General features: G+C 70.4%; 95 protein-coding genes and 1 riboswitch. Of the genes, 45 read left to right on the forward strand and 50 right to left on the reverse strand.

The features are described from left to right. Positions 1 to 128: 128 nt before the first annotated feature. Positions 129 to 800: a DUF3043 domain-containing protein gene (locus ACWDMM_RS26895; protein ID WP_195077815.1), complete on the reverse strand. Its 672-nt coding sequence runs from the start codon at positions 798 to 800 to the stop codon at positions 129 to 131. A gap of 197 nt (positions 801 to 997) precedes the next feature. Here ACWDMM_RS26895 and ACWDMM_RS26900 point away from each other — a divergent pair, with 197 nt between their 5' ends. Continuing rightward, positions 998 to 1,348 carry a HesB/IscA family protein gene (locus ACWDMM_RS26900; protein WP_039797033.1) on the forward strand — a complete coding sequence of 117 codons (351 nt, stop codon included), beginning with the start codon at positions 998 to 1,000 and terminating at the stop codon, positions 1,346 to 1,348. Positions 1,349 to 1,598: 250 nt separating this feature from the next. Further along, entirely contained in the window at positions 1,599 to 2,567 is a 969-nt protein-coding gene (locus ACWDMM_RS26905; RefSeq protein WP_195077816.1) for a carbohydrate kinase family protein, read from the forward strand. Positions 2,568 to 2,619: 52 nt separating this feature from the next. Here ACWDMM_RS26905 and asnB read toward each other — a convergent pair whose 3' ends face one another. Then, entirely contained in the window at positions 2,620 to 4,563 is a 1,944-nt protein-coding gene (gene asnB / locus ACWDMM_RS26910; RefSeq protein WP_195077817.1) for an asparagine synthase (glutamine-hydrolyzing), read from the reverse strand. A gap of 364 nt (positions 4,564 to 4,927) precedes the next feature. On the opposite strand from asnB, the gene ctaC reads away from it, so the two are divergent. The 3 genes from ctaC to ACWDMM_RS26925 all read left to right on the forward strand — a co-directional run bounded on the left by ctaC (position 4,928) and on the right by ACWDMM_RS26925 (position 7,268). Then, complete coding sequence (gene ctaC / locus ACWDMM_RS26915) at positions 4,928 to 6,061, forward strand: aa3-type cytochrome oxidase subunit II (protein WP_323124699.1); 1,134 nt, start codon at positions 4,928 to 4,930, stop codon at positions 6,059 to 6,061. 13 nt (positions 6,062 to 6,074) lie between these two features. Further along, on the forward strand, positions 6,075 to 6,491 hold the full coding sequence (locus ACWDMM_RS26920; RefSeq protein ID WP_067800673.1) for a cytochrome c oxidase subunit 4: 417 nt from the start codon (positions 6,075 to 6,077) through the stop codon (positions 6,489 to 6,491). A gap of 120 nt (positions 6,492 to 6,611) precedes the next feature. After that, positions 6,612 to 7,268 (forward strand): TetR/AcrR family transcriptional regulator, encoded by a 657-nt coding sequence (locus ACWDMM_RS26925; RefSeq protein ID WP_357113002.1) that lies wholly within the window; start codon positions 6,612 to 6,614, stop codon positions 7,266 to 7,268. Here the strand turns inward: ACWDMM_RS26925 and ACWDMM_RS26930 are convergent. From ACWDMM_RS26930 to ACWDMM_RS27000, 15 genes are all read right to left on the reverse strand, one after another. Beyond that, a complete protein-coding gene (locus ACWDMM_RS26930; protein WP_357112999.1) occupies positions 7,265 to 8,362 on the reverse strand; it encodes a CSLREA domain-containing protein in 1,098 nt (365 codons plus the stop codon). The two genes, ACWDMM_RS26925 and ACWDMM_RS26930, sit on opposite strands and share 4 nt — an antisense overlap. Before the next feature lie 91 nt (positions 8,363 to 8,453). Further along, complete coding sequence (locus tag ACWDMM_RS26935; RefSeq protein ID WP_449940107.1) at positions 8,454 to 8,756, reverse strand: YciI family protein; 303 nt, start codon at positions 8,754 to 8,756, stop codon at positions 8,454 to 8,456. Positions 8,757 to 8,778: 22 nt separating this feature from the next. Continuing rightward, complete coding sequence (locus tag ACWDMM_RS26940; protein ID WP_195077821.1) at positions 8,779 to 10,056, reverse strand: FAD-binding oxidoreductase; 1,278 nt, start codon at positions 10,054 to 10,056, stop codon at positions 8,779 to 8,781. Positions 10,057 to 10,108: 52 nt separating this feature from the next. Continuing rightward, complete coding sequence (locus ACWDMM_RS26945) at positions 10,109 to 11,674, reverse strand: alkaline phosphatase D family protein (protein WP_357112995.1); 1,566 nt, start codon at positions 11,672 to 11,674, stop codon at positions 10,109 to 10,111. 70 nt (positions 11,675 to 11,744) lie between these two features. Next, positions 11,745 to 12,509, reverse strand: coding sequence for a sporulation protein (locus ACWDMM_RS26950; RefSeq protein ID WP_357112992.1), 765 nt, complete (start codon positions 12,507 to 12,509; stop codon positions 11,745 to 11,747). Positions 12,510 to 12,823: 314 nt separating this feature from the next. Next, complete coding sequence (locus tag ACWDMM_RS26955; protein ID WP_195077824.1) at positions 12,824 to 13,555, reverse strand: lysophospholipid acyltransferase family protein; 732 nt, start codon at positions 13,553 to 13,555, stop codon at positions 12,824 to 12,826. 178 nt (positions 13,556 to 13,733) lie between these two features. Further along, positions 13,734 to 14,744 carry an ROK family protein gene (locus ACWDMM_RS26960; RefSeq protein WP_195077825.1) on the reverse strand — a complete coding sequence of 337 codons (1,011 nt, stop codon included), beginning with the start codon at positions 14,742 to 14,744 and terminating at the stop codon, positions 13,734 to 13,736. Continuing rightward, complete coding sequence (locus tag ACWDMM_RS26965) at positions 14,741 to 15,157, reverse strand: hypothetical protein (protein ID WP_323124693.1); 417 nt, start codon at positions 15,155 to 15,157, stop codon at positions 14,741 to 14,743. The genes ACWDMM_RS26960 and ACWDMM_RS26965 overlap by 4 nt, the downstream gene beginning before the upstream one ends. Beyond that, positions 15,147 to 16,448 carry an ArsA family ATPase gene (locus tag ACWDMM_RS26970; RefSeq protein ID WP_449940168.1) on the reverse strand — a complete coding sequence of 434 codons (1,302 nt, stop codon included), beginning with the start codon at positions 16,446 to 16,448 and terminating at the stop codon, positions 15,147 to 15,149. The genes ACWDMM_RS26965 and ACWDMM_RS26970 overlap by 11 nt, the downstream gene beginning before the upstream one ends. Further along, entirely contained in the window at positions 16,445 to 16,879 is a 435-nt protein-coding gene (locus ACWDMM_RS26975) for an SRPBCC family protein (RefSeq protein ID WP_195077826.1), read from the reverse strand. The genes ACWDMM_RS26970 and ACWDMM_RS26975 overlap by 4 nt, the downstream gene beginning before the upstream one ends. A gap of 37 nt (positions 16,880 to 16,916) precedes the next feature. Next, on the reverse strand, positions 16,917 to 17,300 hold the full coding sequence (locus ACWDMM_RS26980; protein WP_449940112.1) for a polyketide cyclase / dehydrase and lipid transport: 384 nt from the start codon (positions 17,298 to 17,300) through the stop codon (positions 16,917 to 16,919). Between the two features lie 29 nt (positions 17,301 to 17,329). After that, entirely contained in the window at positions 17,330 to 18,457 is a 1,128-nt protein-coding gene (locus ACWDMM_RS26985) for a glycosyltransferase family 4 protein (RefSeq protein WP_357112984.1), read from the reverse strand. 1,117 nt (positions 18,458 to 19,574) lie between these two features. Next, positions 19,575 to 20,567 carry a hypothetical protein gene (locus tag ACWDMM_RS26990; RefSeq protein WP_449940114.1) on the reverse strand — a complete coding sequence of 331 codons (993 nt, stop codon included), beginning with the start codon at positions 20,565 to 20,567 and terminating at the stop codon, positions 19,575 to 19,577. A gap of 150 nt (positions 20,568 to 20,717) precedes the next feature. After that, positions 20,718 to 21,782 (reverse strand): NlpC/P60 family protein, encoded by a 1,065-nt coding sequence (locus tag ACWDMM_RS26995; RefSeq protein ID WP_357113195.1) that lies wholly within the window; start codon positions 21,780 to 21,782, stop codon positions 20,718 to 20,720. A 190-nt stretch (positions 21,783 to 21,972) separates the two neighbouring features. Further along, the gene (locus ACWDMM_RS27000) at positions 21,973 to 22,542 is read right to left on the reverse strand and encodes a C40 family peptidase (RefSeq protein WP_195077831.1); all 570 of its coding nucleotides are present in this window, start codon (positions 22,540 to 22,542) and stop codon (positions 21,973 to 21,975) included. A 595-nt stretch (positions 22,543 to 23,137) separates the two neighbouring features. On the opposite strand from ACWDMM_RS27000, the gene ACWDMM_RS27005 reads away from it, so the two are divergent. Then, on the forward strand, positions 23,138 to 24,955 hold the full coding sequence (locus tag ACWDMM_RS27005) for a DEDD exonuclease domain-containing protein (protein WP_357112515.1): 1,818 nt from the start codon (positions 23,138 to 23,140) through the stop codon (positions 24,953 to 24,955). 5 nt (positions 24,956 to 24,960) lie between these two features. Continuing rightward, positions 24,961 to 25,236, forward strand: a complete 276-nt coding sequence (locus tag ACWDMM_RS27010) for an Lrp/AsnC family transcriptional regulator (RefSeq protein WP_067800602.1) — start codon at positions 24,961 to 24,963, stop codon at positions 25,234 to 25,236. Between the two features lie 29 nt (positions 25,237 to 25,265). Here ACWDMM_RS27010 and trpD read toward each other — a convergent pair whose 3' ends face one another. Together trpD and ACWDMM_RS27020 are read right to left on the reverse strand one after the other, a co-directional pair. Continuing rightward, positions 25,266 to 26,327, reverse strand: a complete 1,062-nt coding sequence (gene trpD / locus ACWDMM_RS27015) for an anthranilate phosphoribosyltransferase (protein ID WP_195077833.1) — start codon at positions 26,325 to 26,327, stop codon at positions 25,266 to 25,268. Between the two features lie 89 nt (positions 26,328 to 26,416). Next, entirely contained in the window at positions 26,417 to 26,851 is a 435-nt protein-coding gene (locus ACWDMM_RS27020; protein ID WP_195077834.1) for a hypothetical protein, read from the reverse strand. 186 nt (positions 26,852 to 27,037) lie between these two features. Between ACWDMM_RS27020 and ctaE the strand changes: the two genes are divergently transcribed. The 4 genes from ctaE (at position 27,038) to qcrB (ending at position 31,416) form a co-directional block, all read left to right on the forward strand. Then, positions 27,038 to 27,649 (forward strand): aa3-type cytochrome oxidase subunit III, encoded by a 612-nt coding sequence (ctaE, locus tag ACWDMM_RS27025; protein WP_195077835.1) that lies wholly within the window; start codon positions 27,038 to 27,040, stop codon positions 27,647 to 27,649. Positions 27,650 to 27,734: 85 nt separating this feature from the next. Beyond that, entirely contained in the window at positions 27,735 to 28,598 is an 864-nt protein-coding gene (gene qcrC, locus ACWDMM_RS27030) for a cytochrome bc1 complex diheme cytochrome c subunit (RefSeq protein ID WP_449940119.1), read from the forward strand. 26 nt (positions 28,599 to 28,624) lie between these two features. Then, entirely contained in the window at positions 28,625 to 29,800 is a 1,176-nt protein-coding gene (gene qcrA, locus ACWDMM_RS27035; protein WP_195077953.1) for a cytochrome bc1 complex Rieske iron-sulfur subunit, read from the forward strand. Further along, positions 29,797 to 31,416: a cytochrome bc1 complex cytochrome b subunit gene (gene qcrB, locus ACWDMM_RS27040; RefSeq protein ID WP_195077837.1), complete on the forward strand. Its 1,620-nt coding sequence runs from the start codon at positions 29,797 to 29,799 to the stop codon at positions 31,414 to 31,416. The genes qcrA and qcrB overlap by 4 nt, the downstream gene beginning before the upstream one ends. Positions 31,417 to 31,483: 67 nt before the next feature. Here the strand turns inward: qcrB and ACWDMM_RS27045 are convergent, their stop codons facing one another. Further along, positions 31,484 to 31,984, reverse strand: coding sequence for a polyadenylate-specific 3'-exoribonuclease AS (locus tag ACWDMM_RS27045; protein ID WP_195077838.1), 501 nt, complete (start codon positions 31,982 to 31,984; stop codon positions 31,484 to 31,486). Positions 31,985 to 32,186: 202 nt separating this feature from the next. On the opposite strand from ACWDMM_RS27045, the gene ACWDMM_RS27050 reads away from it, so the two are divergent. Next, the gene (locus tag ACWDMM_RS27050) at positions 32,187 to 33,572 is read left to right on the forward strand and encodes a class II 3-deoxy-7-phosphoheptulonate synthase (protein ID WP_195077839.1); all 1,386 of its coding nucleotides are present in this window, start codon (positions 32,187 to 32,189) and stop codon (positions 33,570 to 33,572) included. Between the two features lie 63 nt (positions 33,573 to 33,635). On the opposite strand, the gene pknB is transcribed toward ACWDMM_RS27050, so the two are convergent. Beyond that, complete coding sequence (gene pknB / locus ACWDMM_RS27055) at positions 33,636 to 35,576, reverse strand: Stk1 family PASTA domain-containing Ser/Thr kinase (RefSeq protein ID WP_195077954.1); 1,941 nt, start codon at positions 35,574 to 35,576, stop codon at positions 33,636 to 33,638. Positions 35,577 to 35,705: 129 nt separating this feature from the next. Here pknB and ACWDMM_RS27060 point away from each other — a divergent pair, with 129 nt between their 5' ends. Next, the gene (locus ACWDMM_RS27060) at positions 35,706 to 36,074 is read left to right on the forward strand and encodes an Rv2175c family DNA-binding protein (protein ID WP_067800581.1); all 369 of its coding nucleotides are present in this window, start codon (positions 35,706 to 35,708) and stop codon (positions 36,072 to 36,074) included. 378 nt (positions 36,075 to 36,452) lie between these two features. Here the strand turns inward: ACWDMM_RS27060 and ACWDMM_RS27065 are convergent, their stop codons facing one another. The 4 genes from ACWDMM_RS27065 to ACWDMM_RS27080 all read right to left on the reverse strand — a co-directional run bounded on the left by ACWDMM_RS27065 (position 36,453) and on the right by ACWDMM_RS27080 (position 41,961). Further along, on the reverse strand, positions 36,453 to 37,451 hold the full coding sequence (locus ACWDMM_RS27065; RefSeq protein ID WP_449940124.1) for a phytoene/squalene synthase family protein: 999 nt from the start codon (positions 37,449 to 37,451) through the stop codon (positions 36,453 to 36,455). Then, entirely contained in the window at positions 37,448 to 39,166 is a 1,719-nt protein-coding gene (locus ACWDMM_RS27070; protein ID WP_195077841.1) for an alpha-(1->6)-mannopyranosyltransferase A, read from the reverse strand. The genes ACWDMM_RS27065 and ACWDMM_RS27070 overlap by 4 nt, the downstream gene beginning before the upstream one ends. A 63-nt stretch (positions 39,167 to 39,229) precedes the next feature. Continuing rightward, positions 39,230 to 40,813: a phytoene desaturase family protein gene (gene crtI, locus ACWDMM_RS27075; protein WP_195077842.1), complete on the reverse strand. Its 1,584-nt coding sequence runs from the start codon at positions 40,811 to 40,813 to the stop codon at positions 39,230 to 39,232. Positions 40,814 to 40,827: 14 nt separating this feature from the next. Beyond that, positions 40,828 to 41,961: a polyprenyl synthetase family protein gene (locus ACWDMM_RS27080; RefSeq protein WP_195077843.1), complete on the reverse strand. Its 1,134-nt coding sequence runs from the start codon at positions 41,959 to 41,961 to the stop codon at positions 40,828 to 40,830. A gap of 185 nt (positions 41,962 to 42,146) precedes the next feature. On the opposite strand from ACWDMM_RS27080, the gene ACWDMM_RS27085 reads away from it, so the two are divergent. Continuing rightward, a complete protein-coding gene (locus tag ACWDMM_RS27085) occupies positions 42,147 to 43,148 on the forward strand; it encodes a methylenetetrahydrofolate reductase (RefSeq protein WP_449940128.1) in 1,002 nt (333 codons plus the stop codon). 113 nt (positions 43,149 to 43,261) lie between these two features. Here ACWDMM_RS27085 and ACWDMM_RS27090 read toward each other — a convergent pair whose 3' ends face one another. The 11 genes from ACWDMM_RS27090 to ACWDMM_RS27140 all read right to left on the reverse strand — a co-directional run bounded on the left by ACWDMM_RS27090 (position 43,262) and on the right by ACWDMM_RS27140 (position 54,176). Continuing rightward, positions 43,262 to 44,419, reverse strand: coding sequence for an LLM class flavin-dependent oxidoreductase (locus ACWDMM_RS27090; protein WP_449940131.1), 1,158 nt, complete (start codon positions 44,417 to 44,419; stop codon positions 43,262 to 43,264). After that, positions 44,416 to 45,222, reverse strand: a complete 807-nt coding sequence (locus ACWDMM_RS27095; protein ID WP_195077846.1) for a DUF1684 domain-containing protein — start codon at positions 45,220 to 45,222, stop codon at positions 44,416 to 44,418. Before ACWDMM_RS27095 ends, ACWDMM_RS27090 begins: the two co-directional genes overlap by 4 nt. 61 nt (positions 45,223 to 45,283) lie before the next feature. Further along, positions 45,284 to 45,610, reverse strand: a complete 327-nt coding sequence (locus ACWDMM_RS27100) for a hypothetical protein (RefSeq protein ID WP_195077847.1) — start codon at positions 45,608 to 45,610, stop codon at positions 45,284 to 45,286. A gap of 173 nt (positions 45,611 to 45,783) precedes the next feature. Continuing rightward, positions 45,784 to 47,406: a dipeptide ABC transporter ATP-binding protein gene (locus tag ACWDMM_RS27105; RefSeq protein WP_195077848.1), complete on the reverse strand. Its 1,623-nt coding sequence runs from the start codon at positions 47,404 to 47,406 to the stop codon at positions 45,784 to 45,786. Further along, positions 47,403 to 48,215: an ABC transporter permease gene (locus ACWDMM_RS27110; protein ID WP_449940170.1), complete on the reverse strand. Its 813-nt coding sequence runs from the start codon at positions 48,213 to 48,215 to the stop codon at positions 47,403 to 47,405. Before ACWDMM_RS27110 ends, ACWDMM_RS27105 begins: the two co-directional genes overlap by 4 nt. Positions 48,216 to 48,343: 128 nt before the next feature. Then, a complete protein-coding gene (locus tag ACWDMM_RS27115; RefSeq protein WP_357209132.1) occupies positions 48,344 to 49,348 on the reverse strand; it encodes an ABC transporter permease in 1,005 nt (334 codons plus the stop codon). Between the two features lie 2 nt (positions 49,349 to 49,350). Continuing rightward, on the reverse strand, positions 49,351 to 50,970 hold the full coding sequence (locus ACWDMM_RS27120) for an ABC transporter substrate-binding protein (protein WP_449940138.1): 1,620 nt from the start codon (positions 50,968 to 50,970) through the stop codon (positions 49,351 to 49,353). A gap of 121 nt (positions 50,971 to 51,091) precedes the next feature. Beyond that, positions 51,092 to 52,051 carry an ABC transporter substrate-binding protein gene (locus ACWDMM_RS27125; RefSeq protein WP_195077851.1) on the reverse strand — a complete coding sequence of 320 codons (960 nt, stop codon included), beginning with the start codon at positions 52,049 to 52,051 and terminating at the stop codon, positions 51,092 to 51,094. Between the two features lie 14 nt (positions 52,052 to 52,065). Further along, positions 52,066 to 52,833, reverse strand: a complete 768-nt coding sequence (locus ACWDMM_RS27130) for an amino acid ABC transporter ATP-binding protein (protein WP_357112488.1) — start codon at positions 52,831 to 52,833, stop codon at positions 52,066 to 52,068. Then, the gene (locus ACWDMM_RS27135) at positions 52,830 to 53,837 is read right to left on the reverse strand and encodes an amino acid ABC transporter permease (RefSeq protein ID WP_357112485.1); all 1,008 of its coding nucleotides are present in this window, start codon (positions 53,835 to 53,837) and stop codon (positions 52,830 to 52,832) included. The genes ACWDMM_RS27130 and ACWDMM_RS27135 overlap by 4 nt, the downstream gene beginning before the upstream one ends. Before the next feature lie 26 nt (positions 53,838 to 53,863). Then, a riboswitch (SAM riboswitch) is annotated at positions 53,864 to 53,957 on the reverse strand. Positions 53,958 to 54,038: 81 nt separating this feature from the next. Further along, positions 54,039 to 54,176 (reverse strand): hypothetical protein, encoded by a 138-nt coding sequence (locus ACWDMM_RS27140; protein ID WP_357112483.1) that lies wholly within the window; start codon positions 54,174 to 54,176, stop codon positions 54,039 to 54,041. A gap of 157 nt (positions 54,177 to 54,333) precedes the next feature. On the opposite strand from ACWDMM_RS27140, the gene ACWDMM_RS27145 reads away from it, so the two are divergent. Continuing rightward, a complete protein-coding gene (locus ACWDMM_RS27145) occupies positions 54,334 to 55,041 on the forward strand; it encodes a hypothetical protein (RefSeq protein WP_357112480.1) in 708 nt (235 codons plus the stop codon). A 24-nt stretch (positions 55,042 to 55,065) separates the two neighbouring features. Here the strand turns inward: ACWDMM_RS27145 and ACWDMM_RS27150 are convergent, their stop codons facing one another. The 5 genes from ACWDMM_RS27150 to ACWDMM_RS27170 form a co-directional block, all read right to left on the reverse strand. Continuing rightward, positions 55,066 to 56,199: a glycosyltransferase gene (locus ACWDMM_RS27150; protein ID WP_357112477.1), complete on the reverse strand. Its 1,134-nt coding sequence runs from the start codon at positions 56,197 to 56,199 to the stop codon at positions 55,066 to 55,068. Positions 56,200 to 56,234: 35 nt separating this feature from the next. Then, positions 56,235 to 57,017 carry an LppM family (lipo)protein gene (locus tag ACWDMM_RS27155; RefSeq protein ID WP_449940145.1) on the reverse strand — a complete coding sequence of 261 codons (783 nt, stop codon included), beginning with the start codon at positions 57,015 to 57,017 and terminating at the stop codon, positions 56,235 to 56,237. A gap of 61 nt (positions 57,018 to 57,078) precedes the next feature. Continuing rightward, positions 57,079 to 57,819, reverse strand: coding sequence for a carotenoid biosynthesis protein (locus ACWDMM_RS27160; RefSeq protein ID WP_323124703.1), 741 nt, complete (start codon positions 57,817 to 57,819; stop codon positions 57,079 to 57,081). A gap of 107 nt (positions 57,820 to 57,926) precedes the next feature. After that, positions 57,927 to 59,489 (reverse strand): phytoene desaturase family protein, encoded by a 1,563-nt coding sequence (locus ACWDMM_RS27165; protein WP_449940146.1) that lies wholly within the window; start codon positions 59,487 to 59,489, stop codon positions 57,927 to 57,929. Between the two features lie 7 nt (positions 59,490 to 59,496). Next, positions 59,497 to 60,108: a GNAT family N-acetyltransferase gene (locus ACWDMM_RS27170; RefSeq protein ID WP_195077859.1), complete on the reverse strand. Its 612-nt coding sequence runs from the start codon at positions 60,106 to 60,108 to the stop codon at positions 59,497 to 59,499. A 168-nt stretch (positions 60,109 to 60,276) separates the two neighbouring features. Between ACWDMM_RS27170 and ACWDMM_RS27175 the strand changes: the two genes are divergently transcribed. The 23 genes from ACWDMM_RS27175 (at position 60,277) to ACWDMM_RS27285 (ending at position 87,443) form a co-directional block, all read left to right on the forward strand. After that, positions 60,277 to 60,717, forward strand: a complete 441-nt coding sequence (locus ACWDMM_RS27175) for an SAV_6107 family HEPN domain-containing protein (RefSeq protein ID WP_357112474.1) — start codon at positions 60,277 to 60,279, stop codon at positions 60,715 to 60,717. 315 nt (positions 60,718 to 61,032) lie between these two features. Next, the gene (locus ACWDMM_RS27180; protein ID WP_195077860.1) at positions 61,033 to 61,440 is read left to right on the forward strand and encodes a DUF3040 domain-containing protein; all 408 of its coding nucleotides are present in this window, start codon (positions 61,033 to 61,035) and stop codon (positions 61,438 to 61,440) included. A gap of 403 nt (positions 61,441 to 61,843) precedes the next feature. After that, positions 61,844 to 62,275, forward strand: a complete 432-nt coding sequence (mraZ, locus tag ACWDMM_RS27185) for a division/cell wall cluster transcriptional repressor MraZ (RefSeq protein ID WP_195077861.1) — start codon at positions 61,844 to 61,846, stop codon at positions 62,273 to 62,275. A 183-nt stretch (positions 62,276 to 62,458) separates the two neighbouring features. After that, positions 62,459 to 63,433 (forward strand): 16S rRNA (cytosine(1402)-N(4))-methyltransferase RsmH, encoded by a 975-nt coding sequence (gene rsmH / locus ACWDMM_RS27190; RefSeq protein ID WP_357112470.1) that lies wholly within the window; start codon positions 62,459 to 62,461, stop codon positions 63,431 to 63,433. 121 nt (positions 63,434 to 63,554) lie between these two features. Then, positions 63,555 to 64,334, forward strand: coding sequence for a hypothetical protein (locus ACWDMM_RS27195; protein WP_449940149.1), 780 nt, complete (start codon positions 63,555 to 63,557; stop codon positions 64,332 to 64,334). Next, a complete protein-coding gene (locus ACWDMM_RS27200) occupies positions 64,331 to 66,226 on the forward strand; it encodes a peptidoglycan D,D-transpeptidase FtsI family protein (RefSeq protein WP_397070107.1) in 1,896 nt (631 codons plus the stop codon). Before ACWDMM_RS27195 ends, ACWDMM_RS27200 begins: the two co-directional genes overlap by 4 nt. 293 nt (positions 66,227 to 66,519) lie before the next feature. Further along, on the forward strand, positions 66,520 to 68,103 hold the full coding sequence (locus ACWDMM_RS27205; protein WP_195077864.1) for a UDP-N-acetylmuramoyl-L-alanyl-D-glutamate--2,6-diaminopimelate ligase: 1,584 nt from the start codon (positions 66,520 to 66,522) through the stop codon (positions 68,101 to 68,103). After that, the gene (locus ACWDMM_RS27210) at positions 68,100 to 69,638 is read left to right on the forward strand and encodes a UDP-N-acetylmuramoyl-tripeptide--D-alanyl-D-alanine ligase (protein ID WP_195077865.1); all 1,539 of its coding nucleotides are present in this window, start codon (positions 68,100 to 68,102) and stop codon (positions 69,636 to 69,638) included. Before ACWDMM_RS27205 ends, ACWDMM_RS27210 begins: the two co-directional genes overlap by 4 nt. Further along, the gene (mraY, locus tag ACWDMM_RS27215; protein ID WP_039797126.1) at positions 69,635 to 70,711 is read left to right on the forward strand and encodes a phospho-N-acetylmuramoyl-pentapeptide-transferase; all 1,077 of its coding nucleotides are present in this window, start codon (positions 69,635 to 69,637) and stop codon (positions 70,709 to 70,711) included. Before ACWDMM_RS27210 ends, mraY begins: the two co-directional genes overlap by 4 nt. Positions 70,712 to 70,758: 47 nt before the next feature. Continuing rightward, positions 70,759 to 72,216, forward strand: a complete 1,458-nt coding sequence (murD, locus tag ACWDMM_RS27220) for a UDP-N-acetylmuramoyl-L-alanine--D-glutamate ligase (protein ID WP_195077957.1) — start codon at positions 70,759 to 70,761, stop codon at positions 72,214 to 72,216. A gap of 214 nt (positions 72,217 to 72,430) precedes the next feature. Further along, positions 72,431 to 73,831, forward strand: a complete 1,401-nt coding sequence (gene ftsW, locus ACWDMM_RS27225) for a putative lipid II flippase FtsW (RefSeq protein WP_195077958.1) — start codon at positions 72,431 to 72,433, stop codon at positions 73,829 to 73,831. Continuing rightward, positions 73,828 to 74,931: an undecaprenyldiphospho-muramoylpentapeptide beta-N-acetylglucosaminyltransferase gene (murG, locus tag ACWDMM_RS27230; RefSeq protein WP_357112707.1), complete on the forward strand. Its 1,104-nt coding sequence runs from the start codon at positions 73,828 to 73,830 to the stop codon at positions 74,929 to 74,931. Before ftsW ends, murG begins: the two co-directional genes overlap by 4 nt. Next, complete coding sequence (murC, locus tag ACWDMM_RS27235; RefSeq protein WP_195077867.1) at positions 74,928 to 76,451, forward strand: UDP-N-acetylmuramate--L-alanine ligase; 1,524 nt, start codon at positions 74,928 to 74,930, stop codon at positions 76,449 to 76,451. The genes murG and murC overlap by 4 nt, the downstream gene beginning before the upstream one ends. Positions 76,452 to 76,456: 5 nt before the next feature. Then, positions 76,457 to 77,179 carry a cell division protein FtsQ/DivIB gene (locus ACWDMM_RS27240; RefSeq protein ID WP_195077868.1) on the forward strand — a complete coding sequence of 241 codons (723 nt, stop codon included), beginning with the start codon at positions 76,457 to 76,459 and terminating at the stop codon, positions 77,177 to 77,179. A 353-nt stretch (positions 77,180 to 77,532) separates the two neighbouring features. Beyond that, on the forward strand, positions 77,533 to 78,780 hold the full coding sequence (ftsZ, locus tag ACWDMM_RS27245) for a cell division protein FtsZ (protein WP_195077869.1): 1,248 nt from the start codon (positions 77,533 to 77,535) through the stop codon (positions 78,778 to 78,780). A 268-nt stretch (positions 78,781 to 79,048) separates the two neighbouring features. Further along, positions 79,049 to 79,774: a peptidoglycan editing factor PgeF gene (pgeF, locus tag ACWDMM_RS27250; RefSeq protein WP_357112711.1), complete on the forward strand. Its 726-nt coding sequence runs from the start codon at positions 79,049 to 79,051 to the stop codon at positions 79,772 to 79,774. Between the two features lie 55 nt (positions 79,775 to 79,829). Beyond that, entirely contained in the window at positions 79,830 to 80,591 is a 762-nt protein-coding gene (locus ACWDMM_RS27255; protein ID WP_357112714.1) for a YggS family pyridoxal phosphate-dependent enzyme, read from the forward strand. A 105-nt stretch (positions 80,592 to 80,696) separates the two neighbouring features. After that, positions 80,697 to 81,479 (forward strand): cell division protein SepF, encoded by a 783-nt coding sequence (locus tag ACWDMM_RS27260; RefSeq protein WP_195077871.1) that lies wholly within the window; start codon positions 80,697 to 80,699, stop codon positions 81,477 to 81,479. A gap of 89 nt (positions 81,480 to 81,568) precedes the next feature. Next, complete coding sequence (locus ACWDMM_RS27265; RefSeq protein ID WP_039797136.1) at positions 81,569 to 81,871, forward strand: YggT family protein; 303 nt, start codon at positions 81,569 to 81,571, stop codon at positions 81,869 to 81,871. Positions 81,872 to 81,939: 68 nt separating this feature from the next. Next, positions 81,940 to 82,794, forward strand: a complete 855-nt coding sequence (gene wag31 / locus ACWDMM_RS27270; protein WP_195077872.1) for a DivIVA-like cell division protein Wag31 — start codon at positions 81,940 to 81,942, stop codon at positions 82,792 to 82,794. Positions 82,795 to 82,871: 77 nt separating this feature from the next. After that, a complete protein-coding gene (locus ACWDMM_RS27275) occupies positions 82,872 to 83,072 on the forward strand; it encodes a hypothetical protein (protein WP_084488747.1) in 201 nt (66 codons plus the stop codon). Between the two features lie 263 nt (positions 83,073 to 83,335). After that, complete coding sequence (ileS, locus tag ACWDMM_RS27280; protein WP_195077873.1) at positions 83,336 to 86,470, forward strand: isoleucine--tRNA ligase; 3,135 nt, start codon at positions 83,336 to 83,338, stop codon at positions 86,468 to 86,470. 427 nt (positions 86,471 to 86,897) lie between these two features. Next, entirely contained in the window at positions 86,898 to 87,443 is a 546-nt protein-coding gene (locus ACWDMM_RS27285; RefSeq protein WP_323124697.1) for an NlpC/P60 family protein, read from the forward strand. Positions 87,444 to 87,632: 189 nt separating this feature from the next. Here ACWDMM_RS27285 and ACWDMM_RS27290 read toward each other — a convergent pair whose 3' ends face one another. Next, complete coding sequence (locus ACWDMM_RS27290; protein WP_357112719.1) at positions 87,633 to 88,520, reverse strand: UTP--glucose-1-phosphate uridylyltransferase; 888 nt, start codon at positions 88,518 to 88,520, stop codon at positions 87,633 to 87,635. Between the two features lie 399 nt (positions 88,521 to 88,919). On the opposite strand from ACWDMM_RS27290, the gene ACWDMM_RS27295 reads away from it, so the two are divergent. Together ACWDMM_RS27295 and ACWDMM_RS27300 are read left to right on the forward strand one after the other, a co-directional pair. Next, the gene (locus ACWDMM_RS27295) at positions 88,920 to 90,242 is read left to right on the forward strand and encodes a DNA polymerase IV (protein WP_397070145.1); all 1,323 of its coding nucleotides are present in this window, start codon (positions 88,920 to 88,922) and stop codon (positions 90,240 to 90,242) included. A 181-nt stretch (positions 90,243 to 90,423) separates the two neighbouring features. Beyond that, positions 90,424 to 90,924 (forward strand): hypothetical protein, encoded by a 501-nt coding sequence (locus ACWDMM_RS27300; RefSeq protein ID WP_195077875.1) that lies wholly within the window; start codon positions 90,424 to 90,426, stop codon positions 90,922 to 90,924. Between the two features lie 104 nt (positions 90,925 to 91,028). Here ACWDMM_RS27300 and ACWDMM_RS27305 read toward each other — a convergent pair whose 3' ends face one another. The 4 genes from ACWDMM_RS27305 to rarD all read right to left on the reverse strand — a co-directional run bounded on the left by ACWDMM_RS27305 (position 91,029) and on the right by rarD (position 93,117). Further along, complete coding sequence (locus ACWDMM_RS27305) at positions 91,029 to 91,532, reverse strand: PaaI family thioesterase (protein WP_449940158.1); 504 nt, start codon at positions 91,530 to 91,532, stop codon at positions 91,029 to 91,031. A gap of 76 nt (positions 91,533 to 91,608) precedes the next feature. Next, positions 91,609 to 91,776 (reverse strand): PIN domain-containing protein, encoded by a 168-nt coding sequence (locus tag ACWDMM_RS27310; protein ID WP_357112724.1) that lies wholly within the window; start codon positions 91,774 to 91,776, stop codon positions 91,609 to 91,611. Positions 91,777 to 91,867: 91 nt separating this feature from the next. Continuing rightward, positions 91,868 to 92,122, reverse strand: a complete 255-nt coding sequence (locus ACWDMM_RS27315) for a type II toxin-antitoxin system Phd/YefM family antitoxin (RefSeq protein WP_357112727.1) — start codon at positions 92,120 to 92,122, stop codon at positions 91,868 to 91,870. A 50-nt stretch (positions 92,123 to 92,172) separates the two neighbouring features. Next, on the reverse strand, positions 92,173 to 93,117 hold the full coding sequence (gene rarD, locus ACWDMM_RS27320; protein ID WP_397070147.1) for an EamA family transporter RarD: 945 nt from the start codon (positions 93,115 to 93,117) through the stop codon (positions 92,173 to 92,175). A 33-nt stretch (positions 93,118 to 93,150) separates the two neighbouring features. On the opposite strand from rarD, the gene ACWDMM_RS27325 reads away from it, so the two are divergent. Beyond that, the gene (locus ACWDMM_RS27325) at positions 93,151 to 95,574 is read left to right on the forward strand and encodes an HAD-IC family P-type ATPase (protein WP_449940161.1); all 2,424 of its coding nucleotides are present in this window, start codon (positions 93,151 to 93,153) and stop codon (positions 95,572 to 95,574) included. Positions 95,575 to 95,655: 81 nt separating this feature from the next. Next, the gene (locus ACWDMM_RS27330; RefSeq protein WP_195077880.1) at positions 95,656 to 96,474 is read left to right on the forward strand and encodes a PhzF family phenazine biosynthesis protein; all 819 of its coding nucleotides are present in this window, start codon (positions 95,656 to 95,658) and stop codon (positions 96,472 to 96,474) included. A 1-nt stretch (position 96,475) separates the two neighbouring features. On the opposite strand, the gene ACWDMM_RS27335 is transcribed toward ACWDMM_RS27330, so the two are convergent. From ACWDMM_RS27335 to lspA, 3 genes are read right to left on the reverse strand one after another with little or no spacing between them, the layout of a single operon-like run. Next, a complete protein-coding gene (locus ACWDMM_RS27335; RefSeq protein ID WP_449940163.1) occupies positions 96,476 to 97,141 on the reverse strand; it encodes a hypothetical protein in 666 nt (221 codons plus the stop codon). Next, positions 97,134 to 98,060 (reverse strand): RluA family pseudouridine synthase, encoded by a 927-nt coding sequence (locus ACWDMM_RS27340; protein ID WP_067811124.1) that lies wholly within the window; start codon positions 98,058 to 98,060, stop codon positions 97,134 to 97,136. Before ACWDMM_RS27340 ends, ACWDMM_RS27335 begins: the two co-directional genes overlap by 8 nt. Continuing rightward, a complete protein-coding gene (gene lspA, locus ACWDMM_RS27345) occupies positions 98,057 to 98,653 on the reverse strand; it encodes a signal peptidase II (RefSeq protein WP_195077882.1) in 597 nt (198 codons plus the stop codon). Before lspA ends, ACWDMM_RS27340 begins: the two co-directional genes overlap by 4 nt. Positions 98,654 to 98,864: 211 nt before the next feature. On the opposite strand from lspA, the gene ACWDMM_RS27350 reads away from it, so the two are divergent. From ACWDMM_RS27350 to ACWDMM_RS27360, 3 genes are all read left to right on the forward strand, one after another. Beyond that, positions 98,865 to 99,755 (forward strand): hypothetical protein, encoded by an 891-nt coding sequence (locus ACWDMM_RS27350; protein ID WP_195077961.1) that lies wholly within the window; start codon positions 98,865 to 98,867, stop codon positions 99,753 to 99,755. Continuing rightward, complete coding sequence (locus ACWDMM_RS27355; RefSeq protein WP_357112745.1) at positions 99,752 to 100,468, forward strand: hypothetical protein; 717 nt, start codon at positions 99,752 to 99,754, stop codon at positions 100,466 to 100,468. The genes ACWDMM_RS27350 and ACWDMM_RS27355 overlap by 4 nt, the downstream gene beginning before the upstream one ends. Positions 100,469 to 100,551: 83 nt before the next feature. Beyond that, positions 100,552 to 101,019 (forward strand): VOC family protein, encoded by a 468-nt coding sequence (locus ACWDMM_RS27360; protein WP_195077883.1) that lies wholly within the window; start codon positions 100,552 to 100,554, stop codon positions 101,017 to 101,019. Between the two features lie 16 nt (positions 101,020 to 101,035). On the opposite strand, the gene ACWDMM_RS27365 is transcribed toward ACWDMM_RS27360, so the two are convergent. Next, the gene (locus ACWDMM_RS27365) at positions 101,036 to 101,497 is read right to left on the reverse strand and encodes a Rieske (2Fe-2S) protein (RefSeq protein ID WP_195077884.1); all 462 of its coding nucleotides are present in this window, start codon (positions 101,495 to 101,497) and stop codon (positions 101,036 to 101,038) included. Positions 101,498 to 101,769: the final 272 nt, after the last annotated feature.

A 101,769-nucleotide genomic window follows, 5' to 3' on the forward strand; every position in this document is an offset into this window, starting at 1 on the left:
CGCCGCCGGTCGCGGCCCGGCTCGCGTGTGCGCGGCCGCCGCGTACGCGACGAAGGAGCAAGCGGCGGCCGCGCACACGCGAGCCATCAAGGGGCCGCGAACACGCCGCGCCGAAGGCGCGGCCAAAATCACACAGCGTCGCCCGGGCCGACCCGTGGTTTCGGGGCGCGCATCTTGCGGATCTGCGACGCGCGGACGAAGGCGTACCAGCCGAGGCGGTATCCGCCGTCGGTGGTCTCCGGGAAACGCTCCCTGACCCGGTTGTTCACCACCCGGCCGAGCAGGACGCCCTCGATGCCCATGAACAGCATCATCACCAGCATGGCCAACGTGACGACGGTCTGCAGCGCGGGGGCGAGGAACATCGAGAAGATCAGCACCAGCGCCATCGGCATGAACAGGCCGACCAGGTTGCGCCGGGCGTCGACGATGTCGCGGACGAAGGCCCGGACCGGCCCCTGGTCGCGGGGCGGAAGGTACTTGTCCTCGCCCGCGAGCATGCGCTCGCGCCGATCCGCGGCGGCCTCGCGCCGTTTCGCGGCCGCGGCCTTGCGCTCGGCTCTGGTGCCCCGCGCGGCCTTGCGCCGGGCGCGGGCCTCCTTGGCGGTGAGCGGGGCGGGCGCTATCGGGCCGCGGCGCTTGCCTTGCGCGTCACGGCGTTTCGGGGTGGGACGGCCCTTGCCCGCGGTGGCCGTCGCCGCCGCGCGGGTGGTGCCCGCGGCCGAGTCGCCGTCCGTGACCACCGTCGATTCGGCGGTCGCGTCGGTGGTGCTGGACTCGCCGCGACGGAACAATTTCACATCGACCAGGCTATTCGATGGGTAGCGCGGCGAGAAATGCGGTCCGATTCGCCGGGAGTGTGCGGGGTCACGGAGGTTGCGCGCCGTCGCGGCGGGGGTGGTGGCAAGATGGAGGAATAGCAGCCTGCCGAGTGGTGTTGACCGACACGACCCGTGCGCTGTTCACGGGTTGACCACAGGTTCCTCGAGGAGAGTTCATGACTGTGCAGAACGAGACCGCCACCCACGGTGTGACTCTGACCGACGCCGCCGCCGCGAAGGCGAAGGCCCTGCTCGACCAGGAGGGTCGCGACGACCTGGCGCTGCGGATCGCGGTGCAGCCGGGTGGTTGTGCCGGCCTGCGTTACCAGCTGTTCTTCGACGACCGCTCGCTCGACGGCGACCTGACCGTCGACTTCGGCGGCGTCACGCTGGCCGTCGACCGGATGAGCGCGCCGTACGTGCAGGGCGCCTCGATCGACTTCGTCGACACCATCGAGAAGCAGGGCTTCACCATCGACAACCCGAACGCCACCGGCTCCTGCGCCTGCGGCGACTCCTTCAACTGAGGCAGTGATCCCGGCGCGGTCGCGGAGATCGGCCGCGTCCGATCGGAACACCTGATCTCGTGCGGACACGGGTAACTCGTCGGGAACGCCCAGGACCCGAGCGGCACTCACGCAGGACCTGAACGCAAATCCGGTGCCGCTCAACTAGTACGGCCTGAAGACCCGGACAGGCGGCATCAGCTACGGTGAGATCGGGACTCGCGTCCCGGTCTGCACCGCCTGCCGCCTACCGTTGAAGGGGCTCAGCCACGTGTCCATAGCCGTTTCCGCGTCCATTGCGACCGACCACCTCATGCGTTTTCCCGGACGGTTCGCCGACGTACTGCTGGCCGATCAGCTCGACCACGTGTCGCTGAGCTTCCTCGTCGACGATCTGCAGATTCGGCGCGGCGGCGTCGGCGGCAACATCGCCTACGCCATGGGCCTGCTCAATCGCACGCCCCTGCTCGTCGGTGCCGTCGGCGCCGATTTCGGCGAGTACCGCGCCTGGTTGGAGAAGCACGGGGTCGACTGCTCCACCGTGCTGGTGTCCGATCGCGCGCACACCGCGCGTTTCGTCTGCACCACCGACGACGACATGGCTCAGATCGCGTCGTTCTACCCCGGCGCGATGAGCGAGGCGCGCGATATCTCCATCGCCGAGCTGTCCGAGTCCAGGGAGCTCGACCTCGTCCTGATCGGGGCCAACGACCCGGAGGCGATGCTGCGGCACACCGCCGAGTGTCGCGAACTCGGCATTCCGTTCGCCGCCGATCCCTCGCAGCAGCTGGCCCGCCTGGACGGTGACCAGTCCGTGCAGCTGATCGACGGCGCCGCGTACCTGTTCACGAACAAGTACGAGTGGGCGCTGTTGCTGCAGAAGACCGGCCTGAGCGAGGAAGAAGTCGCCCAGAAGGTCGGCGTCCGCGTCACGACCCTGGGCGCGGAAGGCGTGCGGATCGTCGACCGCGACGGCACCGAGGTGACCGTCGGCGTCGTGCCGGAGCTCGAGAAGGTGGAGCCCACCGGCGTCGGTGACGCCTTCCGCGCGGGCTTCCTCACCGCGCACACCGCCGGGCTGAGCCTGGAGCGTTCCGCGCAGCTGGGCTCCCTGATCGCCGTGCTGGTGCTGGAGACCATGGGCACCCAGGAGTGGACGCTGAACAAGGAGTCCGCGCTCGAGCGCCTCACCCAGGCCTACGGCCCGGAGGCCGCGGCGGACATCAAGACTTTGCTCTGACCCTGAACGACGAAAGGCGCGCACCCGACCGGGTGCGCGCCTTTCGTGTACCTCAGAGCGAGACCGGGTAGACCGGCTCCTGGATCTCCGGCTTGATCCGGTCCTCGACGAAGATGCCGTGCCACACCATGAACACCAGCAGGGTCCACAGCCTGCGGCTGTGATCGGCGGTCCCCGCCCGGTGCGCGACCAGCATCTCGCTGATCGCGGCCTTGTTCAGCAGGTGGTCGGTCTGCGACTCGGCGATCTGCTGCTGCGCCCAGTCGTAGAGTTCCGTGCCGCGCAGCCAGTGCCGCAGCGGCACCGGGAAGCCGAGCTTGGCGCGGTGCAGCACGTGCGGAGGCACGATGCCCTCCAGCGCCTGACGCAGCGCGTACTTCGTGGTGTCCTTGGTGATCTTCTGCTCGAACGGCAGCCCCTCCGCCGCCTTCAGCACCTCGGTGTCCAGGAACGGCACGCGCAGTTCCAGCGAGTTGGCCATGGTCATCTTGTCGGCCTTGACCAGGATGTCGCCGCGCAGCCAGGTGAACAGGTCCAGGTGCTGCATCCGGGCCACCGGGTCCCAGCCGCGCGACTGCGCGTACAGCGGCGCGGTGACGTCCTGATGGGTCCACTCCGGCCGGAACTCGCGCAGCACGGCGCGCAGCTGGGCGTCGTTGAAGCTGCGCGCGTTGCCGTAGTAGCGCTCCTCGAGGGTGAGCGAGCCGCGGTGCAGCAGGCTCTTGCCCCTGGTGCCGTCCGGAATCCGGTCCGACAGCTTGCCGGCCAGTCTGCGCAGGCCGCGCGGCAGCTTCTCGAACGGCTTCAGCGACAGCGGCTCGCGGTAGATGGTGTACCCGCCGAACAACTCGTCGGCGCCCTCACCCGAGAGCACCACCTTGACGTGCTTGCGCGCCTCCTTCGCGACGAAGTACAGCGGCACCAGCGCCGGGTCGGCCACCGGGTCGTCGAGATACCAGACGATCTCCGGGATGGCCTGGGCGAACTCGGCGGGGGAGACCACCTTCACCACGTGGCGCGCGCCGATCGCCTCGGCGCTCTCGGCGGCGACGTCCACCTCCGAGTAGCCCTCGCGTTCGAACCCGGTGGTGAACGTGATCAGCTTCGGGTTGTGCCGCATGGCCAGCGCCGCGACCGCGGTGGAGTCGATGCCGCCGGAAAGGAACGAACCGACGGTCACGTCGGCGCGCATGTGCTTGGCGACGGAGTCCTCGAGCGCCGCGGCGATCTCCCGGTAGCGCGCCGCCGCCGAACCCGGGGTGAACGGGCGCACCGGGAACTTCGGCGTGAAGTACCGGGTGACGACCGGCGCCGCACCGGGCCGCACGGTGGCGTAGCTGCCCGACTCCAGCCTGCGGATGTCCTTGTGCAGCGTCTCCGGCTCCGGGACGTACTGCAGCACCGTGTAGTGCTCCAGCGCCCTCGGGTCCAGCGCGTCGCTCAACCGCAGCGCGGGCAGCAGTTCCAGCAGGCTCTTCTTCTCGCTGCCGAACGCGGTGCCGCCCGGTCCGGTGGCCAGGAACAGCGGCTTGATGCCGAACGGGTCGCGGGCCAGGAACAGCTCCCCGGTTTCGGTGTCCCAGATCGCGAAGGCGAACATGCCGCGCAGCCGCCGCACCGCCTCCGGCCCCCAGTAGTGGAACGCCGCGACGATGGCCTCGCTGTCGCCCTCGGTCTGGAAGATCTTGCCGTCGGGGAACTCGGCGGCGTGCGCCTCGGCGAGTTCGGCGCGCAGCTCCAGGTAGTTGTAGATCTCGCCGTTGAAGGTCAACGCGTAGCGGTCGGGCTGCTCGGGCGGGCCCCAGCGCAGCGGCTGGTGCGAGTGCTCGATGTCGATGATCGACAGGCGGTTGAAGCCGAAGATCACATGGTCGTCGTGCCAGGTGCCGCGCTCGTCCGGGCCGCGGTGACGCACGCAGTGCAAGGCCTCGTAGACCTGCTCCACCGTGCCAGGTGCCGCCTCGTCAGATGCCAGGAATCCGAGCAGTCCACACACGGCGTCGGCAACCTCATTTCTCGCAGTCGGGATACGCGCGCACCGGATGGCGCGCAAGGGGACGAAATCTAGTGTCCGAGTATGCCGCACCCGTGGCGTCCGCGCGTCGCGCGCATCACGTCGCGGGCGGAATCGCTGGTGGCGGTGATCGCGCTGAGCTCCCCGAGGTGTCGAAGCCGACCCGACGACGACCGAGGGGTGCGTTTGGTCTACGCTGCGTAGTACTCAGGTCTCTCTCAGGCGACCCGCGTGTCACGCGCTGGTCGAGAGGGTGCCCTGGAACGAGCTTAGGACGTATCGCCGGGGTAGATCGCAGCCCCGACGATGCACTGTCGGAATGTGTGGCGACCAGGAAGGCGTGAGCGTGGCGCACAAGGCGAGCGAAGAGATCGGGGCACGACCCGCCCGGGGTGGGCAGTACTCACCCGCCCCGCCGGCTTCGCCGGCCAACCGTCCCCCCAGCCGCATCCTTCGGCGGGCCGGGCTGGCGGTGTCCTTGGGGATCACCGCGCTGCTCGTCTCGGGCTGCTCGATCGACAATGTTTGGCTGCGGTTCGGTTGGCCGTCTGGCATCACGCCGCAGGCCACCCGGATGCGGGAACTGTGGACCTGGTCGGTCGTCGCCGCGCTGGCGATGGGCGTGCTGGTCTGGGGCCTGACCTTCTGGACCGTCGCGTTCCACCGCAAGAAGGCCGACTCACCGGAGTTCCCGCGCCAGACCGGCTACAACGTGCCGCTGGAGCTGACCTACACGGCGATCCCGTTCGTCATCATCGCCGTGCTGTTCTACTTCACCGTGGTCGTGCAGGGCTACGTGCAGGAGAAGGTGGACAACCCCGATGTCACGGTCGACGTGACCGCCTTCCAGTGGAACTGGAAGTTCGGCTATCGCAACGTCGACTTCAAGGACGGCTACCGGTTCGACGGCATCGACGCCTCGCGTGAGGCGCTGAACCAGGAACAGCTCGAGGGGTACGAGGAGCGGACCAAGGACGGTCACCCGCAGCCGGGCCCGGTGCACGGCAAGCCGGAGAACGACATCCTGTCCTACCTGCACTACGACAAGGTCGAGACGATCGGCTCGAGCAACGAGATCCCGGTCCTGGTGCTGCCGACCGGCAAGGTCATCGAGTTCCAGCTCGCCGCCGCCGACGTGATCCACGCCTTCTGGGTGCCGGAGTTCCTGTTCAAGCGCGACGTGATGCCGAACCCGAAGGAGAACAACTCCGACAACGTCTTCCAGATCACCAAGATCGAGAAGGAAGGCGCGTTCGTCGGCCGCTGCGCGGAGATGTGCGGCACCTTCCACTCGATGATGAACTTCGAGGTCCGCGCGGTCACGCCGGAGAAGTTCACCAAGTACCTGGACGCGCGCCAGGCGGGCAAGACCAACGCCGAGGCGCTCGAGTCCATCGGGGAGTCCCCGGTCGCCACGTCCACCGCGCCGTTCAACACCAGGCGCGACACCAAGAGCGCCGCCTCGGCCGAGAGCAAGTGAGGATTGATCTGACATGAAGATCGAAGCGCGGATTTTCGAACTGCTCACGGTGTTCTTCGTCATCATCGCGGGCGTCTACGGCTTCTTCACCGGTCAGTCGCGCACGGGCGTCGAATGGGCCGGCACCACGGCCATGGTGCTGACCGCGGGTCTGTCGCTGATCATCGGCACCTACTTCCGGTTCGTCGCCCGTCGTCTCGACCTGCGCCCGGAGGACTACGAAGACGCCGAGATCGTGGACGGCGCCGGTGACCTCGGCTTCTTCTCGCCTGGCAGCTTCTGGCCGATCACCCTGGCCGCCGCCGGTTCGGTGACCGCCCTCGGCCTGGCCTTCTTCCAGTTCTGGCTGATCGGCATCGGCGTCGTGTGCATCCTGACCGCCGCCGCGGGCCTGGTGTTCGAGTACTACCTCGGGCCCGAGAAGCACTGAGCCGACATCGCACCGAAACGGCCCCACCGGTTGTCCGGTGGGGCCGTTTTCGTGGGTGATGAGCCTGCCGGAGGGCGGAGTTCGTATGGCTGCCAGGCCCGACCTGATATGAAGGTGCGGGTGGGAGAGAAGTTGCTGGAGCCGACCCTGAAGGCCCTACCGCACGGGCCGCACGGACTGGCTCGCGACCTGGTGACGGGGTCGCAACGTCAGCGTCTGCTGTTCGGCGTCACGGTCGTTGTCGCCGAGCGCGGCTACCTCGATGCGACGGTCGCGGACATCGCCGCGACGGCGAAGGTTTCGCGCCGGACCTTCTACCAGCACTTCCCGGACAAGGAAGCCTGCTTCCTCGCGGCGGCCGAGACCGGCCGCGATCTGATGATCGATCATCTGCGGCAGGCGATGAGACGGATCCTGGCCGAATCCGTCGAGCCGCTCGAGGCGCTTCACCGCGGCATACGCGAATACCTCACCCTGCTGCGGGACGAGCCGTCGTTCGCCCGCGCCTTCTATCTGGAGACCGCCGTGGCGGGGCCGCGCGCGATCGAGTCGTTCGAACGATGCCAGCACTGGTTCGCCGGTTTCATCCGATCGTGGCGTGCGACGGCGGGCCCGGTCGATCCCTCCGTTCCGGACCACGCGTACCTCGCGGTGACCGACGCGACCAACGAGGCCATCCGACGAACCCTCCGGGCCGGAGGAGACTTGCTCGAGCTCGAGGAAGCCGTCGTGTACATCCATCGCGCCTTGCTCGGCCCGGCGACGCCCGCGGGCTAGGACAGGACTCTGTCGCCGGCCCCGGTGAGGTTGCAGGACGCATCGTCGCTGGTATTGCCGCCTTCGGAGACGATTCTCGCGAACACCTCGACACAGTTGACCACGGCGGCGCCGGATCTGTTCCCGAGAACGGTGGAGTCCCGCAGGACGACCGTGCCGAGCGGGACGCCGACCAGGTCGGTCAGCCGGCGCGGAAGGGTGTCGAGGTAGGCAGGCGCCACGTTGATGCCGCTGCCGCCGTCCGAAGCGGTGTTCCCGGTGATCGTCGCGCGATCGAACGTCACCACGCCCCTGCCTCGGACGTCGACGCCGCCGCCACGACCGGCGAATCCGCCAGGGCGGTACCAGACTCCGGGGTCGACCACGCGATTGCCGGTGATCGTGGTGTCGGTGAAGGCGCAGGTGTTGTCGCAGCGCACGCCGCCCGCCTCGCCCGCGGAGTTGCCGGTGATGACCGTATTCCACGTCTTCAGGTCCGAGCCCGGCACGTTGAAGATGCCGCCGCCGTATCCGGCGCTGTTGCCCTGGACTACGACGTCATCGAGGACGAGATCCGATGAATTCGCGATGCCGCCCCCGCCGGTGTCATAGAACGGGATCTCGTGCTGGGCGGCGACTCCGCCGGTGACGGTCAAACCCGTCAATGTCACGGGCGCGGAGACGCTGAGCACGCGGTCGATCCCGTCGGCGTCCAGCACCGTCCGATCGCGACCGGCGCCGCGCAGCATCGTCGGCGCGGTGAGGTTCAGGTCTCCTGTCGTCGCATCGGGGTTGCGCCCCTGCACTTTTCGCTGGTCGGGGGCTATCGTCAGAACATATCGACCGGCCGGAAGCGCGATCGTGCTACCCGGATGGGCGTTGGCCGCCTGCACCGCGGCGCGCAATGTGCAGGCGCCGGAGGCCGTGCGGCATTGCCCGCTTCGGGGATCGGCCGCTGCCTCGTCGCTGGTGGTGTCCACCGTGATCACCCCCGGTGCGGCTCCGTCGGGTGCGTCGTCGGCGTAGGCCGTTGCCGGAAAGCAGGCCGCGGTCCCCGCGACCAGGGCCGAAATGGCGAATGCGCTGATCGCCGCGGCAGATGTGCTCGTCCTCATGCAGTCTGATCCGATCACGAACATGGAGTGGGGTACGCCCGCGTATAAGTAGGGAACGCGAGCGTTTACAACTATGTCGCACGGGGACTCGCTACCGGTGACGTTTCCGGGAATTCCGTCGATGGTTACTGATTCGCCGCACGCGCTGTTGTGTGAGTGGCCGCGAGCAGGTCGGCATGCCGAGCAGCAAGGTGAATTCGACGACTTCGTGCGTCGCGACGCCGTGGAGAAGGCACGGATCCGTGGCGAGGATCGCGTCGAGCCGATCGTGCGGCATGCCTGCGGTGAGGTAGAAGCCACCCACCAACGGGACGCGGCGTCCCGCCTGCACGAGCGACTGGCCGGCGACGAATTGCTCCAGCCACCGACCGTGGTCCGGGCGCACCGGATCCACGGGACGGCGCGGGGCCGAACCGCTACTCCGCTTCGTACCGCAGCGAGTTCTCCGAACGGCAGATCTCCTCGATGCCGGAGACGATGTCGCGCAACTGCTCGGACGGGAGAGCGGCGGGGCGCAGGCGGCAGGTGAAGGTGATCAGGCCGTGGTCCTCGGCGGGCAGGCCGCGGGCGGCGGATTCGGCGCGCAGGTAGCGGGAGCGGACGCCGTAGGTCATCGCGGAGATGACGGTGAAGCAGCCGGTGCGTTCGCGGTGGCCGGAGAACAGGTCGTGCAGACGGTAGAACACCGACGTGTAGCTCGACAGGGGCGCGAAAACGCCCACCCGGTAGGCGGGACCACGCTCGGACGAGCTGAGCGCCGTATCGGCCAGATACTCGGCATCGCGGAGGGTCTGCACCTTCGGCGCGAACAGCACCGCGCCCGCGGCCGCGTTGCGCACGGGCATGCCCGCTTTGCCCGGCGCGGCGGAGGCGATGGCGCCCAGCGATTTCCGCGCACGCGACCCGACCTCGCGCCGGGCGCGCAGCCCCCTGGTCGGCGCGGTGGGGTACAGGCTCGACCACTGCCCGAACCGCACGGTGCCCAGCTGCACGTGGCCGGTGCCGACCGGACGCGCCACCTTCAGCGGCGCCGTGTCCACCCAGCGGCCGACCTGGAGTTCGGCGTTGCCCGGGCGCAGGATCTCCGCGTAGGCGTGCTCGACGAAGGAGTCGAAGTCGAGGAACCGGTCGGCGTGCGTGGTCAGCCAGGTGCGCTCCTTGTCGATCTCGATCGCGTCCAGGGTGAGCGCGGTGATGATGCCCGCCCGGCCACCCGCGCCCAGGATGCGCTGGAACCGCTCGGTGTGGTGGGTGCGCCCGCAGGTGCCGATGCGCCCATCGGTGTCGACGTACTCCAGATCGACGATCTGGTCGATGAACAGACCGTGCTTGTGCGAGGCCGCGCTGACGCCGCCGACCGACGCGAAGCCGCCCGCGGTGATGTCGCGGTGGTCGCCGACGATGGGCAGGCCGAGTCCGTGCGCGCCGAGCCTGCGGTCGACATCGGACAGTTTCGCGCCCGCCTGCACCCGGACGGTGCGCCGGCCCAGGTTGATGTCCAGCACCTGGTTCATCCGGCGCAGCGACACCACGGTCGGCTGGGCGGGCAGCGTGAGCCCCTCGTCGATCAGCTCGCCGCCGCGCACCATCAACCGTTCCGTTCGCCCGCGTGAATCCCGCACCGTGCGAACGACATCGGCGGTATCGCGGGGGAGGTATTCCTCGGCGTTGGAGACAATGTGCGGCGTGCTCATGGCAGAAAAGCTAACCACAGCGCGGCCCGCGCCGCTTCCCCGAAGCCGGGTGTCATCGCGACGCGGGCGCAAGGCTCTTGCTGAACAGGACGGATCCGGCGGCGTCGCACAGATCGACGGTCAGTTCCCTCGATCTTCCGTCGATGCGCACCTCGCCGAAATGCTGGAAGGCGTCCAGCGGTGAGCTGTTCTGCACCGGCGGTGCGTGGACGTAGACCGCCTCCGGACCGAACGTCCCGTCGAGCTGGTTCGGGCCGAACGCGCCCGCGTTGAGCGGGCCGGAGACGAACTCCCAGAACTCGTCGAAGTCGGTGAAGGCCGCGCGCTCGGGCGAATAGCGGTGCGCCGCCGTGTAGTGCACGTCGGCGGTGAGCCAGACGACGCCGGTCACCTTGTTCGCCTTGATCGACGACAGCACCCGGGCGATCTCGCGCTCCCGGCCCGACGGTGCGCCTGGATCGCCGTTGGCGGGTCCTTCGAATGCGGTGGCGTTCTTCTGCTCACCGTCCGCGACGACCAGGCCGAGCGGCAGGTCGTTGGCGATGATCTTCCAGGTGGCGGTGGACTCGCGCAGGCTGTCGACGAGCCACTTGGTCTGTGCCGGACCGAAGATGCGTCCGTCCGGTCCGGTGTTGGCGTCGTTCGCGTCCTTGTTCGTGCGCATGTCCAGCACGAAGACGTCGAGCAGCGGGCCGTAGGCGATCTTGCGGTACAGGCGGCCGTCCACCGCTTCCCTCGGTTCCAATGGCATCCACTCGTGGAAGGCCTGCCAGGAGCGGGTGGCCAGGGTGTCCATGGCGCGTTCGGTGTGGCCCTTGGATTCGGCGACCAGGCCGCCGGGGTACCAGTTGTTCACCGTCTCGTGGTCGTCCCACTGCACCACCTGCGCGACCGCACTGTTGAAGCGGCGGTAGTTCTCGTCGGTCAGGTTGTAGGCGTAGTTGCCGCGGAACTGGTCCAAAGTCTGCGCGACAGCGCTTTTCGCCTCGCTCACGACGTTGCGCCAGATCCGGCCGTCGGGAAGGGTGATCGATTCCCGCAGCGGTCCGTCGGCGTAGATCGAGTCGCCGGAATGCAGGAACAGGTGCGGGTCGCGGGCGGCCATGGCGGCGAAGATCTTCATGCCGCCCAGCTCCGGGTTGATGCCGTAACCCTGGCCCGCGACGTCACCGGACCACTGCAGCCGGATGTCCGACGCGGCCGTGGGCGCGGTGCGGAAGACGCCGGTGACCGGTTCGGAGGTGGCGCCGTCCTCGCCGCGCAGCGTCACCCGGTAGTGCACCTGCGTCCCGGCGGGCAGGCCGTTGACGCGTACCCGGCCGGTGCCGTCGGAGTCGGGCGTGAGCAGCGGCCCGGTGAAACGCCTGGGGTCGCGGAACGATTCGGTAGCCGCGGTTTCCACGAGCAACGTGGCGGGGCGATCGGCGCGCGCCCAGATCAGTGCGCCATCCGCGCGTGGATCGCCCACCGCGACTCCGTGGGTGAGCGCCGGACGCTGCCGCACCAGCGCCGGGCCGTCGTCCCGTGCGCATGCCGCCAGCGCGGGAGCCGCCACCAATCCGAGTGCGGAGGCGCGCAATACGGTTCGCCGGGATGGTCTCGAGTCCGAGCCGGTCATGAGGCAACCTTGACGCGACTACCTCAACGGCGCGTGAACGGGCCGGGTCCGGGCGGACAACAAGCAGGGCTCAGTGCGCCAGGCGCGCGATGCGGTGGTGCAGTTCGCCCGTCCAGTCCACCCCGCCCAGCTGCTGGTAGTCCACCCACAGCGCGTCGAAGACGTCGCGGCCCTCGGAGAGCCAGCCGCCGCGTTTGTCCGCCTCCAGGACCAAGCTCATGCCGGTGTCGGTCGGGACGAAAGTCACCTCGAGCTGGTTCAAGCGGGGGTAGTTCGGCGCGCCGGTGAACTCGATCTCCTGGTAGAACGGCAGCGTCTGCGGCGTGTTGTGCACCCGGCCGGACTCGACGTCCGCGCTGCGCAGGTGGAATCCCAAGCGCTCCACCGCTTCCAGTAGCACGTGCTGGGCGGGCAGCGCGCCGACGCCGATCGGGTCGGTGTCGGCGGCGTCCACCGCGCCGTGGATCTCCACGATCGTGCGCAGCGAGACCACCGTGCCGGGCAGGTGCCGTCCGTTGTAGAACGTGATCGGTGTTTCCATGGGCGCGCGGGCCGCGAACCGGAACTCCAGCGGCGCACCCGCGGGCAGAGACAACGGCCCGTGCACCCCGGTACGGCCGAACGCGATGTCGCGCACGCCTTCGTGATCCTCGTACTCCTGCTCGGCCCTGGTCACGAACTCGACGGCCACCCGGGTGATCTCCTGCGCGACCGCCCCGCCCCGCAACCGGATCACGCCCTCCACCGTGCCCCCGGGCTGCACCCCCGGCGTGAACAACTCGGTCTCCACTTCGGCCCCGCCGACCCCGGCCGCCGCCAGCAACTTCTCGAACATGCTCCGCAGTCTCCCCGACCTCGCCGAACAAAACCTTGGCGTTCCCTTACGTTGTGGGCAACGCCATCTCGATCCCTTGTCCCGTACTTCTCCCGCGTCCGGAGCCGGTCGCGCTGCCGAACTCGGAATGCTCGACACGGCAGCATGTTCCGAGAGGCACACGGAAGCGGCCACGGCTCGAGCGGCGGCGGACTCCCGAGGGCGCGGCGGCCCACTCTCTGGGGTGCTGCGGTCGCGGAGCCGCGCTGCGCGGGCATTCAGCCGATACGAAAACGGCCCCGAGAACTGTCTCGGGGCCGAGGCGGGGCTTCGGGTCAGCCCGCGGCGGTGTCCGGGATGCGGACGGAGACGGAGGACGGGCGGCTGCCGCTGGGGACGCCCTTCTTCAGGCTGTGGGCGTAGACGTCGACGTACTCCTGGCCGGTGAGCCGCATCAGCTCGTACATGACCTCGTCGGTGACGGCGCGCTCGACGAAGCGGTTGCCGCCCATGCCTTCGTAGCGGGAGAAGTCGATGGGCTCGCCGAACTTGACGGTCACCTTCCTGCGGCGCCAGCGGAACGGCCCTGGCGGGCTCACCTCGTCGGTGCCGATGACCGCGACCGGGATGACGGGGACGCCGGTCTCCAGCGCCAGGCGGGCCAAGCCGGTCTTGCCCTTGTACAGGCGGCCGTCGGGGGAGCGGGTGCCCTCGGGGTAGAGGCCGACCAGACGGCCCTGGTCGAGCAGCTTGCGGGCGGCGTTCAGCGCGTCCTCGGCGGCGTCGGCGCCGCTGCGGTCGATGGGGTACTGACCCGTGGCGCTGAAGAAGAACTTCTGCAACCGGCCCTTGATGCCGGGCGTGGTGAAGTACTCGGCCTTGGCGAGGTAGTTGATTCGCCGCGGGCTCAGCAGCGGCGCGAACAGCCAGTCGGCGAAGGAGAGGTGGTTACCCGCCATGATGGCCGGCCCGTCCGCCGGAATGTTCTCCACACCTTCGACCGTCGGCCGGTTGTAGAGATGAATGAACGGTCCCAGCAGCACGAACTTCAGCAGCCAGTAGAACATGACGTCCTTCCCCCGGGACCGGGATAGTAGCGGGCACCTGCGTCAATTGCCGACTTTACCGCTGGTGCAAGATCACATCCAACCGCAGCGGCGAATCTCACCACACTTCGGCCCCGACGCCGAGCGATGGTACGCGTCGGCGTGTCGCGGCAGGCCGCGACGGCTCGCGGCGGCGGTGTCACCGGCTGGTCCGGGCGACGCGCGCGGACTTGCGCGCGTCCGAGGGCAGCGCGGCCCTGGCGAGGTCGGCGGCGCCGATCATGCCTGCGGCCTCGCCGAGTTGAGTGGTCCTGATGCGGGCCAGCGGCCGGTGCCCCGCGCCCGTGATCGCCCGCGCGTACTCCTCGCGCGCCTCGTCCAGGAACAGCGGCGCCGAACTGCTCACCCCGCCCGCGATCACCACCAGGTCCGGATCGAAGATGTCGCTGACGAACGCGAGCCCGAGCCCGAGCCAGCGCGCGAAGTCGGCCATCACCCGCACGGCGAGCGGGTCGCCGTCCTGCGCCGCGCCCGCGACCCGCCGTCCGGTCAGCGAGCCGGGATCGCGCGCCACGTCCCTGGCGAGCACGGAGCGCACGGTGTCGCTGGCCAGCATCTCGATCGCGGTCTCGGCCAGGGCGGTTCCGCTGCAGTAACGCTCCCAGCATCCGCGCTTGCCGCACGGGCAGGCCCGCCCTTGCGGAACCACCTGCAGATGACCCAGTTCCGGCGCGACGCCGTGCGTGCCCCGGTACAACTGGCCGTCGATGAGCAGGGCGGCGCCGATACCGGTGCCGATGGCGACGAGCACTACGTTGTGCCCGCCCGCGGCGGCGCCGAACCGGTACTCGGCCCACATCGCCGCGTTGGCGTCGTGCTCCAGGATCACCGGCAGTTCCAGTCGTTCGGTCAGGCGCTGGGCGACCGGGGCGTCCTGCCAGGGCAGGTGCGGGGCGAACCGGACGGTGGAGCGGTCGCCGTTGATGAACCCGGCGACCGCCAAGCCCACCGCGCCGATGGGATGCCTGCCGGACAGCTCGCGCACGGCCCGGTCCAGCGCGTCCTCCAGCGCTCGCGCGGAATGCGGCGTCGGCGCCTGGACCGTGTCCAGCACCTCGCCGCTGTCGTCGATCACCGACGCCCGAATGTTGGTGCCGCCGACGTCTATTCCGACGGTCAGCGATCGCGTACCGGCCATCTGCTGCGTCATACCTTGATCGTCACGGGTATGTCGACGTAACGGGGGCCGTCGTCGTCCCCGCGCCGGTCGTGGTGATGCGGCGCGCCGGTCTCCGGATCGGCGTCGGTGGGCATGACCGGTTCGACCGGCACCCCCGCCAGCGCTTCGCGCAGCACGGTGACGATCGCGGTGCCGTGATCGGCGATCGCGGCCAGCACCTCGTGGTGCTCACCGCGCACCAGCGCTGCGGCCGCGCACACCGGGCACCAGCTGCAGCTGGACCACTCGACCTGACCGTCGGCCGCGCGCCGCAGCACCGGCTCCACCCGCTCCAGCACCGCCTCGGCCAGCAGCTTCAGCTCCTCGGCGAACTCGGCGACACCGTCGGGCGCGGTGTGACCGCCGGCCTGCTCGCCCCTGGGCGAGTGCGGATCACCGGTCATGGCCGTGACTTTCGGACGCGTGCGCCCAGACCCGGGGATCGGGCCGGAACCGAACCACCAGATATTCGTCCTCGAGTTCGGCGCCGTCGACCGTGCACCGCCGCAATACCGGCGCCAGGCGCACCCGGCGCCGGACACCGTCCGCTCCCACGATCAAATCGTCCTCCACTCGGCCAAGGCGCAACGTGGCGGCGTCGACCACCGGCAGGTGCATGCGCAGCGCGTACACCGACCGCAACCCGGTGCCGGATTCCAGGCGAACCAGCGGTTCGCCGGAACTCGCGTCGACCTCCGTCTGATTGTCGCTCAGCATAAGCGCAGCGTCCCCGGTGCCGCCCGCCGAGCCCATCGCGTCCGACAGCGCGGCCAGCGATTTCAGCCCGATCGGCTCGGGACCGGTGTGCTGCGCGATCACCACCGGAATACCCCGCATCGCGCTCCGCAACTCGGCGATGATGTCCGATTGCTCGCCGCGCCGGTTCGAATACCACTGCACCGCCGGATGTTCGGCCCCAGCGGGCGCCGCGAGATCGGGCAGCACCTTGTTCACCACCACCGCATCCAGCCGCAAGCCCAGCAGCGCCGCGGCGGAACGCACCCGCCGCGATTCGGCCACCGCCACCCGCTCGGCGAGGGTGACCAGCCGCGCGCCGGTGCGCCGGTGGTCGGCGAGCAGATCGCGAACCTCGGCGACCGCCTTGACGATTCGCTCCACCGTTGCCGCGAGCACGGCCCGCCGCAGGTCGGTGCCCGCGGCGCTCATCGCTCGCGCGTCCGGCGGCCAGATCCGTTCCACGTAACCGAGCAGGGTGCCTGGCGCGGTGACGATGCGCAGCATGTCCGCCGAGGGCGGGCAGTCGACGACGATCAGATCCCAGTCGTCCTCGGCGGCGAACTGGGCGATCTCCACCAGCATCAGCAGTTCCTGCACGCCGGGCAAACCGGTCAGCTCCGCCGGATCCAGCGCGCCGAGGTCGAAGCCGTGCTCGTGCCCGCGACCGGTGGAGACCAGACGCACCACGTCGCGGAACCGGTCCTCGAGCAGCGCGAGCGAATCGATCTCGATCACGTCCAGTCCGGGCAGCACGGTGGTGATACCGGTGACGGTGCCCGGATCGTGCGGGAAGCGGAAACCCAGCGCGTCGCCCAGCGAATGCGCCTGATCGAGCGAGGCGATCAGCACGCGACGGCCCGACCCTGCCTCGGCCATGGCGGTGGCGCAGGCGAGCGTGGTCTTGCCCACCCCGCCCTTGCCGATGAACAGCTCGACCCGGGTCTTGTGCGCGGTCAGCCTTCGACCCGTTTCTTCAGTTCCTTCAGCGCGGTATCGGTGATCACTTTCTCGGCCTTCCGCTTGAACATGCCGATCATCGGGATGTTCAGATCGACGGTCAGCGTATAGACGACTTCGGTGCCGCCGGGCCGATCGATCAACTCGTAGGTGCCGTTCTGCGCCTTCTGCAATTCGCCGCTGAGCAGCCGCCAGCTGACCGCCTTGCGGTCGGCGCGCCAGTCGTAGGACAGCACGTAGGTGTCCTTGACCACCCCGGCGTCCAGCACGAATCGCGCGGTCTTCGCCAAACCGTCCGGCCCGGTCTCCAGCACCTCGACCGACTTCGCCGCGGACACCCACTCCGGGTAGGACTCCAGATCGGCGATGACGGACATCACCTGCTGCGACGGGGCCTCGATGACGATCGATCTCTGGGTCCTGTCGGCCATGCGGACAGCGGTTCCTTTCAGCGTCGGTGCCGGTGGATCAAGGCTGGGGCGCGGGAGTGACACCGGCGGGACGGCCCGCCTCCAACCGGGACTTCAACTCGAACGACATGTTCTTGCCCGCGACCCGGCGCGCCCGGTTGACGGCGGCCAGCTTGCCCGCGGGCAGCGGGGGCTGCGGCTCGGCGTGCAAGAAGTAGTGCAGGATCACCCCGTCGAGCGAAGGCTCCAGCCACACCTCCATGGTCCCGGTCAGCGCACCCGTCACCGACCAGCGGATACCCTTCTCGGCCCGATCCTCCCTGACCTCCAAGGCCAGGTCCGGCCACCAGCGGCGCCAATTGTTCGGCCCCGCCAGCAGCTCGGCCACGGCGGCGCCCGATGCGGCGACGAAGGTCTGGTCTGCGACCTGGATACTGCTCACTCCGCTGAGCGTAGTAGATGCGACGCGGATCACCGCAGCAGCTGTCGCAGGCGCGCGCCCAGGCTGTCCCAGCGCCACTGCTGCTCGACGAACGCGCGTCCCGCCGCGCCCATCCGCGCGGCGGCGTCCCGGTCGGACAGGATCTCCACCAGGGCATCGGCGATCTGCTGCACCGAACGGCCGTCCACCACACGGCCGGTCTTGCCTTCGATCACCGTCTCCGGCGCGCCGCCGGAATTGCCCGCGACCACCGGGACGCCCGACGCCGACGCCTCCAGGTAGACGATGCCGAGCCCCTCCACATCCAGCCCCGCGCCCCTGGTCCGGCACGGCATCGCGAAGACGTCCGCCAGCGTGTGATGCGCGGCCAGCTCACCGGACGGGACGCGGCCGGTGAACACCACGTCCTCGGTGACGCCCGCGGCGACCGCGAGGGCACGCAGCTTGTCCTCGAACGGACCGCCACCCGCGATCACCAGGACCGCGCCCCGCACTCGCTCACGGATATCGCGCATCGCCAGGATCAGCGCGTCCTGCCCCTTGCGCGGCACCAGCCGCGACAGGCACAGGATGGTCGGCCGGTCACCCAAGCCGTACCGGGCGCGCAGTTCGGCGCGCGCGGCGGGATCCGGGCGGAAGACCTCGGAGTCCACGCCGGGCGGCAGATACTCGAGCGCCGCGTTCGGGCCGAACGCGGAGGCGAACCGGCGGCGGGTGTAGCGGCTGACATAGGTGACCACATCGGTGTGCTCACCGATGGCCCGCAGCGCCTGCCTGGCGCCGGGCAGCATCGACCACCCGACCTCGTGCCCGTGGGTGCTGGCCAGAATGCGTTCGGCGCCCGCACGGCGCAGGGCGGGCGACATCAGCGCCAACGGCGCCGCCGCCCCGAACCACACCGTGTCGCACTGCTCGCCGCGCAACAGCCGCGCGGCGCGGCGCAGCACGAGCGGAGTCGGCAGCATCAGCGTGGTGGGATGGCGGACGACCTGGAACTTCTGCCCGGCGTCGAACTTCAGATGGCTGTCGCCGCGCCAGCGCGGCGCGTAGACCACCAGGTCGTCCGGCGGCAGTTCACCGGCCAGCGCCTGCAGATACGACTGGATACCGCCCGGCCGCGGCGGGAAATCATTGGTAACCAGCAAAGTTCGGGCCATGCGCAACAAAATACTGTGTTTGTTTGGCCGCGCCTTCGGCGCGGCGTGTTCGCGGCCCCTTTGTGGCTCGCGTCCGAGTGGCCGCCGCTTGCTCCTTCGTCGCTTGCGCGGCGGCCACTCGGACGCGAGCCGGGCCGCGATCGGCGGATGCTCGGTCTCGCTTCGCTCGGAAGGCGTGGTCGCGGTGCGCTGGGCGCGTCCGGGATCCGAAGTCGGGACGCTGTGCGTGGGCGGGGGGAGGGTAGTTGGATGTGTGCTCCGGCCGCGAACGGCGGATGCTCGGTCTCGCTTCGCTCGGAAGGCGTGGTTGCGGTGCGCTGGGCGTGTCCGGGATCCGAAGTCGGGACGCTGTGCGTGGGCGGGGGGAGGGTAGTTGGATGTGTGCTCCGGCCGCGATCGGCGGATGCTCGGTCTCGCTTCGCTCGGAAGGCGTGGTTGTGGTGCGCTGGGCGTGTCGGGGCTCAGAAGTCGCGACGTTTTGCGCGTGGGCCGTGTGGGTGGACTGGTGGGTCACCATGAGCGGTGAGCGCTGGACGCGAGCCGGGCCGATGCCCGGTCTCGCTTCGGTTGGAAGGCGTGGTTGTGGTGCGCTGGGCGTGTCGGCGCTCAGAAGTCGCGACGTTGTGCGCGTGGGCCGTGTGGGTGGACTGGTGGGTCACCATGAGCGGTGAGCGCTGGACGTGAGCCGGGCCGATGCCCGGTCTCGCTTCGGTTGGAAGGCGTGGTTGCGGTGCGCTGGGCGCGTCGGCGCTCCAAAGTCGGGACGTTGTGCGCGTGGGCGGTGTGGGTTGGACTGGTGGGGTCACTGCGGGCAGGGCAGTTGGATGTGTGCGCGGGCCGCGATCGGCGGGGGCTCGGTCTTGCTTCGCTCGGAAGGCGTCGCGGTGCGCGGGGCATGTCATAAGCCGAGGGCTCAGGCTGCGATGCATGGCGAAAGCTCCGCCTGCGAAGAGGAAGGGTCGGGCCGATTCGGGTCGGCGGATCGGTGCGGGTGGTGTCGCGATTGCGTCATATGTCCCACTCGGCGTGCGGGCCGTGCGGCGGCGGCAGACCGAAGGATGGGGTCACCGACCAAGGGAGCGGGGCGGCGCCGCGCGCGCCGACGATCGGAGCGGGGTCAGGCGGTTCGGGTGCGGAGCCACTCGCGCCAGTCGCCGACGAAGTCGGTGCGGGTGGTGCCGAGGACTTCGCGGAGGACGGCGTCTTCGGTGGCGGGGGTCTGTCTGCTCGCGGCGATGCGGCGGTAGAGCTCGACGAGGTGGGTTCGGTCGTACTTCTCGGCGACGAAGGCGCAGACCGACCAGGCCTTCTCGTAGGTGAAGGCGGCGTCGGGGCCGGAGAAGTCGGTGTCGGGCGGCAGGTCGTCGGGGATGCGGCCGGCGTGGGCGTGCGCGGTGAGCGTGGGAGCGATGTCGGCGAACCGCTGGCCGTCGCGATGGTGCGCGGTGTACTCGGCGAAACCTTCCAGCATCCACAGCGGGGCGCCGTCGACGGTGTCGGCGCGAGCGGCGATGTGGGTCAGTTCATGCCGCAGCAGCGTGGCCATGCCCTCGGGATCGAGGCGGCGTCCGGTGTCGGGGCCGAACACGACCCGCTGGCCGGTCGGCTTGCTGCCCGGCGTGAACGGGTCGGCGACCGAGGCGGCGGCGACCTCGGCGGACAGCAGATCGGGCGAGCGCAGCAGGGCCGCGAATTCGGAAGGCGAGGAGGCGACGACGACGAGCGCCGATTGCGCCCAGCCGGGACCCCAGACGTCGGTCACCGCGGCGGTGGCGTCGGCGAGTTCGCGTTCCAGCACGTCGATCTCGATCCGCTGATCGGGATGCCCGACGATCAGCGATCGCCGCCCGTCTCCGGTCGGCACCTGGCGGGCGACGATCGATCCGAACGGCTCGACGATGCGCCGCACCTCCGCCAACCTGGGATCGGCGGCCGCGGCCTGACCCACCGCCTCGGTCGCCCCCGGCTCCGCGGCCCGCAGCTCGGGGAGCACCGTGCTCGGCAACATGATCAGCGCCACGCACACGCCGGTGAGCGCCACCACCATCGCGACGGTGAGACAGAACTCGAATCGCCGCCGCGCCGACCACCACGCGCGCAGTCTTCGCATCCCGGTCATCGGCGCGCCCCGGCCGGGGACACGGCTGTGCCGCTCGCCGCGGCGATGCCGCGCCGACCGCGCGGGTGGCTCACCGTCGCCCGTCGCGGGTCGGTGGGGTGGTGGGTAACGCGGTGCCGCTGGTTGGCTCGCTCACGGCCTCTAGTATCGCCGAGCCGAATGGAACGGCGTCGAGCCCATGGGCGCGACCGCGACGGGCACGCCGAAGGTGGAGGCGTGCAGCATGAGTCCGTTGCCCGCGTAGATGCCGACGTGCGAGATGTCGGAGTAGAAGAACACCACGTCGCCGGGCTGCAGATCCTCCTTGGGCACGGGTGTGCCGTAGGTGGCCTGCTGCGAACTGGTCCTCGGCACGTTCTTGCCGACCTGCTTGAACGCCCACTGCACGAGACCGGAGCAGTCGAACTGGTCCGGACCGGTGGCGCCCCACACGTAAGGGTCGCCGACCCGCGTGAGCCCGGCCGCCAGCGCGCTGGTTCCGCTGCCGGGGACGAGGCCCTGCAAGAGGCTGTCGCGGTCGAAGCCGGGCGGGAACGGCGATCCGGCGAGGGCGGACTTGTCCTTTGCCGACAGCGTGCCCCAGGCCTGCACCACCTCGGCGATGGCGCCGCCGAGATCGCTGCGCTTGCGTTCCAGATCGATGCGCACCGCGTCGGCTTTCTGCGCGGCCGACCGGGCGGCGTCGGCGGCGGTGCGGGCCTCCGATTCGGCCGCGGTCGCGGCGTCGGTGGCCTTCTTGTAGTGCTCGAGCTGCGCGGAGGTCTGCGCGGACACCACGTCCAGCGTGGACATCTGGTCGAGCAGTTGCTGCGGTGAATCGCTGACCAGCACTGCGAACAGGCGATTGGTGCGGGCGCCCTGGTAGGCGGCGATCGCGGTGCGGTCGATGACCGGCTGATACCGGCGGACCTCGTCCTTGGCCCGGTTCACCAGGTCGGTGCTGGCGGCCAGCCTGGCGTCGGCGTCACGCTGGACCGCGAGCTTCGCCTCCAACTCGGCTTCCGCGCCGAGCGCCTGCTGGTTGAGCTGTTCGGACTGACGAGACAGGTCGATCATCCGCTGTACGGCTTCGCCGGCGGTCGTGGGGAGCGCCACCGGATCCGCTCCGGCCGGGCCGCCGCCGTAGAGACAAGCGGCGAGGAATCCGGCTGCCAGCGTTCCTGCGACCAGACGTTTGGTCTGCTGTCCCCGGTGATGTACAGCCACAGCCCGCGGTGCCCCGTTCTCCTCGTGAAGCTTTCGGCGAACCCCGAGGTTTGCTCCGGGCGAACCCGGGGTAATCGGTCGAAGGTCTCGGTTAGGTTACGGAACGGCCCGTGTCGATTCCCCCCTCAGAACCATTTCAACACCGGGCCGGGGCGCGGTCGGCCCGCCACGGCGCGGCCCGACCGGCTGCTCAGAAGCGGCGCGCGCCCGCGATCGGCATGGAGGAGATCGGCGCCACCTTCACCGGCTGGCCCGAGGTCGACGCGTGCACGACGTTGCCGTCACCGGCGTAGAGGCCGGAGTGGCCGCCGCCGTAGAACGACACCAGGTCGCCCGGCCGGAGGTCGTCGAGCGACACGGGGCTGCCTGCGGCCAGCTGGGCGCCGCTGGTGCGGGGGAGTTCGACACCCGCCTGGCGGTAGGACCACTGGACCAGGCCGGAGCAGTCGAAGGCGTCCGGGCCCGCCGCGCCGTAGACGTACGGCGAGCCGACCTTGCTGAGCGCGGCGTCCAGCGCGACGTCGCCGGAAGACTTGGGTGCCACGAAGGGCAGGGGAGCCGGGCCGGGCAGCTCGAGGCCGGGCAGGCCCGGCGGAACCGGCAGCTCGTTCGGAACGTCGAAGGTGCCCACGCCGGGGATGGTCACCGGCTGGGCCGACGCGGGTGCTGCGGGCAGCAGGAACGCGCCGATGGTGGCAGCGCCGACGGCCCCGGCGGCAACGGCGCGCTTCGCCTGACGCTTGGCGGCGTTGGTCGTCATGATGCGGTACTCCCAATCTGCCTCACGACGCCGCACCCGGTGGTGCCGCGGACTTCGTCGGCGCCGCACCGTTCGGCGCGGCGGACTCCGTGAGGTCTCAGGAAGGTTACGAATACATCACGGTCGTTTGTAAAGCCTCGGCAAAGCGAAAAGGGCTTGCTCAACAATTTCGGTGGCTAATGGGTGTGAGATATGTCCCAGCGAATCACGAAAAGATAACGACGCGGAATGCGTAGGGATATGTGCGCCCGGGTGGGGTCGCGAGGCGGGACGGACCGGCCTTCCGCCCGGGGTGCGGATGTGCGGCATTTCGCCAGCTAGAAGCGGTTTACTCGCCGTAGGATCCGGTATGGTCGCCGGTTCGTACACCGTAGAGCCGACCGGCGGCGACACGCCCGGCCGTGCCGGCTCGCGTTTCACCGGACGCGCGGCAATGTTTGATACAGTTTTCGACCTTATGTGATCTGGGTCTCTTTTTCGATTTTCTAGATCAATTCCCGGGTATCGCCTCCGAATCCGCACGGTGTTATTCGGACATTTCGTGGCGTCTCCGCGCGTCCGGTTCCTGTCGGACCGTCGCTCTACGCTGCTGGCCGTGTCCGAACCCGTGCCGCGCCCTGCCGCCAAGCAGCTGGCCTTCGACGAGCTCGACACCCCGTTGTACGACACGACTTTCGTGGTCGTGGACCTGGAGACCACCGGGACCAGTCCGGGAGCCGACGGCATCACCGAGATCGGAGCGGTGAAGGTGCGCGGCGGGGAGGTGCTCGGCGAGTTCGCGACGCTGGTCAACCCGGGTCGGGCGATTCCGCCCGCGGTCGTGCACGTCACGGGCATCACCACCGCGATGGTGTACGCCGCGCCGCGCATCGAGGCGGTGCTGCCCGGCTTCCTGGAATTCGCCGCGGGCGCGGTGCTGGTCGCGCACAACGCCAGGTTCGACATGGCGTTCCTGCGCGCCGCCGCGGCGCAGTGCGACACCGCATGGCCGCCCGCGCAGGTGCTGTGCACCGTGAAGCTGGCGCGGCGGGTGCTCGGACGTGACGAGGCGCCCTCGGTGCGGCTGGGTTCGCTGGCCCGGCTGCTCGGCGCCACCACCCAGCCGACGCACCGGGCGCTGGAGGACGCCCGCGCGACCGTCGACGTGCTGCACGCCCTGATCGCCCGGGTCGGGAACCAAGGCGTGCACAGTCTCACCGAGCTGCTCGACTATCTGCCCGACGTCACACCCCGGCAGCGCTCCAAACGCGCCCTCGCGGCCGATCTCCCCGCCGCTCCGGGGGTGTATCTGTTCCGGGGGCCTTCCGATGAAGTCCTATATATAGGCACGGCTGTGAACTTGCGCCGTCGCGTCCGCAATTACTTCACCGGTTCGGAGACCCGAGGGCGGATGAAAGAGATGGTGTCACTGGCCGTTCGGGTCGACCACGTGGTGTGCGCGCACGCGCTCGAGGCGGGGGTGCGCGAACTTCGGCTGCTGGTGGCGCACACCCCGCCCTACAACCGCCGGTCGAAATTTCCCAAGCGCGCCTGGTGGCTCACTCTCACCGACGAGCCGTTCCCGCGCTTCTCGGTGGTGCGGGAGCCGGGCGCGGCCGCGCTGGGGCCGTTCCACTCCCGCAACGACGCCGCCGACCTGGGCGTGATCATCGCCGAATTCACCGGGTTGCGCACTTGCACGGCACGGCTGTCCCGAAAGGCGGTGCACGAGTGCCCGCCCGCTCTGGTCGGCGGGTGTCCGGCGGGCTCCGGCGGGAAGCGGTTGAACATGACGCAGTACGCCGCGGCGCCCGCGCTCGTGCGCGCGTTGTTCGCCGGGTACAGCGACGCGCCGATTCGCCTCATGCTCGATTGCATCGAAACCCATTCGCGCGCTGAGCGTTTCGAGGCGGCCGCGCGGCTGCGCGATCGTGCCGCGCGCGTGGTGCGCGCGCTGCGGCGCACCCAGCGACTGGCCGCGGTGGCGCGCATCGCCGAACTGATCGCCGCGCATCCCGACGGCGACGGCGGGTGGGAGTTCGCGGTCATCCGGTACGGCCGCCTCGCCGGCTCCGGCACCGCGGCGCGCGGTGTGCCGCCGATGCCCATCGTGGAGCAGATCGCCGCCGCCGCCGAAACCGTGGTTGCGGCCACTCTGCCGAACCTCGGCGCGCTGCCGGCCCTCGGCCCGCACCTGCCGGACCACACATGGACTCCGGTCGAGGACGCCCCGCCGTTACGCGGCGCGTCCCCGGAAGAAGTGGCGCTGGTCGCCCGCTGGCTGGCCCGGCCGGGGGTGCGGATCGTGCGGACCACGGACGGTTACCACGAGCCGATGTATGGCGCGGCACGCTGGCTGGGCTGGGCGGAACTGGCCGACGCCGCGGTCCGCGCCCAACCGACCGAGCAGGGCTATCTGGACCGCTTAGGCTGAGCGTCATGATTACCGCGATCGTCTTGATCCACGCCGACAACGGCCGTATCCCGGAGACCGCGCAGGCGGTCGCGGACACCGACGGCGTCGCCGAGGTCTACTCCTGCGCGGGCGACGTGGACCTGATCGCGATCGTGCGGGTGCGCGACCACGAGCAGATCGCCGATGTGGTGACCGGCCGGATCGACAAGACCCCTGGTGTCCTGCGCACCACGACGCACATCGCGTTCAAGTCGTATTCCCGCGCCGAGGTGGAGGCCGCTTTCTCGCTCGGGGAGTAGTTCTCCACCGGGCGGCGCCAGGCCGGGCGTCAGTTGTCGCCGAGCGTCTGCGTCAGCTTCGCCCAGCGCTCCAGCAGCGCGGTGGCGGCGCCCGTGTCGATCGCCTCGGCCGCGCGCTCGACGCCCGCCGCCAGCGCGGCGTGCAGGTCCGCGTCCGGATCGCCCACGCCGCGCGACCAGTCGTAGGCGACGATGGCGGCCGCCGAATTCACCAGCACCGCGTCCCGCGCCGCGCCGCCGCGACCGGCGAACACGTCGCGGGCAACGCCCGCGTTCACTTCGGCGTCCCCGCCGCGCAGCGCGTCCAGATCGACCCGGGGGATACCGATGCGGGTCGGATCGATGGTGGCCCGGCGCGTCCGTCCGCCCGACACGATCCACGCCTCGGTGGTGTCCGAGGTGGTGATCTCGTCCAAGCCGTCGTTGCCGCGCACCACCAGCGCGCTCGCGCCGCGTTCGGCGAACACGCCCGCGATCACGGGCAGCAATTCGGTGAAGGCGCAGCCGACCAGACCGGCGCGCGGCTGCGCGGGATTGGTCAGCGGACCGAGCACGTTGAAGACGGTCGGGATGCCGATCTGGCTGCGCGCCGCACCCGCGTACTTCAGGGCGGGATGGAACACCGCCGCGAAGCAGAACCCGATGCCGGCTTCGCGCACGCAGCGCGCCACCGACTCCGGACCGAGCGCGAGCTTCACGCCCAGCGCCTCCAGCACGTCGGCGCCGCCGCTCTTGGAGGACGCGGCCCGATTGCCGTGCTTGACCACCGGCACCCCGGCCGCGGCCACCACGATCGAGGACATGGTGGAGATGTTCACCGAACCCGACCGGTCACCGCCGGTGCCGACGATGTCGACCGCGTCGCCATCGATCCGCACCAGCCGCGCGTGCTCGAGCATGCCGGTGGCCAGGCCGGTCAGCTCGGCGGGCGTGGGGCCCTTGATCTTCATGGCGACGCCGAAGGCGGCGATCTGCGCGGGGGTGGCGTTGTCGGACATGATCTCGCTCATCGCCCACGCCGTGTCGTCCGCGGCCAAGTCGCCACCGTCGGCGAGGGTTCCCAGCACCTGGGGCCAGCTGCGCACGCTCATTCCACACTCCCGTCACACTGGTCGCGACCTGTCCCGGCACACCGGTCCGCGCACCAGTTTGTCCGCAGAGCAGCCTAGTGCGCGACCGGTTATGCCGGGGCGTGTGGTGCGGAGCCGGGTTGCAAGGCGTCCCATCCGTCGGCGATGCCGTCGTGGCGCTGGGCCAGCCCGGCCATCCGGGAGCGCTCCTGGGAGCAGTGCAGGGCGTCGAGGATCTGGACGCGCCGCAGGATCACCGTCTCGAACTCGTCGGCGCCGGGGCCGCCGACCCGCGGCGCGGGGGAGTAGCCGTCCTGCGCGGCGATCGCGCAGACGGCCTGCACGTGCCGGGCCGGGATGCGCAGGTGGTGGCGCAGCACCGCGGGCGCGTCCGGCGTCAGATCGGTCGCGCGCGCCAGCGCGGCCGAACACGCCTCCGCGTCGTCGAAGCCGGACGCGACCACGACCAGATCCGCCCGGTCCGGGTCGAGCGCGGCCTGCCGGTCCCGCCGCAGCAGCCGCCGCAGTCGCGGTGTCACCTTCATCTCAGCTTCTCCTTACCCTCGCCTGTCATGCTGACCGGGCGCTCGTCCGCGCGCGGCTCGCGTACCGAGCTCGTCACCGCCCCCCGCCTGGTCGGGAGCCCGTCCTCGCCTGCGTTTTCCGACACGGAGGAACGAGTTTCGTACCCGGCTACGGCCGTCGTACTACGACGAGTCATACTTACCCCCGTGACGACCGCAGTAGGGACCCCAGGATCGGCCATTACCCAGCGTGTGCATTCGCTGAACCGGCCCAACATGGTCAGCGTCGGTACCATCATCTGGCTGTCGAGCGAGCTGATGTTCTTCGCCGGCCTGTTCGCGATGTACTTCGTCGCCCGCGCCCAGGCGCACGGTAACTGGCCGCCGGAGCCGACCGAGCTGAATCTGAAGCTCGCAGTGCCGGTCACGACCGTGCTGGTCGCGTCGTCGTTCACCTGCCAGATGGGCGTGTTCGCCGCGGAGAAGGGCGACGTGTTCGGCCTGCGCCGCTGGTACGTCATCACTCTGATCATGGGCGCGTTCTTCGTCGGCGGCCAGGGCTACGAGTACATGAACCTCGTGCACGAGGGCACCTCGATCTCCAGCAGCTCCTACGGCTCGGTGTTCTACATCACCACCGGCTTCCACGGTCTGCACGTCATCGGTGGTCTGATCGCGTTCGTGTTCCTGCTGGCGCGCACCAAGGTCAGCAAGTTCACCCCGGCGCAGGCCACCGCGGCGATCGTCGTCTCCTACTACTGGCACTTCGTCGACATCGTGTGGATCGGGTTGTTCGCCACGATCTACTTCGTCCGCTGATCGTGGACGCCGCGCCGCTCAGCGGGCGCGGTGCGACCCAAGATCCTTCGCACAAGTCGGTTCCGTCTACTCCAAAGGGACACAGATGAGTTCATCGCCCCCGTCAGCGCCAGAGCCCGCCAGCCCCGGGAACGGCCAGGCCAGCAAGACGCGCAGGCAGCGCCGCGTTCGCCGTCGCATCGCGGGCGGGCTTGCGCTGCTGGTGGGCCTCGTCGGAGCAGGCTTCCTGGCATCGGCCCTCACACCGGACCCGCAGCGCGCCACCGCGCACGAGGACCAGTCCGCGCTCATCCGCGAGGGCCAGCAGCTCTACGAGACGTCCTGCATCACCTGCCACGGCGCGAACCTGCAGGGTGTCGCCGACCGCGGTCCCAGCCTGATCGGCGTCGGCGAGGCCGCGGTCTACTTCCAGGTGTCCTCCGGCCGCATGCCGATGGCCCGCAACGAGGCCCAGGCGCAGCGCAAGCCGCCGAAGTTCGACGCCCACCAGACCGACGCGCTGAGCGCGTACGTGGCCTCCAACGGCGGCGGTCCGACCGTCGTCCGCGACGCCGACGGCCAGGTCGCCCAGGAGTCGATGCGCGGCGACGACATCGCCCGCGGCTCCGAGCTGTTCCGGATGAACTGCGCGTCCTGCCACAACTTCACCGGACGCGGCGGCGCGCTGTCCTCCGGTAAGTTCGCGCCGCCGCTGGAACCGGCGAGCGAGCAGCAGATCTACGCGGCGATGCTCACCGGCCCGCAGAACATGCCGAAGTTCTCCGACCGCCAGCTGAGCGCGGAGGAGAAGCGCGACATCATCGCCTACGTCAAGAACGCGACCGAGGAACACAGCCCCGGCGGCTGGGATCTCGGCGGGTTCGGTCCCGCGACCGAGGGCCTGGCCATCTGGGTGGTCGGCATCACGCTCGTCGTCGGCGCCGCGATGTGGATCGGATCCAGGTCATGAGCAATAGCGAGAAGGAGCGAGACGACATGGGTCGGCCGGATGAGGGCCACGACGCGCAACTGTCGAAGGAGCAGTCGGTGAACGCCACCCCGGCGGAGCCCACCGAGGCCGACCTCGACAAGATGTCGCGCGACGAGCTGGTCAAGCTCGGAACCGAGCGCGACGGCGTCGACGTCGCCTACCGCCGCGAGCGCTTCCCGATCCCCGGCACCCGGGCGGAGAAGCGGGCCGAGCGCGCGGTCACCTTCTGGTTCGCCGTGTCCGGCATCGCGGCCGCGGCGCTGGTCGGCGTGTTCCTGTTCTGGCCGTGGGAGTTCAAGGGCAAGGACGAGGAGGGCCACGGGCTCTACTCGCTGTTCACCCCGCTGGTCGGCCTGACCTTCGGCATCTCGGTGCTGGTCATCGGCATCGCGGTGGTGCTGATCCGCAAGCTGTTCATCCCCGCCGAGCTCTCCATCCAGGAGCGGCACGACGGTCCTTCGCCCGAGGTCGAGCGCCGCACGCTGGTCGCCGAGCTGCAGGACGCGCTGGATACCTCCACGCTGGGACGCCGCAAGATGATCACCCGCACCGCGGGCGCGGGCGTCGGCGTGCTCGGCATCGGCGCGCTGCTGGTGTTCGTCGGCGGTCTGGTCAAGAACCCGTGGGCCAAGGGCGACAAGTCGCCGCTGTGGGTCTCCGGCTGGACTCCGGACTACCCGGGCGAGACCATCTACATCCGCCGCGACACCGGTCGCCCGGAGGACGTGGTGCTGGTGCGTCCGGAGGATCTGGACGCGGGCGCCATGGAGACGGTGTTCCCGTGGAAGGAGAAGTGGCGCGGTGACGAGCACGCGACCTTGCAGTCGCTGCGCGGCATCCGCAACGCCGTCATGCTGATCCGCCTGCGCACCGAGGACGCGCAGAAGGCGATCAAGCGCAAGGGTCAGGAGAGCTTCAACTACGGCGACTACTTCGCCTACTCGAAGATCTGCACCCACCTCGGCTGCCCGACCTCGCTGTTCGAGCAGCAGACCAACCGGATCCTCTGCCCCTGCCACCAGTCGCAGTTCTCCGCGACCGAGTGGGGCAAGCCGGTCTTCGGTCCCGCCGCTCGCGCGCTGCCGCAGCTGCCGATCACCGTCAACGCTGAGGGCTTCCTGGTCGCCAACGGCGACTTCATCGAGCCGCTCGGCCCGGCCTACTGGGAGCGCCGTTCATGAGTCCTTCAGTCGCAGCCCAAGCCAGCGAGGCGGACGAGCGCTACCGCGCCGCCGCCTTCGTGAAGCGGTCGATCAACAAGGTCTTCCCGACGCATTGGTCGTTCCTGCTCGGCGAGATCGCGCTCTACAGCTTCATCATCCTGCTGCTGTCGGGCGTCTACCTGACCTTGTTCTTCGACCCGTCCATGAGCGAGGTCGTCTACAACGGCGCATACCAGCCGCTGCGCGGCGTGACCATGTCGCGCGCCTACGAGACCGCGCTGAACATCACCTTCGAGGTCCGCGGCGGTCTGTTCGTCCGGCAGGTGCACCACTGGGCGGCGCTGCTGTTCGCGGCGTCGATCATCATCCACCTGTTCCGGATCTTCTTCACCGGCGCGTTCCGCAAGCCGCGTGAGGCGAACTGGGTGATCGGCTCGTTGCTGCTGATCCTGGCGATGTTCGAGGGCTTCTTCGGTTACTCGCTGCCCGACGACCTGCTGTCGGGCACGGGCCTGCGGGCCGCGTTCGGCGGTATCACGATGAGCATCCCGATCATCGGCACCTGGATGCACTGGCTGATCTTCGGCGGTGACTTCCCCGGCGACATCATCATCCCGCGGCTCTACATCGCGCATGTGCTGTTGTTCCCGGGCATCATCCTGGCGCTGATCGCCGCGCACGTGGCGCTGGTGTGGTATCAGAAGCACACGCAGTTCCCCGGCCCGGGCCGCACGGAGAACAACGTGGTCGGCGCCCGGATCGTGCCGGTGTTCGCCGCCGACCAGGGCGCGTTCTTCGCCTTCACCCTCGGCATCGTGGGCATCATGGGCGGCGTGTTCCAGATCAACCCGATCTGGAACCTGGGTCCGTACAACCCGTCGCAGGTCTCGGCGGGTTCCCAGCCGGACTTCTACATGATGTGGACCGACGGCATGGCGCGTTTGATGCCGCCGTGGGAGCTGTACCTGGGCCGCTACACGGTGCCCGCGGTGTTCTGGGTCGCGCTGATCATGGGTCTGGTGTTCGCGGTGCTGATCGCCTACCCGTGGATCGAGAAGCGGCTCACCGGCGACACCAGCGCGCACCACAACCTGCTGCAGCGTCCGCGTGACGTCCCGGTCCGGACCGCGATCGGCGCGATGGCCATCGCGTTCTACCTGGTGCTGACGCTGTCGTGCGTCAACGACATCCTCGCGCTCAAGTTCGACATCTCGTTGAACGCGACCACCTGGATCGGCCGCATCGGGCTGCTCGTCGCCCCGCCGGTGGCGTACTACCTCACCTACCGGTTCTGCATCGGCCTGCAGCGCAGCGACCGGGCGGTGCTCGAGCACGGCATCGAGACCGGCGTGATCAAGCGCTTGCCGCACGGCGAGTACATCGAGGTGCACCAGCCGCTCGGCCCGGTCGACGACCACGGCCACCCGATCCCGCTGGAGTACCAGGGCGCGCCCGTGCCGAAGAAGATGAGCAAGCTGGGTTCGGCCGGCAAGCCCGGCACCGGCAGCTTCCTGCGGCCCGACCCGCAGGAGGAGAGCGATCGGCACTTCGAGATCGAGCACGCCGAGGAGCACAAGCAGCTGAAGGTGCTGCAGCAGGCGCAGGAGGCGGCGAACGGCAAGCACGGCCACTGACGCCCCCTTACGCCGACGGCCCCGAGTCGATCACGACTCGGGGCCGTCGCGCGTCATGCCGCCGTTGTCACAGGCGTGGCGCCGCGCGGCGGGCGGCTTCGATGGCCTCGAACTTGGCGAGATTGTGCCGGGCATCGGCGAGCGCGTCGTGCGCGTCCGGCGGGATCGGCGGCAGCTCGGGACGGCCGTGCGCCTCCCAGTGCTGGCGCAATTCGTTGGTGTAGCGCGGCAGCGCGTTGGGCAGGTCGACCATCGAACCCCACAACTGGCACAGGGCGACGTGATCGTAGGCCGACACCCAGGCCCACAGTTCCGGTTGCACGGTCGGCCGCGGCACCAGGAACGCGTACAGCTCGTCGCGGATCTGGGCGCGGCTGCGCCACAGCGGCGAAGCAGGCGAAGGTAGTTGGGGCAGCACGAATTTGCGCACCCAAGGCCCCGCACGCCCGGCGTCGAACTCGGTGGACACCGCGTAGTACTCCCGGCCGTCCTCGCAGACGACGCCGATGGAGACCAGATCGATGGTCACTCCGTCTTCGATGAATTCGCAGTCATAAAAATATCGCAAGCACTGTGCCTCTCTGATATCTCCGTCGGCCGGAAGTTCGACCGCAATGGGGGGCGTTGCCGATGTTCTCGATCGCACTGGAACCATACGGGTCGCGCGAGGTGGCGCCACCTACCGGGCAGAACCCATTCACCCTGGGTGGAGCGATTCCACCCCTGGGACTGGGTGTCCCCACAGGGTCTGCGGTCCGTAAGCTGAAGTCGTGAACTGGACCGTCGACGTACCCATCGATCGCCTGCCGGAACTGCCGCCGCTGCCCGTCGAGCTGCGCAGGCGGTTGGACGACGCGCTGGCGCGCCCCGCGCTGCAGCAGCCGTCCTGGGACCCGGAGCAGGCGGCCAAAATGCGCACCGTGCTGGAGAGCGTCCCGCCGATCTGCGTGCCCGCCGAGGTGGAAGAGCTGCGCGGGCAGCTGGCCGAGGTCGCCCGCGGTGAGGCATTCCTCCTGCAGGGCGGTGACTGCGCGGAGACCTTCGCCGACAACACCGAGCCGCACATTCGCGGCAACATTCGTACGCTGCTGCAGATGGCGGTGGTGCTCACCTACGGTGCCAGCCTGCCGGTGGTGAAGGTCGCGCGGATCGCGGGCCAGTACGCCAAACCGCGCTCGTCGGACACCGATGCGCTCGGACTCAAGTCCTACCGCGGCGACATGGTGAACTCGCTGGTCGCCGACGCGGCGCTGCGCGAGCACGACCCGTCGCGCCTGGTCCGGGCCTACGCCAACGCGAGCGCCGCGATGAACCTGGTGCGCGCGCTGACCGGTGCGGGCATGGCCGACCTGCACAAGGTGCACGACTGGAACCGCGACTTCGTGGCCAAGTCGCCCGCGGGCGCCCGCTACGAGGCGCTGGCCGAGGAGATCGACCGCGGCCTGGCGTTCATGACCGCGTGCCGGGTCAACGACCCGAGCCTGAAGTCGGCCCGCATCTACGCCAGCCACGAAGCGCTCGTGCTGGACTACGAGCGCGCCATGCTGCGCCTGAGCGAGAACGCGATCGGCGAGCCGGTGCTCTACAACCTGTCGGCGCACTTCCTGTGGATCGGCGAGCGCACCCGCCAGCTCGACGGCGCGCACATCGCGTTCGCGGAACTGCTCGCCAACCCGATCGGCCTGAAGATCGGCCCGTCCACCACGCCCGAGCAGGCCGTGGAGTACGTCGAACGGCTCGACCCGAACAACGAGCCCGGCCGGCTGACCATCGTGTCGCGCATGGGCCACAGCAAGGTCCGCGACGTGCTGCCGCCCATCATCGAGAAGGTGCAGGCCACCGGTCACCAGGTGATCTGGCAGTGCGACCCGATGCACGGCAACACGCACGAGGCGTCCACCGGCTTCAAGACCCGCCACTTCGACCGCATCGTCGACGAGGTGCAGGGCTTCTTCGAGGTGCACCACGCGCTCGGCACGCATCCCGGCGGCATGCACATCGAACTCACCGGTGAGGACGTCACCGAATGCCTCGGCGGCGCCCAGGACATCTCCGACCTCGATCTGTCCGGCCGCTACGAGACCGCCTGCGACCCGCGGCTGAACACCCAGCAGTCGCTGGAACTGGCGTTCCTCGTGGCCGAGATGTTGCGCTGAGTTCCGCACGGCGATCGTCGGAAAGGTAGGCGCGTGGGCGCCTGCCTTCCCGCGGAGCCGTGATCAGGGCAGAGCGACGATGGTGACGGTGTCGCCCGCCTCGAGGTTGACTCCGATCGCGGGGGTCTGCGAGACCACCAGGGAGCTGTCCGCGCGCGCCAACTGCTTCACCTCGACCTGCAACCCCAGGCTCTCCAGCTTCGCGCGGGCGTTGGCCACGGTCCATCCGCGGACGTCGGGCATCTTCAACGCGTTGGAGATCAGCAGGACGACGCCGTCGCCGGACTGGATGGTGGCGCCCGCGCCCGGCTGGGTGCCGATGGCCTTGTCCGCCTCGACGCTGCGGTCGAACTGCGGTTTCGTCTCGCGGATCGCGATGCCGGCGGCGGCGAGGACCCTGGTGGCTTCCTCGGTGGACTTGCCGCGGACGTCGGGGACCTTCACCGGCTGGGATCCCTTGCTGCGGTAGACCTTCACCTGCGCGCCGAGGGGCAGCACGGTGCCCGGTTTCGGCTCCACCCTGGCAACCGATCCCTTGGGCGCGGTGCTGCCTTCTTCGCCCGCGTCGACCGGTTGCAGGCCGTTGTCCCGGATCAGCTGGTTGACCTTCGACACCTGGTCACCCGCTTTCACGTCCGGCACCTTGGGCTTGCCGTTGGAGACCAGGACGGCGACCGTCGACCCTTTGGTGATCTTGGATCCGGCCGAAGGGTCGCTGCCGACCACGCCGCCGACCGGGATCGTGTCCGACGCCTTCTGCCTGATCTCGGTCTCGAATCCGGCGTTCTGCAGGGTGGCGACCGCCTTGTCGGTGTCCAGCCCGGCGATCGGCGGCACCGCCGTGTAGCGGCCGACCCCGAGCCACCAGCCGCCGACGCCGACCAGCAGGGTGAGAACCGCGACGACGGCCACCCACACCCACACCGTGCGCCGGGAGCGGTTGAGGTCGTCGGCGTAGGGCGGATACGGCGGTGCGGGGTGCGCTTGACGCACCGGTTGCGGGTCGTAACCCTCCAGCGCGTTGTGCTCGAGACGAGGACGCTGGGCGGTGACCACTTTGGTGTGCTGCACCGGCTGCGGTGGATGGGCCGACGCACCGGCCGAGCCGGGCCGGTCGTCCGGCGGAACGGCTCGGTAGCCGGCGCTGAGATGCTCGGCGGAGTCCTGCGGCGCGGGCACCCGGTAGGCGGGCAGCCGTAGCTCGGCGCCGATCAGCCGCAGCGCGGCCGCCATCTCGTTCGCGTCGGCGAACCGGTGGCCGGGTTCGCGCGCGGTCGCCTTCGCGACCAGATCGTCGAACTCCGGCGGCACCCCGGAGATGAACCCGCTCGGGCTGGGCACATCGTTCTCGATGCGTTGATAGGCCACCGAGATCGACGTGTCACCGGTGAACGGAACCCGGCCGGTCAGCATCTCGAAGATCAGCACGCCGAAGGAGTAGACGTCGCTGCGCGAGTCGGCGGAGCCGCTGGTCACCTGCTCGGGCGACAGATAGGCGGCGGTGCCGAGGATGACGCTCGCCGAGGTGGTGTTCGCCGCCGCCACCGCGCGCACCAAACCGAAATCGGCGATCTTCACCTCGCCCGCGTCGGAGATCAGCACGTTCTCCGGCTTGATGTCGCGGTGCACCAGCCCGGCCGAATGCGCGACGCCGATCGCCGCGAGCACCGGTTCGGCGACCGCGCGCACCGCGTGCGGCGGCATCGGGCCGCGCTCGCGCAGCAGCTCGCGCAGCGTGCCGCCCTCCACCAGCTCCATGATCAGGAAGGGGTGGTCGCCGTCGACGCCCTGGTCGTACACCGCGACCAGCGAAGGATGCTTGAGTTTGGCGACCGCGCGCGCCTCGAACTCGAATCGGGACAGGAACTGGGGATCGCCCGCGAACTTCGGGTCCATCACCTTGATGGCGACCGGCCGGTCCAGGCGGGTGTCGACCCCGCGGAAGACCATCGACATTCCGCCGCGGGCGATCGGCGCATCGATCCGATAGCGCCCTTCCAGCATCTGGCCGATCAAGAGAAGTCCTCCGGCTTTCACAAGTCAGCCGCTCCGTGCGGCCCCCACGATGGTATCGACTCGCACCACCCCGGGTGTCTCACGACGTGCGGCGGGGGACCGTCTACCGTTGTGCGGGTGAGTGCATTTCCCTGCAGTGACGACGTCCTTCCGCAGTCGGTGCCCCTGGTGTCGCTGCCGGAGGTGGCCGAGCGACTCGGGCTGGTGGTGACCCGGGTGCACCAGATGCTGCGCGACCACCAACTGATCGCCGTCCGCAGAGCGGGCGTGGCGGGCGTGCCCGAGCGATTCTTCGACGACACCGGCGCGGTCGTGAAAGCGCTGCCCGGCCTGATCACCGTGATGCGCGACGCCAAATACACCGACGAAGAGATCCTGGAGTGGATCTTCACCGACGACGACAGCCTGCCCGGCAAGCCGATCGACGCCCTGCACGGGCCACTGGCCCGCGAAGTGCTGCGCCGAGCCGCCGCCGAGCCGTTTTAGTTCGGCCGCGACTTCGTCGCGGCGCGAACGGAACAGGCTCGGTCTCGCTTCGCTCGAAACCGGTGGTTGTGGTGCGCTGGGCGCGTCGGTAGCGGAACTCATCACTAGGCGCGCGCGGTGGAAGTGGACGGCGAGCGGCTTGCCATGGGCTGTAGCTCGCTCCTTCGTCGCCTACGCGGCGGCCGCGCACACGCGAGCCGGGCCGAGAACGGAACAGGCTCGGTCTCGCTTCGCTCGAAAGTCGTATTGCGGTGCGCTGGGCGCGTCGGTAGCGGAATGCGCTGTCCGTCGCATGCGGGTCTGGAGTGACTGGTCTGCGTGATGACCTTGCTGGTCTGGGCTTCGCTCGAAGCCGGTGTCGCATGGGCGGGGCCGCCGTCAGCGGGCGAGGCGGTCGCGGAGGGTGGCGGTGGTGAATTCGGTGGCGGCTATGCGGAGGCGGTGGTGGCGGGGGACCACCGCGCGGTGGTCGAAGACGGCGTAGTCGCTGCGTTCGATGTGGTGCAGGATGTCGGCGTACAGGGTTGCCGCGGTGCGGATGGCGGGGCGTACTCGCGGTTCGAGCAGGTCGATGCCCGGTTCGGCGCGGCGGTAGAGGTCGCGGTTGACCGCGATGAGGTGGGCGAGGGCGCGGCGGACGCGCGGATCGGTGCGGCCGGTGCGGCGGCACTCGAACAGCAGCTCCTCGTCGACGCCGAACGCGGCGATGGCATCGGCGGGCAGGTAGACGCGGTCGCGGTCGAGATCCTCCGCCACGTCGCGCAGGAAGTTGGTCAGCTGGAACGCCTCGCCCAGCGCGGCGGCGGCGGGCTCGGCCGCGGACACCGGGACGACCGTGCCGAGCACCGGCAGCAGCTGCAAACCGATCGCGGCCGCCGAACCCCGCATGTATTCGCGCAGCTGCGCCATGGTGCCGTAGCGATTACGGAACGTGGGCGCGCCCGGCGCGTCCATCCGCATGGAATCCAGGAACGTCCAGAAGTGCTGGGGGGCAATGCCGTAACGGTGGATGGTGTGGGTGACGGCGGCCAAGACGAGATCGCGCGGCCGTGGGACCGATGCCCAACTCTCGCCGTGCTCGGCGGACGACGCGTGCTGCGCGGAAACGCCGGAGCGCGATTCCAGGGCGACCCGCAGGTCTCGCTCGATCGAATCGAGTTCCGCGGCCGGGCCGCCGTCGTGCGGACGGGCGGCGCGGTCGACGACGTCGTCCACCATCCGCGCGAACGCGTAGAGCGCGTGCACGGCGGGCCGCCGCTCGGCCGACAGCAGCCGCGTGGCGAGGAAATAGGTGCGGCCGTGGGTGGCGGCGATCTGCCTGCACTCGCGATAGGCCAGCGGGAGCAGGGCGGAACCGGATAGGCGGCCCTCGGTCATCGGGCGGCGGGCGAAGCGGTGGCCTCGCCTGGTGTTGCCGCCACAGTGCCCGGCGGCGTGGCGCGCAGCCGCAGCGGGTCCACCGTGCGCAGCGACAGCGCCGCCACGACCGCGGCGAAGGTGGCGGCGGCGACGTGCCAGAAGTTGTACAGGCCGATCGAACCGTCCGGCTGGAACACCAGCATGAGCCACGTGCACACGCCGACCAGCGCCATCAGCGTGGTGGTGGACAGCGCGAACCCGGCGGCCAACGCCAGCGGCCACGAGTAGTACCAGGGCAGCGCGGCGGGGGAGAGGATGACGATCGCGACGAACGCGATCAGGATGCCCGCCACCGCCTCTCGCTCACTGTGCCGGAACCGCCACCAGGTCGATGCCAGCACCGCGACCAAGGCCAGCGCGCACATCGCGCGGGTCACCTCGAGCACCGATTCCAGCCGCAGGGGGGTGATCCAGGTGACCGCGTGCGCCATCACGGTGGGCAGCGACAGCCAGTTGATGATCTTCTTCGACCCGGACAGGGCGGTCAGCCAGCCGATGCCCACGCCCGCGATGGCCGAGGCGGCGACGAAGACGACCGCGAACACGCTCAGACCCAGACCGGCGATCTTGCCGAACACCAGCGCGGGATGCGGCATGTCCTCGGTGGGCTCGGCGGCGTCACCGGGTTGTTCGCTCGCGGGCAGGTGCGCCGGATCGCGCCCGACCCGCTGCGCGGCGCGGCGTTCGCGTTCGTGCAGCATCCAGATCCAGACCAGGAACGGCAGCGCCACACCCGCGGTCGCCTTGATGGCCACGCCGATGGCGACGACGACGATGCCTGCCACGTGATGGCGCTCCAGCACCAGCGCGATGCCGGCGCACATCAGGCCGACCATCAGCATCTCGTTGTGCACGCCGCCGATCAGGTGGATGAGCACCAGCGGGTTGAGCACCGCCAGCCACAGCGCGACGGTCGGCTTGCCGCCGAGGTGCTTGGTCAGATACGGCACCGCCCACATCATCAGCGCGAGACCGGGCAGCATGACCAGTCGCATCGCGATGGTGCCCGCCACCACGTTGTCGCCGGTGACGGCGGTGATCGCCCGCCCGAGCAGCAGGAACACCGGGCCGTACGGCGCGGTGGTGGTGGTCCACACGGGGCTCACGTTGTCCAGCAGCACACCGGGATTCGCCACCGGACCGACCTGGTAGGGATCGAAGCCGTCGCGCAGCAGCGCGCCCTGAGCGAGATAGGAGTAGGCGTCGCGGCTGAACATCGGCACGGCGAACAGCAGCGGCGCGATCCAGATGCCCACGATGGCGCGCAGCTCGTTGAGGGTCACCTCGGCGCCGGTGCGGTCGGCCGTGCCGATCGTCGCGCGCCCGAGCCGGACCCACGCGGTGATCATGAGCAGCACGCCGATCCAGATGCAGATGGTCGACAGCGCGTAGCCGTGCCCGAACCGTAGCCAGGACAGGTGCATGGCCTCGAGCAGCGGGTCGCGCTTGCGGACGCTGCCCGCGCCGAAGCCGCCGAACATGATCATGATCGCGCCGAAGAAGCCGAGCAGGGCGGCATGCCCCTCCGGGCTTCTGGCGAAGTCGGCGGAGGTGCGGACCCACCACAGGAAACGGCGGGGGGCGGCCGATTCGCGACCTGCGGAGGCGGGCGACGAGGAGCGGATGTCACCGGCGGAGGCGGCCTCAGCGGTGCGCGTTTCGGGGGATGCCATCTGGTGTCGGTCCCCCCGAATGGTCGGCGGTCGCAACCGCGAGCGAATAGGTCGGCGCTTAGTTTACGGCGTCGCCTCGAACACTATCCGGCTGGTGCGCGGGGTTCCAGGCGAAGTGGGTCCGAGCTCACCGGCGATGCGGTTTGCCGCCAGTTTCCCGGAGAGCAGCGCGGTCGGCACGCCCACACCGGGCGTGGTGCCGCAACCAGCGATAACCACGTTGTCGCTGGAGCGTGGGAAATTGCTCGGCCTGAACGGACCGGTCTGGCGGAAGAGGTGAGCCGCGGAGAACGGCGTGCCCGCGAGCATGCCGTGGTCGAGCCAGGTCCGCGGGGTGTCGAGCCGATCGACGGCGAAGTGCTCGGCGATTCCCTGGTAGCCGCGCTTTTCCAGCACGGTGAGCAATTCGCGGAGATAGGCGGGCCCGAGGCGCGGCCAGTCCAGCGGTGCGGCCGTGAGATTCGGGCACGGCGCCAGCAGCGAGAACGGTTCGTAGCGGCCGTCGGCGCGGTCGATGAACAGGCTCGGGTCGGTCAGAGCGGGCCGGGTCAGCAGCAGCGAGGGATCGCTCATCAGCTTGCCGCGGCCCCGGCGGGCGGTGATCTCGGCGAACGTCCGGTCCCAGGCCTGCCCGAACTCGATGGTGTGGTGCGCCTGCACCGGCCAGCTCGCCGCCACCGCGGCGGGGACGGTGCCGTGCGCGACGACCGCCGACGGCGAGGCACGTAGACCGCGCCTCGGCCGTACGCCCAACCGGTCGAGCGAGCCGAGGTCGGCGGTCAGCACCAGCGCGTCGCAGTCGAACGAGCGTCCGTCGGCGGCGCGGGCGCGCCGGGCCCGACGGCCCGCGTAGTCGATCCCGATCACTTCGGTGTTCAGTTCGAGTGTGCCGCCGGCTTCGGTGAACGCTTGCGCCAGCGCTGCGGCGATCGCCCGCATCCCGCCCTCGGGGAAGTACACGCCCAGCGAGGTGTCCATGTGCGGGATCGCGCCGTAGACGGCGAGCGCCCGAGCGGGTGGCATGCCCGCGTAGAGCGCCTGGAAGGTGAACAGTCGCGCCAGCCGCTGGTCGCGCAGGAACCCGCGCACCCGGGGGCCGAGCCTGCCGAAGCCGCCGAGTCGCACCAGTTCGGCCAGGGCGCGGCGCTTGTCGGGGACGCGCACCATATCCAGCGGCGAGTCGAAGTTCGTGTCCATGAACTCGGTGAACTCGGCCGCGTAGATCCGCGCCAGCCAGTCGCGCAGGCGCCGGTATCCCCGCGCCTCGCCCGGGCCGCAGCTGCGCTCGACTTCCGCGGCCATCACGTCCGGGTCGGCGAAGACCCTGATCTCGGCGCCGTCGGCGAACCGGGCGTGATAGCCGGGCGCCAGCCGGTGGATGCGCAGCGGCGGCGCGCAGGTCTCCGGGGTACGGCCGACGGCGGCGAGCGCGTCGGTGATCAGCTCGGGCAGCGTCAGGACGGTGGCGCCGGAGTCGATCTCGTAGTCGGCGCCCAGGTAGCGCCCGACCCGGCCGCCGGGGTGGTCGGCTCGCTCGAGCAGCGTCACCCGATGACCCGCGCCGGTCAGATACAGGGCGGCCGACAGCCCGGCCAGTCCAGCGCCGACCACCACGACGCGATCGGTCGGTCCCGCGACGGTTCTCATCCGAGTCTCCTTGGTCACGCGGCGCGCTTGGTGGCGGCCAGCGCCATCGCGCGCAGCCGTTCCTTGGCCGCGGTCGTCGCCGAGCTGGCCTCGATGGCCGCCAGGCCGGTGTCGGTGAGTTCGGCGATCCGGTGCTCCACCTCGTCGACCGCTCCGAGTTCGACCAGCAGCGCGCGCAGCCGCTGCACCTGCTCGGCGCTCAGATCGGTGCCGATGCTCGCGCGCAGCAGCGCGGCCGCGGCCGGATCGCCGGCGTCGGCGCGCCGCAGCGCCTCGGCCAGCAGCACGGTGCGCTTGCCCTCGCGCAGGTCGTCGCCGGACGGCTTGCCGGTGACCGCGGGATCACCGAACACGCCGAGCAGGTCGTCGCGCAGCTGGAAGGCGATCCCGATGGCGGTGCCGAATTCGCGGTAGGCCTCGACCAGTTCCTGGTCGGCGGCGGCGATGGCGGCGCCGAGGTGCAGCGGGCGTTCGACGGTGTAGGCGGCGGTCTTGTACCGGTTGATCCGCAGCGCGGCCTCGACCGATTCGTCGCCGCCGGCCTCGCCGTTGATGTCGAGCAACTGGCCGCCGAGCACCTCGGTGCGCATGTCGGCCCACACCGGAGCGAACCGGGCGATCGCCGCGGGCGCGAGGCCGGACGCGTGCACCATGTCATCGGCCCAGGACAGCGCCAGATCGCCGGCCAGGATGGCGACGCTGACGCCGAAGTGCGCCGCATCGCCGGACCACCCGCGGTCGCGGTGGCGCTGCTCGAAGTCGACGTGCACGGTGGGGAAGCGGCGGCGGGTGCGGGAGGAGTCGATGATGTCGTCGTGGATCAGCGCGCACGCCTGGACGAGCTCGAGCGCCGAGCAGGCGGTGAGCACCGCGGCGGCGTCGGGCGCCTGCGGATCGCCGCCCGCGCCGAGCCACCCCGTCCACGCGAACGCGGGCCTGGTGCGTTTCCCGCCGCGGAGCACGAACTGCTCGAGCGCGTCGGTGGCCTCGACGAAGACCGGGCCGAGGCGCTCGGTCGCCGGGCGGCGAGTGGCGAAGAAGCGGGTCAGGGCGTCTTCCACGGCGGTGACGAAGGCGGGGGTGCCCGGCTGCGGCACCGCGGGACGCGGCTTCTGGGTACCGGTTGCGGCGGACAGAGGAGCCTCCAAGGTCGTGCGGACGGTGGACGCACGGGGTCGCGGAGGGTGCCCCGGCGCTGCGGATGATTCGGGGCCGAGCGGGAGGCGGTCGCGCGTGTCGCTCGGCGTGGCGAACAACTCGCCCGCTGCGAACAATACGCGGGGCGTGCGAGCGACCCGACAGGACCGCCACCGGCCACCTCTACACTGAACCGGTGACTTTCGACAACGTGCGGGGCAGCTCGACCCCTGGCCGGCCGTCCCGGACGCACCCGAACGTCTCCGCCACACCGTCGGTCGTACAGAGTCTGCGGGCGCACGCGGGGCACGCGGTGCCGTTCTCCGTGGAGTTCAATCCGCCTCGTGACGCCGCCGCCGAGGCGCGGCTGTGGCGCGCTGTGCGGCAGTTCGAGTGCATGCACCCGGCGTTCGTGTCGATGACCTACGGCGCGGGCGGTTCCACCCGCGACCGCACCGTCCGCGTGACCGGGCAGCTGGCGCAGGAGACCACGCTGCTTCCGGTGGCGCATCTGACCGCGGTGGAGCACAGCGTCGCCGAGCTGCGCTCGCTGGTCGGCGCGTACGCCGACTCCGGCATCCGCAACATCCTGGTGCTGCGCGGCGACCCGCCCGGTGATCCGCTCGGCGTGTGGCACAAGCATCCCGAGGGCGTCTCCTACGCCGAGGAACTGGTGCGCATCGTGCGCGACCTCGGCGATTTCCACGTCGGCGTGGCCTCCTTCCCGCAGGGCCATCACCGTTCGCCGGACCTGGCGACCGACACCGCGTTCCTGGCCGCGAAACTGCGCGCGGGCGCGGAGTATTCGATCACCCAGATGTTCTTCGACGTCGAGCACTACCTGCGCCTGCGCGATCGCCTCGTTGCGCTCGACCCGATCGAGGGCGCGAAGCCGATCATTCCGGAGCTGATGCCCATCACGTCGCTGCGCACGGTGCAGCGCGCCGAGGAGCTGTGCGGCAGGCCGCTGCCCGCCGCCGTGCTGGACCGGCTGCGCAAGGCGGCGGGCGACGGCGGCGAGGAGAACGCCGCCGCGGTGCGCGCGGCGGGCATCGAGATCGCCACCGAGATCGCTCAGCGGCTGATCGACGAGGGCGCGCCCTGCCTGCACTTCATCACGCTCAATTTCGCCAAGGCGACCAGCGAGGTGCTGACCAACCTCGGTTACGGCGTCACGGCCACTCCGGTCAGCGCCTGACGCGAACGGCTGTCCGGGGGAACGGGCGCCTGGACGAACCGACGGTCGGCGGGCCCGGACGCCGACCGACGGAGCGCGAAGTCTGCAGGCGCCGCACCAGGGCGCACCGGTATTCAGGCCGCGACGGCCGCGCGCAGCCCCCATGCCTCGGCGAGCAGCCGATACGATTCCAGCCGGTCGGCGTGCCGATGGGTGATCGTGGTGACCAGCAATTCGTCCGCCCCGCTGACGCGTTGCAGCGCGTCGAGCCGTTCCGCGACGGTGCCGGGTGAGCCGACGAACTGGGTGGCCAGGCGGTCGTCGACCAGACGTCGCTGCTCCGCGGTGAGCGGAGCGATGGTCGCAGGGTCGGGGTACTCGGCCGCGCCCGCGCCGCTGCGGATGCTGTAGACCCAATGCCCGTAGCTGGCGGCCAGCCGCTGCGTGGTCGCGTCGTCCGGGGCCACCACCGCGTCGGCGGAGATCACCACATACGGCTCGGCCAGGTCGGCGGACGGGCGGAACGCCGCGCGATACGCCTCGATCGCGTCCAGCGCGGTGCCCGGCGAGACGTGATATGCCGCGGCGAACGGCAGTCCCAGCCGTCCGGCCAGCTCCGCGCTCTCGCCCGCGGTGCTTCCGAACAGCCACAGCCGCACCTGGGCGTGCTCCCCCGGAACGGCGTGCAGCGCAACGCCTTCTGGGCTGACGAAGCTGCCCGCCAGCAGGGCGCGCACCTCACCGATCTGCTCGGCGAAGTCGAGCGGCTGCGCGCCGCGCTGCTGCAGCGCGCCCACCGAGGCGACGAACTTGGACCGGTCCAGGATGCGGCCCGGGTCGAACGGCGGCGGGACGACCACGCCGTCGCGGATCTCGGTGCGCCCGGTCACGGTGTCCACCACCGGTTTACCGCCCTTGTGCCGCCCGGCTTCGGCCCCGAACTGGCTGCGTCGATGACCCGACCGGCCCAGTCCCAGGTCGAGCCGGCCAGGGTACAGCGCGTCGATCGTGCCGAAGGCCTCAACGATCGAGGCCGAGGTGTGATGACCCACCTGCACGGCCGCCGAACCCACCCGGATGCGCTCGGTGGCCGCGGCGACCAACCCGATCAGGGTGATGGAGGATGAGCTGGCCACCGAGACGAAATGGTGTTCGGCCAGCCAGTACCGGTGGTAACCCCACTGTTCGGCGTGCTGGGCCAGATCGACGGTGTTGCGCAGCGCCTGCTGCGCGGTGGAGCCGGCGCTGATCGGGGACAGGTCGAGGATGGATAGGGGAACGTGCCCGCTCATGCCGCACGCCCCTGCCGCGGATCCTGCTCGCCCGCTTCGATGGCCACGCGCAGCCGGTTCTGCGCGGGCGCCACCGGGCAGGTCGCGAAATCGGTGAAGGCGCAGGGCAGATTCGCCGCGCGGTTGAAGTCAAGCACGACCGTCCCGTCCGGGCCGGGAGCGCCGACGGTCAGCGAACGCGCGGCCGGGTAGGTGGTCACACCGCTCGTCGCGTCGGTGAACAGCACGCGCAGGTCGTCGCGGTCGCCGAACGCGACGACCCGTTCGGTCACCGCGCCGATGCGGAATTCGATGGTGCCCGCCGCGCTGTGCTGGTGTTCGATGCCCTCGACCACCGCGCCCGTGACCACGGTCCGCGGTTCCTCGAACGGTGTGAATCGCCCGGAGACCACCCAGCGCGGGTCCGGTCGATAGGACGGGATGCCGTCGAAGGTGAGCAGGGCGGGCGCGGCCGGGTCGTGCACCCGGACCGCGTAGCGACCCGTGCGGCGGATCACCTCGAGCACCCGCCGCTCCTGGCGGACGTGCAGTCCGGGCGCGCCTTCGGCGGGCGTGACGATCTGCACGCCCGCGATGCCGATTCCGTCGTACTCCAGCCGATCGGCCGGCTGGGCGGTGATGAACACCTTCTCGTCGGTGACCCACCAGGTGCCGGGGACACCCGGCAACCGCTCGGGACGGTCGGTGAGCCAGTGCAGCCCGGTCAGGCTGAGGAAGCCGAGCGGGTCGCGCAGCTGGTCTTCGCGCGCGTGGTGCCAGCGCGCCCACTCGGTCTCGAAAACGCTGGTGATGCTGGTGGTCATGACGCTTGGACTCCTTCGTGGGCGGTGGGGCGAGGGGGACGGCGCTGGAGGCGATGGGTCATCAGGCCGTGCCCTCCGGGTCGATCTGCTGCCGCAGCGCCGGATGCGTTCCCGCTGCGGCTACATCGGGTGCCAGAAACAACGCCTGCTGCCACAGTGCGGCGGCCAGCGGGGGTGAGGACCGGACGTCGCGTCGGTCCCGCGGGGCGCGGACCGGTGCGACCGCGTGCACTCGCCCGTTGCCGAAGGTGCCGGCGGCACGCGGGGCGCGCATCCGGGTGCGCCACCAGCGGGCCGGGTCGGCGTCGAAGGTGGCGGCTGGACCGTCCGGCGCGTCGGCGGGGTCGGCGTCGGCGGCGGGTTTCCGGTTGAAGGCGTAGTACACCATCAGGGCGATCCTTTTCGGTCGGTGCCACCACGTGCTCGGCTTGTGGCCGCTGGTGGGCTCCGGTGAGCGGGGAGGGGTAATCGCGGAGGACGGGACGGGTTCGGGGCGACTGCGGCACGGAGCCCAGCAGGGCCGGTTCAGCACGCGGCTGTGGCGGTAGGTCGGAGGGGCCATCAGGGCACGCCTTTCGCCACGGCCGGCGCCGGGATGGCCGACAACAGCTCGCGGGTGTACTCGTGCCGCGGATCGCCGAAGATCTCCGCGGTGCGGCCGGATTCGACGATGCGACCGTGCCGCAGCACCGCCACGTGATCGCTGATGCGGCGCACCACCGCCAGGTCGTGGGAGATGAACAGGTAGCTCAGCGACAACTCGGCCTGCAGCCGGTCGAGCAGTTCGAGTATCTGCGCCTGCACCGAGGCGTCCAGCGCGGACACCGGTTCGTCGAGCACCAGCAGCTCCGGGTGCAGCGCGAGCGCCCGCGCGATGGCGACGCGCTGGCGCTGTCCTCCGGACAGCTCGGCGGGCTTGCGCTGGGCGAACCCGGCCGGGAGCGCGACTTGCGCGAGGAGCTCCGCCACGCGGTCGCGGCGCTGCGCGCGGTCGCCGACCCCGAACGCGCGCAACGGTTCCTCGATGATCGCGCCCACCCGCCAGCGCGGATCCAACGACGCGTAGGGATTCTGATACACCACCTGGAAGCGTTTGCGCAGCGCGCGCAGCCGCGACCCGCGTGCCCGCGACAGCGGTTGCCCGTCGAAGACGACCTCGCCGCGGTCCGGTTCGGTGAGCCGCAACGCGATCCGCGCGGTGGTGGACTTGCCCGATCCGGATTCACCGACCAGCGAGAGGGTTTCGCCGCGACCGAGTTCGAAGCCGACCCCCGCCACCGCGGTCACGCTGTCGCCCCCGTGCGCCCGGAAGGTCTTGTGCACGTCGCGCAAGATCAGCAGCGGCTCGCCGTCGCGCGGCTCGGGGTCGCGGTAGCCGCCCGCGGGAGCGAGGCTGGGCGAAGCGGCGAGCAGGCGTTTGGTGTACGGGTGGCGCGGTGCGGCCAGCAACTCGGCGGTGGCGCCGCTCTCCACCACCTCGCCGCCGTTGAGCACCACCAGCCGGTCCGCGCGTTCGGCGGCGACGGCCAGGTCGTGGGTGATCAGCAGCACCGCGGTGCCGCGCTGCGCGATCTGCTCGGCGAGCCGATCCAGCACCCGGCGCGCGACGGTCGCGTCGAGCGCGCTGGTCGGCTCGTCGGCGATGACCAGCTCCGGTGCGCAGGCCAGCGCCGCGGCGATCAGCACCCGCTGACGCTGCCCGCCGGACAGCTCGTGCGGGTACTGGGCGGCCCGCAGCTGCGGCCGGTCCAGTCCGGCGTCGGCCAGCAGCTCGATCGCCCGCGCTCGCGCCGCTTTGCGGTCGGCCAGCCCGTGCACCAGCAGCGATTCGGCCACCTGAGCGCCGACCCGCCGGACGGGGTTGAGCGACAGCCCTGGGTCCTGCGGGACGAAGCCGACGCGCGCTCCCCGCAGCCGCCGCAGCGCCCGTTCGGAGCCGGTGTCGACCACGGCGCCGTCGAAGGTCACGGTTCCCCCGGCGAGTTCGGCGTTCGGACCGAGCAAGCCGATCACGGCGTGGGCGAGCGTGGACTTGCCGGAGCCGGACTCGCCGACCAGCGCCACCACCTCGCCGCGGGCCACGGTGAGCGACACACCGTCGAGCGCGGTGATCGGACCGGTGTCGGAGCGATAACGAACCCGCAGGTTCTCGACCTGCAACAGCGGAGATGCCGAGGCGCTCACGCGGATTTCCCCTTCCCGATCGCGCGTCCGAGGCGCTGGGCGGCGAGCACGACGGCGATGATGACCAGACCGGGCAGGGTGGTCATCCACCACGCGGTCGCCAGATAGTTGCGTCCCTCGGAGATCAGCGTGCCCCACTCGGGTGTCGGCGGCTTCGCGCCGTATCCGAGGAAGCTCAGCGCCGACACGGCCAGCACCGCCATGCCGAATTCCACCGCGGCCAAGGCGAGTACGGGCTGGTAGGAGTTGGGCAGCACGTGCCTGGCCAGCACCGTGTACCAGCGCACGCCCGCGGCGTGGGCGGCCTCGACGAACACCGCTCGGCGCACCCGCAGCACTTCCGATCGCATCACGCGCGCGAAGTTGGCCACCAGCGAGATGCCCACCGCGACGGCCACATTGCGGGTGCCGAAGCCGAGCGCGGTGACCAGCGCGAGCGACAGCAGCAGCGACGGCACCGACAGCAGCACATCGACCACCCGCATGACGACCGCGTCCACCACGCCGCCGATCGCGCCGGACAGCAGCCCGAGCAGTGACCCGGCGATCAGCGCGATGCCCACCGCGGCCAGGGTGGCGGTCAGCGACAGACCGGCGCCGTGCACCATCCGGGTGTACAGATCGCGGCCGAGATTGTCGGTACCGAACCAGTGCTGGGCGCTGGGGCTCTGCAACTTCTGCGCGGGCACGCCGGTCAGCGGGTCGCCACCGGCGAAGACCGACGGCGCCAGCGCCCACCCGACGGCGAGCAGGGCGACGGCGCCCGCGACCAGCACTCCGGCATTGCCGCGCAACGTCTTCCATCGCACGACCGGTCGCCGCAGGCCGGGCAGCACCGCTCTGCGCTGTTCCTCGGTGACGTCAACCACGAGTCCGCACCCCCTCGGCGAGCGGTGCGCCGGGCACGAGCCAGGCGATGGGAAGGACGGGAGCAGGGTCAGGCACGAACGATCGCCTCCTCGGCGGTGTCGGCGGCGGTCTGCTCGGACTCGCCGCGCACCCTGCGGGAGCGGGCGGCGATACGCGGGTCGAGCAGCGGATACAGCAGGTCCACCGCGAGATTCACGCTGACGAACACCACCGAGGTGAGCAGCACGATGCCCTGCACCACCGGGATGTCCTGCGCCAGCACCGCGGTCTGGGTCAGCCGCCCGACGCCCTGGCGGGCGAAGACCGTCTCCACCACCACCGATCCGGCCAGCATGTTGCCGACCAGGACCCCGGCGATGGTGAACGCGGGCACGCTGGCCGGGCGCAGCACGTGCGTGCGCCGCACCCACCAGCGCGAACCGCCCTTGGCCAGGGCCACGTCGACGAACGGCTGACGCCAGGTCGTCTCCAGCCCGGCGGTGAGCACCTGCGCGATGACCGCGCCGATCGGCAGGGCCAAGGTGAGCGCGGGCAGCACCGTGCCGGCGAAACCGTGCCCGCCGAACGCGGGCGCCAGCCGCAATTGGAACGAGAACACCTGCAACAGCAGCAATCCGGTCCAGAAGGTCGGCACCGAGACGCCGAGCGACGGCAGCGCGGTCAAGGCGTTGCGCAGCCAGGGCCGCCGGCTCTGCGTCGCCGCGAACGCCAGCGCGACACCGCCGACGACCGCGAAGAGCAGTGCGGTCCCGGCCAATTCGAGCGTGGCGGGCAGCGCGTCACCGATCGCGCCGGTGACCGGCTGCCCGGTCGCGATCGAATGCCCCAGGTCGCCGCGCACCGCGTGCCCGAGCGCGGTCGAATATTGTTCCCACAGTGGCCGATCCAGCCCGTAGCGAGCTTGCAGCTCGGCGATGGCGGCCTTGTCCACCGGCGTGCCGGCGCCGCCGCCGTCGGCCGCGATCGAGACCGGGTCGGCGGGCAGCAGATACAGCACCACGAACGACAGCGTGAACGCCGCCCACAGCACCCAGATCGCCTGCAATGCCCGCAGGGCCAGATAGCGCGCCATGACTATCGTCCGCTCAGCCAGGTGTCGAAGAACTGCAATCGGGCCGAGGCTTCGAACTTCAGGTCCCGTGTGTTCCCGCTCGCTCCGATGGCCTGGGACAGCTCGACGGTCGGCAGCTGCAACCCGGCGTCGAGCACCTGTTCCTGCGCGGCGCGGATGAGCCCGTTGCGTGTCGCGGTGTCGACGGTGCTGACCTGCCCGTTCAGCACGTCGTCCAACGCGGGGATGGGACCGCGCGCGTTGAGATTGCGCCCGTCGAGACCGAAGGTGGTGCGCAGAATGTCGCCGTCGGCGCGGGTGGTGTTGCCGTAGAAGGCGTCGAAGTCCTTGCTGCCCTGCCGAGCGGTGGCCTCCGCCGTGGACACCAGATCCAGCTTCAGCTCGACGCCGACCTGCCGCAGCTGCTGCTGGACCAGCTCGAGGATCGCCTGGTTGCCCGCGAACACCTGGCTGAACAGCACCGAGAACGACAACCGCTCGCCGTTCTTCGCCCGGACGCCGTCCGCCCCTGGCAGCCATCCGGCCTGATCCAGGAGGGTGCGCGTCTTCGCCGGGTCGTAGGCCAAGCGCGCGGACAGGTCGGTGTAGCCGGGTGTGCTGCTGGCCAGCGTGCTGGTGGCGGGCTTGAACTGCGGGCCGAGCACGGTGTCGACCAATTGCTTGCGATCGATGGCGGGCAGCAGGGCGGTGCGCACCGCCGGATCGCGCAGCGGCCCCCGGGTGACGTTGAGCTGCAAGCCGAACGGCACACCCGGATTGGCGGTGCTGAGCACCCGTCCGCCCGCCGCCTCGATCTGCGCCGCGTCCTGCGGCAGCGCGTCGCTGATCGCGTCCAGCTGCCCGGAGGCGAGACTGCCGGTGCGGACACCGGATTCGGGCACCACGGTGAACTCGATCTTGTCCAGGTAAGCCTCGCCGCGATGGGCGAACACCGTCGAACCCCAGTGGTAGCCGGTTCGTTTGGCCAGGGTCACCGCGGCGTCCTGGCGGTAGGCCGCGTAGGTGAACGGCCCGCTGCCGACGTTGTCGCCGAGGCAGCGCTGCTCGGCGGGCTTGGCGGTGGTCACGTCGGCGAGGATGCCGAGCGCGGCGGTCGAGGACGCCTGCAGGAACGGCGCGTTGGGCTTGCTGAACTCGACCCGGGCGGTGAGCCGGTCCACGACCGCGGTGCCGACGTAGCCGGTGAGGTAGCTGCTGCCCAGCGGCGCCTTGCCCGAGCCGAGCTTCACGACCGAATCGAAGGTGTTGCGCACCGATTCCGCGGTGAGCGGCGTGCCGTCGCTGAAGGTGACGCCGTCGACGAGATGGAAGGTGAAGACCTTCGCGTCGGGGCTGGACTCCCAGCTGTGCGCCAGCCACGGCTTCAGCTCGCCGGTGGCCGGGTCCTGGTCGGTCAGCGAATCCACGATCTGCCGGGCGACATACAGCGTCTGATTGGTGCCTGCCTGGGCGGGATCCGAGCAGGTCGGCGCCTGCGACAGGCCGTAGCGCAGCGTGCCGCCCGGCTGGGGCGGGCCCGCGTCGCCGCCGGGCGCGGCCGAATCACTGCCGCAGGCGGCCACGGTGGTGGCCGTGGCGAGCGCGCCGGCCAGCGCGACGATTCGGTGACGGGTTCGGATCACGGGGCAACTCCAGATACTTCGGGACGGACGAGTTTCTCGTCGGGGTCGGGGTCGGTGTCGGCGGTCGCCGACGGCCTGCTGGGAACGCGGCGGCGCCATTCGGGCGCGACGCGCCATCGGCTCATCGCTTCTTCGGCAGGCCGGGCGGGTTGATCCGCGATTCGGTGACCGTCTCGCTCTGCAGGCCCCAGCGGTCGATCACCTGCTGATAGGCGCCGTGCTCGATGGCGTAGGCCAGTGCGTGCTGCACGGCGGTGATCAGCCCGTTGTCCTTCTTGGTGAGCACCGCGATCTCGCCTTGCAGCGCCTCGCCCGCACCGGAGAAGGTGCCGACGATCCTGGTCTGTTTCGCGGTGGCCGCGTGGTAGATCGCCGTCGGGTTCGGTCCGAGGTAGCCGTCCAGCCGCTGCGAGGCCAGCGCCAGGTAGTAGTCGGTGACCTGCTGGAAGTAGGCGATGTCGATCGGCGCCAGTCCCTCGGCCCGGTTCTGCTCGTTCCACTTGACCAGCAGCTGTTCCTGGTTGGTGCCGCTGCCGACGCCGATCCGCTTGCCCGCCAGGCTCGTGCGGTCCTTGTAGTCGAGCTTGCTCTGGATCGGCACCTCCAGCGCGACGTTGTCCTTGCGGTAGGTCGCGAAGTCGTACTTCTCCTTGCGTTCCTCGGTCACGGTGACGTTGGAGATGAACGCGTCCACCTCCCCGGAGTCCACCCGCACGAAGTTCTGCGACCAATCGGCCACCCGCGCGTCGAGTTTCAGGCCGAGGATGTCGGCGATCAGCGAGGCGAAGTCGACTTCCGAGCCGACCACCGTCTTGTCGTCGGTGGCGTAGAACCGCAGCGGCGGCGCCGCGCCGGCCGCGCCGGTCACCACCAGCGTGCCGCGGTCGCGGATCGCCTTCGGCACCTCGGCGGCGATGGCGTCGACCTTGGCCACCCTGATCCGGCCGGATTGGGCGGGGGAGAGGTCGAAGGTGATCGAACCGGCGGGCTGCGCGGCGTTGTCCGCCTCGGGTTCGGTGCAGCCGGTGGCCAGCAGCGCGACCGTGGTGGCGGCGACGGTGACCAGGGCGGAGAACTTCATCGGAAACCTGTTCGTCAACGGACTCGGGAAAGGAACGCGCGGGTGCGCGGGTGTTCGGGATGGTCGAGGACGGCCGAGGGCGGGCCCTGCTCGACGATGACGCCCTCGTCGAGGAACACCACGGTGTCGGCGACCTCACGGGCGAAACCGATCTCGTGGGTGACGATCACCAGCGCGGTGCCGCCGTGCGCCAGATCGCGGATCACGTCGAGCACCTCGCCGACCAGTTCCGGGTCGAGCGCGGAGGTCGGCTCGTCGAACAGGATCACGCGCGGGCGCAGCGCCAGCGCGCGGGCGATCGCCACTCGCTGCTGCTGCCCGCCCGACAGCCTGCGCGGATACGCGTCGGCCAGGTGTCCGATGCCGACCCGGTCCAGCAGCAGGCGCGCCTCGCGCTCCACCTCGGTCCGGTCGCGCCGCTGCGCCGACAGCGGCGCCAGCGTGACGTTGTCGAGCACGGTCAGGTGCGGGAACAGATTGAACTGCTGGAAGACGAAGCCGATCCGGGAGCGCTGCTTGCGCACCGCGTGGTCGGGCAGGGCGTGCAGGCGATCGCGGCGCAGCCGGTATCCGATCAGCTCGCCGTCGATGTGCACGGTGCCCGCGTCCAGCGTCTCCAGATGGTTGACCACGCGCAGCAGGGTGGACTTGCCGGACCCGGACGGGCCGATCACGGCCACCACCTCGCCGGAGCGCACGGTGAGATCGATGCCGCGCAGCACCTCGTGCGAGCCGAAGGACTTCCGCAGGCCGCGGACCTGCACGGCGGGTGCGGCGCTCATCGGGTCGCTCCGCGCGGTGCGGCGGGACCGGCCTCGGCGACCTCGCGCAGCTTCCGCCACGCGCGTCGCAGCGGCGTCGGCGGCGGCGTGCGGTGCGCGCCCTTGGCGTAGTGGCGTTCGATGTAGTACTGCGCCACCGACAGCACGGTGGTGAGCACGATGTACCAGACGGTCGCGACCATCAGCAGCGGCACCACCCGGCCGTTGCGCCCGTAGATCACCTGGACCTGGTAGAACAGTTCGGCGATCGCCATGACCGACACGATCGAGGTGCCCTTGAACAGGCTGATCACCTCGTTGGTCGCGTTCGGCAGGATCGAGCGCATCGCCTGCGGCATGACCACCGTGCGGAACTGCCGCAGCCGCGGAATCCCGAGCGCCGCCGCGGCTTCCAGCTGACCCGCGTCCACCGCGATGAACCCGGCCCGGATGATCTCCGCCGAATAGGCCGCCTGATGCAGCGCCAAGCCGATAACGGCGGCGGTGAAACCGCTGATCACCCCGTTCACCTCGAAGGTGAACAGCGCGGGCCCGAACGGGATGCCGACCGAAAGGGTCTGGTACAGGTAGGCGATGTTGAACCAGAACAGCAACTGCACGATCAGCGGGATCGAGCGGAACGCCCAGATGTAGACCCACGAGAGCACCCGCAGCACCGGGTTGTTCGACAGCCGGGCGATCGCGAGGGCGGTGCCGAGCAGAAAGCCCAGCGCCGTGCCCCATGCGGTCAGCTCCAGGGTGACCCGCAGCGCCGACAGCACCGACTTCGCCGTGATGTACCGCGCGAACGTCGGCCAGTCCCAGCCGGGATTGGTGGCCAGGCCGTGCACGAACTGGGCGAGCACGATCAGGGCGACGGCACTGACCACCCAGCGCCAGGGATGCCGGGTCTTCGCCACGGTGGGCGTCGCGGCGCTCGCGGTGGGGGCGGACGTGCCGGTCGGGTCCGGTGCGCTCGGCGCGGCGGCCTCGGGGGCGGCGTCCGGCGCGGTGGACGCGCTCATGACGGGTCCTCGATGATCACTTCGGTCCTCCATCGGTCCCGGCGGAAGCACCCGCACCCGGTGACCGGGGGGTTGCTGCGACGTCGACGAGCCAGGTCTCTCGGTCGCTCTGGATGGTTGGCGCCGACCCCCTGTCAACGGCTGTCAGGGGCGAGCCGAATCATGATGCACAGCAAGGGAAGCATGGAACAAGAGAAGTAATCACCGTGAGCGTAGACCTTGTCCACGCGCGTGCATCGGATCCTTGTAGTAACCAGGCGTGCGCTGCTCGATCGAGGGCGCGGTGAGTTCGCCGGTGCAGGACAGGCGCTGCGGGACGATGCCGGTCCGATGCAGCATACGGGTATCACCGAGGCTGGGGAACGCCGGTGTGCGACGCTGAGGTCCGTTCCGGGCAAACAGGACTCGCCACGAAATTGCTGTGTGGAATCCCGGCTGATGAATGCGTTTGCCGGAGTACTGTCCCCCTCGATCGTTCCGCCGATGAGGAGGTTTCGTGACCATATTGCGCCGTCTGACCCAGTTGTCCGCTGTCGCGACCAGTTCGATGGCCCTCGTGTTCGCCGGGCCCGCCGCCGCGTTCGCGGCTCCGGACGTAACGCTCCCCGCATCCGCCGAGGACTCCGTGCCGATCGCCGCTCCCGGTGACCTGTTCGGCGCGTATCAAGCCGCGCTCGACGCGCTGCGCGCGCTCGGCATCCAGCCGTTCGCCTACCCCAGCGCGTCGGCGTTCTGCCTCGACAACACCACGGCCGGGCTGGCGCCCGCCGTGGCAGGCGCCATCCCGGGGCCGTGGCCGAAGAACACCGTCCAGATTCCCGGCCAGGACCTCAGCGCCGTCAAGGCCGGGCAAGCCATGTTCACCTTCGTGCCCTACGGCCTCGGGCCGGACGGTCCGAATACCGGAGGCATGCAAGTGGCCTGGCTCAATCTGAACACCGGCCGCGGCGGCACGGCCGCCATGGGACCGTTGCCCGAGGTCGCCCGCTCGATGATCCCCGCGGCCGTTCCCGCCGACCTGCGACCAGCCGCCGAGCAGGCGATCCGCGACTTCCTCGTCGCGTCGCTCCCGATGGGCGGGGTGCGTGCCGTTCCGGTGGACACCGGCAAGGGAACCGTGCTCGCCGCGGTCTTCGGCTCGGTGCAGAACGGCGCCAAGTCCTGCGTCTTCCTGCCGACCGTCGGAATCACGCCGGTGCCGTGAGGTTGCGGCCGCGGCTCGGCGCGATCAGGGAAGCGAGCGACCTTTCCAGCGCGCCGTGCCGCGGCGACGGGCCCGGTGCGACCGCGCCCACAGCAGCAGATACGCCGCCACCGACACCGGGTGCGCGACGGCGGCCGGCAGGTCAGATGGCCGCAGCGGGCCGCCGGTCTCGGTCGAACGGGCCAGCAACCGCCCGGCGACGGCGGCGAGCCAGCCGATCGATCCGGTCGTTCGGGTCGCTCCACGGCCGAACACCGCCATCGCGGGCGGCGCCCAATAGGCAAGGGCGGCAATCAGTCCCACCGCCGCACCGCCAGCGATCGTGCCGTCGTAGGCCGACCAGAGCCAGCGGGTGTAGCCCGCGTCCAATTCCGCGGCGCCGCGATACATCCTGGTGCGGGCCGACGCTCCCGCGGCCACCAGAACCGTCGAGTGACCGGCTCGCCGCAGCGCACGGGCGATATCGAGGTCCTCGGTGACGCTCCCGGCCACCGCCGCGTGACCGCCCACCGACCGGTAGGCGGCGTTGTCGAACACGAGGAACTGGCCGCAGGCCACCGCCGTGGCGGGCCGCAGGCTCCGGTCGGCCGCGGTGATCGGCAGCGTCGAGGCCCACGACCAGCACAGCAGGGGCTGCACCACGGCCTCCGCCGCCGAACCGGCGACTTGCAGGGGCCACGGCGAGACCAGCGCGGCGCCCCGACCGCGCAGCGCCCCGACCGCCGCCGCCAGCGCCGTCGGGGCCAGGCGCACGTCGGCGTCCAAGAAGATCAGCACCGGCGTCGACACTTCCTCGGCCAGCCGGACGCAGGCGGCTGCCTTTCCCGTCCAGCCGGGAACCGGATGGAGCTCGCTGCGCAGCAGCGTGAAACGCGGATCGCCGTCGATGGCCGCGCGGGCGGCGGCGCCGGTGTCGTCGGTGGAAGCGTCGTCGAGAATGCGCACCGCCATGCGCGGCACGCCGATCTGGGCGCGCAGGTCGCCGATCAGCTCGGGTAGCCGGTCGGCCTCGTCACGCGCCGGGATACAGACGGTGACCGGTTCGATCACCGTCGTCGGGGTGGTCGTCAACCGCCGCACGGTGACCCGGTTGTACAGCGCGATGCCCGCGCCGAGCGCCGCCACCGCGGTGGCGCAGGAAGGCAGGATCCTCACCATGCGGGCCACGCTATCCCGGCGCACCGACCTGTCGCTCAGCGATTCTGCGTCACCGACCGCCACCAGCGGCTCAGGGAGAAGCCGACTTCCGGCGCACCGGGCGCGGCGGGGTTGCGGTCCATGTACGCCATGGCGGCCACGATGGCGGCCACCGCGAGGGTGATGCCGCCTGCGATGCCGGCCCAGCCCGCGAACGAGCGGGTGTTCGGGTCGGCGTAGCTGACCTCGGCGCGCAGCGTGGAGACATCGCCGGGCGGCAGCTTCCAGGACACGACGTTGTCGCCTTCGCGGCTGCCGTTGGTCTTGGCGACGCGGGCCGGGAACGCGATGGTGAACTGCACGTCCGACCCGTGCGGCGGAACCGATTTCAGATCGACTCGCCCGGTCAGGCTGACCAGGTCGCCGGTGCGCTGGAACTGCAACTGGAACATGCCCTGGGTCTGCTCGGACAGCTGGCCGAGCTGCTGCACCTCGCCGAAGGACAGATCCTCGAAGAAGACCTGGCTGCCGGTGTACCCGTCCTGGGCGTACGGCTCCACCCGCACCTTGGCGGCCAGCGTCTCCGGCGCCTTCAGCTGCGGGCCCTTGTCCCCGGCGTCGGCGGGCACCACGGCGGCGACGATCCGTCCGGACACCCGGTCGTTGGACGAGACTCCCATCGACACCTGCACCCGCAGGCAGGCGGCGAGCAGCGGGACCAGCATCGCCGCGAGCAGGACGACCGAAGCGGCACGCACACCGCGGCGTGGGACCCGTCGCTGCGGGAGATCCGGGGAATCGAGCTTCGTGGTGACGGGACTCGGCTGCACGGGTGACATCGTGCCAGGCCATCCGCCCGGAATGAAACGCGCCAGTCGCAGCGCGCGTCGGCGCGCCGGGTCAGCGCCGCGCGCGAGCCAGCGCGACGAGCAGGGGAACGCCGAGCATCCCCATGCCGGCGAAACCGTATCCGGCCGACGGCGCGAGACCGAGGAACGCCGCGTGCGCCAGCGCCGACCCGAGCCAGGTCCACAGGAAGAAGGCCACCGGGACCGCGACCGCGCGGCCACCAGGCCGCATCCGTACCGGATCCGGCGCCGCTCGCTCCCAGACCGCCAGCAAGCAGCCCATCACCAGCGCGACGCCGAACCAGCCCAGGTAGTTGGTGACCGGAATCAGGTCCAGTCCGGGCAGCCCGGATCGGGTGTCGCACCAGGTCCACTGCCCGTCGGTCACCATCTGCGGATCCAGGAACAGATCCCAGCCCACCGCGCCCACCGCCGTCGCCGCGACTCGCACCGCCGTTCGCCGCGACAGCAACCCGGCCACCACCCACACCGGATACATCCCGCCGGTCCAGGCCAGCGGGACCAGCAGCGGCACCTCGAGCAGGGCCGGCCCGAGCCGGTCGGTCGCGTACTCGTAGCAGCCGAACGGTATGCCGGTCGCGGTGCCGATCACCTCGGCGGTGAGGCCGATGCCGGAGACGACCACCAGGAAACCGACGGCATAGCGCAACCCCCTTGTCGCGGTCGCGTGCGCCAGCGCGGCGGCGGCGGACAGCAGTACGACCGCGATGGTGACGCGGTCACGCGCGGCACCCGCCGTCAGCGGGTAACCGATCTGCGCGACGATCGTCATGGCGACCAGGGCGAGTGGCAGCAGCAAGCCGGCCGACCGAGCCGTTGGGTCTTCCCGCGTGGGCGCGGACCCGGTGGGCGCCACGCGCGGCGAGTAGCCCGAGTCAGTCATCGCCGCAGCCACCGCAGCAACCTCGGCCGGTTCAGGTCGCGCAGCGCGAGGGCGGCGGCCGTGCGCCCGCTGGCGCCGGAGACGCCGCCACCGGGATGGGTCGACGCGCCCGTCAGATACAACCCCGGCGCGCCGGGCACCCGCTGCCCCGCCAGCTCGGGCAGCGGACGCCACAGCATCATCTGGTCCAGCGACATCTCCACGTGCATCACGTTGCCGCCGATGAGCCCGAGTTCGCGCTCCAGGTCCACCGGCGTCTGCACGTGCGTGCGCAGCACGGTCGCCGCGAAGCCGGGCGCGTAGGAGTCGACTTCGGCGATGATCCGGTCGCCTTCCCGCTGCGCGAGGTCGGCCCAGTCCGCGCCGGAGGGCCGGTACGGGTGCCACTGCGCCCACAGCGACAACTGGTGCTCGCCGGGCGGCGCGATCGTCGGGTCGACGGCGCTGAAGCTCATCGCGAGCACGACCGGCTGCGGCGGAAGGTCACCCGCCAGCGCCGCTCCGTGGGCGCGCCGCAACTGCGCACGATCGGACACCAGGAACTGCAGGCCGCGGGAGGAGTGCTCGATCGGGCTGCCGGGGTAGCGGGGCAGCGCCGAGGTCGCGGCCCGCACCACCATCCCGATCCCGGGGCCCACGCGGATGCGCCCGCGCCAGTCGTCGAGCACCGCGCCGTCGAAGCCACCGGCGCGCAGCAGGTCCAGGGTGGTCAGCACGTGGCAACCGGCGATCACGATGCCGGCGCGCAACTCTCGGCCCGACGCGGTGCGCACCAGCCAGCGGTCTCCGTCACGACGCAGGGCGGACACCGCGTCGCCCGCGCTGACCACCCCGCCGTCGGATCGCAGCCGTGCCACCAGCGCGGTGGTCAGCGCTCCGCTGCCGCCGACCGCGCGACCCGGCGGCAGCGTGTGCATGAGCGCGGCGAAGCCGGCCATCGGCGCCGTGCCCGGCTCCGACATCGGCGGCCCGGATTGCGCGCCGAACCAGGCCAGCGCCGCCTTCAGCCGTTCGTCCTCGAAGAACGAGTCCAGCAGGGCGTCGCCGGATTGCAGGAATTCCCGCGACAGCGCGCTGCCGCCGCTGTTCGCGTCCAGTCCCCAGAACGACCGCACCAGCCTGCCCGGCGTCGGCGCGCCGCCGAACGCCCGCATCACCCTGGCGCTGCGCGGACCCCACACCCGGACGAACCGGCGGTAGGCCTCCGCGTCCCGCCTGCCGCAGGCCGCCGCGATGGAGGCGCAGGTGGCATCCAGGTCGCGATGGAAGACGATGGCGGGGCGGCCGGTGTGCGCCGGGGTGAATCCCCATGGGTCGCAGTCGATGTACCGCAGGCCGAAACGGTCGAGTTCCAGGTCGTCGACGATGCCGGTGTGGCGGATCATGATGTGCGCCGACGAGCCGCGATCGACCCGGTGACCGGGGAACCGTTCGACCGTCGAGACCGCTCCGCCGAGGACGTCGTCCCGCTCGAGTACTTCGACCTCGTGCCCGGCGCGGGCGAGGTAGCAGGCGGCCACCAAGGCGTTGTGACCCGAGCCGACGACGACAGCCGTCACGTGATCCTCACAGCGGCAGCCGCCTGCCGAGAATCGCGAACGGCCGGTTGTCGCCCGCGAAGACGAAATTCCGGACCACGTCGGTGAATCCCTGCCTGCGATACAACCGCCAGGCCCGGTTGTCCTCCTCGGCCACCTCCGGCGTCGACAGCAGCACCGCGCGCTCGGTGCGGTCGCGCAGCAGCCGTTCCAGCAGCGTGCCGCCGATGCCGCGGCCCTGCGCGGCCGGATGCACGTGCAGCTCGGTGAGCTCGAAGTAGTCCGAGAGCAACTCGCGCGCGGAATGTTCCGGCCAGCCCGAGCGCCGCATGCCGCTGTGCACCTGCTGGTGCCACCACTGGTGCGCGGCGCCGCGATAGCCGTAGGCGATCGCCACGATCGGCGCGCGCCGCAGATCGATCCGGCCGGAGTCGTCGGGCAGCACCGCGGCGACCGCCTGCCAGCCGGGCCGGGTGGTGTGCTCGGTCCACATCGGCGCGCGGTGGTTCTCGGTCCCGCGCGGGTAGTCCATGGCGGCCACGTAGACCGACAGCGCGTCGTGCAGCCGGGAGCGCAGCGCCGCCACCGAGAGATCGACGACGGCGGGTGCGGGAGTGTGATTGGGCTTGACGGCGGTCATGGCTCTCGTCGGTCGCGCGGACGCGGAAGTTTGTCGGTGGGCGTCTCTATATTGAAGCTCAATTCAAACGTTCGAATGCCTGTTCGGTCCGGGCGGTGCTGGAAAGCGGTGGGGCACGCCGCCTCCTGCGCCCTATGGGCCAAGGTACGCGAGGGTGGAGGGACGGCGATGTCTGGTCGAGTGGAACATCTGGGCGGGCCCGGCCGGGCCGGCAAGCTGCTGGAGCGCGCGGACGGGTTGCTCATGCAGGCGGCGGGGGAACGGGATCCGCGGGAGCGGTTCCGCACCGCCTACCTGGCGGCGCTGCGCGGGGCGGGCGCGGTGATCGCGCTCACGGGCGCCGATGCCGCGCCGAGGGCGCGCTCGCGCAACGCGTGGGTGCTGATGCAGCGCGCCGCGCCGGAATTCGTGATGTGGGCCGACTACTTCAGCGCCCGCTCGGAGATCCGCGCGGCGCTGGAGGCGGGGCTGGACCGGAATGTGGACGAACACGAGGCGGACGAGTTCTCTTCCCGGGTGGCGGCATTCCTCCACGACGTGGAAGACCTCCTCGCCACATCGGCCCGGCTGCGCCCGGCCCCTGGAGTCACCGGCGGTATGACGGCCTAGGCGTACCTCCGCCTTCGCTGCGGCCGTGCGCGGGGAAAGGACGGACTGCGTCCGGCGGTGCTTGTTGTGCGTACCTCCGCCTTCGCTGCGGCCATGCGCGGGCAAAGGACGGACTGCGTCCGGCGGTGCTTGTTGTGCGTACCTCCGCCTTCGCTGCGGCCGTGCGCGGGTTGGGGACGGACTGCGTCCGACTGTGTGCATAAGGTGGTCTGGCCCTGATCGAACTCGTATCATTGGTGACAGATGGCCGCCAAGGTCGGCTATCTGTCGTCTACCCGGAGGCGACAGCCACGTCCTAGTGCCGGGGGAGGTACCGTGCCACTCTCCGAGCACGAGCAGCGCATGCTCGAACAAATCGAGAGCGCTCTCTATGCTGAGGATCCCAAGTTCGCCTCGTCCGTCCGCGGCGGACGGCTACGTTCGACCTCGAGTCGTCGCAGACTCCAGGCCGCGGCGTTGTTCGTCCTCGGCCTCTTCCTCCTCGTCGCGGGCATCGCCGCGCCCGTGAAGCCCGGCGGCTTCCCGATCATCAGCCTGATCGGTTTCATCGTGATGTTCGGCGCGGGCGTGCTCCTGCTGCTCGGCACCTCCAAGAGCATCGCGAAGAACGATCGGCCCGGCGGGCAGGCGTCCGCCGGCGGCGGGCGAGGGCGCCAGCGCAAGGCCGGCGGGTTCTCCGAGCGTATGGAGGATCGCTTCCGGCGGCGGTTCGAGCAGGAGTAGCTCGCCCGTAGCCTGACAACTTCAGCACGACCGGCGACGCCGCACCGCGATGGTGCGGCGTCGCCGGTTCGCGTGTGTGGCCGGTCACGTGTCGGATGATCTTCGGAGAGGTCTTCCCCCTTCCTCCACACCTCCCCACGAACTTCCCCCACTTCGCCCCCTCCGGTGCCGCACCAGCACGTTTGCTGGGTGTTTTCGGGCGTTTGTCACCTGGGTCGGCGCGTGTCGGCAGAACTCGCGAAAGTTCTCCACGCCGGTGATAGCTGACATGACCTGCGGAATCGTCTGAGTCGGGAGCCAGATCACCGCCTGTTTCGATTGAAAGTGGGGGAAAGTGGGGTAATGTGGAGCGCGCAGTACCGAAGGGCCGACCATCGAGGTGATCGACTAGGGAGGTATCGGGATGTTTCTCGGTACCTACACACCTCGCTTGGACGACAAGGGGCGACTCACGTTGCCTGCGAAGTTTCGAGACGATCTGGCGGGAGGGTTGATGGTCACGAAGGGGCAGGACCACAGCCTTGCCGTGTACCCGAAAGAGGAGTTCACCGCGCTCGCCCGGCGAGCCGCGGCCGCGTCTCGAACCAATCCGCAGGCCCGTGCGTTCGTCCGGGCACTCGCGGCCGGAACGGACGAGCAACGTCCGGACGCGCAGGGCCGGATCGTGTTGTCCGCCGACCATCGTCGCTACGCCAACCTGCAAAAGGATTGCGTGGTGATCGGTTCGGTCGACTTCCTGGAGATATGGGACAAGCAGGCGTGGGAGTCCTACCTCGCCGAGCACGAGGAGGACTTCTCGCAAGCCAGAGACGAGTCGCTGGGCGGAATCTTCTAGCCGCGGGCGCACGAGTGCCACGCGGTCTCTGCCCGGACGCGGACCCTGACGTACTTCCCCGACGCCAGGTGCCGAAGTTCGGTCAGAGACCACGGGGCATTCGTATCCGTATAGAAAGCACTGTGTATCAAGGCGACCCGTGTGCGGTGCGCGACGACGCGAGGCAGACTCCGGGAGGTCTAGGTGAACCGTGAACAGCGCGGTCCCCGCCATGTTCCGGTTCTGCTGGAGCGAGCCGACGCGCTGCTCGGACCGGCCCTTGCCGAGCCGGGCGCGGTCTACGTGGACGCGACACTCGGCCTCGGCGGTCACGCCGAGCACTTCCTGAGCGCCTACCCCGGCGTCCGTCTCGTCGGGCTCGACCGCGACACCACCGCCCTGAAGCTGGCCGGTGAGCGGCTCGCGCCGTTCGCGGATCGAATCACGTTGGTGCACACCCGCTATGACGGCATCGCCGACGCGCTGGCGGAGGCGGGGCTGCCCGCCACCGGTTCGGTGTCGGCGATCCTGATGGACCTGGGCGTCTCCTCCATGCAGTTGGACGAGGCCGACCGCGGCTTCGCCTATTCCGTCGACGCCCCGCTCGACATGCGGATGGACCCCACCACCGGACCCACCGCCGCCGACGTGCTCAACACCTACAGCCACGGCGACCTCACCAGGGTGCTGCGGACCTATGGCGAGGAACGTTTCGCGAGCCGGATCGCCGCCGAGGTGATCCGCCGTCGCCAGAGCAAACCGTTCCGCACCAGCGCCGAGCTGGTGGAGCTGCTGTACGCGACGATTCCCGCGGCCACGCGCCGCACCGGAGGGCACCCGGCCAAGCGCACGTTCCAAGCGCTGCGGGTGGAGGTCAACGGAGAACTCGACTCCCTGCGGGCCGCGCTGCCCGCCGCGCTCGCCGCGCTGCGTGTGGGCGGCCGCATCGTCGTCATGTCCTACCAATCGCTGGAGGACAAGGTGGTCAAGCACGAGCTCACCGCCCACACCGCGTCCAGGACGCCGGTGGGCCTGCCGGTCGAGCTCCCCGGTATGGGACCGGAGTTCCGGATGCTGACCCGTGGCGCGGAGAAAGCGACCGAGCAGGAGATCGAAGACAACCCGCGGGCGGCTCCGGTGCGGATGCGCGCCGCCGAGCGGATCCAGGAGGCGCGGTGAGCGAGCAGTGCCCGCGGCGCGCCGACCGGGTGCGGATGTCCCGCAGCGGTGGCGGAGGCCGGATGAGACAGCGCAGCGCTGTGCCCGCCCGGCGTCCCCGGAGGACGGAGGAGGGGAATTCATGAGCGTGCGGACGAGGACCGTCGAAGCGCCGGGCCGGGTCGCCCGGCGGGTCCAGGACGCCGAGCGGGTGAAGTCGGGCGCGGCGCAGCGCGCCTACGCGCGGCGGCGCATGCGCGAAAGCGGTTCGGACAGCGCGATTCTGCCCGCCGTGCGGCGCTCGGCGATGGCGGCGCGCATCCCGTTCGTCACGGCGATCATCGCCCTGCTCGGGTGCGGTCTCGCGCTGACCTTGCTGTTGACCACCAGGGCCGCCGAGGACAGCTATCAGCTCGGCGACGCGCGAGCGACGAACCGGCGGCTGGCCGACGAGCGCGCCGCCCTGCAGCGTGAGGTCGAGGTCGCCGATTCGGCGCCCGAGCTGGCCCTGCGGGCGCGGGAGCTGGGCATGATCCCCGCCAAGGACCCGGCTCGCCTGCTGGTCGGCCCGGACGGCTCGGTCACGGTGATCGGCAAGCCGGTCCCGGCGGAGGGCACCCCGGTGCCGCCGCTGAACGCCTCGCCGTCCGCGCGGTCGCCGCGCGGGGAGCGGGTGGTGCCGGTCACCACCACGCCCGGTGCTCCGGTGCCGGGTCAGCCGAACCAGGCAGCACAGAACAACGCGCAGGTCAACGCGGTACCCACGCCGGCGAGCCCGACCCCGACCCCGGCGATCAATCCGCCGCTGCCAGGACCGTCGGCCGCGCCGCGGGCCGCCGCGCCGCAGCCGCCGGCGGAACCGGCGCCGCAGCAGGAAGCCGCGCAGGCGCTGGAGGCGGCGCCCGACGGAGTGCCGCAGTGACCCATCCCAGGCCCGCGCCGCGTCCGCGGCGCGGGTCGTCGGCGCCCCGCACGGCGGGCGCGCGGGCTCCCCGCTCGGCTGTCCCGGACGGTCCGCTGCGGTTACGCCTCGGCGTCGGGCGGGTGGTCATGTTCGTCGCGCTCGCCGTCGTCGCGCTGCAACTGCTGTGGGTGCAGAGCGTCGCGGCGCCGGGACTGTCGGCACAGGCGGCCAGCCAGCGCACCACCCATCAGCCCGATCCGGCCACTCGCGGGCCGATCACCGACCGCTACGGCAAGGCGCTGGCCTTCACCGTGTCGGCCAAGAAGCTGCACTTCCGGCCGGTCGCCGTCCGCAAGGAGCTGGCCGACGCGAAGGCCGAGAACGACAAGGCGCCCGATCCGGACCAGCGGCTGCGCGACATCGCGCGCACCATCCACGAGAAGCTCGGCAAGGACGCGCCCGCGGAAGCGGACCTGCTCGCCAAGTTGAACAGTGACGAGCAATTCGTGTTCCTGGCCCAGAACGTGGATCCCCGCGTCGCGGACGAGATCACCGAGAAGTACCCGCAAGTGGGCAGCGATCAGCAGTTCCCCCGGGTGTATCCCGGCGGGTCGCTGGCGGCGAATGTCGTCGGCGCCGTCGGCTGGGACGGCCACGGGCAGATCGGGCTGGAGTCGTCGCTGGACTCGGTGCTGGCCGGTACCGACGGATCGCACACCTACGACCGCGGCTCCGACGGCGCGGTCATCCCCGGCAGCTGGCGTGACGAGCAGCCGGCCGTCAACGGATCGACGGTGGAACTCACCCTGGATTCCGATCTGCAGTACTACGTGCAGCAGCAGGTGCAGCAGGCCAAAGACGTCTCCGGCGCGGGTTCGGCCTCCGCCGTCGTCCTGGACGCCAAGACCGGGCAGGTCCTGGCGATGGCCAACGACAACACCTTCAATCCCGACCTGGGACCGCAGAAATGGGCCAATGCCCAGCTGAGCAATCCTTCGGTCACGGACGTGTTCGAGCCCGGCTCGGTGAACAAGATCGTCACGGCGGCCGCGGCCATCGAGTACGGCCTGACCGATCCGGACGAGGTGCACCAGGTGCCCGGCGCCATCCAGATGGCGGGTGTCACGGTGCACGACGCGTGGTCGCACGGCGTCGAGCCCTACACGACCACCGGGATTTTCGGCAGGTCATCCAATGTGGGCACGCTGATGCTCGCGCAGCGCGTGGGCGAGGACCGCTTCGCCGACATGGCCCACCGGTTCGGGCTCGGGCAGCGCACGGGCATCGGCCTGCCGGGCGAGAGCGCGGGCCTGATGCCGGACCGCGATCAGTGGTCCGGCGGCACCTTCGCCAATCTTCCCATCGGTCAGGGCCTTTCGATGACGACGCTGCAGATGGCCGGGATGTACCAGGCCATCGCGAACGACGGCGTCCGCATCCCGCCACGGATCGTCCGGGCGAAGATCGCGCCGGACGGCACCCGCACCGAGGAGACCCAGCCCGACGGCGTGCGGGTGGTGAGCAAGCAGACCGCCGCCACCTTGCGGACGATGTTCCAAGCGGTCGTGCAGCGTGACCCGATGAACGCCAATCAGAACGGCACCGGGTGGCCGGCGGCCATCACGGGTTACCAGGTGGCGGGCAAGACCGGCACCGCGCAGAAGGTCGATCGCAATTGCCGGTGCTATTCCACGTCGTCGTTCTGGATCACGTTCGCGGGCATGGTGCCCGCGGAGAACCCGCGGTACGTGATCGGGCTCATGCTCGACGCGCCCGTCCGCAGTTCGGATGGCTCCGGTGGCGGTTCGGTCGCTCCGCTGTTCCACAACATCGCGTCCTGGGCGCTGCAGCGCGACCGCATCCCGCCCTCCGCGCAGCCGTCCCGGCAATTCGTCTTGCAGGCAGGGTGATCGGACCGCTGCGCGGGCGTGCGAGCGGTAGCGGCGAGAACGGATGTATGCGGAGGAAACAGCAGGTGAGTGCGGTGTTCGAGGGCCGGAGGCGCGGGGCGGCCCTCGGTACGGGCCGCGTCGGGGGCCGATGGCGTCCGTGTGCCGCGTGGCGCGGTCCGGGCCGGGCGAGCGAACCCGTAGGGTGCGGTGGGCGACTTCCCCGGCTTTGCGACGGGGCGCATGGTCCCGCCGTGACCGGTCGCCGGTAACCTGACACGTCGATCGCCGCCCCCGAAAGGAGCCTGGTTTCTGTGCAGTCCGGTCAACCACGCGCATTGCGGCCAGAGCATTCGCCGTCGACGCCGCTGGCGTCGCTGGCCGCCGCCATCGGGGCCGTGACGAGCCCCGAATCGGCTGTGCGTGACGTGTCGGTCACCGGCATCGAGCAGCGCTCGGACGCCGTGCTGCCCGGTGACCTGTTCGCCGCGCTGCCCGGCGCCCGCGCGCACGGAGCGCGTTTCGCGCGCGACGCCGTAGCCCGCGGCGCGGTGGCGGTGCTGACCGACGCGGCGGGCGCGGAGCTGGCCGGTCCGCTCGAGGTGCCCGTGCTGGTGCGCCAGAACCCCAGAGCGGTGCTCGGCGAGCTGTCGGCCACGATCTACGGCAATCCCTCCGAGCGGCTGCGCATCGTCGGGATCACCGGCACCTCGGGCAAGACCACGACCTCCTACCTGGTCGAGGCGGGACTGGCCGCCGCGGGGCTGTCCACCGCCCTGATCGGCACCATCGAGACCAGGATCGGCGGCAGGCGGGTGCCGAGCGCGCTGACCACGCCGGAGGCGCCGCAGTTGCACGCGATGTTCGCGCTGATGGTCGAGCAGGGCGTGGACGCGGTGGTGATGGAGGTGTCCAGCCACGCGCTGACGCTGGGCCGGGTGGACGGCGTGCGGTTCGCGGTGGGCGCGTTCACCAACCTGTCCCAGGACCACCTGGACTTCCACGCCGACTTCGAGGACTACTTCGCCGCCAAACGCAAACTGTTCGAACCCGATTCGCCGGTCGCGGCGCGCACCAGCGTGGTCTGCGTCGACGACGAGTGGGGGCGGCGGCTGGCCGCGGGCCTGCCGGACCCGGTCACCGTGTCGACCACCCGGACCGCCGCCTGGAGCGTCGCGGGCGCGGTGTCGGCGCACGGCGGCGAACAAGACTTCACCGCGGCGGGTCCGCGGGGCGAGATCCCCGTGCGCCTGCGGCTTCCCGGCCACTACAACGTCGCCAACGGCCTGCTCGCGGTGGCGGTGTGCGCCGCGGCGGGCGTCGAGCCTTCGGTGGCTGCCCCGGCGCTGGCGACCGTGGACGTGCCCGGCCGCATGCAGCGGGTGGAGCGCGGACAGGACTTCCTGGCGATCGTCGACTACGCGCACAAGCCCGCTGCGCTGGAGTCCGTGATCGCCACGCTGCGAGGACATCTCGCGGCGGACACCGCGGGACGGCTCGCGGTGGTGGTCGGCGCCGGTGGCGACCGGGACGCGGCGAAGCGGCCGCTGATGGGCGCGGTGGGCGCACGAGGCGCCGACCTGCTGATCATCACCGACGACAACCCGCGCACCGAAGATCCGGCGGCCATCCGCGCCGCCGTGCGCTCCGGTGCGCTCCAGGTCGCGGAGGCCGAACGCGGTGAGGTGCGGGAGATCGGCGACCGCGCCGAAGCCATCGCCGCCGCGGTGGCCTGGGCGCGCCCCGGCGACGTGGTGCTGATCGCGGGCAAGGGACATGAGGCAGGGCAGGAGATCCAGGGCGTGAAGCACCCCTTCGACGACCGCGACGTACTCGCGGCCGCATTGGAAAGACGCAGTCCGCAAGGTAACCACGCGGAGGACTTGACGGTTTCATGATCGAGATGACACTGCGGGAGATCGCGGACGTCGTCGGCGGCACGCTGCACGACGTCGCAGACCCGGAGGTGCGAGTGACCGGCGCGGTGGAATTCGATTCGCGCCGAATCGGTTCCGGCGATCTGTTCCTGGCGCTGCCGGGCGAGCGCTCCGACGGCCACGACTACGCCGGCGCGGCGATCGCGGCCGGCGCGGTGGCGGTGCTGGCCGCGCGGCCGGTCGGCGTACCTGCCATCGTGGTCACGCCAGGCCGCGGCGCCGTGCCGTCGACTTCGGTCGCGCTCAGCCATGACGCGGACGGTTCCGGCGCCGCCGTGCTGGCCGCGCTCGCCGCGCTCGCCCGCGCCAGCGTGTCGCGTCTCGTCGCCGCGGGCGGGCTCACCGTCGTCGGCGTCACCGGCTCGTCCGGCAAGACCTCCACCAAGGACCTGCTGGCGGCCGTCCTCGCGCCGCTGGGCACGGTGGTGGCGCCGCCGGGGTCGTTCAACAACGAACTCGGCCACCCGTGGACGGCGTTGCGCGCCGACGCGAGCACCCGTTTCCTGGTGCTGGAGATGTCCGCGCGCGGGCCGGGCCATATCGCGGCGCTGGCCGAGGTGGCGCCGCCTGGCATCGGCGTCGTGCTCAACGTCGGCACCGCGCATCTCGGCGAGTTCGGCAGCCGCGAGGCCATCGCCAAGACCAAGGGCGAGCTGGTGGAGGCGCTGCCTTCCACCGGACTGGCCGTGCTCAACGCCGACGATCCCCAGGTCGCCGCCATGGCCGCGCGCACGGCGGCGCGGGTGGTGACGGTCGGGCAGGCCGCGACCGCGGACGTGCGTGCCACCGACATCAGGCTCGACGACCAGGCCAGGGCCGAGTTCACCGTGCACACCCCCGCGGGCAGCGCCCAGGTGCGTCTGGCCGTGCACGGCGAGCACCACGTGGGCAACGCGCTGTCGGCGATCGCGGTCGCGCTGGAATGCGGCGCCGACCTCGACACCGTCGTGGTCGCGCTGTCCGGCGCGCGCGCCGCCTCCGCCCGCCGGATGGACGTGCGCACCACCGCGGACGGGATCACCGTCGTCAACGACTCCTACAACGCCAATCCGGACTCGGTCCGCGCCGCGCTCAAAGCGCTGGTGAGCATGGCGCGCGCGGCCGAGACGCCGCGACGCAGCTGGGCGGTGCTCGGCGAGATGGGCGAGCTCGGCGAGGAATCCGTCATCGAGCACGACGCCATCGGCCGGCTCGCGGTGCGGCTGGACGTCAGCCGGGTGGTCGTGGTCGGCACGGGCCGACCCGCCCGCGCGCTGCACCAGGGCGCGGTGATGGAGGGGTCGTGGGGCGAGGAATCGGTGATCGTGCCGGACATCGCGTCGGCGATCGCGCTGCTGGAGCAGGAAGTGGCCCCCGGTGACGTGGTGCTGGTCAAGGCATCGAAGTCGGTCGGCCTGTGGGAGGTCGCCGAGCATCTGACCGACCCGAGCGCCGTGGCCGCACGCGGCGGCGCGGTGAGCAACGGGGTGGGACAGGACACGGAGGCAGCAGGATGAGACAGATTCTCTTCGCCGCGGCGATCGCGCTGACGGTCTCGATCCTGCTCACCCCGCTGCTGATCCGGTTGTTCGCCAAGCAGGGCTTCGGGCAGGAGATCCGGGTCGACGGTCCCGCCAGCCACCAGGCCAAGCGCGGCACCCCGACGATGGGCGGCGTCGCCATCCTGGTCGGCATGTGGGCCGGATACCTGGGCTCGCACCTGATCGGCATCGGGTACGACGCCGACGGGCCGTCGGCATCGGCGTTGCTCGTGCTCGGCCTGGCCACGGCGCTGGGCGCGGTGGGTTTCGTCGACGACTTCATCAAGATCCGCAAGCAGCGCAACCTCGGCCTGACCGCCGCGGGCAAGTATCTCGGCCAGCTGTCGTCGGCCGTGATCTTCGGCATCCTCGCCTTGCAGTTCCGCGGCGGCAGCGGGCTGACGCCCGCCAGCAGGCACCTGTCCTACGTGCGCGACATCAGCACCGTGACCATGGGCGTGGTCGTGTTCCTGGTGTTCGTCTGCTTCGTTGTCGTCGCCTGGTCCAACGCGGTGAACCTCACCGACGGACTCGACGGGCTGGCCGCCGGATCGATGAGCCTGGTGCTCGGCGGCTACGTGATCATCACGTTCTGGCAGTACTACCACGCCTGCGAGACCAAGCCGGAGACCGGTTGCTACAACGTGCGCGACCCGCTGGATCTCGCGCTGGTCTGCGCGGCGGGCGCGGCGGCCTGCGTCGGGTTCCTCTGGTGGAACGCCGCACCGGCCAAGATCTTCATGGGCGACACCGGCTCGCTCGCGCTGGGCGGCCTGCTGGCGGGCCTGTCCATCACCACCCGCACCGAACTGCTCATGATCGTCATCGGCGCGCTGTTCGTCGCCGAGACGGCCTCGGTGGTGCTGCAGGTCGCGGTCTTCCGCACCACGCGCAACCGGTTGTTCAAGATGGCGCCGTTCCACCATCACTTCGAGCTCAGCAAGTGGGCCGAGACCACGGTGATCATCAGATTCTGGCTGCTGGCCGCGATGGCCTCCGCCGTCGGGCTCGGGCTGTTCTACAGCGAATACCTCTCCGCGGTCGGGTGAGCGAGATGGTCGAACATTCTCCGCGCGCTCTGCGCACACCGGGGCCCATGCTGGAATTCCTGCGCGGGCGCGACGTCCTGGTCGCGGGCTGGGGCGTGTCGGGACGCTCGCTGGTGGAACCGCTGCGCGACATCGGCGCGCGTCCGGTGGTGACCGACGGCGGCGCAGCGGCCCTGGCCGAGGCGGCCGGGCTCGGGCTGGACGTGGCCACCACCGCGGAGCTGGAGAGCGCGGACTGGAGCCGCTTCGCGCTGGTGATCACCAGCCCGGGGTGGCGGCCGGACTCGCCGGTGCTGGCGTCCGCGGTCGCGGAGGGCACGCCGGTGTGGGGCGACGTGGAGTTCGCCTGGTGGGTCGATCAGGCCAGAATCTACGGCCCGGTCCGCAAATGGCTGGTCGTCACCGGTACCAACGGCAAGACCACCACCACCCAGATGACGCACTCGATCCTGCGCGCGGCCGGCATCGCCAGCGTCGCGTGCGGCAACATCGGCCTGCCCATCCTGGACGCGCTGCGGCGCAATCCGGGTCCGCAGGTGCTCGCGGTGGAGCTGTCGTCGTTCCAGCTGCATTGGGCGCCGTCGGTGCGCCCGGAGGCGGGCGTCGTCCTGAACGTGGCCGAGGATCACCTGGATTGGCACGGCGGCCTCGACGCCTACGCCGCGGCCAAGGCCAGGGCGCTGGTCGGCCGGGTCGGCGTGGTCGGCCTGGACGATCCGGTCGCGGCCTCGCTGGCCCGCAAGTCCAAGGCGCGCCGGACCGTCGGTTTCCGGGTGGGCGTGCCCGCCGACGGTGAACTCGGCGTGGTGGACGGCAAGTTGCTCGACCGCGCGTTCACCAAGGCCGCGATCCTGGCAGAGGTGGGCGACATCAGCCCGCCCGGCCCGGCGGGCGTCGCCGACGCCCTCGCCGCCTCCGCGCTGACCAGGGCGATCGACGTCGCGCCGCAGTTCGTCCGGGAAGGCTTGATCGAGCACAAGGTCGGGCCGCACCGCGCCGCGTTCGTGCGCGAGCTGGCCGGCGTCGAGTTCGTCGACGATTCCAAGGCCACCAATCCGCACGCCGCGCGTTCGTCGATCCTGGCGCATCCGCAGGTGGTGTGGGTGGCGGGTGGTCAGCTCAAGGGCGCGCACGTCGACGACCTCGTGGAGGAGGTCGCCGACCGGCTGGTCGCGGCGGTGCTGATCGGCGTCGACGCGCCGGTGCTCGCGGCCGCGTTGGCGCGACACGCGCCCGAGGTCCCCGTCGTCGAGCTGGTCGCGGGAGACGATGCAGGGATGGGTGACGAAGCGTCGAGGACCGCCGCGGCCGACGCCGTCATGGCGCGGGCGGTGCGCGCGGCCGCCGGTTTCGCCCGCCGCGGCGACACCGTGCTGCTGGCGCCGGCCGCCGCGTCGCTGGACATGTTCGCCGATTACACCCACCGTGGCCGCAGTTTCGCCGCGGCGGTGCACGCCCTGGAAGACCGTGATCTAGGCACCACCGATATCGGGGGTTTGCGATGACCGCCGGCCGGGGCGGGCGGGGTACGGACACCCGCTCCGGTCGGTCGAGTCGCTTTCACGCGCGAGCGGTCAGCTCGTCCGCCGCCACGGTGGTCGCACCGGCGTCGAGCGCGAGTGTCTCGTGACTTCGGGCACCGGCAGGCGTTGGACCGGCAGGGCGGCCCGGACCGCGGGCGCGCGAGAAGCCGCGGCGGCCCCGCGGCGTGGCCGCGGGATGGCGACCGGCCCCGGTTCGTGGCTGGCACGGCCGCTGGCGTCCTTCCATCTCGTCGTCACCATCGCCACGCTGCTGACCGCACTCGGACTCGTCATGGTCCTGTCCGCGTCCGGAGTCGTGGAGTACGCCGAGGGCGGGTCGGCGTACTCCTTGTTCATCCAGCAGACGTTGTTCGCCGGCATCGGCGCGGTGCTGTTCTATCTGGCTCTGCGCGTTCCGCTGCGGCTGCTGCGCCAGGCGTCGTTCCCGCTGTTCGCGCTCTCGGTGCTGGCGCTGGCGCTCGTGCTCATCCCTGGTATCGGCACCAGTGTGCAGGGCGCGCGGCGCTGGCTGGTCTTCGGCCCGGTGTCGGTGCAGCCGTCCGAGGTCGTGAAGGTCACGCTGATCGTCTGGGGTGCGCACCTGCTGGTTTCCCGGCGCGCGATGGGTTCGAGTCTGCGCGACATCCTGGTGCCGCTGGTCCCGGCGGGTGTGCTGGTGTGTCTTTTGATCGTGGTCCAGCCGAACCTCAGCACCACGGTGGCGGTGGGCATCATCCTCGGCGCTCTGCTGTGGTTCGGCGGCCTTCCGGTCCGGTTGTTCGTGACGATCGCGGTGTCCGGCGTGGTCGCCGCTGGCGTGCTCGCCATGTCCGCGGGTTACCGGTCGAATCGGGTGCGGTCCTTCTTCAACCCGGGTTCGGACCCGCAGGGCGACAACTATCAGGCTCGGCAGGCGCTGTACTCCCTTGCCGACGGCGGGATCTGGGGCAGAGGCCTGGGACAGAGCCGGGCCAAGTGGAGTTACCTGCCGAACGCGCACAACGACTTCATCTTCGCGATCATCGGAGAGGAGCTGGGCTTCCTGGGCTGCGCGCTGGTGCTCGGGCTTTTCGCGTTGTTCGTCTACACGGGCCTGCGCATCGCCAGCCGGTCGGCTGATCCGTTCCTGCAATTGCTCACCGCGTCGGCGACCACATGGATCGCCGGGCAGGCCATGATCAACATCGGGTATGTCGTCGGTCTGCTGCCGGTCACCGGGTTGCAGCTGCCGCTGGTCTCCGCCGGTGGCTCGTCGCTGGCGATCACCCTGCTGATGTTCGGCCTGATCGCCAACGCGGCCAGACACGAGCCGGAGGCCGTCGCGGCGCTGCACGCCGGACAGGACGGGCGTTTCAGTAGGCTGTTGCGGTTGCCCAAACCCGAGGTGTACGCACCGGCTCGGGCCAGTGCCCGCCGTGGCCGGGCGCCGCGGCCTTCGGATCGAGGACCGTCGGCGCAGCCGCAGGGCAGGCGGGGGCGTGCGGAACCGCGCCGCCGCTCGCCGGAGAGCCGCGGCACCAGCTCGGCGCGTGCCACCAGGGCTTGGGAACCCAGCTATCCGGTCAATCACGCAAGAGAACGGGGAAGATCCAGGTGATCTCGGTAATCGTCGCGGGCGGCGGCACGGCGGGCCACATCGAACCGGCACTGGCGGTGGCCGACGCGTTGCGGCGGCTCGACGATTCGATCCGGGTGACGGCGCTGGGCACCGAACGCGGCTTGGAGACCCGCCTGGTTCCCGAGCGCGGCTATCTGCTCGAGCTCATCCCTCCCGTCCCCTTGCCGCGCAAGCCCACCGCCGACCTGCTGCGGTTGCCCGGCCGGGTGCGCGCCTCGGTGGCGGCCACCCGCGCGGTCATCGATGCGGTCGAGGCCGATGTGATCGTCGGATTCGGCGGCTACGTGGCGCTTCCGGCGTATCTCGCCGCGGGCGCGGGCGTACTGCGCCGCAGGCGCCCGGTGCCGGTGGTGGTGCACGAGGCGAACGCCAAGGCCGGCATCGCGAACAAGGTCGGCGCCCGCCGCGCCGCACGGGTGCTCGCCGCGGTCCCGGACTCGGGTTTGGCGAACGCGCGGGTGGTCGGCATTCCCGTGCGCGAATCGATCACGGGGCTCGACCGGGCCGCGCTGCGGGCCGAGGCGCGGGCGCACTTCGGTCTTCCGGCCGAAGGGCCGGTGCTGCTGGTTTTCGGCGGTTCGCAAGGCGCGCGGACGCTGAACGAGGCGGTGTCGGGCGCCGCGCCGCAACTGGCCGCCGCGGGCATCTCGGTGCTGCACGCGCACGGACCCAAGAACACCATCGAGGTGGACGACTCCGCCGCGGACGGCGCTCGCTACGTCGCGGTGCCGTATCTGTCCAGGATGGACCTCGCCTACGCCGCCGCCGACGCGGTGGTCTGCCGGTCGGGCGCGATGACCGTGGCGGAGGTCTCCGCGGTCGGACTGCCCGCGTTCTACGTGCCGCTGCCGCACGGTAACGGGGAACAGGAACTCAACGCCCGGCCCGTGGTGGGCAAGGGCGGTGGCAGAATTGTCCCCGATTCCGAGTTGACGCCGAAGTACGTGATCGATGAGGTGATTCCGCTGCTCATGGACTCCGCACGGCTGACAGAGATGGGCCGGGCCGCCGCAGGCGCGGGGCACCGCGACGCCGCCGACGAGGTGGCGCGGATCGCGCTGGAGGTGGCGCGCCGATGAGCGACACCACCGCGGACCGGGTGGCCTCGGACAACGGCGCCGAGCGGACCGCGCTGCCCCCGGAGCTGGAGCGCGTGCACATGGTCGGCATCGGCGGGGCCGGGATGTCGGGCATCGCGCGGATCCTGCTCGCCCGCGGCGGTGCGGTGTCGGGATCGGACGCCAAGGAGAGCCGAGGTGTGCTGGCGCTGCGCGCTCGCGGCGCGCAGGTGCGGATCGGGCACGACGCCACCGCGCTCGACCTGCTACCCGGCGGCCCCACGGCCGTGGTGACCACCTATGCCGCCATTCCGAAGACCAACCCGGAACTGGTCGAGGCCAACCGGCGCGACATCCCGGTGCTGCTGCGCCCCACGGTGCTGGCCTCGCTCATGCAGGGCCATCGCACGCTGCTCGTGTCCGGGACGCACGGCAAGACATCCACCACCTCGATGCTGATCGTGTCGTTGCAGCACTGCGGGTTCGATCCGTCGTTCGCGGTGGGCGGCGAGCTGAACGAGGCGGGCACCAACGCCCACCACGGCACCGGCGACATCTTCGTAGCGGAGGCCGACGAGAGCGACGGCTCGCTGCTGCAATACGAGCCGGACGTGGCCGTCGTCACCAACATCGAGTCCGATCACCTGGACTTCTTCGGTTCCGACGAGGCCTACGTGCAGGTCTTCGACGACTTCGCCGACCGGCTCGCCGCGGGCGGCCTGCTGGTGGTGTGCCTGGACGATCCCGGCTCGCTGGCGCTGGCCGAGCGGGTCGGTGCGCGGTTGGCCGAGCGGAACGTCCAGGTCCTCGGCTACGGCTCGGGCGACCTCGCCGACGCGCCGGTGCCGGTGGGCGCCCGGCTGCACAGCTGGGAGCCGCGGGATGTCGGCGGCATCGCGCAATTCCAGCTCGCCGACGAGGCCGCGCCGCGCACGCTGCGCTTGGCGGTGCCGGGCAGGCACATGGCGCTCAACGCGTTGGGCGCGCTGCTCGCCGCCAGGGCCACCGGCGCCGAGGTCGGCGAGGTCATCCAGGGCCTGGAGGGGTTCGGCGGGGTGCACCGCCGGTTCCAGTTCGCCGGGCGGGAGAACGGCGTGCGGGTGTTCGACGACTACGCCCACCACCCCACCGAGGTGCGCGCCGTGCTCGGCGCCGCCGCCGAACTGGTCCAGCAGGAGGCCCGCGACGGCGCCAGGTCCAGGCAGGGCCGGGTCATCGTGGTCTTCCAGCCGCACCTCTACAGCCGCACCGCGACCTTCGCACAGGACTTCGGCGCCGCGCTGAGCCTGGCCGACGAGGTCGTCGTGCTCGATGTCTACGGCGCGCGGGAGAAACCGCTGCCGGGCGTGAACGGCGCGCTGGTCGCGCAGTCGGTGACGAAGCCGGTGCACTACCAGCCGGACATGTCCCGGGTCGGGCGCCAGGTCGCCGGGCTGGCGCTGCCGGGTGACGTGGTGATCACCATGGGCGCGGGCGACGTGACGATGCTGGGCGGTCAGATTCTCGACGGATTACGTGCGCGTCCCCAGCACGGACGGTGACCCGCGTGCGCGGGGTCGGGTCGGCGCGCGCGGCCGGGCGCCGCGCGGGTGATCGGTTCGGCGAACTCGACTGGCGCCGGATTCGCCTGTGGGGATTGCTGAGCGTGTGCGTTCTTGCGGTGCTCTGTGTGCTCGCCTGGTTCACCCCGGTGCTGTCGGTGCGCACCGTGCGGATCGAAGGTGCGGTGGCGGTGCCCGAACAGCAGGTGCGCGATGTGCTCGAAATTCCTTCCGGCCGCTCGATCTTCCGGATCGACACGAATGCCGTGGCGCGGCGGGTGGCGAGCATTCCGAAGGTGCGCTCGGCACGGGTGCAGCGGGTTTTTCCGTCCACGGTCCGGGTGACGGTCGTCGAGCGCACCGCGGTGTTGTTCTACGACAGTCACGAAGGCGCGCATCTCCTGGACGCCGAGGGCGTGGAATTCGCGGTCGAGCCGACGCCGATCGGCGTGCCGAAGTTGATCACCGATCATCCCGGCGGCGCGGATCCGGTGACCAGGGCGGCGGTCGCCGTCCTCGCCATCGTGCCCCCTGCGCTGGCGGTTCAGGTGAGCGAGGTTGCGGCGCGGTCCATTTCGGATATTTCGCTGAATCTGAAGGACGGCCGCACGGTACTCTGGGGCGGGAGCGACGACGCCGAGCGAAAGGCGGCGGTCGTGTTGCCGTTGTTGACGCGCCCCGGAACGGTGTTCGATGTGTCGAGTCCCAATCTGGTCACGGTAAAGTGATCCGCACCCATTGCGCCCAGGTAATTTTCGGCGGTCCGGGAGCGGTTCCGGCGCCGAGAAGGGAGCCGGGAGGCAACCGTTCACCATACGACGTGTGGAGCGGCGAGACGAGCGGGATCACGCAAGATTCTGGCTCTCGTTTCGGCGCGCCTGCGCGCGTATCGCGTCGGCTGCGAATAGCGTTCCGCACCAGTCGGATACTTGACATAACGCTAACCCTATGGTTGAGCTTTAGGGTTTGCCCGAGCCGCGGTTCGCTCTTCGCAGCGACCCGACCGCCGGACCGGGCCGAAAAGGCGGGGTGCCGAGCATCCGGAAACGACAGGCTTTAGATCGAAGGAAGGCGAGAGCCCATGACGCCCCCGCACAACTACCTTGCGGTGATCAAGGTCGTCGGTATCGGCGGCGGCGGTGTGAATGCCGTCAACCGGATGATCGAGCAGGGACTCAAAGGTGTCGAGTTCATCGCGGTCAACACCGACGCGCAGGCGCTGCTGATGAGCGATGCCGACGTCAAGCTCGACGTCGGCCGCGAGCTGACCCGCGGTCTCGGCGCGGGCGCCGACCCGGAAGTCGGCCGCAAGGCCGCCGAGGACCACAAGGACGAGATCGAAGAGGTGCTCAAGGGCGCCGACATGGTCTTCGTGACCGCGGGCGAGGGCGGCGGCACCGGCACCGGTGGCGCACCGGTCGTCGCGCAGATCGCGCGCAAGCTCGGCGCGCTGACCATCGGCGTGGTCACCCGCCCGTTCTCCTTCGAGGGCAAGCGGCGCGGGAACCAGGCCGAGGTCGGCATCAATCTGCTGCGCGAGTCGTGCGACACGCTCATCGTCATCCCGAACGACCGGCTGCTGCAGCTCGGCGACGCGGCGGTGAGCCTGATGGACGCGTTCCGCTCCGCCGACGAGGTGCTGCTCAACGGTGTGCAGGGCATCACCGACCTGATCACCACCCCCGGTCTGATCAACGTCGACTTCGCCGACGTCAAGAGCGTGATGTCCGGCGCGGGCAGCGCGCTGATGGGTATCGGTTCGGCGCGCGGTGAGGGCCGCTCGGTGAAAGCCGCCGAGGCGGCGATCAACTCGCCGCTGCTGGAAGCCTCCATGGACGGCGCGCACGGCGTGCTGCTGTCGATCGCGGGCGGGTCGGATCTGGGACTGTTCGAGATCAACGAGGCCGCCTCGCTGGTGCAGGAGGCCGCGCACATCGAGGCCAACATCATCTTCGGCACCGTGATCGACGACTCGCTCGGCGACGAGGTGCGGGTCACCGTGATCGCCGCGGGCTTCGACGGCGGCGGCCCGGCCCGGCGCACCTTCGAGACGTCGGGCCGCAGCACCATCGGCACGGCGCGCTCCGGCGAGATCGGGCAGAGCCGGACCAGCGAGATCGCCGCGCGCGGCAGCGACAGCACGCCGAGCGCCTCGGTCGCGGGCACGGCGGGCCGCGGCGCGTTGCCGAGCTACCGGGACACCGAACGGCCGCGCACGCTGGGCGAGCCGTCGGTCACCAGCGGCACGCGATCGCACCTCACGCCGCCGCCGGACGCCGGCGACGATGACGACGACGTGGACGTGCCGTCGTTCATGCGGAGGGGCTGAGCGCTGGAATCCGGTTCCGGCGCGCGCCGGGACCGAGCTGGAAAGAGCGATCCCGGCCCGCGCCGGGACGTCTCGGAGGGACCCGCCGAAGCGGTGTCCCGCAGTACGATCGCGCAGCATTTTCCGGGGGACGCCGGCGCGGGGCCGGCCGAGCGAGACCGGGCGTCACGGCGCCCGATGCGACGCAACTGATTCGGCCCCGGGGGGAAATTTCGCTTCTACCTCGGCATTTCGACGCCATTCCGCGAGCGCAACTACGCTCGTCGCCATGACTATCGCGCCGACCATCACTGTCCGACGGGTGACCACCACCAGGTCCGGAGGCTTCTCGGCGCCACCCTACGACTCGTTCAATCTCGGCGACCATGTCGGCGACGATCCCGCGGCCGTCCGGCGCAACCGCGACCGGCTGGCCGAAGGCATCGGCCTGCCGCCCGAACGCCTGGTCTGGATGGAACAGATCCACGGCCGCAACGTGGAGATCGTCGACGGCCCGCGCGCCGAACCGGTCCCGGCCACCGACGCGCTCGTGACCACCGTGCCCGGACTCGCGCTGGTCGTGCTCACCGCCGACTGCGTGCCCATCCTGCTGTCCGACGACGAGGCGGGCGTGATCGCCGCGGTGCACGCGGGGCGGATCGGCGCCCGCATCGGCATCGTGCCGCGCGTGCTCGACGCGATGGTCTCGGTCGGCGCGCGCCCGGAGCGGATCGGCGCGCTGCTCGGGCCCGCCGCCTCCGGCCGTCAGTACGAGGTTCCCGCCGCGATGCGCGCCGACGTCGAGAAGCATCTGCCCGGCAGCGCGACCACCACGGTCCGCGGCACCCCCGGCCTGGATCTGCGGGCGGGCATCTCGCGCCAGCTCACCGAGGCCGGCGTCGGCGCGATCGCGGTCGACCCGCGGTGCACCATCGAGGACCACACCTTGTTCAGCCATCGCCGTGGCGCGCCGACCGGCCGGATCGGCGGGGTGATCTGGATGGAGGCCGCATGAGCGGGCGGAACGCCATCGGCGCGCTCGCGGAGCCGCGCGCGGGGGAGGTGGGCGCGTGAGCACCGAAGCGAGGACCGCGGTGGACGCCGCGCTCGCCGCGAGGACCGCCGAGTTGTCGGAGAACCTGGCCGGTCTGCTGGCGCGCATCGACGCGGCGTGCCGCGCGGCGGGCCGGGCGCCGGAGTCGGTGCGGCTGTTGCCGGTGACGAAATTCTTCCCCGCCTCCGATGTCGCGATCCTGCACCGGCTCGGCCGGCGCGAGTTCGGCGAGTCGCGCGAGCAGGAGGCCGCGGCGAAGGTGGCGGACTTACGTGAGCAAGACCTCTCCGGCATCCGCTGGCACATGATCGGGCGGTTGCAGCGGAACAAAGCGCGCGGTGTCGCCCGCTGGGCCCACACCGTCCATTCGGTGGACAGCGAACGTCTGGCTACCGCCCTGGACGCCGGTGCCGTCGCCGCGCTGGAGGCGGGCGAGCGCACCGAACCGCTGCGGGTGTTGCTCCAGGTGAGCCTGGACGACGACCCCGCCAGAGGCGGCGTCACGGCAGGCGATCTTCCCGCGCTCGCCGAACGGATTGCGGACGCTCCCGGATTACGTTTGTCGGGCCTGATGGCCATTCCGCCGCTGGGTGCGCAGACCGATGCCGCATTTGCGCGACTTGCGACGTTGCACACGTTGTTGGTCGCCGATCATCCGGACGCGACAGAGCTTTCCGCGGGAATGTCGGGTGATCTGGAATCCGCGATCGAACACGGTTCGACGGTTGTGCGTGTCGGTACCGCCTTGATGGGTATGCGACCGATAACCTCGGGCTAGCAAAGAAACCTCATCAGTCACATTCGACACATATGCTGGGATCTGACGAGGGCTGAGCAAGACTTCAACACCCGGCCGCCACCGGGGCCGAAGGAAGGTCGACCAATGAGCACGCTGCACAAGTTCAAGGCGTACTTCGGCATGGTTCCGCTCGAGGATTACGAAGACGACTACGTCGACGATCGCGCTCCCCGAGGGGTGGACGAGCGCGGCGCTCGCAGGCCCCGGCCCCGTGACTACTCCGACCGCGACGGCTACGTCGAGCGCTACGGCGAGGATCGGTACGGCGCAAGCCGTTTCGACGATGTCGACTACCCCGAGCCGGCCTACAAGTCGCCCTACAAGGCGGGTTACTCGGTGTCGCGGCGCGACGACTACGTCGACGAGCCCTACGGCGACGACCGCTACGACGCGCCCCGGCGTCCCACCCGGATCGACTCCGCGCCGTCGGGCCGGTTCCGCGCGGGCGGGAGCGCGCCCCCGCTGCGCGGCACGACCCGTGGCGCGCTCGCCGTCGACCCCGACGCCGAGGAGCGCAGGCTGGAGGAGCGCGTGCGTCCCGAGCCCGCCCCGGTGCGGCGGCCCGGGATCTTCGAGGACGGAGGCCCCTTGTCCAAGATCACGACGCTGCGCCCGCGCGACTACAGCGAGGCTCGGATCATCGGCGAACGCTTCCGCGAGGGCAATCCGGTGATCATGGATCTGGTGGATCTGAGCAACGCCGACGCCAAACGGCTGGTCGACTTCGCCGCGGGCCTGGCCTTCGCGCTGCGCGGGTCGTTCGACAAGGTCGCGACAAAAGTGTTCCTGCTCTCACCGGCGGATGTCGACGTATCAGCGGAAGAACGCAGGCGCATCGCGGAAACCGGCTTCTACAACCAGAAATAAGCTCGTGATCTGGGGGGTGAAGCGGACCGGTCGCAGGTTGTGCGGCGCGGTCATTTTGCGCGAAGCGATTTTTACGGCAGAGTGAACTCGTGGCCTTGTTCGCGGTGCTGTACTTCGTACTGTTCATCTTCTGGCTGTTGCTGATCAGCCGGGTGATCGTCGAGTTCATCCGTAGCTTTGCCCGAGACTGGCGTCCTACCGGTGTCGTGGTCGTCGTCCTGGAGGTGATCTTCACGATCACCGACCCCCCGGTGAAACTGCTCAGGCGGTTGATACCTCCGGTGTCGCTGGGCGGAATTCGCCTGGATCTGTCGATTATGGTCCTGCTTTTCATCGTCTTCATCCTGATGTCGATCGTGGGCAGGCTCGGGCAGCCGGTAGCTCCGGTGTGACAGAATGGGCCGTAAGACAGCTTGCTAGATCTGCTAGATCTCCAAAAGACGCGTGAAGGGATCCTTCCATGCCGCTGACCCCAGCCGATGTGCACAACGTCGCGTTCAGCAAACCGCCGATCGGGAAGCGCGGCTACAACGAGGATGAAGTCGACGCGTTCCTGGATCTCGTGGAGCAGGAGCTGTCGCGTCTGATCGAGGAGAACGCCGATCTGCGCCAGCGGGTCGCCGAGCTCGACGCGGAATTGGCCGACGCCAAGAAGAACCGCGGCCCCGGGGTGAACGCGGCGAAACCGCCGATTCCGCAGGCCCCGCCGCCGCAGCCGGAACCGATCAAGCCTCCGGTTCCCGCCGCGCCGCCCGCCCCGATGCCCGCGGCGCCGGTGGCCAAGGATGCGCCGGGCGCCGACGCGAACCTGCAGGCCGCCAAGGTGCTCAGCCTCGCCCAGGAGATGGCGGATCGGCTGACCAGCGACGCCAAGGCCGAGGCGGAGAGCTTGCTGTCGAATGCTCGGGCGAATTCCGAGCGACTGGTCGGAGACGCCAGGACCCGGTCGGAGGCCATGATCGCCGACGCCCGTCAGAAGTCGGACGCGATGCTGTCGGACGCGCAGAGCCGCTCGGACAGCCAGCTGCGCCAGGCCAAGGAGAAGGCCGACGCCCTGCAGGCCGACGCCGAGCGCAAGCACACCGAGATCATGGCGACCATCACCCAGCAGCGCAGCGTGCTGGAGAGCCGTATCGAGCAGCTCAAGACGTTCGAGCGGGAGTACCGGGTGCGGTTGAAGTCGTACCTGGAGTCGCAGCTCGAGGAGCTGGAGAACCGTGGCTCGGCCGTCCCGGTCGACGGCGGCGAAGCCTTCGCGGATGCCAACACGGCCAACAACCTCGCGCCGGCGTCGTTCGCCAAGGGCGGCAAGTAGCTCGCCGCGCCCCAGCACAGCAGTTCGCATACCGTTAGAGGAACTGTCGAGCCGCCCGGCATGCCTTGGGGGTCACCATGCTCGTCTTGACACTCGTCCTTGCCGCGATCGGCTTCGCCCTGCTCGTGGCAGCGCTCACCACCGGATCGGTGATCTGGGCGTGGGGCTGCATCGTGGTGTGCGTCATCGGCGCGATGCTCTTGCTGGTGAGTGCTTTGTCCATGCGGAGTCCGGATGGTGATTCCCCGCCGCCTCCTGGTCGTCATGCCAAACGCTGACCTGCGCTGCAAAGTGAGTTGACCGATCCGGCTAGAATCAAACATGAACACGGCGTCGATCCGGCCATCACCGGGGAGCCTTCGGAAGAACGGCGGCCCGGGGGCCGCTCAGTAGAACCGAACGGGTGAGCCCGTCACAGCTCGCGAATGAGAGGTCCGGTGTTCGTCACGCCGGACAAGCGGGGTGGTACCGCGGTTTCGGCGCACCGGGCGCCGACATCGTCCCCGTGCCAAACGACTCGGCACGAGGAGACGTATCCGCGATGGCGGACCACACTTCCAGCAACAGCGCGTACCCGCGCGTCGACCTGAGCGTCGGCAGCGGGGCGTCGTTCCCCGAGATGGAGCGCCGCGTGCTCGACGCGTGGGCGGCCGCCGACACTTTCCGCGCGAGCATCGAAAACCGTTCCGGCGCAGCCGAATTCGTCTTCTACGACGGGCCGCCCTTTGCCAACGGTCTGCCGCATTACGGACATTTGCTCACCGGATACGTCAAAGACCTCGTCCCGCGTTTCCAGACGATGCGCGGCAAGCGGGTCGACCGGCGATTCGGCTGGGACTGCCACGGATTGCCCGCGGAAATCGAAGCCGAAAAGCAGCTCGGTATCACGGACAAATCACAGATCGATGCGATGGGGCTCGCGGAATTCAACGCGGCCTGCAAAACATCGGTGCTGCGCTACACCGGGGAATGGCGCGACTACGTGACCCGCCAGGCCCGCTGGGTCGACTTCGACAACGACTACAAGACGCTGGACACCGACTTCATGGAGTCGGTGATGTGGGCGTTCAAGTCGCTGTACGACAAAGGGCTGATCTATCAGGGCTTCCGGGTGCTGCCCTACAGCTGGTACGAGCAGACGCCGCTGTCGAATCAGGAAACCCGCCTCGACGACGCCTACAAGATGCGCCAGGATCCTGCGGTCACCGTCGACATGGCGTTGCGCGTGCCCGCCGAGCATCCGCTGCACGAACTCGACGGCGCCAACGCGCTGATCTGGACCACCACGCCGTGGACGCTGCCGTCCAACTTGGCGATCGCGGTGCACCCCGACGTCCGCTACGTGCACCTGCGCGCGGCCGACGGCAAACGCTATGTGCTCGCGGCCGAACGGGTCTCGCACTACGCGCGGGAGTTCGGCGAGGAGCCGGAGGTGCTCGCGGAGTTCGACGGCGCCGCGCTGGCCGAGCTGTCCTACGCGCCGCCGTTCGACTTCTTCGCCGGCCACCCCAACGCCCACCGTGTGCTCACCGCCGACTACGTGACCACCGACTCGGGCACCGGCATCGTGCATCTGGCGCCCGCGTTCGGTGAGGAGGACATGGACGTCGCCTCCGCCCACGGCATCGAACTGGTGCAGCCGCTGGATCCGGGCGGCAAGTTCACCTCGATGGTTCCGCCGTACGAGGGCCTGATGGTGTTCGACGCCAACCCGGTGATCATCAAGGACCTCAAGGCCGCCGGGAAGCTGTTGCGGCACGAGACGATCGAGCACTCCTACCCGCACAGCTGGCGCTCCGGGCAGCCGCTGATCTACATGGCCGTGCCGTCCTGGTTCGTCGCGGTGACCAAGTTCCGCGACCGCATGGTGGAGCTGAACAAGCAGATCACCTGGGTGCCCGAGCACATCCGCGACGGCCAGTTCGGCAAGTGGCTGGAAGGCGCGCGCGACTGGAACATCAGCCGCAACCGCTACTGGGGCAGCCCGATCCCCGTCTGGGTGTCCGACGACCCGGCCTACCCGCGCGTCGACGTCTACGGCTCGCTGGACGAGCTCGAGCGCGACTTCGGTGTGCGCCCGACCGATCTGCACCGTCCGATGATCGACGAGCTCACCCGGCCGAATCCCGACGACCCGACCGGCAAGTCGACCATGCGCCGGGTGCCGGAGGTGCTGGACTGCTGGTTCGAGTCCGGTTCGATGCCGTATGCCCAGGTGCACTACCCGTTCGAGAACAAGGAGTGGTTCGACAGCCATTTCCCCGGCGATTTCATCGTCGAGTACAACGGGCAGACCCGCGGCTGGTTCTACACGCTGCACGTGCTGGCGACGGCCCTGTTCGACAGCCCGGCGTTCAAGACCGTGGCCGCGCACGGCATCGTGCTCGGTGACGACGGCTTGAAGATGAGCAAGTCCAAGGGCAACTACCCGGACGTCAACGAGGTGTTCGACCGGGACGGCTCGGACGCGATGCGCTGGTTCCTGATGAGTTCGCCGATCCTGCGCGGCGGCAATCTCATCGTCACCGAGCGCGGCATCCGCGAGGGCGTGAGCCACGCGCTGCGGCCGCTGTGGAACGCGTGGACCTTCCTGCAGCTGTACGCCTCGAAGCCCGGTGTGTGGCGCACGGATTCGCCGCACGTGCTGGACCGCTACATCCTCGCGAAGCTGGCGCGCACCAGGGACGTCATCACCGAGGCGCTGGAGACCTACGACATCGCAGGCGCCTGCGAGGAACTGCGCTCCTTCGCCGACGCGCTGACCAACTGGTACGTGCGGCGCTCGCGCTCCCGGTTCTGGAGCGAGGACCGCGACGCGGTGGACACCCTGCACACGGTGCTCGAGGTGGTCACCAGGCTGGCCGCGCCGCTGCTGCCGCTGATCACCGAGGTGATCTGGCGCGGGCTGACCGGCGGCGAGTCGGTGCACCTGGCCGACTGGCCGAAGGAGGGCGAGCTGCCGGACGATCCGGAGCTGGTCGCCGCCATGGACGAGGTGCGGGTGGTGTGCTCGACGGTGCTGAGCCTGCGCAAGGCGCAGAACCTGCGGGTGCGGCTGCCGCTGGCCGAGGTCACCATCGCCGCGGCCGACGCGGAGCGGCTGGCGCCGTTCGCCGACATCGTCGCCGACGAGGTCAACGTCAAGAAGGTCGATCTGACCACCGACGTGGACGCGCACGGCCGGTTCGAGCTGGTGGTCAACGCCCGCGCCGCGGGACCGCGACTGGGCAAGGACGTGCAGGCAGTGATCAAAGCGGTCAAGGCGGGCGAGTGGTCGGAGGACGCCGACGGCACGGTCCGCGCGGCCGGGATCGCCCTGCTGCCTGAGGAGTACACCCAGCGCCTGGTCGCGGCCGAACCCGAGTCGACCGCGGCGCTGCCGGGCAACGCGGGCCTCGTGGTGCTGAACTCGGTGGTCACCGAGGAACTGGAGGCCGAGGGCTGGGCGCGGGACCTGATCCGCGACCTGCAGGAGACCAGGAAGTCCGCCGGGCTGGACGTCTCCGACCGCATCACCGTGGTGCTGGACGTCCCGGCGGACCGGGCCGCGTGGGCCGAGACGCATCGTGACCTGATCGCGGGTGAGATCCTGGCCACCACGCTGACCTTCGGCGACGCCGGCCCGGAAGCCGCCGATCTGGTCGGCGGTGTACGCGCGAAGATCGCCAAGGCCTGAGCGTCGGGTACTTCGGCGAGCCGGGGCGGGACCGAAAGGTCCCGCCCCGGCTTTTTCGGGTCGGTACGGCGGACGACGTACGCATCGCCCCGCGACCGGACCGCTACCCAGCAGCAAGGTGCTCGGCTTCCGGCATCGGCGGCCACCGTCACCACATAGTGATTTAGATCACATGCTGAGAGTTTGCTGATTCCCGACAATTCGCCGATATCCCAGGCACAATCTGCGATGTCGCTACTGTTGCCCAGGCGTTCTCAGGGGGCGGCAGTTTCTCTTTTTCGCGTGTCGTACTTGGGATTCGGCCGTGCTGGGAACGTGTCCGGCGCGGGTGGCCGCGGCTCCGCATCGGGGACCGCTGCCGATGCCATATGTTAGCCAGGCTGCCGATCGGCGGCCAGTCAACTGCGCCCATGGAAGGGGCGAGTACGTGCCGAGAAAATCGTTGCATCGCATCGCACTCGGATTCTTGCTCTCGATCATCGCGACTCTTCTGCTCGCCGGACCGGCGTGGGCCGACACCGGCAGCGCCTCCGGCAGCGGGCCGGGCAGCGCGTCATCCGGTTCGTCGGGCACCGGCAGTTCGTCGTCCGGCAGCGCCAGCGGCTCGGCCGACCTGCCGATACCCAGTGTGTTCGGCGTCGGAGCGCTGGCCGCGGCGACGACGCAGATCGGCAAGCCCTACGAATGGGGCGGCACCGGCCCCGACAGCTGGGACTGCTCGGGCCTCGTGCAGTGGGCGTATCGCCAGGTCGGCGTGCGCCTTCCGCGGACCACCTGGCAGCAGGCGAAGGTGGGCGCGCCCGTCCCGCGTGGTTCGCTGTCGCTCGGCGACGTGATCGTGCTGAACAGCGACGGTTCGCACGTCGGTATCTACGCGGGCAACGGCCAGGTGCTCAACGCCTACGGGCAGGGCGTGCCGGTCGGCTTCACTCCGCTGGACGAATTCGACATCTACGCCATCCGTCGCTTCTGAGCGCACCCGGCGCGGCTACGCCCGCGCGGAAACGGCCCCGACCCGCGAATGTGGGCCGGGGCCGCGGCGACTCGGCCGTGCCCGCCGTCGGACGGGAGCGGCACCGGTGCGCCGACGCCGGATGCCACCCTGGTCACCGCTCGGCGCGGGGCGGACAGCACCGCCGCGCTCCGGGTGGCCGGGGTGCGGTCAGTCGCCGAGGTCGTCGGCGAGGGTGCGCAGCAGCGGTCCGTACTGCTGATGGGCCAGCGCCGAGGCGAATTGCGCCACCAGATAGTCGGCCGGGTTGCCGGTGTCATACCACCGGCCGCGGATGACCTGGCCGTAGACCGGATTGTTCGCCGCGTGCACGTTGATCGCGTCGGTGAGATACACCTCGCCGGTGCGGTGTTCGTACCACGCTTCGGTCTGCCTGCGCAGCTCGTCGATGATGCCGGGGGTGACGACGTAGCCGCCGATCGCGGCGAAGGACGACGGCGCGTCCTTCGGCTTCGGCTTCTCCCGCAGGCCGGTGATGCGCAGCAGGCCGTTGCCGTGATCGTCGGCGACCACCGGAACGCCGTAGCGCTGCGACTCGGCGGGATCCATCGGCATCAGCGCCAGCACCGGGGCTCCGGTGGCCTCGTAGGCGTCGATGAGCTGCTGGGCGCGGGGCACGTCGGCGACGAATACGTCGTCCGGCCACAGCACCAGCATGGGCTCGTCGCCCAGATTGCGGGCGGCGTTGAGCACCGGGGTGCCGTTGCCGTAGGGTCCGTGCTGGTCCAGGTAGGTGATGTGGCCGAGCCGCGACAGCTCGCCGACCTCTTCGACAGCGTCGGCGAAGGCGGTCTTGCCGTCCGCGCGCAGCTGGGCCACCAGTGCGGGATTGGGCCGGAAGTGATCCTGGATGAGTGATTTTCCGCTGCTGACCACGATGGTGATGTCGGTGATGCCCGAAGCGACCAGCTCGCGGACCGTGTGCTCGATCACCGGCTTGTCGCCGACCGGCAGCATCTCCTTGGGGATGGCCTTGGTCAGCGGAAGCAGCCGGGAGCCGATACCGGCGGCCGGGATGACGGCCTTGCGGATATTCATGGGTCCGATCATCACATATCGGACCGAGGGTCCGGCCCCGTCCCCGCGGCACGTCGGCGGTTATTTCAGGACTGTCCGGTACCGGGTTCGGCGCGGAAAAGGGCAGATCAACGCCGTCGCGGCGGGACGGATCGGCCTGCGGAGGCGCGAGCGAGGGCGGGGCGATACCGACAGGTAACCAGCAGCTAGCGCACAGCCACCGGACAGCGTCACCGCCGCGCCCGGACTGTCGGTGCACGGGCGTACATTGCACCCGTGCGTACCGAGAAACCGACCGTCGAGCGCGTGGCCGCGCCGTCGACGGGGATCGGGAACACCTCCGGCGCAAGCCCGGCGAGCCCGCCGCCGGTGCTCGCCGACGCGGACAGCGCCGCACGGCGCTGGGTGCTGCACATCGACATGGACGCGTTCTTCGCCTCCGTCGAACAGCTGACCCGGCCGACGTTGCGCGGCAGGCCGGTGCTGGTCGGCGGGACGGGCGGACGCGGCGTGGTCGCCGGAGCCAGTTACGAGGCGCGCGTGTTCGGCGCCCGGTCGGCGATGCCGATGCATCAGGCGCGCCGGCTGGTCGGCGTCACCGCGGTGGTGGTGCCGCCGCGGGGAGCGGTCTACGGCGTGGTCAGCGGGCAGGTGTTCGACGCGCTGCGCAGCCGGATCCCGGTGCTGGAGACGTTGTCGTACGACGAGGCGTTCGGCGAGCCCGCCGAGCTGGCCGGCGCGACGGTCGCCCGGGTGCACGCGTTCTGCGAGGAATTGCGCGCCGTGGTGCGCGCACGCACCGGGTTGACCGCCTCGGTGGGCGCGGGCACCGGAAAACAGCTGGCCAAGATCGCCTCCGGCTTGGCCAAACCCGATGGGGTGCGAGTGATCTCGCCGGTCGAGCAGCCGCGCCTGCTCGCGGGTCTTCCGGTGCGCAAGCTGTGGGGGATCGGCCCGGTCGCGGAGGGCCGGTTGCGCTCGCTGGGCATCGAGACCGTCGGCGCGTTCGCCGCGCTGCCGGAATCGGAGGCGATGTCGATCCTCGGCGGCAGCATCGGCGCCGCGTTGCACCGGCTGGCGCGCGGCATCGATGACCGTCCGGTCGCCGAACGCACCGAGGCGAAACAGATCAGCGCCGAGACAACCTACGAAACCGACATCGTCAGTCTCGAGCAGCTGCGTCCTGCCATCGAGGACATGGCCGCCGCGGCGCACCGGCGTCTGACCGGTGACGGGCGTGCCGCGCGCACGGTGGTGCTGAAGTTGAAGAAGTCCGATATGAGCATCGTCACCCGCTCCTTCACACTGCCTTATGCAACCGAGGATCTGGCCACGCTCGCCGCCGCCGCGCAGCGCTCCGCGCTCGACCCGAGGGAGCTGGGCCCGATCCGTCTCGTCGGCGTCGGCTACGGCGGCCTGTCCACCGTCCGCCAGGAATCGCTGTTCCCCGAACTGGATCGCGGCACGGCCGAAATCGCTTCGGCGCGGCCCGAACCCGAACAGCCGCAGGTCGCTGACCTCGGCGATGCCGACCGCACCGCGCCGGTCCTGCCCATCGCCGCCTGGCATCCCGGCATGGACGTGTCGCATCCCGAGCACGGTCACGGGTGGGTGCAGGGCGCCGGGCTCGGCGTCGTGACCGTCCGCTTCGAAACCCGTTCCACCGGCCCGGGTCCCGCGCGCACCTTCGCCGCCGACGATGCCGCGCTCACCCGGGCCGATCCGCTGGGCAGTCTGCGCTGAGATCCGGGCTCGCGGCTCGACATCGCCCGGCCGGGCGCGTACGTTCGCTGCCGACGACCATCGCCGGTCCGGCTGACGCCGCCCGGGGCCGGTAGCCTGGGACCTCGTGCAGCGCCGCCGGTTCGGGGGCGGCTGCCATGGTGAACACGACACGGACCTCTCGAACGCAAAGGACGAGCAGTTGAAGCTTCGTAAGACTGGACGCATCGCGATCGCCGGACTGGCCATCGTCGCCGCGCTTGGCCTGACCGCCTGTGGTGGCGACGACAAGGACAGCAAGCCCGCCGCCAAGACGTCGACCAGCGCCAAGGCGTCGGCGACCGCGAGCGCGAACCTGCCGCCGGTCCCGACCCCCGCGGAGCTGAACACCGCCCTCGCCCGTGCGCTCGACCCGTCGGTGCCCGCCTCCGAGAAGCTGGACAACGTCCAGGGCGCCGAGGCCGACCCGACGCTGCCGGACCGCCTGTCCCAGGCCGCGTCGGGCGCCGACGTGAAGATCGAGGTCACCGACGTCACCTCCTTCGGCGACAGCGTGAACGCGAAGGCCAAGTTCACCCTCAACGGCCAGGAGAACATCGTCGACGTGCCGTTCGTCGCCGACAACGGCAAGTGGAAGATCCAGAAGGCATGGGCCTGCACCATGCTGACCAACCTCGGTCAGCAGTCGGTGGCCTGCAGCTGAGTGCACTCGACGGCCGGTCGCCGGGGCTCCGCCTCGGCGACCGGCCGTCGTCGTAGGAAAAGCTCTGGCGCACTTCATACTTCGCATAACACCCGGTGCGCCGCTCAGAGTATGCGCAGAATCGCGTACATCGAGGTGGCCTGCGCGTACAGCTCGCCGTCTTCGGCGCCGATCAGCCGGGCCTCGGCGCTGGCCGTGGTGGGGCCGACGTGGACCGCGGTGCCTTCGCAGCGCAGCTTTCCGGTGTCGCCGCGCACGGCCCGGTGGATGTCCATCCCGATCTTGACCGAGGTGGAACGCGTCCCGCCCGCCAATCGCGTCAACACGGCCGAGCCGAGGGCCGATTCGAGCAGCGTGGCCACGAAGCCGCCGTACACCCCGCCCGTCGGGTCGAGCAGCTGATCGCCCGGCTGGCCTTCGAAGACCACGATTCCGTCGCCGACCTCGACCAGCCGGAAACCGAGTGCGCCCAGGATCGGCGCACCCGGGAATCGTCCGTCCAGGGTGGCCTGCAGCATTTCCCGCCCGGTCATGCCGAGCGGATCGGGAGTCGCGGCGGGTGTTCGCCACGTGTCGGTCCGGGAGCGGAGAGGTCTGGGCGCGGTCATGCATCGACGCTACGGAGCAGCCGCAGCCCGCAGAAGTGTCGGATCCGACACGTTTGCGACCGATCCCGACGAACTGCTACAGCTTCCGCACCGTTAGATCGGGCATCGCTTCGTAATCGCCATCTTGCGTGACCATCGGAATGTCATGTGCCAGTGCGGTTGCTGCGATCCAGCAGTCGTTGATCGGTGATTTGCGCCCGGCGGACCGAAGGCGTGCGATCAGCAGCGCCCAATGGTCCGCCACGGTCTCATCCGCCTCGAGTGGCTGAAACCGTTGCGCGAGCTGGAGCTCGCCAACCTACGTGCCGACACTTCGGGACTCGTCGCTTCACTGTTCACCACGGCAGGTCATCCGTCGTTTCGGTCAGGGTCTCTCGTAGTTCCTGTCGGAGGCCTGTGGTATCCGGGCCGAGGCGAGCCAGTTCTCGGAGAATTTCCGAGGCGGGCACCCATTGCCGCCGCCTGGATATCGGGATGATCTTCGCGACCGGTCGGTTGTCCTCGAGAATCTCGATCTCTTCGCCGGCCTCGACGCGACGCAGTACCTCGGCGGTGTGATTTCGCAGTTCACGAGCGGGCAACGCAGTCATGCTACGCGCGTAGCGACTTGCTACGCGCGTAGCAAACTGCTGCGTCGTGCTCATGGCGTCGACCGGGTTTCGTCCGCGAGCAGGCTGGATTCGGTGGCTCCCGCGCGCGCCGCGCGTCGCGCGCGACGGGTCCGCAGCAGCGCGTCGGCGGTGAAGAGCGCCAGCGCCACCCAGATCAGAGCGAAACCGGCCCACCGGGAGGCGGGCATCGGCTCGTGGGCGACGGCGACGCCCCAGGCCATCTGTAGTGCGGGTGTGAGGTATTGCAGCAGGCCCATGGTGGACAGCGCGACCCGCTGGGCGGCGACGGCGAACAGCAGCAGCGGAAGCAGGGTGACCGGCCCGGTGGCCACCATCAACACGGTATGTCCCGCTCCGGTGGCGAATTCGCTGTGCCCGGTGATCGCGAGGGCGATCACGAACGCCAGCGCGAAGGGCGCGGCGACGATGCCCTCGGCCGCGATGCCGCGCAGCGCGTCCAGCGGGATCACCTTCTTCACCAAGCCGTAGGTGGCGAAGGAACAGGCCAGTGCCAAGGCGATGATCGGTGGTCTGCCGTAGTCGACGGTGAGCACGGCCACCGCGGTCGCGCCGAGCGCGAGCGCGGCCCACTGGGCGGCGGCCAATCGCTCCCGGAAGATCACCACCCCGAACGCGACGGTGACCAGCGGGTTGATGAAGTAGCCGAGCGCGCACTCCACGACGTGCCCGGAGATGACCCCGTAGACGTACACGCCCCAGTTCAGCGTGATCGCGGCCGAGGCGACGGCCGCGAGGCGCCAGACCCGGCCGCCGATGCCGCGCAGCTCGCGGATCCGGCCGGTTACGGCGAGTACCGCCAGCACCACCACCAGCGTCCAGACGACCCGCTGCGCCACCACCTCGCCCGGGCCTGCGAATGCCAGCAACCCGAAGAACGCGGGGAAAAGTCCCCACAAGAAGTACGCGCTCGCTCCGAACGCCACACCGGGGATGGACCTGCTTCGCCGCACGATGTACGAACGTAGTTGTCACGTAGCCTTGCGGTCATGTCGATTACCGTGCAGGCGTCGGGCGCCACCGGATTGACCGCGGCCGAGGTCGAGCGACGCCGCCGCGACGGGCTGACCAACGACGTCCCCGATCGCGCGAGCCGTTCGGTTCGCGACATCGTGCGCGCGAACGTCTTCACCAGGATCAACGCCATCCTCGGGGTCCTGTTCGTGCTGGTACTGGCCACCGGATCGATCATCGACGGCATGTTCGGCCTGCTGATCGTCGCCAACAGCGCGGTCGGCATCATCCAGGAGATCCGCGCCAAACGCACCCTGGACGAGCTGGCCATCGTCAGTCAGGCCAAGCCGACCGTCCGCAGGGACGGCAGGGCCGTCGAGGTCGCGCCGCACGAGGTGGTGCTCGACGACCTGATCGAACTCGGTCCGGGCGACCAGATCGTGGTGGACGGAACGGTCGAGGAATCCGCGCAGCTCGAGGTGGACGAGTCGTTGCTCACCGGCGAGGCCGACCCGATCGACAAGGCGATCGGTGCCACCGTGATGTCGGGCAGCTACGTGGTGTCCGGGTCCGGCGCCTACCGCGCCACCAAGGTCGGCAGGGACGCCTACGCGGCGCGGCTGGCCGAGGAGGCGAGCAAGTTCACGCTGGTGCACTCCGAGCTGCGCAGCGGTATCGACAAGATTCTGAAGTTCATCACCTACTTGCTGATCCCCGCAGGTCTGCTGAGCATCTACAACCAGCTGGTCTCCAGCAACGAGTCGTGGCGGCCCGCGGTCACCGGCATGGTGGCCGCGCTGGTGCCGATGGTGCCCGAGGGCCTGGTACTGATGACCTCGATCGCGTTCGCGGTCGGCGTGGTGCGACTGGGCCGGCGGCAGTGCCTGGTCCAGGAATTGCCCGCGATCGAAGGGCTGGCCCGCGTCGACGTGGTCTGCGCGGACAAGACCGGCACGCTCACCGAGAACGGCATGCGGCTGTCGGACCTGAAGATCCTCGGCGCCTTCGACGACACCGAGGTGCGCACCGCGCTGGCCGCGCTCGCCGCCGACGATCCGCGTCCGAACGCGAGCGTGCAAGCGATCACCGAGGCGCTGCCGGACGGTCCCGGCTGGCAGCGCACCGCCGTCGCGCCGTTCTCCTCGGCCAAGAAGTGGAGCGGCTGCTCCTACGGCGAGCACGGCGACTGGCTGCTGGGCGCGCCGGACGTGCTGCTGGACCCGGATTCCGCGGACGCGCGAGTCGCGGAGGAACTCGGCGCCTCCGGTCTGCGCGTGCTGCTGCTGGCGCGCGGTGACCGGGCGGTGGACGCGGCGGACGCCCCCGGCGTCGTTCGGCCCGCCGCCTTGGTCGTGCTGGAACAAAAGGTCCGGCCGGACGCTCGCGACACCCTCGACTACTTCGCCGGCCAGGACGTCTCCATCAAGGTCATCTCGGGCGACAACGCCGTGTCGGTCGGCGCGGTGGCCTCTTCGCTGGATCTGCCCGGCGGCGAGCATCCGGTCGACGCGCGGCAGTTGCCGGAGGACCTCGACGGACTGGCCGACGTGCTGGACGGCAACACCACCTTCGGCCGGGTGCGCCCGGATCAGAAGCGCGCCATGGTGTCGGCCTTGCAGGCGCGCGGGCACACGGTGGCGATGACCGGCGACGGGGTCAACGACGTACTCGCTCTGAAGGATTCGGACATCGGCGTGGCGATGGGCGCGGGCAGCCCGGCGACCAGGGCGGTGGCGCAGATCGTGCTGCTGGACAACAAGTTCGCCACGCTGCCGTACGTGGTCGGCGAGGGCCGCCGGGTGATCGGCAACATCGAGCGGGTCTCGAATCTGTTCCTCACCAAGACCGTCTACTCGGTGCTGCTGGCCTTCCTGGTCGGCATGGCCGGGATCGGATCGCAGATCTTCGACTACGAGCCCATCGGCTACCCGTTCCTGCCGCGCCACGTCACGATCGCGGCCTGGTTCACCATCGGCATTCCGGCGTTCATCCTCTCCCTCGCGCCCAACAACGAGCGGGCCCGCACGGGTTTCGTCGGGCGCGTCATGCGGTTGGCCATCCCGTCGGGGGTGGTGATCGGCGCGGCCACTTTCGTGTCCTACCTGATCGCCTACGCCGGGCCGCACGCCAGCGAGGAGCAGAAGGTCCAGGCGGGCACGACCGCGCTCATCACGCTGATCATGATCGCGGTGTGGGTGCTGGCCATCGTCGCGCGGCCGTACGCGTGGTGGAAGGTGGTGCTGATCGCGGTGTCGGTGGCGGCGTACGTGGTGCTGTTCACCGTTCCGTTCACCCGCGAGTTCTTCAAACTCGACCCGTCCAACCTCGCGCTCACCGGCGCGGCGGTGAGCTGCGGCGTGGTCGGCATCGTGCTCGTGGAGGCGGCCTGGTGGGTGAGCGCGGCGCTGCGCGGAGAGAAGCGGCAACTGCTGCCGAGCTCGCCCGGCGGAGCCGCCTGACAGACTGGACGCCTGACTCGCCGCGCCACGAGAAGCCTTGTGCGAAGCGGCCATTCAGACTTGGAGTACCTTCTGGAGATTATGGAGGTACTGCTGCACCAGATCGACGCGTTCGCCGACGCACCGTTCTCGGGCAACCCGGCCGCGGTGATGCCGCTCCCGTCGTGGCTGCCGGATGCGTTGCTGCAACAGCTGGCCGAGGAGAACAACCTCGCCGAGACCGCGTTCTACACCTCGCGCTTACCTCCCGAAGCGGGCCTGCCGCCGGGCGAGTGGCCCGCGTTCCACCTCCGGTGGTTCACTCCGAGGGTCGAGGTCGCGCTCTGCGGGCACGCCACGCTGGCCAGCGCCGCGCAGATCCTGGCCGACCTGCACCCCGGCGAGGACCGGGTGAGCTTCTACACGCGCAGCGGCTGGCTGCACGTCGACCGCACCGACGACGACGAGTTCGTCCTCGATCTGCCCGCCGTGCCGAGTATCCCGGTGCAGCCCGATCCGGCGCTCGTCGCCGCGCTCGGGGTGCGTCCGGTGAGCGGGTACTCCGGCACCGACGAGGTGATCGTGGTGGCGACCGAACAGGAGGTGCGCGATGTCGCGCCCGTGCTGGCGGCCTTCCCCGCGCTGCCGCGCGCCGCGATCGTCACCGCGCCCGGCGATTCGGTCGACTTCGTCTCCCGCGTCTTCGCCCCGGCCGTCGGCGTCCCGGAGGACCCGGTGACCGGATCGGCGCACGCGCAGCTGGTCCCGCTGTGGAGCGAGCGGCTCGGCCGCACCGAACTGCGCGCAAGGCAGCTGTCGCGCCGCGGCGGAAGCCTGCGCTGCGAGCTGACCGACGACCGGGTGCTGCTGTTCGGACGATGCCGCCGCTACCTCGACGGCGTGGTCACCCTGCCGGACTAGCTCACGGTTGCGGAACCGGTCCGTCGTCGGGCAGTGGCCCCACGACGTCGCGATAGTCGGGCAGCAGCGGGGCCACCGCGAAGCTGCCCGCCACCGCGTCGGCGGGAAGCGCCTGGACCGCGCGAATGCCTTTCTGCCCGGCCAGGTCTCGCAGTTGCGCCGGGGCGCCCCGGACGACCAGCCCGACGACGCAGCCGCAGCCGCCGCGCAGTCGCACGGCGGAGAACGCGACCACGCGCGCGGAGCGCTCGTCGGCGGGGCGGGGCAGCAGCCAGGCCGCGTCGGAGGACGAATCCACGGCCGACGCAACCCCTTCCGGTACGGGCACGGCCACCAGCGGCGTCTGCACGCCGGGCGCGGGCACCCGGTAGAGCACCTGCGCGATACGCAATCCGCCGCTGTGTGCCGGAATGTCGCCGGGCGCGAGGGGCTCGGTGAACGACGCCAGCGCCCAGCGTGGCTCGTCGCCGCCCGCGTCCAGCGAGTCGCGTGCGCGGGCGAGATACTCCGCGACCTGCTCGCCCTGGTCGGGCCCGAGCCGGTCGGTGGACACCGCGGTGCGATACGGCGGATACAGCGCGCCGAGCGCGAGGATCAGCGCGACCAGCGCGACGGCCGCCGCGCCGAGGAGGATTCCGCGCCACGGCGGCACCCGGCGCTCACGCATCGCGCAGGACGTCCAGCGCGTGTCTCAGGTCGTCCGGGTATTCGCTGGTGATCTCCAGGTAGCGGCCGTCGGCGGGGTGCTGGAAGCCCAGCGACCGCGCGTGCAGCCACTGCCGCTGCAGCCCGAGCCGCTCGGCCAGGCGCGGATCGGCGCCGTAGGTGAGATCGCCGCAGCACGGGTGGCGGATCGCGGAGAAGTGCACGCGGATCTGATGGGTGCGGCCGGTCTCCAGGTGGATGTCGAGCAGGCTGGCCGAATGGAACGCCTCGACGGTGTCGTAGTGCGTGACGCTCGGTCGTCCGTCGGCGGTGACCGCGAACTTCCAGTCGTTGCCGCGGGCCCGGCCGATCGGGGCGTCGATGGTGCCGCTGCTGGGGTCGGGATGTCCCTGCACGAGGGCGTGATACCGCTTGTCGACGGTGCGCTGCTTGAACGCGCGCTTGAGCACCGTGTACGCGTGCTCGGACTGCGCGACCACCATCACGCCGGAGGTGCCGACGTCCAGCCGGTGCACGATGCCCTGCCGCTCGTGGGCGCCCGAGGTGGAGATGCGGTACCCGGCGGCGGCGAGCCCGCCGACCACCGTCGGCCCGCTCCAGCCGACGCCGGTGTGCGCGGCCACGCCGACCGGCTTGTCCACCGCGACGATGTCGTCGTCGGCGTAGAGGATCTTCATGCCCTCCACCGGTTCGGCCTCGATGGTCAGTTCCCGCTTCGGCTCCGGGAAGATCACCTCCAGCCAGGCCCCTGCGGTGAGGCGGTCGGATTTGCCTGCGGCGACGCCGTCGAGCTGCACCGACCCCTCCTCGGCGAGCGCGGCCACCGCCGTGCGGGACAGGCCGAGCAGACGGGCCAGGCCCGCGTCGACGCGCATGCCGTCGAGCCCGTCGGGGACGGGCATGGTCCTGGTCTCCCTCATGCCGCGCTGCCCTCGCTCGCACCGGTCTTGCCGTGGCCCACCCGGGTGCCGTTCGGTTCGAAGCCGAACACGGTCAGCACGACCAGCAGGATCGCGCCGCACACGATGGCCGAGTCCGCGACGTTGAACACCGGCCACCAGCCCACCGCGACGAAATCCACCACGTGCCCCTGCAGCGGGCCCGGCGCGCGGAACAGCCGGTCGGCCAGATTGCCGACCGCGCCGCCGAGCACCATGCCCAGTCCGATCGCCCACCCCAGCGAGCGCAGAGTGCGGCCGATGCGCACCACGCCGATGACGACGGCGGCGGCGACCAGGGTCAGCAGCCAGGTCATGCCGGTGGCCATGGAGAACGCGGCGCCCGGATTACGCACCAGGCTCAGGCGCGCGAAGTCGCCGATGATCGGCACCGGATCGCCCGGGGTGAGCTTCGCGACCGCGAGGGTCTTGGTGAGCAGATCCAGGCCGAGCACGACCGCGGCGAGGACGAGCAGTGTCCGCAGGCGCTGCGGCGGAGCCGACACGGTCGTCGGATCTGCGGTGTTCGCTGGGGTTTCCTCGGGCGGCCGGTCGTCACTCACACCGACCATCATCTCTCGAGCGGAATCGAGCGCCGTGCGCGCGTCCGATTGCCGCTGCCCCGCGCCTCGGGCGTTCGCGTGCCGCGCCGACCGGCTCGCATCCGAATGTCCCAGCTGACACTCAGGAATCGGTCGTACCCTGTTGCTCGTGACGGTGTTGTCTTCTCCCCGCCTGCCACGAAGCGCGAGCCATGCCCGTAGCGCGCGCTCGGGTGTGCTGCTCATGGTGCTCGCGGTCGGGCTCTCGGCCCTCGGCGTCGGTTGCGGCGACCGCGCCGAGTCGAGCGGTGAGGCCGACGGAACCGAGCCGCTTGGCATCGGCAAGGAAGTGACCGTGCCGATTCCGGCCGCCGTGACCACGGTCCAATCGGCCGGCGCCGAGCCGCGATCGCTGCTGCGGCCGGAGTATCCGGCCGGCACCGTGCAGCGGGTCACGCTCTACACCGCCCACCACATCGAACAGCGGATCGACGGGCAGCCCAAGCCCGACTTCTCCACCCCGGCTATGACCATTCCCATGACCGCCGAGACCACCGCCGAAGGCATCGATCTCACTCTGGGCACGGTCACCTCGCCGGATCCGACGCTGGCCAAAGCGCTCACCAAGATCGGCGGTTCGCACGCCGGTTTCGACCTCAGTGATCTCGGCGCGATCACCGCCCTGCGCCTCGAGCCGGCGCCCGACGCGTCCAACACCGCGCGCTCCGCCCTCGAGCAGGCGTTCTACCAGGCGGTCTATCGGTCGATCGCGTTCCCGGACGAGCCCGTCGGCGAGGGCGCGGTGTGGACGGTGCGGCAGGAGGTCAACAGCGGCATCCTGCTGGACCAGGTGACCACCGCGACGCTGAGCAAGCGCGACGGCGACCGGCTCACCATCGAACTGCGCGTCACCCAGAAGCCGAAGTCGCCGGTGTGGGACCTGCCCAACAACGCGGGCACCCTGGACATCGACGACTACGCCATGCAGGGCGCGGGCACCATCACGGTGGATCTCGGCTTGCCGCTGCCGGTGGCCGGGTCCATCACCGTCGGCGGGCACCAGGCCTATCGCGACCCGCACAGCGAGAGCACGCTGCAGCAGACGATCGATACGCAGGTGTCGTGGGCCGAATGATCCGCCAGTGCGGAATGCTGGCCGCGCTCGTGCCGCTCGTCGTCGCCGGATGTGGCTCGCAGGAGCCCGCGCCTGCCGGAAAGGCCGATCTTCCCGCGCTGGGTCCGGTCGTTGCCGCGGCCCCCGTGACCACCGCCCCTGAGACCGATTCCGCTCGGCTGCGCGAGCGATTGCTCGGCGACACCGACCTTCCCGCGGGTTTCACCGCGCTGCCGCCTGCGGCCGAACCCGGGGCAGGCGCTGCCAGCGGTTCGCCGACGAATCCGGCCGAATGCGTGAAAGTGCTCGCGCCGCTCGGTGCGCAACGCTCCGGCGCGCTCGCGCGGGCGTCCACGCACTACGCGGGGCCGAATTTCTCCAGCATCGATATCGACGCGGCCAGTTATCCGGCGGACACGGTCGCGGCCGCTTTCGCGGACGTGCAGGGAATTCTGCGTCGCTGCGCGCACTACGCCAGCGCCGACGGCTCCGACATCCCGGTCGACTACCGCGTCGGCGGCCTGGCCCAGCCGCCCGCCGGCGATGCCTGCGCGCCGTTCCAGGTGCGCACCACCAGCGACGACCTGACCCTCGGCTCGTCGGTCGCGATCGTCCAGGTGGGAAGCACGTTGGTGCAGGTCGCGGTGACCGCGCCGGAGTCGGTCGACCCCGGGGTGCTCAGCGCGTTGACCGCGGCCCAGGTGCGCAGAGTGCAAGGCGTCGCCGGACCGTGATTTCCCACGATCCGGCCGAATCGCGCCGGTCGCCGGAATAGGCTCGGCATGGTCCGACACAACGCCTCGACCGGAGGTTTCCGATGTCCGATGTCAAGCCCGTTCCCGAGGGATATCCGGTGGTGTCGCCCGGATTGGCGATCGACGGCGCCGCGGCGGCGATCGATTTCTACAAGAACATCTTCGGCGCGACCGAGCGCATGCGAATGCCGGGTCCGGACGGCAAGATCGCGCATTGTGAGCTGATGTTCGGCGATTCCGTCGTCATGCTCGGCGATTCGGCGCCCGATATGGATTTCCTCGACCCGAAGACGATCGGCGGCACCCCCGTCAACCTGTACGTGTACGTCGAGGACGCCGACGCCGCCTTCGCCGCCGCGCTGGCCGCCGGCGCCAAGGAACTCACGCCCATGACCGACCAGTTCTACGGCGACCGCAGTGGCGCGTTCGAGGACCCGTGGGGGCACCGGTGGACCGTGGCCACCCATGTGGAGGATGTGCCGCCCGACGAGATGGACCGCCGGATGGCCGAGCAGTTCGGCGGCTCCTGAGCGCGGTCGGACCGGCTCAGTCCGCCACCACCGAATCACCGGAGACGCGCACGCCGCGCGGTGCGAGTGGTCTGCTCGCCGGCCCGCGTGCCACCGAGCCGTCCAGCGTGAACCGGCTGCCGTGACAGGCACAGTTGATGGTGCCCCCCGAAACGGTCGCGACCTTGCAGCCGGCATGCGTGCACACCGAGGACAGTCCGACGAAGGTTCCCGCGCTGGGCTGGGTCACCACGATGTCGCCCACGATCACGCCGCCGCCGACGGGGATGTCGGCGGTCTTGGCCAGCGCGTTCGCGGGGCGGTCCGCATCGGCGGGCCGGTCTCCCTGCGCGGCGGGGGTGGCATCGGGCGCGGGGTCGTCCTGGGCGGAGGCGGTGCAGGCGGTGACCGCCGCGGCGGCGATGCCCGCACCGGCGATGACCACACCGCGCCGAGTGCGGAGCTGGTCATGGGTGAGCCAGGGCTCGAGTCGTTTCATCGGATCTCCCTCGAAGGCGCGGCCTGCGCTGTGCCGGTTCCGCGTTCGCCTTGTTCACGGGGAGGGTGATCCGGCGGTTCAATCCGGAATGGAGCGACGGACCCGGACCCCCTCATCTGTTCGTGGCCGGGTCCGCCGCTCCTTGTGGTTACCCGCGGGCGATCGATTCGAACACCTTCGGGTCGACGAGGGTGGAGGTGTCGCCGAGTTCGCGTCCTTCGGCGACGTCGCGTAGGAGGCGGCGCATGATTTTGCCGCTGCGGGTTTTGGGG

The sequence above is a fragment of the Nocardia sp. NPDC003726 genome, assembly GCF_053586955.1.

Coding starts and splice junctions, on each gene's coding strand:
- ACWDMM_RS26900 (WP_039797033.1), top strand. CDS start 998: ATGACTGTGCAGAACGAGACCGCCACCCACGGTGTGACTCTGACCGAC.
- ACWDMM_RS26920 (WP_067800673.1), top strand. CDS start 6,075: ATGAAGATCGAAGCGCGGATTTTCGAACTGCTCACGGTGTTCTTCGTC.
- ACWDMM_RS26930 (WP_357112999.1), bottom strand. CDS start 8,362: ATGAGGACGAGCACATCTGCCGCGGCGATCAGCGCATTCGCCATTTCG.
- ACWDMM_RS26940 (WP_195077821.1), bottom strand. CDS start 10,056: ATGAGCACGCCGCACATTGTCTCCAACGCCGAGGAATACCTCCCCCGC.
- ACWDMM_RS26945 (WP_357112995.1), bottom strand. CDS start 11,674: ATGACCGGCTCGGACTCGAGACCATCCCGGCGAACCGTATTGCGCGCC.
- ACWDMM_RS26950 (WP_357112992.1), bottom strand. CDS start 12,509: ATGTTCGAGAAGTTGCTGGCGGCGGCCGGGGTCGGCGGGGCCGAAGTG.
- ACWDMM_RS26955 (WP_195077824.1), bottom strand. CDS start 13,555: ATGTTCTACTGGCTGCTGAAGTTCGTGCTGCTGGGACCGTTCATTCAT.
- ACWDMM_RS26960 (WP_195077825.1), bottom strand. CDS start 14,744: ATGACGCAGCAGATGGCCGGTACGCGATCGCTGACCGTCGGAATAGAC.
- ACWDMM_RS26965 (WP_323124693.1), bottom strand. CDS start 15,157: ATGACCGGTGATCCGCACTCGCCCAGGGGCGAGCAGGCCGGCGGTCAC.
- ACWDMM_RS26975 (WP_195077826.1), bottom strand. CDS start 16,879: ATGGCCGACAGGACCCAGAGATCGATCGTCATCGAGGCCCCGTCGCAG.
- ACWDMM_RS26985 (WP_357112984.1), bottom strand. CDS start 18,457: ATGGCCCGAACTTTGCTGGTTACCAATGATTTCCCGCCGCGGCCGGGC.
- ACWDMM_RS26990 (WP_449940114.1), bottom strand. CDS start 20,567: ATGCGAAGACTGCGCGCGTGGTGGTCGGCGCGGCGGCGATTCGAGTTC.
- ACWDMM_RS27000 (WP_195077831.1), bottom strand. CDS start 22,542: ATGACGACCAACGCCGCCAAGCGTCAGGCGAAGCGCGCCGTTGCCGCC.
- ACWDMM_RS27010 (WP_067800602.1), top strand. CDS start 24,961: ATGATTACCGCGATCGTCTTGATCCACGCCGACAACGGCCGTATCCCG.
- trpD (WP_195077833.1), bottom strand. CDS start 26,327: ATGAGCGTGCGCAGCTGGCCCCAGGTGCTGGGAACCCTCGCCGACGGT.
- ACWDMM_RS27020 (WP_195077834.1), bottom strand. CDS start 26,851: ATGAAGGTGACACCGCGACTGCGGCGGCTGCTGCGGCGGGACCGGCAG.
- qcrC (WP_449940119.1), top strand. CDS start 27,735: ATGAGTTCATCGCCCCCGTCAGCGCCAGAGCCCGCCAGCCCCGGGAAC.
- qcrA (WP_195077953.1), top strand. CDS start 28,625: ATGGGTCGGCCGGATGAGGGCCACGACGCGCAACTGTCGAAGGAGCAG.
- qcrB (WP_195077837.1), top strand. CDS start 29,797: ATGAGTCCTTCAGTCGCAGCCCAAGCCAGCGAGGCGGACGAGCGCTAC.
- pknB (WP_195077954.1), bottom strand. CDS start 35,576: ATGCTGGAAGGGCGCTATCGGATCGATGCGCCGATCGCCCGCGGCGGA.
- ACWDMM_RS27065 (WP_449940124.1), bottom strand. CDS start 37,451: ATGACCGAGGGCCGCCTATCCGGTTCCGCCCTGCTCCCGCTGGCCTAT.
- ACWDMM_RS27070 (WP_195077841.1), bottom strand. CDS start 39,166: ATGGCATCCCCCGAAACGCGCACCGCTGAGGCCGCCTCCGCCGGTGAC.
- crtI (WP_195077842.1), bottom strand. CDS start 40,813: ATGAGAACCGTCGCGGGACCGACCGATCGCGTCGTGGTGGTCGGCGCT.
- ACWDMM_RS27090 (WP_449940131.1), bottom strand. CDS start 44,419: ATGAGCGGGCACGTTCCCCTATCCATCCTCGACCTGTCCCCGATCAGC.
- ACWDMM_RS27095 (WP_195077846.1), bottom strand. CDS start 45,222: ATGACCACCAGCATCACCAGCGTTTTCGAGACCGAGTGGGCGCGCTGG.
- ACWDMM_RS27100 (WP_195077847.1), bottom strand. CDS start 45,610: ATGGTGTACTACGCCTTCAACCGGAAACCCGCCGCCGACGCCGACCCC.
- ACWDMM_RS27115 (WP_357209132.1), bottom strand. CDS start 49,348: ATGGCGCGCTATCTGGCCCTGCGGGCATTGCAGGCGATCTGGGTGCTG.
- ACWDMM_RS27125 (WP_195077851.1), bottom strand. CDS start 52,051: ATGAAGTTCTCCGCCCTGGTCACCGTCGCCGCCACCACGGTCGCGCTG.
- ACWDMM_RS27130 (WP_357112488.1), bottom strand. CDS start 52,833: ATGAGCGCCGCACCCGCCGTGCAGGTCCGCGGCCTGCGGAAGTCCTTC.
- ACWDMM_RS27135 (WP_357112485.1), bottom strand. CDS start 53,837: ATGAGCGCGTCCACCGCGCCGGACGCCGCCCCCGAGGCCGCCGCGCCG.
- ACWDMM_RS27140 (WP_357112483.1), bottom strand. CDS start 54,176: ATGCTGCATCGGACCGGCATCGTCCCGCAGCGCCTGTCCTGCACCGGC.
- ACWDMM_RS27150 (WP_357112477.1), bottom strand. CDS start 56,199: ATGGTGAGGATCCTGCCTTCCTGCGCCACCGCGGTGGCGGCGCTCGGC.
- ACWDMM_RS27155 (WP_449940145.1), bottom strand. CDS start 57,017: ATGTCACCCGTGCAGCCGAGTCCCGTCACCACGAAGCTCGATTCCCCG.
- ACWDMM_RS27160 (WP_323124703.1), bottom strand. CDS start 57,819: ATGACGATCGTCGCGCAGATCGGTTACCCGCTGACGGCGGGTGCCGCG.
- ACWDMM_RS27170 (WP_195077859.1), bottom strand. CDS start 60,108: ATGACCGCCGTCAAGCCCAATCACACTCCCGCACCCGCCGTCGTCGAT.
- ACWDMM_RS27175 (WP_357112474.1), top strand. CDS start 60,277: ATGTCTGGTCGAGTGGAACATCTGGGCGGGCCCGGCCGGGCCGGCAAG.
- mraZ (WP_195077861.1), top strand. CDS start 61,844: ATGTTTCTCGGTACCTACACACCTCGCTTGGACGACAAGGGGCGACTC.
- ACWDMM_RS27195 (WP_449940149.1), top strand. CDS start 63,555: ATGAGCGTGCGGACGAGGACCGTCGAAGCGCCGGGCCGGGTCGCCCGG.
- ACWDMM_RS27210 (WP_195077865.1), top strand. CDS start 68,100: ATGATCGAGATGACACTGCGGGAGATCGCGGACGTCGTCGGCGGCACG.
- mraY (WP_039797126.1), top strand. CDS start 69,635: ATGAGACAGATTCTCTTCGCCGCGGCGATCGCGCTGACGGTCTCGATC.
- murD (WP_195077957.1), top strand. CDS start 70,759: ATGCTGGAATTCCTGCGCGGGCGCGACGTCCTGGTCGCGGGCTGGGGC.
- ftsW (WP_195077958.1), top strand. CDS start 72,431: ATGGCGACCGGCCCCGGTTCGTGGCTGGCACGGCCGCTGGCGTCCTTC.
- murC (WP_195077867.1), top strand. CDS start 74,928: ATGAGCGACACCACCGCGGACCGGGTGGCCTCGGACAACGGCGCCGAG.
- ftsZ (WP_195077869.1), top strand. CDS start 77,533: ATGACGCCCCCGCACAACTACCTTGCGGTGATCAAGGTCGTCGGTATC.
- pgeF (WP_357112711.1), top strand. CDS start 79,049: ATGACTATCGCGCCGACCATCACTGTCCGACGGGTGACCACCACCAGG.
- ACWDMM_RS27260 (WP_195077871.1), top strand. CDS start 80,697: ATGAGCACGCTGCACAAGTTCAAGGCGTACTTCGGCATGGTTCCGCTC.
- wag31 (WP_195077872.1), top strand. CDS start 81,940: ATGCCGCTGACCCCAGCCGATGTGCACAACGTCGCGTTCAGCAAACCG.
- ACWDMM_RS27275 (WP_084488747.1), top strand. CDS start 82,872: ATGCTCGTCTTGACACTCGTCCTTGCCGCGATCGGCTTCGCCCTGCTC.
- ileS (WP_195077873.1), top strand. CDS start 83,336: ATGGCGGACCACACTTCCAGCAACAGCGCGTACCCGCGCGTCGACCTG.
- ACWDMM_RS27290 (WP_357112719.1), bottom strand. CDS start 88,520: ATGAATATCCGCAAGGCCGTCATCCCGGCCGCCGGTATCGGCTCCCGG.
- ACWDMM_RS27295 (WP_397070145.1), top strand. CDS start 88,920: ATGGACGCGTTCTTCGCCTCCGTCGAACAGCTGACCCGGCCGACGTTG.
- ACWDMM_RS27305 (WP_449940158.1), bottom strand. CDS start 91,532: ATGACCGCGCCCAGACCTCTCCGCTCCCGGACCGACACGTGGCGAACA.
- ACWDMM_RS27315 (WP_357112727.1), bottom strand. CDS start 92,122: ATGACTGCGTTGCCCGCTCGTGAACTGCGAAATCACACCGCCGAGGTA.
- ACWDMM_RS27325 (WP_449940161.1), top strand. CDS start 93,151: ATGTCGATTACCGTGCAGGCGTCGGGCGCCACCGGATTGACCGCGGCC.
- ACWDMM_RS27330 (WP_195077880.1), top strand. CDS start 95,656: ATGGAGGTACTGCTGCACCAGATCGACGCGTTCGCCGACGCACCGTTC.
- ACWDMM_RS27335 (WP_449940163.1), bottom strand. CDS start 97,141: ATGCGTGAGCGCCGGGTGCCGCCGTGGCGCGGAATCCTCCTCGGCGCG.
- ACWDMM_RS27340 (WP_067811124.1), bottom strand. CDS start 98,060: ATGAGGGAGACCAGGACCATGCCCGTCCCCGACGGGCTCGACGGCATG.
- lspA (WP_195077882.1), bottom strand. CDS start 98,653: ATGATGGTCGGTGTGAGTGACGACCGGCCGCCCGAGGAAACCCCAGCG.
- ACWDMM_RS27350 (WP_195077961.1), top strand. CDS start 98,865: ATGGTGCTCGCGGTCGGGCTCTCGGCCCTCGGCGTCGGTTGCGGCGAC.
- ACWDMM_RS27355 (WP_357112745.1), top strand. CDS start 99,752: ATGATCCGCCAGTGCGGAATGCTGGCCGCGCTCGTGCCGCTCGTCGTC.
- ACWDMM_RS27360 (WP_195077883.1), top strand. CDS start 100,552: ATGTCCGATGTCAAGCCCGTTCCCGAGGGATATCCGGTGGTGTCGCCC.
- ACWDMM_RS27365 (WP_195077884.1), bottom strand. CDS start 101,497: ATGAAACGACTCGAGCCCTGGCTCACCCATGACCAGCTCCGCACTCGG.